This window comes from Methylobacterium sp. JK268, from assembly GCF_054052225.1.
The window spans coordinates 112,580-213,242 of sequence record NZ_JBSVZN010000013.1 but is presented as its reverse complement, the minus strand read 5'-3'; the positions used below and the strand labels follow the sequence as shown (position 1 = coordinate 213,242).

Sequence of the window (100,663 nt, the reverse complement as noted above, 5' to 3'; positions counted from 1 at the left end):
CCTCCCCTGCCTGCGCCGCGCGCTCGGCGCGGCGCAGGCGGCGCCGGACGAACCCGCGCCGGCGCCCCTCGCCCGGGAGGCCCTGCCGTGAGCGTGCCCGCATCCGGCGCGCTGAGCGCCCAGGCGATCACCAAGCGCTTCGGCGGCGTCACCGCCCTCGAGTCCGTCTCCCTCGACCTGCGCCCGGGGGAGATCCACGGGCTGATCGGGCCGAACGGCTCGGGCAAGACGACGCTCCTCAACCTCCTGTCCGGCTACTACCGCCCGGACGGCGGCGACGTGGAGATCGACGGGGACTCCCTCGCCCGCCGCTCGGTCCAGCGCCGGCCGCGGCTCGGCATCGCCCGCACCTTCCAGAAGCCGCGGCTGCTGCCCTCGCTGACCGTGCTCGACAACGCCATGCTGGGCGCGTGGCGCGAGGTGCGCTCGGGCTTCCTCGCGGCGGCGCTCGCCTGGCCGGCCGCCCGGCGAGAGGAGCGGGCGATCCGCGCCCACGCGACGGACCTCGTCCACGGGATCGGGCTCGGCCACGCGATCGGCCGCCGGGCGGGCCTGCTGGAGCACGCCGAGCAGCGCTTCCTGGAGATCGCCCGGGCGCTGGCGCTGCGCCCGCGCTTCCTCCTCCTCGACGAGCCGGCGGGGGGCCTCACCGGGGCCGAGATCGGCCACCTCGCCGCCATCCTCGCGGCCATCCGCGAGGGCGGCGTCGGCATCCTGCTCGTCGAGCACCACACCGACTTCGTGTTCCGCGTCTGCGACCGCGTCACCGCCCTGGACCGCGGCCGGCTGATCAAGCACGGTCGCCCCGACGAGGTCCGCCGCGACGCCGAGGTGGTGCGCGTCTACCTGGGAGCCTGACGATGTCCCGCGCCGGTGCGGTTCTCCTGGAGGTCGAGGACCTCCACGTCGCCTACGGCAAGGCGCACGTCGTGCACGGGGTCAGCCTCGCCGTGCGCGAGGGCGAGTTCGTGGTCATGCTCGGGCGCAACGGCGCGGGCAAGAGCACCATCCTGCACGCTCTCTCGGGGCTGATCCCCAAGCAGCGCGGCTCCGTGCGCTTCGCGGGGACCGACATCACCCGGGCGGCCCCCGGCGACATCGTGCGGGCGGGCCTCGTCCAGGTGCTCGAAGGGCACCGGGTCTTCACCACGCTCAGCGTCGAGGACAACCTGCGCGTCGGGACCTACGCGGGACGGGGCCGGGCCTCGCGGGAGAACCTGGAGCGGATCTACGCCGATTTTCCGGAACTCGCCGAGCGGCGCCACCAGCAGGCCTCGCGCCTGAGCGGCGGCCAGCAGCAGATCCTGGCCGTGGCGCAGGGCCTGATCGCCGAGCCGCGGCTGCTGATCCTCGACGAGCCCTCCGGCGGCCTCGCGCCGATCGTGGTCGACCGCATCCTCGACGTGGCCTCCCGCCTCGCCCGCGCCGGCACGGCGATCCTGCTGGTGGAGCAGCTCGTCGAGAAGGCCCTGCGCCACGCCGCCTACGGCTACCTCCTCGACGCGGGCGCCATCGCCGGGGAGGGGAGCGCGGGCGCCCTGCAGGACAGCGCGCTCCTGCGCCGGATCTACCTCGGCGGGGCGGAGGCCGCGTGAGCGACCCCGTGCCCCATGAATCGCCCGAGCGGCCGCCCGAGAAGCCGCCCGCGGCGGGCGAGCCCAACGCCGTGCAGAAGGTCTGCGCCCTTCTGCGGGCGCTCGCCGCGCCAACGCCGCGGCGCCTCGCCGAGATCGCGGCCGAGACCGGGCTCAACAAGGTCACGGCGCTCAGGATCCTCGATACGCTCGCCCAGGAGGGCTTCGCCGCGCGGGCGCCGGACGGGCGGCGCTGGCGCCTCGGCCCCGAACTGACCGCCCTCACCGCGAGCAGCGGCCGGCCCGACGACCTGCGCGCGCTCGCCCGCCCGAGCCTCGTGCGCCTCGCAGAGATGTCCGGCGACACGGTGCTGCTCTCGGTGCGCAGCGGGGTCGAGGCGGTCTGCATCGAGCGCGAGGTTGGTTCCTACCCGATCCGGGCCAACTACCTCGACATCGGCAGCCGCCGCCCCCTCGGGGTGGGCGCTGGCGCGATGGCGATCCTCGCCTGGCTCCCCGACCGGGAGGTCGAGGCCATCCTCGGCATCGTTGTCCAGCGCCTCGGCCCCTATCCGCGACTGAGCCCGTCGGAGATCTGGGACACCGTCCGCGCCTCGCGCGAGCGGGGCTATACGGTCCTGCTCGATCGCGTGATCGACACGATGGGCGCGATCGGTGTGCCGGTCCGGGACGCTGCCGGCCGTCCGGTCGCAGCGCTCAGCATTGCGGCGCTCACGACCCGCGTGCGCGAGCGCGAGGCACTGCTGGCCGAGGCGTTGCGGCGCGAAGCAAACCTGATGGAGCGCGAGCGCGTTCCCGAATACGGCGGCGACCGCTGACGGCCGCCCCGCGAGCGGTCCGGTTTGCGCTGAGCCGGCGCGGCGTTTGCGGATCAAGTTCGGGGTGCGTCAGCGATCGCTCTGAACGAGGAGCAATGCATAGGCCGTCCCTACAGCCATGGCCTCCGGCACCTGCAAGGCCGACGTGGTATGCCAACCCGCCCCGTCCATCACCATCACGGCGTGTGCGCCCGGCGCCACCGTGCGGGCGATCTCCGCCACGTGCAGGCTCATCGCCTGGGTGTCGGCGCGCGGCATCACCAGGCCCGCGGCCACGGCTCGCGCCCGGCAGGCGGCTGATCGAGCGTTCCGACAGGCTCCCCCGAAGCGCGCGGACAGCACCTTCTTCAGGTCGGCCCAGCGCCAGCGCACCACCCCGTCCCGGGCCACGTCCGCTCCGTCCTCCACCAGCGTGTCGAGATCCGCCCGCTGCTCGGCGCCCATCCGCGCCAGACGTCCGGGACGCGGGCGATCGCACAGTCCGGCGATCCCCTCGGCGTTGTAGCGATGCACCCAGTCGCGCAAGGTCTGCCGATCCATCCCGGCCAGGGTCGCGGCCGCGCTGCGCGGCTGTCCGTCCAGCACCGCCGCGAGGGCCAGACAGCGGCGGGCCTGCGCCACGTCCTTCAGCCGCCGCGCCTCCGCCCGCAACTCGTCTGCCGTCAACTCGGTCCGGTGATCGCCAGCGCCGTCGTTCTGCGTCCAAACCCCCGCCGCACAACGAGGATCACAGCAAAACAGCCGTGTCACCCCACTTTAAGTCACGATTTTTGGCGGCCGGTATCGGGCCGCGGCGTCTCTCTTAGTTCCATAACAGAACTTATGCGAATCACGGTTGTAGGCGCAAAGTTGGAATGTCCCAGCTGGCCAAAGGTGGAATGGCACACTCCCCTGTCCGGACGAGCCTGGGAGGCCGCCATGGGGCGGGTCCTGATGAGCGAGCGCGAATCGAGGCGGCGGTCGCTGCGGCGCCGACGGAGCCGTGGCCGAACGGGCAGACCGAAGGCCAGATCACTCGCCTGAAGCTGGTGAAGCGCCCGATGTTCGGCCGTGCCCATCTCGAATGGCGGACGTTGGAAAGACTTGGCTTCTCGTCCGGCCCCTCGAGGCGCGAGGCCGCGCGGCGCCATCATCGCAGTGCGTCGACGGTCACGCTCGTCGTGGCGACCGCTGCCAGCGGACCTGGCTCGATGAAGGGGCGGAGCGTCTCGACGCTCGGCGCACTGGCCTTGACGAAGCCGCGCCCGACGATCCAGGCACCTTGCTCGACCATGAGGTCGAGCAAGGAACGGTCCAGGCGGGTTCCGATCGCAGTGTCTTTCCAGAGCGTGCGCACGGCGTCCGCGTCGATATTCCCCTGCAGCGTGGCCACCACGGCGGCAGCCGCGGCATTCGGATCGGCTTTCACCCGGTCGTCGGCCGTGACGAGCGCGCCGAGGAAGCGGGTCACGGCGTCCCGCTTGGTCGCCAGCGCGGCGGGGCTCGCCGCCAGGATGAAGTGCGGTTCGTAGAGATCGGAGCGGATGTCCCTGTAGTTCTTCCCGAGCGCCCGCGCGGCTGCCGGGTAGGCGTTCGGGAACGGCACGATCGCATCGACGTCGCCGCGCAGCAGCGCGGGGACGAGGTCTGCCGGCGCGGCGTTGACGATCTCGGCCGTGACGCCTGCCTTGCTCAGGATCTTGCCCAGAAAGAAGTCGGTGTTGGTGCCGAGCGTGACGCCGACGCGCCGCCCTGCGAGATCGGCCGGTGCGGCGATGCCGGAGGTGGCCTTGGCAAGGAGACGCGATCCCTCGTAGCGGGCGAGGTCGGCGACGACCTTGAAGGTCTGGTGACGCAAGGCGCCGATCACGGCCGGAAGCTCGGCCATGGTGGCGAGGTCGGCCTGACCGCCGGTCAGCGCCTCGAAGGCTTCGCGGCCGCTGGCGAAGGTCACGACCGCGACGTCGAGCCCCGCCTTCTTGAACAGACCGTCCGCGACGGCGACGTCGATCTGCGGCATCTGCGGCGCGGGCGACCATGCGAGGGTCAGGCTGTCCTGCGCGCGGGCCGGAAGGGTGGCAGAGGCAACGGCGAGAGCCGAAGCGGCAATCAGCAGGCGGCGGGACATGCTGGCCATGGGGGAGACTCCGGATAGGCGCTCACGGGGCGGGATGAAGGAGATCGACGATCGCGACGCGCAGATCGCCGAGCGCGGCGTCGAAGCGGCTGACGGAGCGCGGACGGGGCGTGTCGATCGCATGGGTCGCCAGGATGCGTCCGGGCGCCTGCGACATGACGTGGACTGTGTCGGCCAGGAGCAACGCCTCGTCGACATCGTGCGTGACGAAGAGCACGGTGGCGCGATGACGGGCGAGAAGACGCAGAAGCAGGGCGTGCATGGAGAGTCGCGTCTGCGCGTCGAGCGCACCGAACGGCTCATCCATCAGGAGGACGCTCGGCTCGCAAACCAGGGTGCGGGCGATGGCGACCCGCTGCTTCATGCCGCCGGACAATTGCCCCGGATACTTCTCGCCCTGGCCGGCGAGCCCGACCTCCTCCAGGGCCGTGAGGGCGCGCTCGCGGCGCTCGGAGCGCGGAACGCCCTGGTTGGCGAGCGCGAACTCGATGTTGCCGCGGGCCGTGAACCACGGAAACAGGGCGTATTGCTGGAAGATCACCCCGACGCGCGGGCTCGGCGCCCTCACCTCTTCGCCGTCGATGCGCGCGAAGCCGTGGCTGAGGGGCACGAAGCCGGCAATGGCGTTCATCAGGGTCGACTTGCCACAGCCGGATGGCCCGATCAGCGCGGTGAAAGACCCGGGCTCGAGGCGCAGGGACGTCCGCTGCAGGGCAAGGACGCCGGAATGCGGGCCGCCGAAGCGGATCTCGGCCTCGTAGAGTTCCACGAGCCCCGCGGCGCGGGTCGTCGCGGGGGCCGTCGGAGCCGTGTCGATCGTCATGCCGCCCTCACGCCTGCTGCCAGTGGACGATGCGGCGGCCGAGCCGGTAGACGGCCGCATCGATGCAGGCACCGATCAGGCCGAGCTCGATCAGGAGCGCGAACATGCGGTCGGTGCGGATGTATTGCCGCGCCTCCTGGAGGCGGTAGCCGATGCCCGACGACGCGCCCGTCAGCTCTGCTGCCACGAGGCTGAGAAAGGCGAGCGCGACGCCCAGCCGGATGCCGGCGAGGATGTGCGGGGCGGCGGCGGGAACCACCACCAGGAAGAACTCGCGCAAGCGCGAGGTCGCCAGCGAGCGCGAGGCGCGGATGTAGATGTCGGGGACGTAGTCCATGCCCTGGTGGGTATTGAACCAGACCGCGAGAAACACAGTATAGGCGATGACGAAATACTTCGAGCCTTCGCCGATGCCGAACCAGACGATCGCCACGGGCACGAGGGCAATGGCGGGGATCGGACGCATCACCGCCAGGAACGGGTTGAGGAGCAGACGGAAGATCCGCGTGCGGCCGGTCAGGAGGCCTGCCGCGACGCCGAGCCCCGCTCCGATCGCGAAGCCGATCGCCGCGCGCGACAGGGAGGCCGCGAGGTCCTTCCACAGGACGCCGCTCGCGGCCATCTCGCGGAAGGCCAGGGCCGTGTCGAGCGGCGTGGGCAGGATGGTGGAGGAAACGGGCGCCAGCACCGTCGCCAGCCACCAGACACCGATCACCAGGGCGAAGGAAGAGAGAGCGCCGGCCGAGCCGAGGCGCGGGAGAAGATGCCGGGATCGGGACGGGCGGGTCCCGCTCGCGGGTGCAACGGCCGGGAGCGTCATCGCGCCATCTCCTGTCGCGGGCGTCCTATCGCTCGAGCCAGGGGATCTGGTCGGCGCTGTAGCGGTGGGCGCGGAAGACGCTGTTCTGCAGCCCGGCCGCGTAGTCGCGGGCCCCGTCGTCGGGATACTCGCCGAAGAAGGGGATGACGTATTCCCAGACCACGTCGCCCTCCGGCGTCACCTCGAACAGGCGGCCGAAGGCGGACTCGCAGATGAAGGTGTTGCCGTTGGCCAGGCGTTCGGCGCTGCCCATGTAGGGTGAGAAGAAGGCCGGCTTGAGCGGGTCGGTGTACTCCCAGACCGTGCGCCCGGAACGCGGGTCGATCTGGACGGCGCGCGAATAGGGGGCGGTGACGCCGGAGCGCAGGTTGCCGTTGTCGAAGCACAGGATCGAGCCGTCGGCCATCTCGATCGGCGTATGCTGCTGGGCCAGGAGGTCGGCGCCGATCCGCCACGCGACCGCACCCGTGTCGCGGTCCACGGCGATGATGCCCGAGGTGACGCGCAGGCTCATGAGGACCAGCCCGTCGCGCGTCTCGCCGAGCCCGTTGACGAAGGGCCAGTGGCGGCGGTCGAAGATGGGATGGATGGGATAGTCCTCGGGCGCGAGATGCTCGCCTGCCGCCCAGCGCCAGACGGTCTCGCCGCGCCGGTTGACCTGCCGGATCACGTCGCCCTGAACAATGCCGTCGGGGGCGTCGCGCCTCGGGTCGCCCCCCGTGACGCGGGCGGAGAGTTCTGCCGAGAGTGGCTCCACCGTGGCGTAGAGAAGATCGCCGTTGGCCAGCCACTGCGCGTCGTGGTGGTGGCGTGGGTCCTCGAAGTGCCAGACGATGTCGCCCTCCGGCGTCGCCTCGTAGAAATCGCCGCCGCGCCAGAGCGGCCAGACCGGATAGGGCCGGAAGGGATCGGGATGGCTGCCGTTGTAGCCCAGATTGCCGTTGGGCAGGATGACGGCGTCGCGTCCGGGGCGGACCGGCATCTGCCAGCGGTGGACGACTTCGCCCGCGATGTCGACGAGGTACACGGTGCCGCCCCCGGTCTGTGGCGCGAACAGCGTGTAGCCTCCAGCCGAGCGGACGGGGTCGGAGGCGATGAGCCCGACGGAGCGGCGGCGCAGCGTGACCTGATCGGGGGTCGATGCCTCGACAGCGGCGGAGACGGACATGAGCGGTCTTTCCAGCAATGCAGTCTACAGCGCGCTTCGGGCGCGGCTGCCTGTCTCTACAACGTTTTTTTACACCGAGCTTCCCCTGTAAACAAGCGTCAACATGCTACGAAAGCTCCATTCGGAGAATGATTACACTTTAATCACAATGCCGGCGAGGTCGTTGTCCCCTTGAGCAACAAACAGGCAAAGCTCCCGTCCCGGCGCCTCGGAGGGCGCGCCACCATCGTGATGGTGGCAGAGGCCGCTGGCGTGTCCCCCTCCACGGCCTCCAACGCCATCACCGGGCGACGGCCCGTGGAGCCGGAGACCCGGATCAAGGTCGAGAAGGCCGCCCTCGACCTCGGATACCGGCCCAATCTGAGCGCCCGCCGGCTTCGCACCGGGGGCGCAGCCAACTTCGCGCTCTTCTCGTCCATGCCCTTTTCGGTCTCCGCCGGCCCATCGCGGCTCGGCTTCATGATGGAGATCGCCGCCGCCGCCTCGATGGCGGCGATGGAGCACGGCATCGCTCTGACGCTGGTTCCCCCGATCGCCGGCACCGACCTGTCGCGGCTCGACCTCGACATCGACGGCGCGCTGGTGATCGAGCCCTCGCGCGCGGACCCCTACTTGACCACGCTGGCGGCCCGGGGCGTGCCCACCGTCGCCATCGGCCGCGTTCCGGGGGGCATGGCGGGGATCGAGGAAGTCGATCTTCAGTCCGAGCTCACCGCCGAGCTTCTGATCGCGCATCTCGCCGAACGCTCGTCGCGCTTGGCGCTGGTCGTCGGAGACATCGATCGCACGTCCTACGAAGTGACGGAGCGCGTCTACCGCAGTTTTGCGCGCCGCACGGACCAAGAGCCGCTCGTGCTGCGCCTGCCGGAGAGTGAGGGCGAGGACGGTGCGGCACGGGCCTGCGCCGAGCTTCTCGCCGGCCATCCGTCCATCGACGGCATGCTCGTTCTCGTGGACGCCTTCGCGACTGGCGCCGTCGAGGCGGCCCGCTCGCTCGGGCGCGGTATTCCGACCGATCTCCGGATCGCGACGCGCTACAACGGGCTGCGAGCGATGCAATGCGACCCGCCGCTGACGGCGGTCGATCTCAGGCTGGACGAGATGGGAGCCCTGGCCGTCCACAAGCTCCTCTCCGCCCTGCGAATGACCCGCCGCGGCAACCGAAAGGCCGCCCCGCCCCAGTCGCTGATCGTCCGCGCCTCGACGCGGGCCTGAAACCAAGGCGTCCCTGTTCGACGGGGCGCGGCGACACTGGGCCTCCCGCTGTTATCACCTCCGGCGTCCCGCTTATGGGGGCCGGGAACGGAGGCGACCGCCTGTCCGAATATCCGCTTGGCCGTCGTTCATTCAGGAACCGAGCCGTTGGAAACCCACCGAACCCGGTCGCCAGCATCCGACTCGTCGACAGCCCGGAAGCTGACCGTCCCGGGGGATGCAAAGGGTCAAAAGCAGCTCCCCGTATGGTCAAGCTGACCGCGCTTGGACCCTACAGGGGGCTGTCTCGTCCCTCGTGCGCCGCGACGGGCCGGACGGGAGCCCCTCAGAGTCCGTCCGACAACGCCCCTGGAAGATCATATCCCCGCACTACGCCCGTGGGCCTACCGGTTGTGATCAACGCCGATTGGTATGACCTCTCATTCGGCCCGGTCCGAAATCCCCGTCCGGTCACCGCCGTCGGGCTCAAAATGGCGGCGCTGGATCACCAAACGAAGGCCCTTGCGCCACCTCGATCCGGTTCGCACCCCAATCCACGGAACTTTGGTCCGCGCGATTCTGGATCATCGCCGATTGCCGCGCCGCGCGGATCCCGCGTCAAGATCGGCGACGGCAGGCAGCGGTCCTGGCAGGCGCGATCGCCATCGCGACGCGCCCGGTCAACCCGGAGTCAGGCCGAGAAGGCCCCCGAGCGGCAGGAGCAGGGTGCCGCCGACGTAGAAGCCGTCCCTGGCGCGGCGGCTCGTGTACGGGTCCCAGTAGGAATTCGGATTGATCACGTACTGGACCACCGGCTCGAAGGCGGCGCCGCGGCCGAGCTCGAAATGGGCATTGGCTTCCAGCACGAACTTGTCCCGCGCGTATGGGGCGCCCGTGCCGCCCGAGACCAGGTTCGCGTCGGCGAGGAACCGCGTGTAGTCCGCGGCCAACCGCTGCCAGTTGAACTTCAGGCCGTAGGTGTCGAGCGGCCTGCCCTGATCCGGAGCCTGGAGCAGGACGCCGCAGAACACGTTCGTCTGGATCGGGATCGTCGGATCGAAGGCCTGTCCGGCACCGATATAAGCCGACAGCGCCGTCGGCGTGGGGTTCTTCTCCAGGCCGCCATCGGCGCGCCAGACCGTCTGCACGCCGGTCAGCACGAGTCCGGAGGTGCCCGATCTCTGCAGGACCGGATCCGAGGGGTTGAGCCCCTTGGAGGTTCCGAGCACCGTCTTGAAATTGTCCTCGTGGCTGGCGGCGTTGAAGAAACCCGTCACCGAGAACCGGCTGGGATAGGCGCTCGTCGTGTAGTCGGTCTTGTAGCCGAGCTCGCTCAGGATCAGCGGGCCGCCCTGGCGCTCGTAGCCCCACTCGTACCCCGACAGGAACGTGGTGTTGGGGCTCACCGAGAAGGCGCCGGCCTGAACGTAGGTGGTGGGCGAGATCTGGTACGCGACGTTGCCCCCCCAGACGCCGTAGAGCGGCCCGCTGAAACCGCCGTTCAAAACCAGCAGGTCCAGGAAGCAGGAATTGATCGAGCCGCAAGGCGGCAGAGCATAGTACTGTATCGGATGGGTTCGGCCGACCTCGACGACGAGCTGGTCGTCGAGGAGCTTCTGCTGATAGGTAAGCAAGGAGAGGCGGGTCGGCCCGGGATTGTACGGCGGCTGATAGCCGAGCGTGGAATCGCCGATATCGCCGGCCATGTTCAGGTTGCGGACGTTTCCGAACAGAAACTGCGTGAAATTGATCGTGCCCCCGGACAGGCCCGCGATCTTCTGCATGTCGGCGGTCATCGACAGCACGAAGTAGGTCGCGTTGGATTGCTGCCCGGGGCGCAGGCCGGCCGACGGGTTGGCTTGGTAGAAGTTGAGGATGGTGAAGTCGAACGTCAGTCCGTGCTCGGCCATCTGGTTCGCGAAGGGCGCCAGCGGACCCGAGCGGACCGGGCTCGCCGCCGTCTCGACACGCTCGGGGTTGCTCCGCTCCTCGGCCTGCCCGTTGAACGCGGCGGCCGCCGACGGCGCCTGAGCGGATGCCGCGGTCGGAGCGCCCATCGCGGCGAGCGCCGCAAGGACCGCGACCGCCCGGCGGCGGCTCCGGACCGCCGGCGATCGACCTTCGAACGCACGGGTTTGAACGATCGTCCACATGTCAGAACCCCCATTTGACGACGCGATCGACCTCAGCCGTTCGAATTCCGGTCTGGCAGACCGGATATGTGCATTTCACACATATCTGGGCGCGAAAGGCCGATCTTTAAGATAGAACCGTATTGGCTAACCTATTTTCTTGTTTTATTTGCCACATGGCGGACACAAGACAGTATCAGAAAGATATCCTGTCAGGATCCGGAGGTCTTAAGGGCGACGAGGACTTCGTCCGCGGCCCGTTCGCCGGATTGCAGCGCGCCCTCCATGTAGCCGCTCCACACGGTGGCGGTTTCGGTCCCGGCCCAGTGGATGCGCCCGGCCGGCTCGCGCACGGCGCGGCCGAACGACGTCCAGGCGCCGGGCGGCATGTAGCCGCCGTAGGCGCCGCGCGTGTGAGCCTCCTGGGCCCAGTCCAGCTCGACGTAGTCCATGATGTCCGCGGCCTGCGGACCGAACAGCCGGACCAGGCAGTCCGTGACGCACGCGCGGCGTGCGTCCGCGCCGCGCCGGCCCCAGACGCGCCCGGCATCGGCTTCCAGGAAACCCACCAGGATGCCCACCGCGGCGTCGGCGGGCGAGTTGTCGTAGACCAGGGAGACCGGCAGGTCCGGCGACGAGGCCAGCCCGGACAACCCCTGCCCGCGCCAGAACGGCCGCGCGTAGACGGCCATCACCTTGATGACCGTCCCCATGGCGGCGCGCTGGGTGTACTGGTCGCGCAGTCCCGCCATCGGCGGCGCGTAGTCCAGCCGCCCCGCGAGCGTCGGCGGCAGCGCGACGACCGCCCGCCGGGCGCGGACCCGCAGGCCGTCCCCGTGCACCGACACCCCGCCGTCCTGCTGCGCGATGCGGTGGACCGGCGCACCCGTGTGGACCCGGTCGCCCAGCGCGCGGGCCATCCGGATCGGAAGCTGTTGCGCTCCCTCCACGAAACGCAGATCCTGCGCGCCCTCGCGCGTGTTGATCAGGGCATCGATCCCCCCCGCCGCCGCCACGTAGAAGAGCAGGTGCAGCAGCGAGAGTTCGTGCGCCTCCACCGAGAACACCGACAGCGCGATGTAGGCCAGGGCGTTGCGGGCCTTCGCGCTCGGGACATGCGCGTCGATCCAGCTCGCGTAGGTCTGTCCGTCCAGGTCGCCGCTTCCCGGCGCCGTCCAGGGCGCGTCGGGCGGCACCTGACGGCGGAGCGTGTCCAGCGTCCCGAGGGCGTCGTCGAGGGCGCGCCGGGTCTCCGGATCCAGCTCCGGGAACAGCCCGGGGCGGCGCTGGACTGCGCCGTCGACGAGGAACAGCGAGTCGCCGTCGACATGGGTCGGGAACAGGTCCAGCCCGTGCGCGCGCGCGGCGGCCAGAACCCGATGGTGCATCGGTCCGACCCACTGGCCCCCGAGATCGACCACCGCGCCGCAGTCGAGCCGGCGGCTGAGCAGGCGACCGCCGACGCGGTCGCGGGCCTCCACGACGCGGGCATCGATACCCGCATCCAGCAGGCGCCGCGCGGCCTCCAGGCCGGCCAGGCCGGCACCGACGACCGCCACATCGCAGGTCAGCTCACCCATGGAGAAGCTCCGGGACATCCTGTTCGTCCTTGCGCAGCGAGTCGGAGACGCGTGTCGCGGCGGGCAGCGGCCCCGAGTTCCCCAAGTGCCCCGAGTGCTCCAAGTGCCGCGCCGCGAGCTCGGCGAAGCGCAGGGGCGTGCGGTCCTCCGCCAGCGGGCCGATGATCTGGACGCCGACCGGCAGGCCGTCGACGCGGCGGCCGGTCGGCATCGCCGTGGCGGGCAGGTTCGCGACGGTGGCCAGGCTCGGCCATTGCAGGGTGTCGAGGTAGGGCCGCGGCCTGCCATCGACCTGCAGGGTGCGGTGCAGTTGCGCGGCCGGCCCGTGTCCGCCCGCATGGTCGTGCGGGAAGGCGGTCGTCGCCGTGACCGGGCAGATCAGCACGTCGTAGGCGTCGAAGAAGGCCCGCCAGGCCCGGCCGAGGCCCGCGCGCGCCGCGCGGATTGCGGGGTCGAGATGGCCGGGCCGTTCGACGGCGCGCAGCAGCGCCTCGGCATACGGCACGGGCCCGGCCGCGCGCGCCAGGGTGACGAACGCGTCCCGCGCCTTCTCGTCCATGCGGCTGCCGAGCACGCCGAACAGCGTCTCGAGGTAGACCGCGCTCGACTTGGCCGGATCGATGTCCGGGCGCGCGCCCTCGTCGATCCGGGCGCCGGCATGCCTCAGATCGTCGACGAAGCGCAGGATGGCCGCGCGGCAGGCACTTTCGAGCGGATAGGCATCGAGCCACAGCCCGACCCGGAAATCCGCCAGCCGCGCGTGCCGCGCGACGGGCAGCGGCGCGGCGCCGTCCGCGCCTGAAAGGTCCAGAAGGACGTCGAGCGCGAGCGACAGGTCGCCCGGGTCGCGCGCCAGCGGACCGATCACGCTCAGTTCCGGCGGCCGCGACGGGTCAGGCGCGGGCGGGAGATGGCCCGCCCCCGGCAGGAGCCCGTACGTCGTCTTGTGCCCGTACACGCCGCAGAAATGGGCCGGGCAGCGGATGGAGCCGCCGATGTCGCTGCCCAATTCCAGGGCGGTCAGTCCCGCGGCCAGCGCGGCCGCCGAGCCGCCGGAGGAGCCGCCGGGCGTCCGCGACGGATCCCACGGATTGCGGGTGGTGCCATGGACGTCGTTGTAGGATTGATGGTCGCCGCAGGCGTAAGGCACGTTGGTCTTGCCGTAGATCACCGCTCCGGCCCGGCGCAGGCGCGCCACGGCGACGGCGTCGGCCGCCGGCCGGTGGTCCTTCATCGCCGGCATGCCGCAGCAGGCGCTCATGCCGGCGACCGCGAACGAGTCCTTGATGGTCATCGGCAGGCCGGCAAGCACGCCCGCACGGCCGCCCTGCGCGCGGATCCGGTCGACGTGCCGGGCCGCCGCCAGGGCCGAATCGCGATCCTGGTCCACGATCGCGTTCAGCACCGGGTTGAGGCGGTCGCTGCGCTCCCAGTGAAGGCGCAGCAATTCCTCGGCGCCGATGCCGCCGCGGTCCAGGGCCCGCAGCATGTCGCGTGCGGAGCCCAGCAGAAGATCGTCCGCAGGCGCGCGTTGTTCAGAGAAAGACATGATGCAAGACTTCCAGCAGGACTTTCGATCGTCGCGTTGAGAGTCAAACGTCCAGCACCACACGCCCCTTCTTGTTGAGCCACAGGCCGTACAGCACGCCGATCGCCAGCCACGCGGCGCCGATTGCCAGCGCCTCGGGCTGCATGCCGGTGAACACCGCGAGCACGACCACGATGCCGACCACCGGCACCACGACGTGGGGCAGGAGACGCCGCGCCGGGTTGCGGATGCCGAGTTCCACCAGGACCGACAGGTGCAGCATCAGGAATCCCGACAGCGCACCGAAATTGACGAAGGAGGCGAGCGTATCGATGCGATCGCGCATCGCGAGCGCCACGAGCAGCGACAGGGCCGTCGAGAACGCCATCGCGGCGTCGGGAAAACGCCGCTCGCTGTGCAGATGTGCGAAGAAGGGCGGCAGCTGCCGATCCCGTCCCATGGCGAACAGCACCCGCGCCACGCCGACCTGCATCGGCAGGGCATTGGCGAAGCCGACCCCGATCGCCATCAGCCAGGCGAGCGCCGTCGCGGACCACGGCCCGACCTGCACGGCCAGGAGATCGAAGATCGCCGTCGCCGGGTTCTGGATCTCGACACCCGCCATCAGGTTGCCCAGGACCCAGGTGGTGACGAAGAAGACCGCCGTGCAGATCAGCAGGACCCCCATGATCGCGCGTCCGACCACGGCCCGGTCGCCGTCCCGCACCTCTTCCGAGAGCGTGGAGATGGCGTCGAAGCCCAGGAACGAGAGGACGCAGATCGACGTGGCGGCGAAGAGGCGGCCCGGGTCGAACGCGGCCGCGTCGTAGATCGGCGCCAGGGTCAGGCCGCCGGTGCCCCGGCCCTGAGAGAGCGCGTGGATGGCCAGCCCCAGCACGCCGGCGACGATGACGCATTGCACCAGCACCGAGAGCAGGCTCACCCGCGTGGTCACCTTGACGCCGAGCCAGTTGATCGCGAACGCGATGCCGACGAGGATCACGACCCAGGTGCCGCGGTCGATCCCCGGCATCAGCGTCTGCATGCCGACGGCCATCAGCGTGAACACCAGGGCCGGGATCAGCAGGTAATCGAGCAGGATGAGCCAGCCGGCGAGGAAGCCCGCCAACGGTCCGAGACTGTGGCGCGCGTAGCCGTAGACGGAGCCCGCCTGCGGCACGACCTCGACCATCAGGGCGTAGCTCTTGGCGGTAAAATACATGCAGACCGCGCCCAGCAGGTAGGCCAGCGCGATCAGGCCGCCCGAGGCCTCCCAGACGAAGCCCAGCGTCGACAGCGGCGCGACGAGCGCGATGTAGGCCAAGCCGTAAGCGACGAGGTCGCGCAGGCCGAGGTCTCGTCTGAGGCCGGACGAAGGGGAAACGTCGACGGTCGAATGAACTGAGATATCCATCGCTAGGCCTTCGTAATTTAAGTTTTTACTGCCGATGTCCTGCTTGCCGGCACAGAGTTGTTTTTTCGGAAAGGATTCCGTTTGTGCCGATACCGTGCTCGAATCTTCGAATTGCTATTCCGCCGCGGCTTGCGGTTTGGCCGGAACCGCGTCGCGTTCGGCGCGAAGGACCGCTTCGAGGTCCGTGCTGACCTTGAGGGTCATCTTCTCCAGCGCGATCTCGAAGATCTCTCGCTCATGGGGCGTCAGCACGGACATCATGCCGTTGATGCCGTTCAGCGCGATCTCGCGCGCCCGCCGGGCGGTCTCCTCGCCCGTCGCCGTGAGCCTCAGCCCGACCTGACGCGCATCCTCGACGACGGCGCAGCGCTTCACCAGCTTCATCCGGCTGAGCTGGGTCACGCTCTTGGACACGAGGGTGCGCTCGAGGAACGACATCTCCACGAGTTCGCCGACGGTCAGCCCAGGCTGCTCGTGAACCAGGAGCAGCAGACGCACGTCGCGCAACGACAGGCCCAGAGCCTTCTCGTGGAGGCGCGAGCCGAGTTGCTTGGCCATGCTGTTGAGCGCGTCGAGGCGCAGGGTCATGTAAGTGCGCGGAGGCAGCCTCGGTGCGGTCATCGGACGGTCCTGGAATCGCGGTTGCCGCAAGGATATGTGCGATTTTCACATGTCCGGCAAGTAGCAATCGGCGTGCCAGAACGGCTGACGACACCGCGTTTCAGGCCGCCAGACTGCGCGGTGGCAGCGACGGGCTGCCGCGCTCGATCCGATAGGGCGACCTCAGGGCCGCGACACCACCTCACCGACCCCTTCGAAGCGGCTGAGGAGGCCGGGAGCCGGCATCGTCAGACCCGTTGCGGAGACGGTGATCTCGACCGTTGAGCGTTTGCGACACGCCCCGGCGGCCTGAACCCGAGTTTGCGACACGCCCACCCGGTCGAGCGCGTCCGGCTGTCTCTGCGGGAGCGGGACCTCTCGCATCGCCTCCTGGCCGACTTCGAGGCCGTCGTCGAGGCGTGCCGCCGCACCTGGAACGCCCCGACCGCCGAGACTGGCCGCATCCAGTCCCTCTGCACCTATCCCTAGCTGGAATAGATCAGTTCATAAGCTCGGCGGTATAACAGCTCGCTTCGGATTAATCCATTCCGGCTAAACCGTGACATCCGGGATAGTGTCGGTGAAAACACCACTCGATCATGAAGTCGCAACGTCTTTGCGATCTGAATGGTGGCGAACCTCGAACCTGCTCGACGGCCGCGAGGCGGACGCACGGCAAGCAGTCGAACATCAAGGGGAAGACGGTATGTCTTTCGGGATCCGGGCCCAATTGCATGCCCTCACGGCCGCGGCCGTTTTCGGGATCGGCGTCATCGTTGTGCTCGCAGGCGTCGCTCTGCGCGATACCGTCGTCGACGCGCGCATGGCGAAGACGCGCCAGTTGGTCGAGGCCGCCCACACCCTCGTCGCTGGCTTCGCCGAGCAGGAGCGGGCCGGGCAGGTGTCGCGTGCGCAGGCACAGGCCCTGGCCACCGCGGCGCTGAGGGCGATGCGCTACGACGGCAAGGAGTATTTCTGGGTCAACGACATGCAACCGCGCATGATCATGCACCCGACACGCCCGGCCCTCGACGGCACCGACCTCACCGGCACCCGGGACCCGAACGGCAAGGCGCTGTTCGTCGAGATGGTCGATGTCGTGCGCAAGTCCGGCGCTGGGTTCGTCGACTACCAGTGGGCCAAGCCCGGCGAGGACAGGCCGGTCGACAAGATCTCCTACGTGAAGGGCTTCGAGCCCTGGGGCTGGGTCATCGGCTCGGGCGTCTATGCCGACGACACCGCCGCCCAGGTGCGTGCCGCCCTGCTCGGCCTGCTCCAGGGCGTTATGGTCGCGGCGGGGCTGATCACCCTTCTCGCCACGCTGATCGGGCGCTCGATCGCCAAGACGATCAGCGGGCTGGCGAACGTGATTCGCGGGCTGGCGGACGGCGATCTTCAGCAGGAGATCCCCTCCACCGGCCGGCGGGATGAAATCGGCGCCATGGCCAAGGCCGTGCTCGTCTTCCGCGACAACGCCGTCGCGCGTCAGCGCCTCGAAGAGCAGGCCGCGCTCACCGCGAGCGAGAAGATCAAGCGCAACCAGGACCTCGAAACCTCTCTCGCCTCCTTCCAGGGCGCGATGGCCGGCGTGGTGAGCACGGTCGCCCAGAGCACCGCCGAGATGGAGCGCACAGCGCAGTCGTTGACCGCGATTTCGACCCAGACCGCACAGGAAGCCGACGCCGCCTCGGCGATCTCGGGCCAGACATCCGAGCAGGTGACGACGGTGGCCGCGGCGACCGACGAGCTGTCCGGCTCGATCCAGGAGATCTCGCGGCAAGTCAACGGCGTGGCCGACGTGGTGCGCCGCGGGCAGGAGACCGCGGCGGCCTCGGCCCAGCAGGTCAAGGAGCTGGCGGAAGTCAGCGAGCGCATCGCCACCATCATCGGCTCGGTGCAGTCGATCGCGAGCCAGACCAACCTGCTGGCCCTCAATGCCACGATCGAGGCGGCTCGGGCCGGCGACGCCGGGAAGGGCTTCGCGGTGGTGGCCCAGGAGGTGAAGGTCCTCGCCGGACAGACCGCGAAGGCGACGGACCAGATCATTGCCCGCGTCGGCGAAATTCAGACCAGCACCCGGCGCGCCGTCGAGGGCAACGAGCAGCTCGTCGGCATGATGACCGACATCCTGCACGCCACGACTTCCGTCGCCTCCGCCGTCGAGCAGCAGAACGCGGCCACGAGCGACATCGCGCGCAGCGTGCAGATGGTCGCGGACGGCACCGTCAGACTGGCCTCCAACATCACCGAGGTGCGCTCCGGCGCGAGCCGGACCGAGGACTTCGCCGGGAGCGTGCTCGCGGCCTCGCAGAAGATGATGACGCAGTCGAGCCTGATCGAGGAGCAGCTTCGTGCCTTCGTGCTCGCGCTGCGCACCGGTCCCATGGACCGCCGCGTGGGCAAGAACGCATCCTACCAGGGTCACGAGAGGCGGGCGCAGGCCCCCGGTCAAGGGCGGAGCCGGTAGCTCATGTCCCCCGACCCGTGCGCGAACGCGAGCGCCTCGCCCTCCTCGGCGATCTCGGCGTCCGCGACATGCCGGCCGAGCCCCAGTCGAGAACCTGTGCCGCGTCGCGCGGCGGGGCGTGTCGCAAATGCTGAAGGGTCGACATCATCGTCTCCGCGACGGGTCTGACGATGCCGGCTCGCGGCCTCCTCAGCCGCTTCGAAGGGGTCGGTGAAATGGTTTCCCGGTCCTGAGGTCGCCCCATCGGATCGAGCGCGGGCTCTCCCAGGAGTGCAATGGCCTCCGGCCAAAAGTGTCGCGACCATGCGCTCGTCCTGAGCAGGAGGGGTCACGGGAGATCCTGCCGGGCTCGGGGACCCGGCTCGAACAGGGCGGCGCTCTTCGGCGGCTTCTCGGCAAGCCCGAAGCGGTCGGCGCGCCGGCGCATCTCGGCCCAGACCTCGTCGGGGGCGATGCCGCACTCGCGCCAGAGCACGACGAGGAGGTAGAGAAGGTCCGCGCTCCCCCGCGCGGTCGCGCGGGCGTTGTGACGCGAGGCCTCGAGGGCGACCTCACCGGCTTCCTCGATCAGCGTCTTGGCCATGTGCCGCACCCCGGCCCGCAGGAGGCGGGCCGTGCGCGGGTTGGTCTGCTCGCGGACGAGATCGAGGGCGACGTGCAGCCGGGTGATCTCGTCGGGACCGGGAGAGCACGCCGGCTTCCCGAGCGGCTCGGCGCTCGCGGGGAGGTCGGGATCGTGGGGCAGGAGCGACATCGTGGGCCTCCGCTCCGGGGTGGCGGGAGGGCGCTCAGACCGCGGCGGGCCCGGGCCCGATCGCCCGCCGGACCTGGGGCAGAACGACCGCCTCCAGGACCGATGCCACCAGGACCGATGCCACGGGCTCCAGACCGAGGGATCGCGCCAGCACGTCGGCGAACAGCTTGGCGAGCAGGGCGGCCCCGCCATCCTGGCGCGCGACGGGAGGCGTGCACTCCTCAGCGACCTGCAGGCCCAGCTGCGCGCAAGCCGTCCTCAGGTCGAAGTCGGGCCGGCAGCGGATGACGATGCTTGCCGTGAACGGATTGACGGCCACGCGGTCCACCCCAGGCCTGCCGCTCAGGAAAGCTCGAACGAATGAGAGGTAGGCGACCTCGTACTGCCGCCCCGGAGCGCGCACGCGAACCCAGGTCGCGACGGACGGAGGAGCGACCGGGGCACCATCGCGTGAGTGGCGTGCGGCGCAGGTTGCGAGGACCGGCATGGTGGGCCTCCTTCGGCTGTTTCGGTGTCCAAACTGACCGGTCCGAAGAAGGCGGCTGGCGGGCAAAGGTCAGGCGGATCTCAGGGATCCGTCCTGCTCACCTGCCCGACATGCGCCTGTCTCCGGACCGCTCTGACGCGGCGAGCGATCCGGTCGTGCCGACGACTGGGAGGCTCCGCGGAAGAGGGTTGCGGGTGCGCGGTCATCGTCCCCTCACTGCGTGAGAGATGGCGGGATACCCGGGGCCGTATCAGGGCCGTCCCCGATCAGGGTGAGGCGAGGTGCCAGGTGCAGACGAGACGGCCGGCCTCGTCCTGGTGCCACGCAAGCGCGAGACGCCCCCGGCCGCGCTCTGCGGCGGGCCCGGGGGAGATCGTGGCGAGCGCGGGTGGAGCAACTGTCTCGGTGCGCAGCCGGAGAACGGGCGTCGCGCCACGCAGAAGCCCGAAGGGTAGAACGCCGTCGAGGGCAAGGGTTTGAGCGAGGGCCGCCATGGCCGCCTCCTCTGCGTCGGTCGGATTGGGGTCGCGACCTGAGAGGAGGGCTGAACCGGCCGGCGGACGCTCTGCGCCGGCGGGGTCTATCCTTGCCGGCTTAGCGCGTCGCGTGCTGGCGAGCGGTTCCGCTCTCCCTCAAGCCAACCGTCCCACCCTGGCCGCGGACGGCACAGAGCGTGCGGTCAGCGTGGCGAATGTGGGACAAGGGTCTAGATCGAGGGTTCATCGGTTCTCTGGGAGTGACGTCGGACCCGACTGTCGCCGGATACGGCCTGGGGTATGGTGTTGCTCGCGATGGGTGTCAAGAGCTTTTTTGGAATCGTTCAAGAAAGCCGGTCACAAGGAAGAGGTCCCCGTGTCTGAGAAGGACGATGCGCCCCGGCCCATGCCAGGATCGCCCGCGGCGGCGCACGTGCTGCGCGACACGCGCGGTCTCGTGAATCGCGTGCGGCGGCTGCGCGGGCAGGTGGACGCGATCGAGCGGGCGCTGCAGGGCGAAGCCAGCTGCTCGGATCTCCTGCAGCGCATCACGGCCGCACGCGGTGCGATGAGCGGCTTGATGGCCGAGATCCTGGAGGAGCACGTGCGCGAGTACCTGATCCCGCGCGTGAGCCTGCCGGACGAGACCCGCGAAGATGCAGCAGAGGAGCTGATCGAAATCATTCATTCGTATCTTACGTAGAATGATACCGGCGGCTGAGATCTAGAATTTTAAGTGTCTCTCGCTTCGCGCGTTGAATATGAAAGTGTATTTTAAATTCAAATTCTGACGTATGAATATCTGAATGCATTATTGCTCTGCGCATCGTCGAACCGGGGGCGACGTGCTGCATTCGAGAACGCATGCCTGCTTAGCATTGCAGTACCAGGAGAGCTGCCCGCTCTTGAGGCATGCACCGCCGCAGGCACGGTAAGGACCGCCGTACATAGGCCGAACATACACTGGCTCAAGTAGCTTTTTTTCTTTTACTTGACCCTCACTGAGCACCTGAGCCCAGCTATCGAGCGGCTGAAAAGTAATAAAATAAGTATTAGGTAGAACTTTTTCATCTCGCGATCATCTTTCGTGTTATCGTATGAATTTCAATTGCCGATGTCATTGAATTCTCGCCTATTTTACAACGCTATTCAAAATGACTGCGACTTGATTTATCGGATATGTTCCAAATGATATGAGTTGACTATGCACTTCCAATCAAGATTCCCGTTCCCAGAACCAGCGCTCCGCCGAACATGACCTTGGCCGCAGCCGCGAGTGGAGGTGTGTCCATGTAGCGCCACTGGATCCAAGCGATTGCGAGAAGTTCGAACACAACCACGATCGCGGCTGCCACCGTCGCCGTGAAGAAGTCCGGGATCAGGTACGGAATGGTGTGCCCAATGCCGCCCGCGACCGTCATCAACCCACAGACCAGGCCGCGCAGGAGGGGTGTTCCGCGCCCGGACAGCTTGCCATCATCGGCGAGCGCCTCCGCGAAGCCCATGGAGATGCCCGCCCCGAACGAGGCAGCGAGGCCGACCAGGAACGCGTTCCACGAGTTGTGAGTGGCGAAGGCCGCGGCGAAGACCGGGGCCAGCGTCGAGACCGACCCGTCCATGAGCCCGACCAGCCCGGGCTGAACGACCTGCAAGACGAACCGGCGGCTCGCATCCTCGTTCTCCCGCACCCGGGTCTCCCCGGGAAGGCGACGCTCCTCCGCCTCGACCGCCCTGTGCTGGTGCTCGGCCTCCTCGTCGGCCAGATCGCCCAGGAGCTTGCGCACGGCGGCATTGGTCGCCCGCGACGCGGCTTGGCGGTAGAAGCGCTCGGCGTCGCGTTCCATCTGCGCGGCGTACTGGCGGACCGCGTCGACGCCGAGGGGGCGGATCTGCCAGACGGCCTTTCGGGCGATGTTGCCCCGCACGTCCTGCCGCCGCACGAGGGGGATGTGATCCCCGTGGGCCCGAACGAACAGGTCGATCAGCTTGCGGCGGTGATCGCCCTCCTCGGCCACCATGTCCTGGAAGATGCGGGCCGTGTCGGGGTACTCGTCGCGCAGTGAGTGGGCGAAGTCCGCGTAGATGCGGCCGTCCTCCTCCTCGTTGCTGATGGCGAGTGCGAGGAGTTCGCGCTCGCTGAGCTGATCGAAGGTTTTCACCCGGGCCCCCCAGATTGGAACGCTTCCAAAGTAAGCGGAGGGCCCGGGCCCGCAACACGGGATCACGGACTTTTGATCGCGTGTTCCTGCTTCCGCGCTCGGGACGGGGCATCGGTGTCCCCCGCGCGCCGCGAGCAGGCACGGGTGCTCGGCGATGGGCGGCCCGCGCCGGTCTCCACGTCGGTCGCCGAGCGGAATGTCATCAAAGCGACGGTTTTTCAGCCGCTTGAACCATCAAGGTGTGGGGTTCCGAGCATCAAAACCGGGCGCCAGCGATCTCCTGGCCGCTTCCCTGGCCGGCGCGCTCGCGTGGACTGAGCTCATGGGCCGGCCGGTCTCCGGCCGAGCAGGGCGGCGACGGCGCAGGTCCTCGCGCAGCCGCGCGCGGTGGTGCGAGAACAGGCGCCGGACGCTGGTGAGCCGCGAGACCGGCAGCGCACGTGTGGCGCGAAGGACACCGTGACCACGCCCGCGAAGCGGGACCGTGGCATGAGGCCGTCCACGCGGCACCAAGCGGCCCTTCACCCGCTCGAACAGCCGGAGGCCGGGCTCGTCTCCGGCCTGGAGCCGGCTCTGGCTGAGCGCCGGCTGCGGCACGTTGAGGAGCCGGGCGGCGCTCGTCAGCGCGCCGCAGCGCATGATGGCCCGGACGTCCTCGACGTGTCGCGCGCGGATGCCGCACCAGGAGCACACCCGAGGCCGAGCGCCAGACTCCCGATCGCACAGGCCCCCGCCCCCGGCCCCTGTCTGGCGCCAGCCTTGCACGGTTTGTTCAGACCAGCGGAGGTTCGGCGCCCGTAATCCGACGCACGATGCCGACTCATTCTGCTGATCTGCCCAGGATTTCGACTAGCCAAGCAAAAATCCGGTCGGTTAAGCTTCCTTGTCCTGCTGCGGAGGCCCGCGATGACGAGGCTGTTCACGAGTTCCACGCGACGCGGTTTCGTCGTCGGGAGCGCGGCGCTCCTCGCGGCACCGGCGGTGATCACGCGGCCTGCGCGGGCCGCCACGCAGCTGCGGGTCAGGACCCCGGGCGGGTCCTTCGACGAGGTCAAGCGCCGGACCGTCTACGAGCCGTTCCTGAAGGAGACCGGCATTGAGATCGTCCCCGTGCCGAGCACCATGGGCAAGCTCCTGGCGATGTACAAGGCCGGTCAGGTCGAGATCGACTGCATCGACACCGGCAACGATGCCAACCTGATGCTGGAGGAGGCGGGCGCCCTGGTGCCGATCGACTACGGCGCCTTCAAGTACGCGAAGGTCGAGGACATCGAGCCCAGCCTGAAGCTGCCCTACCAGGTCGGCTCCTTCGTGTACGCCTTCGTCCTCTGCTACCGCACCGACGTGTTCCGCCCGGGCTCGGAGCCGAAGAATTGGGCGGAGTTCTGGGACACCAAGGCGTTCCCCGGACCGCGCACGCTCGCCGGCATGGAATCGGGGTCCCCGAACCTTGAGATCGCGCTCCTCGCGGACGGCGTCCCGATGGACAAGGTCTACCCGGTCGACATCGACCGCGCCCTGAAGTCGATGAGCCGCATCAAGCCCGCGGTGCCGAAATTCTGGGACACCGGCGCGCTCTCGGCGCAGATGATGGCGGACCGGGAGGCCGTGCTGGGGGTGCTGTGGAACACCCGCGCCCAGGCCTCGATCGACGGCGGCGCGCCGCTCGGCATCCAGTGGAACCAGAACCAGGTGCTGGTGCAGTCCTACGCGATCCCGAAGGGCTCGAAGGCGCCGGAGGCCGCGCTCACCTTCATCGACTACACGATCAGCGAGGAGGTGCAGAAGCGCTGGCTCGCCGCCTACAAGGCCATTCCGGTCAACAAGAAGGTCTATCCGCACACCTCCAAGATCCTGATCGACCCGGCCACCGGCACGCCCTGGACGGTCTCGAAGGGCTTCATGAACGACATCACATGGTGGTCGGCCAACCGCGCCAAGGTGAGCCGCGCCTGGTCGAACTGGGTTCTCTAGAACAGCACCCGATCGCGCTGCACTCGGGTGCTGCCCTAGGTCATTGTTTTTGCCGCATTTTCTACGACGAACCGGGAGCCGCGTCGTCGGAAAATGCTCTCAAGCAGGATCGTCGTCATGTTCGAAGTGGTCGAGACCGGGATCGCGCGCTCGAAGGCGCCGGTGAACGGGACGGTGCGGGCCGGGGGCCGGGTGTTCACGACCCACGTGCCGAAGGACCCGGTGACCGGCGAGATCGTCGAGGGGAGCATGGAGGTGCAGGCGCGGCGCCTGTTCGAGAACCTGAAGATCGCCCTGGAGGCGGCCGGAGGGTCGCTGCGCGACGTGTGCTCCGTCCTGATCTTCCTGACCGACTCCTCCGAGTTCGACGCCATGAACGCGGTCTATCGCGAGTACATCACGGAGCCTTATCCGACGCGCGCGACCGTGGTGGTGAAGGAATTGATCGGCGGCAAGGCCCGCATCGAGGTCCAGGCCCAGGCCGTCATCGAATGATCGCGCCGCGCGGCGGAGGCGCCGGGCGCGAAGGCGCACTCCGGGACGGGACGGGACCGGCCGGCAAGGCGCTGGACCTGCGCGGCCTCACCAAGGTCTACGGCACCGAGACGGTGGTCGCGGATTTCAGGGCCCTCGTCGCGGCCGGCGAATTCTTCTCGCTGCTCGGTCCCTCCGGCTCGGGCAAGACCACAACGCTGATGATGGTGGCGGGGTTCGCGGCGATCGACAGCGGACACTTGCTGGTCGACGGCGCCGATCTCGCCGCCGTGCCGCCGGAGCGGCGCGGCTTCGGCATGGTGTTCCAGAACTACGCGATCTTCCCGCACCTGAACGTGTTCGAGAACGTCGCCTTCCCGCTGCGGGCGCGGGGCGTGAAGCGGGCGCTCATCCGGGAGAAGGTCGCGGCGGCCCTCGACCTCGTGCGGCTCGGCCCCCTCGCCGATCGCTACGCCCGCCAGCTTTCCGGGGGGCAGCAGCAGCGCGTGGCGATCGCCCGGGCCATCGTGTTCCAGCCTCCGGTGGTGCTGATGGACGAGCCGCTGGGCGCCCTCGACAAGAACCTGCGCTACGAGATGCAGGTCGAGATCAAGGAGATCCAGCAGCGCCTCGGCATGACCGTCCTCTACGTCACCCACGACCAGGAGGAGGCGATGAACCTCTCGGATCGCGTCGCGATCATGCGGAGCGGTCGGATCGCGCAGGTCGGGGCGCCGCGCGAGGTCTACGAGCATCCGGCGAACGCCTTCACGGCGCGCTTCCTCGGCGAGGCCAACCTGCTCCCGGGCATCGTGGCGGCCGCGGACGCGGACGGCGCCGCGTTCCGGCTGGCCGATGGGACGCCGCTGCGCACGCGGCGTCCGGCCGCCCTCGCGGCGGGAGAGGAAGGCCAGCTCTTCGTCCGGCCCGAGAAGCTGGTGCTCCGGCCGGCCGGCGCTCCGCCGGAGAACGGCCTGAACCACCTCGCCGGCACGGTCCGGCGCGCCTCCTTCCTCGGCAACGTGGTGCGCTACGCGGTCGAGACGCCGGGCGGCGCGCTCCTGACCGCCGACGCCCCGAACCTCTCGGCGGGCCACCACCCGCCGGCCGGCGCGACGGTCGGCGTCGCGTGGTCGCCCGCCGACACGGCGATCCTGCCGCCGGACGCCGCCTGATGCGGCGCGACCGGACCTGGCTCCTGCTCCTGCCCGCCTTCGCGCTGCTGGGGCTGCTCTTCGTCGCGCCGCTGGCGTGGTTCCTGGTGCGGACGCTCCTCGTCGACACCGCCCCCGCCGAACTGCCGGACCTCCTCGCGGACGTCCTCACCTCGCGGCCGATGCAGGTCGCGGGGCTCACGACCCTGTGGATCTCCGTCCTGGTGACGCTGGCCACGCTCGCGGTCGGCTACCCGATCGCCTTCTACCTCGCGAACCGCCGCGGCTGGCGCGCGGCGCTCGTCGTGTTCTGCGTGATCGTGCCCTACTTCACCAGCGTCATCGTCCGGACCTACGCGCTGACCGTGGTCCTCGGCAGGACCGGCATCATCAACGAAGCCCTGACGGCCCTCGGGCTCATCCAGGCGCCGCTGCCGCTCCTCTACAACGTCTTCGGGATCGTGATCGGGATGACCTACGTCCTCCTGCCCTACATGGTGCTGACCCTCTACGCGAGCTTGCGGGGGATCGACCCCAGCCTGATCCGCGCCGCGCGCGCGCTCGGGGCGAGCGGCCCCTACCTGTTCCGGCGCGTCTATCTCCCGCTGTCCTGGCCCGGGATCGTGTCGGGATCGCTGATCGTCCTGATCCTGGCGCTCGGCTTCTTCATCACGCCGGCCCTGATGGGCGGCCCGGGCGACGTGACCGTCGCGATGCTGATCGAGCGGGCGATCGAGATCCTGATCGACTGGCCGAGCGCGGCGGTGATGTCGGTCGTGCTGCTCGCCGCGACCCTGCTGCTGTTCGCGCTCTACGCCCGGGTGACGGATCTGCGCCGAATGATGGGAGGCTGACCGTGCGGTTCGCGCTGCCGCTCCTCGTCGGGCTCGCCTGCCTCGGCCTGATCCTGCCGATCGCCATCGTGGTCGTGCTCGGCTTCAGCGGCGGCACCTTCCTGCACTTCCCGCCCGAGAGCCTGTCGCTGCGCTGGTTCTCGGCCTTCCTCGGCGACGAGCGCTGGCGGGCCGCCCTGTGGTCGAGCCTCGCGATCGGCCTCGTCGCCTGCGCGGCGGCGACCGGGGTCGGGTTCTTCGCCGCCTACGCGCTGGTGCGCGGCGCCTTCCGGGGCAAGAAGCTGATCCTGTCCGTTTCGCTCCTGCCGATCATCGCGCCGACCATCGTGACGGCGATCGCCATGTACTACGCCTCGGCGCGGCTCGGCCTCGTCGGCAACGTCGTCTGGGTCGGGCTCTGCCACGCGGTGATCGCCTTCCCGGTCGTGCTGCTGATCCTGCTGTCGACGCTGCAATCCGTCGATCCCGGGCTGGAGCGGGCGGCGCTGAGCCTCGGCGCCAGCCGGGCGCGGGTTCTGCGCACGGTGGTGGTGCCGCTCGCCGCGCCCGGCCTCGTCTCGGCGGCCCTGTTCGCGTTCCTGACCTCCTTCGACGAGCTCGTGATCTCGCTCTTCCTGACCAACGCGGCGACCCAGACCCTGCCGGTGCGGATCTGGAACAGCCTGCACCTCCAGGTTGAACCGACGATCGCGGCCGTCAGCACCTTCCTGATCGGCGTGACGGGCCTCGTGCTGGCCGCCGACGTCGTCCTCCGCCGCCGAAAGGCCTGATCGCCATGGGATCCCACCCCGTCATCACGCAAGAGGAATTCGCCGGCCGCCTGCGACGGACGCGCGAGGAGCTGGCGCGCCGCGGCGTCGCGGCCGGGATCTTCGACGAGTGCGAGTCGATGGCGTGGCTCACCGGCTACGGCAATTCGGAGAACCGCTGGCGCTGCGTGGTGGTGCCGGTCGAGGGTGATCCCTTCGTCCTGATCCGGGCCCTCGACGCGGCGCCCTGCCGCGAGCGCAGCGTGGTGAGCGAGGTCGCGACCTTCCTCGACTGGGAGCCGCCCGTGCCCGTCCTCGCCCGGATGCTGGCGGAGCGCGGGCTCGCCGAGGGGCGGCTCGGTCTCGATTACGGCTCGCCCTCCCTCACGGCGCGGCGCTTCGCGCAGGTGGAGGCCGCGCTGCCGCGGGCGGGCCTCGTCGATCTCGGGCCCCTCGTGGCCGAACTGCGCCTGATCAAGTCCCCGGCCGAGATCGACCTGATCCGGCAGGCCTCGGGCATCGCCGACGCGGCGCTCCGCCGGGCCGCCGCCGCCTGCCGGGCGGGCGGTTCGCAGCGCGACGCGGCGCTCGCGGCGACGGCGGCCTTCATCGAACTCGGGGCCGATCCGGGCGCGCCCGGCCCGATCTCGGCCGGGCGGGGATGGGACTTCCTCCACGGCCACATGACCGAGGCGGCGCTCGCCCCCGGGGACGTCGTGCACATCGAGCTGGTCCCGCGCGTCCAGGGCTACTCGGCCCGGATCATGCGCTGCGTCCCCATCGGCGCGCCCGCTCCGGCCCTGGCGGAGGCCGCCGCGACGCTCGCGGCCCTGCAGGACCGGCAGATCGCCGCCATGCGGCCGGGCGCCGTCGCGCGCGACGTCGACCGGATCCTGCGGGAGGGAATTGTGGCCGCGGGCCTGCGCGAGCGCGTCGACAACATCACCGGCTACACGCTCGGCTACTATTCGCACGCGACCACGCACACGAGCGACTTCACCCGCATCTTCCATCCGGAGGCCGCGTGGCGGCTCGAACCCGGCATGGTCTTCCACATGTACGCCTCCGCGGCCGGGGTCTCGTTCAGCGAGACCGTCCTCGTCGGCGAGACCGGCCCCGAGATCCTGACCGCGACGCCCCGCACCCTGCTCACTGCCGGAGACGCCCGATGAGCCCCGAGAACACCGCGATCGTGCTCGGGGCGGGCGTGGTCGGCCTCTCGACCGCCCTCTACCTGCGGCGCGCCGGCCGGGAGGTGACGGTGATCGACCCGCTGCCGCCGGGCGGGGGCGCCTCCTTCGGCAATGCCGGCATGATCAGCGCCGACACCGCCTCGCCGATCGCGATCCCCGGGATGCTGCGCCAGGTGCCGGGCTGGCTGCGCGACCGCAAGGGGCCGCTCGTCGTCGACCCGTCCTACTTCCCGACCGCCCTCCCCTGGCTCCTGCGCTGGATCCGGGAGGGACGGATGGACCGGGTGCTGGCGATCTCGGACGCGATGCGGGCCCTGCACAAGGACGCCTTCGCCTGCTGGCAGGACCTCGTCGGGCCGCGCAGCTTCGGCGACCTCGTGCGGCGCAGCGGCCAGATCCAGCTCTGGGACGGCGAGGCCGAGAGCGCGGGCGCGGCCGTCGAGCGGCAGATCCGGGAGCGGCACGGGATCGAGTCGCAGCTGCTGGGCCCGGACGACCTCCAGCAGATGCTCCCCGGCCTGTCGCGGTCGGTGAAGCGGGCGCTCCTGGTGCCGGGCAACGGCTACACGGTCAGTCCCGCCCGGCTGGTGGACACCCTGGCGGAGCGGCTGCGCGAGGAGGGCGGCGCGATCGTCGCCGAGCGGGCTCTGCGGCTCTTCCCGCGGGAGGGGGGCGGCCTCATGGTCTGGACCAACGTGTCGAACCGGGCCGCCGCGGACGTGGTGGTGGCGGGCGGCGCGTGGTCGAAGGCGCTGCTCGACCCGCTCGGCGTGCGCGTGCCCCTGGAGACGGAGCGGGGCTACCACGCCATGCTGCCCTCACCCTCGATCGAGCCGCGCTACACGATCAGCTACAAGTCGCGGGGATTCGGCGTGACCCCGATGGAGGACGGCCTGCGCGCCGCCGGCACCGTCGAGTTCGCGGGGCTCGACGCCCCGCCGGACGAGACCCGGGCGCGGCTGCTGGCCGAGCACGCGCGGGCGCTCTTCCCCGGGCTCAGCCACGGCGAGCCGCGGCTGTGGCTGGGCTTCCGCCCCTCGCTCCCCGACACGCTGCCGGTGCTGGGTCCGGTGCCCTCGCGGCCCGGCCTGCACCTCGCCTTCGGGCACGGCCATTACGGCATGACCGGCGGTCCGCCGAGCGGGCGCCTGGTGGCGGCCCTGGTGGCCGGGCGGCCGGCGCCGGTCGATCCGGCGCCCTACAGTGTCGGCCGGTTCGGGTGATCGTCGCGGACCGGGGGCGGCACGTGCCAACCCTCCCCCTCTGCTGGGCCACCGTGTGCACACAGCATAGGAAAACGCGCATTCTCTCCACCGGACAGTCGACCAAACCGATCAGACTAAATACTGGCAGATTTCATCCTATCATGTGATCGCGAAATAGAGTATCAGACTCGGAGGGTGGCAATAGACCCAGCTCCTCATGCTGAGGTGCGACCGGAGGGAGCCTCGAAGCACCCCAGGACAATCTGTACAAGCAGACTATTTATCTTGGATCTATGGTCAGGGGTGCTTCGAGGCTGCTCCGCAGCACCTCAGCATGAGGAGTGTTGTGCCTTCCAGCTCCGCTCAGCCAATGGGCCGGCTACAGAGATGTGTGCACACGATAGCCCGCAGGGGGAGGGTGGCTAGTGCCTAATCCAGGGTCGCGTAGGCCGGACCGGCCATGATCCAGATGATCTCGGCCGTCCGCGCGCCGTCGTTCCAGAGGACGTGCGGGAGGTCGGCGCCGAATTGGAAACTGTCGCCCTCGTTGAGCACCGTCTCCTCCGCCCCGACGGAGAGGCGGACCGTGCCGCGCAGCACGAGGCCCGCCTTCTGGCCCTTCTCGCGGATCATCTCGTCGATCCGCGCCCCGCGCGGCATGGTGACGAGCAGGAGGCGCAGGCCCTCGGTGCCCGGCGGCGACAGGATCGCCTTGTCGATGGCGAGCGGGCCGACGGTCAGGTGCGGGCGGGCCTCGCGGCGGCGGACGAAGGCGGGGTCGGCGCCGCGGGACGAAGCGCCCTCGATCAGCATCATCAGCGAGACCCCGAGCGCCACGCGCAGGCGCTCCAGGGTCTTGAGGCTCGGATTGCCGAGGCCGCGCTCGATCTGGCTGATCACCCCGGCCGACAGGCCCGCCCGGAGGGCGAGTTCCGAGGTCGACAGACCCGCCCTCAGGCGCAGGTCGCGCACCCGGCTGCCCATCGCGACGGTGTCGAGGCTGGTGTCGAGCACGTCCTGCAGACCCAGCGGCTCGGGCGTCGTCGGATCCATCGCGTCACTCTCCGGAGCTCGTGCCCGTCCTTCACTCACGGCGTTCGCCGGATCAACCCTGCGTCAGGCCCGCCGGGCCGTCCGCCGGGCGGCGAGCCGGTCCTGGAGGCTCAGCCACGCGAAGACGCCCGGCATGAACCACGCCTTGCCGTTCATCAGCGGCACGAAGCCCGGCGCCCGGAAGTCGAGCGCCGAGACGCCGGCCTGGTCGCCCAGAACCTGGAGGGCCGCCTTCTGGCCGGCCCAACGCGCCCAGACCACGCCCGAGCCGCAATAGCCCGCCGCGTAGCGCACCCCCCGCCGGGAGAAGATGCGGGGGATCATGTCGCGGTTCATCGCGACGTAGCCGAACCAGCTCTGCGCGATGTCGATGCCGTCGAGGGTCGGGAAGATGTCGGCGAGCGCCCGGCGCAGGTTGGCGGTCGGCCAGTCCGGGTCGCCCGCCACGGTGCCGTCCCGGCCGCCGAACAGGATCCGGGTGCCGTCCGGCGAGGGCCGGTAGTAGTAGTGCAGCCGGCGGGTCTCCGTGTACATCATCCGCGGCGGCATCAACTCGCCCATCAGGTTCGGCGAGAGCGGCGCGGTCGCGATGATGCGGCTGCGCACCGGGACGAGCCGCCGCCGCAGCCAGCGGTCCGCCGTGTCGGTGTAGCCGTTGGTGCCCACGATGACGTGGGCGGCCCGGACCGTGCCCCGCGCCGTCGTCACCTCGTAGCCGCCGCCCTCCGGCCGGATGCCGAGCACCGCGGTCCTCCCGTGGATCGTGGCCCCGGCGGCGAGCGCCAGCCGCAGCATCCCGGCGTGGAACTTCGCCGGATGCAGGCCGCCGATATCCATGCGGACGTTGCCGCCGTGGTAGAAATCCGTGCCGATGTAGCTCCGCTGCTCGGCGCGCGAGACCGCGTGCGCCTCGATGCCGAGGCGGCGGTTGAGGTGCTCGGCCTCGCGGGCGAGACCCTCGTAATCGTCCGGCGAGGCCGCCCCGGCGAAGCGCCCGGTGAGCCGGAAGTCGCAGTCGATGCCCTCGCGCGCGATGAAGGCGTAGAGGTCCTCGCGCGCGGCCTTGGCCTCGGCCAGCACCGCGTCGGCCCGCGCCTCCCCGAAGCGGCGGACCATCTCGGCCCGGCTCAGGCGCAGGTTGCCGCTGGTGATGCCCCCGTTGCGGGTCGAGGCGCCCTCCCCCGGGTGCTGGCGGTCGAAGACCTGGACCGAGCGGCCGGCCCGCGCCAGCGTGATCGCGGCGCTCAGGCCCGTGTAGCCCGCGCCGACCACCACCACGTCGCAGGACGGGGCGACCGGCCGCTCCGGCAGCACCGGCAGGGGGGCGGCCTGCCACCAATAGGCGTCGCGCTCGCTCATCGCGTCCTCCCGTCGCTCATCCGTTCAGAGCCGTCCGCCGTCGACCGCCAGGACCTGCCCGGTGATCCAGCCCGCCTGCTCGCTGGCCAGGAACAGAGCCGCGGCGGCGATGTCCTCGGCCCGGCCCAGGCGGCGGGTGTGGAGGGAGTCGAGCACCCGCTGGCGCCCGGCCTCGCCGTAGCCCTCCCACTGGGCGTGGGTGGCCGGATTGGTCAGGATCAGGCCGGGCGCCACCGCGTTCACGGTGGTGCCGTGGGGTCCGAGTTCCCAGGAGAGCTGGCGCACCACGCCGACGAGGGCGTGCTTGGCCGCCGCGTAGGCCTGGATGCCGGTGAGGCTCGGCCGCAATCCCGCCCCGGACGCGATGGCGACGATCCGGCCCCAGCCGGCCTCGCGCAGGTGCGGGGACGCGGCCTGCGCGACCCAGAAGGCCGCGTCGACATTGGCCTGGAACAGCGCCCGCCACGCCTCCTCGGTGATCTCCTCGATCGGCCGCCCGGCCTGGCCCCGCACGCCGCCGGCGGCGAGCGCCAGCACGTCGAGGCGGCCCTCCTCGGCAAGGATGTCGCGCACGAGCCCGTGCGCCACGGCCCGGTCCGAGAGGTCGCCGGCATGGGCCGGCGCGCCGAGGTCCCGTCCCGCCGCCGCGACGCCGTCGCGGTCGAGGTCGGTCAGGCGCACCCGCGCGCCCGCGTCCCGGAAGGCCTGCGCGAGGGCGCGGCCGATCCCCTGCGCGGCGCCGGTCACCAGCACCACGCGCCCGTCGAGGCGGATGTCCATGCGGCCCCCTCCCCGTCTCAGCCGGCGACGCCGATGCGGTCGCGCAGTTCGAGCCACCACCCGTAGGAGGGCGGCCAGCGCTGCCAGTCGGGATCGGTCCCGAGCGCCTGGGCGGCGTGAAGCGCCCAGTGCGGATCGGTCAGGGCCTCGCGGCCGATGGCGATGAGGTCGGCCTGGCCGGCCTGCAGGATGGCCTCGGCCTGAGGCCCGTCGAGGATCACCCCCACCGCCATGGTCGGGATGCCGGTCTCGCGCCGGATCGCCTCCGCGTAGGGCACTTGATGCCCGCGCTGCAGTTTGGTGCGCGTCTTGGCGTAGTCCATCATCGAGTTCTCGGCCCGGATGCCGCCTGACGAGCAGTCGATCACGTCGACGCCGCGCGCGGCGAGTTCCCGGGCGAGCACGATGCTGTCGGCGATGGTCCAGCCGTCGCTGCGGGTGTCGAGGTCCGGGCGCCAGTCGACGCAGGAGATCCGGAACAGGAGCGGCTTGCCCGAGGGCCAGTGCGCCCGCACGCTCTCGGCGACTTCGAGGGCGAAGCGCATCCGGCCGGCGCGGTCGCCGCCGTAGGAATCCTCGCGGGTGTTCGAGACCGGCGAGAGGAAGGAGTGGATCAGGTAGCCGTGGGCCGCGTGGATATCGAGGACGTCGAACCCGGCGCGCTCCACCCGCGCCGCGGCGCGTCCGTAATCGTCCACGAGGCGGGCGATCTCGTCGACCGTCATCGCCCGCGGCTGGTGCCAGCCGGTGACGCTGCGGCCGTCCGAGGCCGCGACCGGCTGCCAGGGGGCCTCGCCCCGGGCGGCCTCGGCCTCACCGAGGGGGCCGAGGCCCTCCCAGGGGCGCTGGCGGGAGGATTTCGGGCCGGCATGGTGGAGCTGGGCCGCCGCGAGGCTGCCCTGCTCCTGCACGAAGGCGGCGATGCGGGCGAGGGGCGGGATCTGGTCGTCCGACCAGATGCCGAGGTCGCCGTAGGTGTTGCGCCCGACCGGATCGACGATCAGCGCCTCGGTCATCACCGTGCCGGCGCCGCCCACCGCGTACTTGGCGAGGTGCTGGAAGTGCCAGTCGGTGGCGCGCCCGTCCGGCCGCGCCTTGTACATCTGCATCGGCGCGATCACGACCCGGTTGGGGAAGGTCACGTCGCGCAGGCGGAACTCGCGGAACAGCAGGCTGCCGGACATCGTCTCCTCCTACTCGGCCGCGAGCGACGGGGCGCAGATCTGGGCGAGCCGCGGCAGGTCGCCGAAGCGGTCGCAGAGCGCCTCGTAGGCGGCCTCCACGTCCCGCGCCCCGCCGCCGGGGGGCGCCTCGCGGCCCTTGAGCGCGCCGAAGACCTGGTGCTTGACGAAGAAGCGCCACGTGACCGGGACGGCGGCCAGGATCCGGGTCAGGGCGTCGTAGCGCTCGAGGCTCCAGACCCGCTCGAACGCGACCCGACCCGGCCCGTGGCCGAACTCCGCGGAGGTGCGGCGGCGGGCCATCTCGCCCCGCAGCCGGGCGGTGGCGGGTTCGTCGAGGGCGAGGTCGGGCCCGAGCACGATTCCGTAATCCTCCCGCGCCCGGGCGGCCGAGACGAAGCCCCGCCGCACATCGGCGATCACCGCCTCCTCGGGCCGCTCCAGCGGGTCGCCGTAGCCCCCGGCACCGGGGCCCTGGATCAGGATCACGTCGCCCGGATCGCAGGGCACGATGTCGGTCGAGCCGAGCTCGACGCAGGACGCGGTCCCGGGGTTCTTGGCGAAGCGCGACGGCGCGCCGGAGAGGCCGCCCCGCAGGCCCCAGGCCGAGAAGACCGAGCGGTCGCGGTTGCGCGCCGTCACCATGGATTGCGGGGAAAAGAGCTGGAACTCCATCTCGAGCGCCGTGCCGCCGCGGTGCCGCCCGGGGCCGCCGGAATCCGGCACCAGCCCGTAGCGCAGGATCCGCACCGGCACCTCGGCCTCGTTGATCTCGACCGGCGTGTTCTTGAGGTAGGACATGTTGGCGCCGCAGCCCTCGGCGCCGTCCGCCCCGGGGCTGCCGCCCCCGCCCCCGCCGACCGGGCCGATCGAGGCCATGACCGAGCGCCCCGTGCGGGTCGAGGTCTTGACGTTCATCAGGCTCATGCCGCTGCCCGGCGAGGCCGGCATGCGGTCCGGAAGCGCGCGGCAGAAGGCGCCGAGCACCACCGTCTGGGCGAGGTTGCACATCAGGCTGCGCATGCCGACCGCCGCCGGCATCACGGCGTTCATCACCGAGCCCTCGGGCAGGATCGCCCGCGCCGGCCGCACGAAGCCCGCGTTGAGCATCGCGGTGCGGTCTTGCGCGTAGAGGGCGTAGACCACCCCGACCATCGCGAGCGCGTGCCGCTCCTTGCCGCCGGTCGGCACGTTGAGCGAGGAGGCGAGCTGCGGGTCGCTGCCGGTGAAGTCCACCGTCAGGGTGTCGCCGTGGACCTTCAGCGTCACGGCGACGCGCACCGGGTAGCCGCCCGCTTGGTCCTCGTCGGCGTAGTCGGCGAAGAAGTAATCGCCGTCCGGGATCTTGGCGATCACCGCCCGCGCCTGGTTCTCCGCGTAGTCGAGCAGGCCGTCGAGCCCGCTGCGGAACCCGTCCTTGCCGAAGCGGTCGATGATCTCGTGGACCTTGCGCTCACCGACGTTGACGCAGGCGATCTGGGCGTTGAGGTCGCCCCAGTTCTGCTCGGGCAGCCGCACGTTGTTGGCGATCAGCCGCAGCAGGTCCTGGTTCATGACGCCGTCGCGCATGAGGCGCATCGGCGGGATGCGCAGGCCCTCCTGGTGGATCTCGGTCAGGCTGCGCGACAGGGTCGCCGGCACGGCGCCGCCGACATCGGTGTTGTGGATGTGGCAGCCGACGAAGCAGACGACCTCGCCGTCGCGGAAGACCGGCTTCCAGATGTGCACGTCGGGCGTGTGGGTGGCGACGTAGCCCGCGTAGGGGTCGCTGGTGAGGCAGATATCGCCCTCGCGGTAGTCGAAGAGCGGGATCACCTCGCCGTAATCGAGGCCGGTGTACCACGTCGCCCCGAAGGTCTTCGGGGAGGCGACCGTCAGGCCCTCCGGCGTCAGCACCTGGCAGGAGAAGTCCTCGGTCTCCTTGACGAAGGTCGAGTGGGCGGTGCGCATGAGCGTCCAGCCCATGCTCTCGGCCGCCGCCGCGCAGTAATTGGCGAGGACCTGGAGGTTCGTGCTGTCGAGCGTCACCGGGCGGCCTCCGGGGTGATGCGCAGGTTGGCGTGGGCGTCGACCCGGGCGTGCAGGCCGGGCGGCACGACGGTGGTGCAATCGTCCTGGGTGACGATGGCCGGGCCCGCGAAGGTCTGGCCGGGCCTCAGGTCCTCCCGGCGGTAGACCGCGACCTCGCGCTCGGCGCCGTCGAGGAAGGCGCGCGCCGTGCGCACGAGCGGGGCCGGTCCCTCCACGAGGTCGTGGCGCGGCAGCTCCGGCTTGGCGGTGCGGCCGCTGACCACGAGGCGCAGCGAGATCACCTGCAGGGCGGCGTGGGGGTCGGCGTGCCCATAGACCCGCTCGTGCTCGGCGTGGAAGGCGCGGGCGATCGCCGCGACGTCCCCCGCCTCGGCGCTCGCCGCGTCGACGGGCGTGTCGATCTCGAAGGACTGGCCGCGGTAGCGCAGCTCCGCCGAGCAGGCGAGCGCCGCGGGGCCGTCGTAGCCCTGGTCGTGGTGCAGCCAGGAGAGGGCACTCGCCTTCAGCGCCGCGTAGGCCTCGCGCAGGGCCGGCGCGAGATCCGGGGTGAGGTCGGCGTAGAGGGTCTTGATGAAGTCGTTCTTCAGGTCGGCGATCAGCCCGCCGAGCGCGCTCAGCACCCCGGGCGTCAGGGGCACCACCACCTCGCGCATGCCGAGTTCGCGGGCGAGGAAGCAGGCCATCATCGGCCCGGCGCCGCCGAAGGCGAGGCAGGAGAATTCCCGCGGGTCGATGCCGAAGCGGGACACCAGCGCGCTGACATCCGTGTACATGCCCGACACCGCGATGCGGATGATCGCCTCGGCGGTCTCCTCGATGCTGCGGCCGAGCGGCCGGGCGAGGTCGCCGATGACGGCGCGGGCCTTGTCGCGGTCGATCGTCACGGCGGCGTAGCCGATCTCCGCGAGGCCGACGAGGCCCAGCGCCGCGAAGGCGTCGGTGATCGTCGCCCTGGTGCCGCCGCGACCGTAGCAGGCCGGACCCGGCCGCGAGCCGGCGCTCTCCGGCCCGACCTTGAGCACGCCCTGGCCGTCGATCCAGGCGATCGAGCCGCCGCCCTCCCCGATCGACGAGACCGAGACCGACGGGATGTGGATCTGGAAGTCGCCGATCTGCTCGCCGGTGCCGTATTGCGGCTGCCCGTCGACGATGATCGCCACGTCGGCCGAGGTCCCGCCGATGTCGAGGCTCATGCAGCGGGCGATGCCGCAGGTCTCGGCCACGTAGGCCGCGCCGATCACCCCCGAGGCGGTCCCCGAGAGGATCATCTGCACGCACGCGCTCTTGCCCTGCTCGGCGGTCATGATGCCGCCGTTGGACTTGGTCAGCCGCGGCTCGGGCGCGACCCCGATCGATTTGAGCGCCGCCTGGAGCGAGCCGAGGTAGTGCGCGACGCGGGGCTGCACGTAGGCGCCGATCGCCGCCGTGATCGTGCGCTCGTACTCGCGGATGATCGGCCAGGTCTCGCTCGACAGGAAGACCGGCAGGCCGGGGGCGAGGCCCTCGATCATCGCCTTGGCGGCCGTCTCGTGGGCGGGATTGCGGTAGGCGTGGAGGAACGAGACGACGATGCCCTCGGCGCCGGCCGCCCGCGCGCCCTCGACGGCCCGGGCGAGGCTGCCGGGGTCGAGGGGCGCGAGTTCGTGACCCTCGGCGTCGAGGCGGCCGGCGACGCCGAAGACGCGGTCGCGGGGGATCAGCGGCGCCGGACGCTTCGAGAGCAGGTTGTACATGTCCGGGATCTTGAGCCGGGCGATCTCCAGCACGTCGCGGAAATGCTCGGTGGTGAACAGCGCCAGCCGCAGGCCCTTGCGCTGGATCACGGTGTTGATCCCGACCGTGGTGCCGTGCGTGAAGTAGGCGATGTCGTCCGGGCCGATGCCGTAGCGCTCACCCGCCAGCGTGATGCCGGCGATGACCTCCGCCCCCGGCTCGTCGGGGCGCGAGAACACCTTCAGGCTCCTGAGGCTCTGCGTCGCCTCGTCGAACAGCGCGAAGTCCGTGAAGGACCCGCCGATGTCCACGCCGACCCGATAACCCATGCCCTTGCCTCCCGGCCGGGCGGGGGCCCGGCCTCGTCGATGCGTGACTATGCCTGCCGGCTCCGCCCTTTCCCGGACGACTGCAGCGTCAGCGGAAGGAGATCCGGGAACCAGCGAAAGGACTCGCCGCGAAGCGGCTTCGAATGCCAGCGCCGTTGCCGAAAAGCAGTCGCTTCGCGGAGTCCTGTGCTGGTTTCCGGATCTCCTTCCGCTCTCGCTGCAGTCGTCCGGAAAAGGGGGGAGGAGCGAACCAATGCCGCCCCTAGAGCCGCATCCGATCGCGTTGCAATCGGATGCGGCTCTAGGTCTTTGATGTTTACGCATTTTCTACGACGAACCGGGATCCACTTCGTCGGAAAATGCTCTAGCGCCCGACCTCCTTGTTCCAGGTCTCGACCCACTTCGCCTGCCGCGGCGGGATCTCCTGGTAGGGTGGGAAGATCAGCCGGTCGGGCGGCGTGATCTCGTGCGCGATCTTGGGATCGAACGTGGCGTTCTTGTTGACGATGCCGTACCGGATCGCGCTGCCGAAGCAGGACTGCGCCTCGACGCTGAGCGCCATGTCGGCGAAGGCGTAACCGAGGTCGCTGCTGTTCTTGATCTTCTGGATCCAGGTCAGGCCGACGATGACGCCGGGATCGGGCGTGACGTACTTGTACTGCGGGTTCTTGTCGTCGATGAAGGCCCAGGCGCGGCCGTCCCAGTACATCGCCAGGTCGATGTCGCCGCTCTTCAGCCCGTTGAGGACGCCGTTGGGGTCGACCCAGAGGCTGAGATTGCCGCTCGCCTGCATCCGCTTGACCGCGTCGATGCCCGGCTTGATGTCGTCGATGCCGCCGCCGTACAGCTTGGCGAGGCTCCAGACCGAGACGGTCAGGCCGCCACTCGGGTAGTTGATGTTCGGGATCGCGGCCTTCCACTTGCCGGCGATGGTGCCCTCCACGAAGGACTTCCAGTCCGTGGGCGGGTCGGTCACCGTCTCGGTGTTGTAGATCAGGCCCATGCCGCCGTAATTGTGCGGCGAGCCGTAACCGTCGCCGAGGCCCTGGAAGCGCGGCCCGAGCTGGGCCATGTTCGGCACCTTGTCCGGGGTGAAGCGCTCGACGAGGCCGCGGTTGATCGCGTCGTAGGCCGTCTCGGACGGGTTGTAGACGATGTCGAGGGGCGGCTTGCCGGGGCTGGCGGCGATCTGGTTCAGCCACTGGATCGGCGTGCCGAGCACCACGTCGATGCTCTTGCCGGTCTTCTTCTGGAACGGCTCGACCACGCAGCGCCGCAGGCTCTGCTCCCAGATGCCCCCGAAGGCGCCGACCACGAGGTCGGCCGCGCGGGCGCCGCTGCCGAGACCCGGGATCCCGACGCCGAGGAGCCCCAGGATCGCGAGGGCGCCGAGCCGGACGCTCCCCCGCGCGGGCGCGGGGGACCCGCTCACGAACCCGGCACCGTCCGTCGCGTGTTCCGCATCCATGAACCGGCTCCCTCGCTCGGCCTGCGCTACGATCAGGTATTCACTATTGTGAACCGACGCACAACCCGCTTTCGACAGCAAATCCCCGATCTGCCCACAAAGGCACCCGCTGCGCATCAATGAGGCGCCACATGTTCGTGAGCGGGCTGGCGCCCCGGACCCGTCCGGCGCTACGATCCCTTGACGCCCGGAATTCATTTTAGTGAATATGCGCCGAGGCGGGCCGCGCGGCCTCGAGCCGAGGCGCATCGACCGGAGGGGCCGCCGATGACGAGTGCCGTACCGCTGAGGCTCGTCGAGATCAGCAAGAGCTTCGGGGCGCTGCAGGCGCTCAAGCCCCTGAGCCTGACCATCGGCGGCGGCGAGATGCTCGCCCTGCTCGGTCCCTCGGGCTGCGGCAAGACCACGACGCTGCGGATCATCGCGGGCTTCGAGGCACCCGATACCGGCCAGGTGCTGATCGGCGGCGAGGACGTCACCGACCTGCCGCCGAACCGCCGCGGCCTCGGGATGGTCTTTCAGAACTACAGCCTGTTCCCGCACATGAGCGTGGCCGAGAACGTCGCCTACGGGTTGAAGATGCGCGGCGTGAAGGCGTCGGAGCGGCGGGCGCAGGTGCGCCGGATGCTCGACCTCGTGCGGCTCGGCCAGTACGAGGACAGGCAGATCCACCAGCTCTCCGGCGGGCAGCAGCAGCGGGTGGCCCTCGCCCGCTCGCTCGTCACCAACCCCTCGGTGCTGCTCCTCGACGAGCCGCTGGGCGCCCTCGACAAGAACCTGCGCGAGCGCATGCAGTTCGAGCTGCGGGAGATCCAGCGGCGGCTGGGCATCACCTCGATCATCGTCACGCACGACCAGGAGGAGGCGCTGACGATGAGCGACCGGGTCGCCGTGATGGCGGAGGGCCGCATCGTCCAGGTCGGACCGCCGACCGAGGTCTACGACCGCCCGCGCACGCGCTTCGTGTCGGAGTTCCTCGGCACCGCCAACATCTTCGCCGGCACGGTGGCGGACCGGGCCGGGCCGCAGGACTGGGCCATCTCCCTCGACCTCGACGGGGAGCGGCGCAGCCTCGTGCGCTCCGAGGAGCCCCTGGCGGCGGGCCGCCGGGTGCTGCTCGCGGTCCGCCCCGAGCGCCTGGCGATCGGGTCGGGCGCCGAGGGCGGGATCCCGGCGCGGGTGCAGGACGTGGTCTTCCGCGGCAGCTACTTTGCCTACGAACTCGCGGTGCCGGGCCAGTCCGGGCCGGTCTTCGCCTACAGCCAGTTCCGCCGGGAGGTGCCGGCGGACGGGCGCGTCGGCCTGACCTGGCCGGCGGACGGGGCCATCATCCTGCAGGACGCGCCGTGACCGCCGAGGTCGAGACCGCTCCGGCCACCCTGGCCGATCCCGCCCCGTCCCGCCGCCGGCGCGCGCCCTACCGCCTGGTGCGGTCGAGCTGGACCGTGCCGGTGCTGGTCTTCCTCGGCTTCTTCTTCGTCATCCCGCTCGGCACCAACGTCTGGCGCAGCGTCTCGACCGGCGAGGCGCTCACCGCCGGACCCTTCGCCTTCTACGCCAAGCTGCTCGGCGACGCCTACTACGCGGGCGTGCTGGCCGAGACGCTCAAGGTCGCGGTGATCGCGACGGTGGCGAGCCTGATCCTCGGCTACCCGGTCGCCTACTTCATGGTGCGCTACGCCGGGCGCTGGAACACCGCGATCGTCTTCCTGCTGATCGCCCCGCTCCTGACCTCGATCATCATGCGCACCTTCGGCTGGCGGGTGCTGCTCGCCCGCAAGGGGCTGGTGACGGTCGCGCTCCACGACTGGGGCCTGATCGCGCGGCCGACGAACCTCGCGGACGACCCCCTCGCGGTCTATGTCGCGCTGGTGCACGTGCTGGTGCCGTTCATGGTGCTGTCGATCGTGGCGGTGCTGCAGCAGGTGGACCGGCGACTGGAGGAATCCTCGCGGGTGCTCGGCGCCGGGCCGCTCACCACCTTCCTGCGCATCACCCTGCCGCTCAGCCTCGACGGGGTGGCGACCGGCTGCATCCTGGTCTTCGTCGTCACCAACGGCAGTTTCCTCACCATGCTGCTGCTCGGCGGTGGCAAGGTGACGACGCTCTCCGTGCTGATCTACCAGCAGTTCAACCTCGCGCAGGACACGGGCTTCGCCGCCGCGATGGGCAACCTCCTGCTCTTCGTCGCGCTGATCTGCCTTGCGCTGCAGGCGCGGTTCCTGCGCCGCCGGGGCGTGGCGGCATGAGCCCGGACACCACCCTCCCCCCGCCGCGCCGCCGCCGGCGGCCGAACCTCGCCGCCTGGGCGCTCGGCGCCTACGTGCTGGTGTTCCTCGCCTTCATCGTGGCGCCGATTGCCGCCGTGGTGGCGGTGTCGTTCTCCTCGGCCTCGTTCATCACCTTCCCGATCCCGGGCTACACCCTGCGCTGGTACTGGCGGATCCTCGAGTACCAGCCCTTCCTCGACGGCCTGCTTGTCTCGATCGAGGTGGCGCTCGGCTCCACGGTGCTGGCGGCGCTGCTCGGCGTCCCGGCGGCCCTGGCGCTCGCCCGCGCCCGCGGGCCCTGGCCGGCGCTGATCGCGACCCTGCTGCTGGCGCCGATCACCGTGCCGGCGATCGTGCTCGGCCTCGCGCTGCTCTACTTCCTGGCGAGCCTGTCGCTCGGCCTGTCGCTCGCCGCGCTGCTGATCGCCCACACGGTGGCGGGCATCCCCTACGTGACGCGCACGGTGCTGGCGGTCTACCGCTCCCTGCCGCCCGACCTGGAGGAGGCCTCCGCGGTGCTCGGCGCCACCCGCTGGCAGACCTTCCGCTACACGACCCTGCCGCTGGTGCGCCCCGGCATCTTCGCGGGCGGCCTGTTCGCGATCCTGACCTCCCTCGACAACCTGCCCCTGTCGTTCTTCTTCGGCAGCGCCAACACCAACACCCTGCCGGTGGTGATGCTGAGCTACATGGAGAACCAGTTCGACCCCTCGATCGCCGCGGTGAGCACCGTGCAGATGCTGATCGCCGTGGTGGCGCTCCTGGTCACGGACCGGATCTACGGCATCGAGAAGCTGACGGCGGCGTGAGGGGGCCGGCGCGCCGTGAACCCTCCCCCCTCTGCGGGGGAGGGTGGCGAGCGGAGCGAGCCGGGAGAGGGGCCGGCGCGACGCTGACTCACGGAGCGCTCTTCACGACGGCTCCGATCTATCCTGAAACGTGGATCCCCTCTCCCGCCCCGCTCCGCGGGGCACCCTCCCCCGCAGAGGGGGGAGGGTCACGGGCGTGCCGCGACCGCCCCTACCCCAGGAACGTTCCGAACGTGGCGTACAACCGCTCGCCCCTTCGCAAGGTGTCGAGCATCGCCTCGCGCCGCCGCCGGGCGACGGCGCCGACGATCAGGCCGGCGAGGCTGATCGCCGCCGTGAAGGAATCGAACACCGACTGGCTGCGGGTCTCGATCAGCAGGCGGTGGGTGGCGTGCGGGCAGAGCGGCGAGAGCGGGCTGTCGGTGAGCGCGATCACGTCGCCGCCGAGGTCGCGCAGGTGGGCCGCCGCCCGCGTGGTGTTGGGCGAGTAGCGCCGAATGCTGATCCCGACCAAAAGATCGTCCGGCGTCAGCCACAGCAGCCGGTCGGCGATGCGGGCCTCGCCGGTGTCGAGCAGCACCACGTCCGGCAGGCAGAAGTTGAGGTGGGTCTGGATGTAGTAGGCGACCGGATAGCTGTTCTTCTCGCCGATCACGTAGATCTTGCCGCGCCCGGCGCAGAGCCGGTCGACCACGGCCTCGATGTCGCCCGGCGCGAGGCCCGCGTAGGTGGCGCAGATGTTCGCGATCTCGGTGTCGAGGGTGCGGGCGGCGATCTCGGCCAGCGATCCCGCCTCGTCCGGCAGGCCGGCCCGCTCGGCTGGGGAATGAAGCTTGCGCGAGACCGCGTCGCGCACCTCCCGCTGCACGTCCCGGAACCGGGCGTAGCCGAGCTTGGCGAAGAGCCGCACCACCGTGGCGGCGCTCACCCCCGTCGCCCGCGCCATTGCCGAGGCGCTGTCGAGGCAGGATTGCGGGTAATGGGCGATCAGGTAACGGGCGATCTCGGTCTCGCGGGCGGTGAGTGCCCCCTGCCCGGCCTCCAGGCGCTCCAGCAGGCCCGGCGGCCGGGCCGGGGCGGCGGCGATCACGGCCGCGCGGCCCGGCGCAGGATCGTCAGCGCGACGGCCTGCGCCCGCGGCACCAGCGTGTCGATCCGGCAATATTCCTCCGCCGTGTGGGCACCGCCGCCGACCGGACCGGTGGCGCAGAGGGTCGGCGCGCCGACCGAGGCGGTGAAGCCGCTGTCGGCCGAGCCGCCGGTGAACTCGCCCTCGACCGCGAACCCGACCGCGCGGGCGCAGGCCGCGTAATCCGCGAACAGCGCGCGGTTGGCGTCGGTCTCGACGAGGGGCAGGAAGCTGCCTTCGTGCACCACCCGGGCGCGGGTGCCCGCCGGCTCCTCCCGCGCCAGGATCGCGTCGACCGCGGCGCGCACGGCGCCCATCGCGGCGTGGTCGCGGAAGCGCACGTCCACCTCGAAGTCGGCCCGGGGCGCCACGGTGTTGACCGAGACGCCGCCCGCGGCGAGCCCGACATTCACCGTCGTGCCGGTTTCGAGGTCCTGCAGCGCGTGCAGGGCGAGAATCATGCGGGCCATGGCGTCGATCGCGCTCGCGCCCTTGCCGGGCTCCACGCCCGAATGGGCGGCCCTGCCCTCGATCGCGACGCGCAGGAACAGCGCCCCCTTGCGCCCCGTCACCACGTTGCCGGAGGCCCGTCCCGGCTCGGCGTTGAGGACGAGCCCCGCGCCGCGGGCCGCCGCCTCGATCACCGGCCGCGAGGCCGGCGAGGCGATCTCCTCGTCGCCGGTGCAGAGCAGGGTGAGCGGCATCGGCGCGCCGCCCGTCGCCGCGAAGGCCTGCGCGACGAACAGGTTCATCACCAGCCCCGCCTTCATGTCGGCGACGCCCGGCCCGGTGGCGATCCCCTCGGCGATCCGGAACGGGCGCGCCGCCACGGTGCCGGCCGGGAACACCGTGTCCATGTGCCCGAGCAGCAGGGCGTGGGCGCCGGGTGCGTCGCCGGGCAGTTCGGCGATCAGGTTGTCGCCGTGTCCGGCGTGGGGGATCACCCGCGCGGCGATCCCGGCCTCCGCGAGGCGGCGGCGCAGGACTGCCCCGACCCGGTCGATGCCGGCCTTGTCGGCGCTGCCGCTGTCGATGGCGACGATCTCGGCGAGCAGGTCCAGCATCGCGTCGTGCCGGGCCGAGAGCCAGGCGAGCACCGCGCGCTCGCGGTCGTTCAGCGTCATGGTCGGCGGATCCTTCCTCAGGCGGGTCGGGGAAAGACCAGCAGCGTGTCGGGGCGCAACCCCAGGGTGACGGCGCTGCCGAGCGCCGGCGCGGCCCCCGGCGCCTCGCCGTTCGCCGTCATGGCGATCAGGGTCTCGCCCCCGCCGATCTCGACGTGGTGATAGGTGACCGCCCCCGTGTAGACGCTGTGGCGCAGGGTGCCGGGCACCAGGATGCGCCCGGGCCGGCCTCCGTCGGGCGGGTTGAACTCGACCTTCTCGGGCCGGACCACGAGGTCCACGGCCTGGGACGCGGCGAGGTCCGGCTCCGCTTGCACCCGCAGCAGGGTCTGCCCGGAGCGCAACGCCACCGTGGCGGTGCCGCCCTCCACCGCCTCGACCCGGCCCTGCACCGCGTTGGTGAAGCCGATGAAGTCGGAGACGAAGCGGCTGCGGGGCCGCTCGTAGACCTCGGCCGGCGTGCCGGTCTGGACCACGCGCCCGGCTTCCATCACCACGATGCGGTCGGAGAGCGTGAGCGCCTCCTCCTGGTCGTGGGTCACGAAGACCGTGGTGATGCCGACCGCGCGCTGCAGCTCCTTGATCTCGACCTGCATCTGCTCGCGCAGCTTGCGGTCGAGGGCGGCGAGCGGCTCGTCGAGGAGGAGCACGCTCGGCCTCGTCACGATGGCGCGGGCGAGCGCCACCCGCTGCCGCTGGCCGCCCGAGAGCTGCGAGGGGAAGCGGTCGGCGAGGTGGGCGAGGTGCACCTGCTCCAGCGCGGCCGCGACCTTGGCGGCGATCTCCGCCCGGGTCCCGCGCCGCATGGCGAGGCCGAAGGCGACGTTGTCGGCCACGCTCATGTGCGGGAACAGGGCGTAGTTCTGGAACACCATCCCGATGTTGCGCTTCCAGGGCGCGACGGCGTCGACGCGCTCGCCGCCGATGCGGATCTCTCCCGCGTCGGGCCGCTCCAGCCCGGCGATCATCCGCAGCGTCGTGGTCTTGCCGCAGCCGGAGGGGCCGAGGAGGCTCACGATCTCGCCGGGGCGGATCGCCAGCGACACGTCCCGGACCGCCTGGACCGGCCCGTACCACTTGCGCAAGGAGCGCAGGTCGACGCCGCGCGCGTCGGAAGCGAGGGTGCCCATCGGGCTGCTCATCGCTGCCTCAGCCCTTCAGGGTCCGGTCGATCAGCGCCTTGAGCCGCGGCATCTCGGCGCCGAGCTTCACGAAATCCGGCCGCACCAGGTTCGCCACCGCGTCCGCCGCGGTGAGGATCGCCGGATTGCCCTTGAGCGCGTCGGGCACCGCCACCCGGGTGCTCGCGGGCGAGTAGAAGCCCCGCTCGATCCAGGCGCGCTGGCACTCGTCGGAGAGCCAGGTGTTGAGGTAGCGCTGGGTGAGCGCGCTCACCGCCGGGGAGAAGCCGGCGCAGACCTGCATGTGGCCGGTCCACTGCACCGCCCCCTCCTTGGGGATGGTGAAGGCGACGTTCTTGCCCTGGGACTTCGCCATCGCGGTCCAGGAGCCCCAGTGCGGCGCGAGCCAGACCTCGCCGCGATGGACGAGGTCCTCCTCGGCGGTCGGCGAGTTCACCCAGGCGCCGATGTTCTCCTTGTGCGGCGCCCAGGCCTTGATGCCCTCCTCGACGCTCGGCCCCTTGCCGGCGATCACCGCCGCCATGACGTAGGTGTCGTAGTAGGCGTCCCACATCGACACCCGGCCCTTGTACTTGGGGTTCCAGAGGTCGGTCCAGGATTTCGGCTCCTCGACCTTGTCCGGGTTGTACATGATGCCCCAGGGCGTCAGGTGGAACGGGATGCCGAAGCCGCCGGGCGTGGAGAGGCCGGCCGGCAGGGCGGCAGCGTTGGGCACCAGCGCGGCGTCGAACTTCGCCCACATCTTGTCGTTGAGGCCGCGCTGGGCGAACAGGTCGTTGACCATGCCGCCGCTCACCACCGGGTTGCCGCGCTGGGCCAGCATCTTCGGGTAGGCGACCGCGTTGGAGCCGACCTCGAAAGTCACCTCGGTCTTCGGGTGCTCCTTGCGGAAGGCCGGCAGCGTCGCGTCCCGCAGGATGTCCGGGACGATGCCGGGCTGGGACAGGATCACCAGCTTGGCGACCTCCTCGGCCGGCGCCTGGGCCAGGGCCTCGGCGAAGGACAGGAGCGAGGCGCCCCCGGCGCCCGCCGCCACCAGCCCCTTCAGGAGCCCGCGGCGGTGGGGGTGGCCCGCGAAGGCGGCAAGGAGGTCGTCGGTCTCGGCCATGGGGGTCATCCCGGGTGAGAGGAGGGGGGGTACGGCGTCAGACGCGGTCAGTTGAGGGATTTGAAACTCCCGCGAGTCTTCCCCCCCTTTTCCAGACGAGAGCAGCGTCAGCGGAAGGAGATCCGGAAACCAGCGCAAGGACTCGCCGCGAAGCGGCCCCGAATGCCGGGACCGTTGCTGACACACGGACGCCTCGCGACGTCTCATGCTGGTTTCCGGATCTCCTTCCGCTATCGCTGCAGTCGTCCGGAAAAGGGGAGGAAGCCAAGGGGAGATCTCTCGTCCTTGTGTGTGTCGAGGATGGTCAGCCGCCGAACTGCCGGCCGAGCCCGACCAGCCGCTCGATGACCAGGATGGCGATCGAGGTCAGGCCGAGCAGCACCGTCGAGATCGCGGCGAGCGTCGGGTCGAGGGTGAACTCGCTGTAATTGTACATCTCGATCGGCAGCGTGGTGACGCCGGGGCCGACCAGGAACATCGACACCGTGAACTCGTCGAAGGAGATGATCAGCGCGAAGGTCGCCCCGGCGATGAGGCCCGGCCGCAGCATCGGCAGCGTCACGTGCCGGAAGGCCTGCCAGCGGTCGGCCCCGAGAGTGTGGGCGGCCTCCTGGTAGCTGCGGTCGATCTCGGTGAGCGTCGCGACCGCGGTGCGCAGGATGTAGGGCAGCGTCAGCACCACGTGGGCGAGCACGAGGCCCCAGACGTTGCGCAGGAGCCCGAGCGGCGTCATCACCAGGGCGAGCGCCGCGGCGAGCACGATCGCCGGGAAGACCAGCGGGGTCATGAACAGCATCAGCAGGGCGTCGCGTCCCGGGAAGCGGTAGCGCACGAAGGCGATGGCGGCGGGCACCCCGGCCGCGAGCGAGAACGCGGTCGCCATCACGGCCACCTCCGCGCTTAGCCGGAACGCGTCGAGGAATTCCGGCCGCGCCCAGATGTTGGCGAACCAGCGCAGGGAGAAGCCGCGCGGCGGGAAGGTGAGCGAGACGTCGGTGCTGAAGGCGAGCGGCACCACGATCAGCACCGGCAGGGCCAGGAACAGCAGGACGAGCCCGACATAGGCGGCGAGCGCCCGCTCGCCGAGGGGGGCGGTGCGGAGGGGCGGGACGGCGAGGCTGTCGGACTCGGTCATGGGGCGTCCTCAGCGGCGGGAGTGGCGGCGCAGGAACAGGCCGTAGGCGGCGAGCACCAGGAGCGTCCCGAGGGTGAGGATCATCGCGGCGGCCGCCCCGGTCGGCCAGTCGACCAGCACCACCATCTGCTCCTGGATCGTGACGGCGAGCACCGTGACCTGCCCGCGCCCGAGCATCACCGGGGTAACGAAGGCGCCGACCGTCAGGCAGAACACGATCACCGAGCCCGAGGCGATGCCCTGGACCGAGAGCGGCAGGGCCACCTTCAGGAAGCTGCGCAGGGGATCGGCGCCGAGCACCGTCGCGGCCTCCAGGCAGCCGCGGTCGATCTTGCCGACCACGGCGGCGACCGAGAGGATCATGAAGGGCAGGAGGATGTGGACCATCCCCAGCACCACGCTCCAGAAGCCCTGCATCAGCTTCAGCGGCTCGTCGACCAGTCCGAGGCCGCGCAGGACGGCGTTCACCAGCCCCTCGTTGCCCAGGATGATGGTCCAGCCGAGCGTGCGCACGATGATGCTGACGAGGAGCGGCGCGATGATCCCCAGGAAGACGAGGTGCTTGCGCCGCGAGGTCGAGCGCGCGAGGAACCACGCGACGGGATAGCCCAGCACCGCCGTGATCAGCGTGACCACCCCGGCGAGCAGGAAGGTGCGCCCGATGATGCGCAGGTAGTACGGGTCGGTGAGGACCGCGCGGTAGTGGTCGAGCGTGTAGCCGGTCGGGTCGGGGAAGCGGTCCTGGACCGAGACCTGGAGCATGGCCAGGAAGGGCCAGAGCAGCCCCGCCGCCAGGATGACGAGGCCGGGCCCGAGCAGCAGGCCGAGGCCGAGGGCCTGCCGCCCCCCGGCGCGGCGGGGCGGGGCGGCCTCGACCGGGGCGTCAGTTAATCCACTGACCGCCGTCGACATCGATGATCTCCCCGGTGAGGTAGTTCGGCTCGACGGTGGCGAGGAACGCGATCACGACGGCGACGTCCTCCGGCGTGCCGATGCGGCCGAGCGGGATGGTGCCGAGGATCGCCTCGCGGTTCGCCGCGATCAGGCGCTCGGTGAGCGCCGTCTCGATCGATCCCGGGCAGACCGCATTCACGCTCACCTGCGGGGCGAGTTCCTTGGCCAGCGCCCGGGTCATGCCCAGGATGCCGGCCTTGGCGGTGCAGTAGGCGAACTTGCTCACCGCCGAGCGCGCGCCGCCCGTGTTGGCGCTGACCGACGAGACGTTGACGATGCGCCCGCGCCCGGCCGCCAGCATCGCAGGTGCCACGCTCTTGCACCAGTTGAAGCAGCCCTTGAGGTTGACCGCGATGGTGCGGTCCCACTCCTCCTCGGAGATCTCCACCAGGCTCTTGGGCTGGGAGATGCCGGCATTGTTCACCAGCACGTCGATCCGGCCGAAGCGGGACAGGCAGGTCTCGGTGTGCCGGCCGACCAGCGCGAAGGCGCCGACGTCGCCGGGCAGCGCCAGCACCTCGATCCCGCCGGCGGAGAGGCGCGCCGCGGCCGCGTCGAGGGTCGGGCCTTCGAGGTCGGAGAGGGCGATCCGGTAGCCCTTGTCGGCGAGCGCCAGGGCGGTCGCGAGGCCGATGCCGCGGGCGCCGCCGGTGACGATCGCGACGGGAGCGAGGCTGGACACGGGGGCGCTCCTTCGGACGGCGGGCGCCCGCATCTTTCGGGCGCGCCGCTGGCACGGCGTGTTCTGCAATGATCATTGCATCGGCGCAGGTGAGCGTAAAGCTCATTTCATGAGCGCGGGACCGGGCAGATGCCGCCCGCGGCGGCAGGGGCGGGTGCGCGCCGCCGAATCCCCCGCGAGGCGGGGGTCAGCGGCGCGCCGGATCCTCAGCCTTTCGCCTTGGCGTAGGCGGCGATCTCCGCGTGGGTGGCGAACCAGACGTCGCCCTTGGCCTTCGCGTGGCGGATGATCTCGTCCAGGATCCAGATCCGCGAGCGGTAGCCGATGATGTGCGGGTGCATCGTGAGCTGGAACAGGCCGCCCTCGTCGTAGGCGGCATCGAACTCGCGCCGGAAGATCTCCAGCACGTCGCCCGGCGGCGTGTAGGGCCGCAGCGACTGGAAGCGGTGCATCATGAAGTACACCGCGTCGTCGCGCACCCACTCCACCGGCAGCTCCACGATCCCGGTCGGCTCGCCGTGCAGCAGCAACTCGTAGCAATCCTCGTCGGCCATGAGCGAGGAATCGTAGGCGAGGCCCATCTCCTTCTCGATCGCCAGGGTGCTGGGGCTGAAATCCCAGGAGGGCGTGCGCAGGCCGACGGGGCGCACGCCGGTGATCGTCTCCAGCGCGTCCGCCGAGCGCAGCATCAGGTCGCGCTCGGCCTCACCGGGGAGGATCGAGTTCAACTCGTGGATCCAGCCGTGGATGCCGATCTCGTGGCCCTGCGCCACGAGGCGGCGCTGCTCGTCGGGATAGAGCAGCGCCACGACCGCCGGGACGTAGAACGTCGCCCTGATGTCGTGGCGCGCCAGCAGCGCCTCGACCCGCGGCACGCCGACCCGGTTGCCGAACTGGCCCCAGGACATCCGGCCGATCGACTTGCCGCCCTCGCGCAGCTCGTTGGTCTCGTGGTCCGAGTCGAAGGAGAGCGCGACGGCGCACCGCGCCCCGCCCGTCCAGGACGCGGGCCGGTAGCGGCGGCCCGCCCGCACCTGATCGACGAGCTTGCGCCAATGCGGCTCGCTCCATTGCCAGGGCTCAAGGCTCGGGGTGTCGGACATGGGACATGACTCCTGCGTGGTCTCCACCGGAGCCCGCAACGCCACCGGCGTCGACGGACGGGTGTTCGTGGTGGCGCGCGGCTCCTCCGCGCCGGCCAGGCGCCGGGGCGGATGCCGGCCTCAGCCGAGTGCCTGGCTCGCCAGGGCGTAGGTCCGCGCAGGCGATCCCGCCGCGCCTCCCGCCCGCGCGAGCCAGGACCGGCCGCGCGCCATCGTCGTCACCGTGTCGTAGACCGGCATCCCGGAGCCCAGCACGAAGGCCGCGAAGGCCCCCGACCTCTCCCGGGTGTCCACGCGCAGGAAGCGGCCGGCGAAGGCGGCGACCTGCGGCCGGGCCACCGCGATCGCGTCCGCGTCGCAGGAGGCGACGAGCGGCCCGATCACGTGGCCCCGCCCGAAGGGCCGGCAGAGCGCGAAGGCGGCGATCCGGCCGTCGCGCAGCAGCACGGTCCCCGTCGAATCCGCCAGGAGCCGTCCCAGCAGCGCGCCGCGCGGAGTCCCGAACGCCGCCGCGTCGAGGGCGATCAGCGCGTCGCGATCGCCGGCCCCGGCCGCGCGCAGCGTGGCGCCGGGCGGCGACGGGTGGTCGTCCGGACGCACCGCGATGCCGTTGCACTGGTAGACCGTCGCCTCGTCGACGAAGCCGAGCGAGCGGTAGAGCCGGTGCGCCGCGCGCGTCGCGTTGAGGCCGAGCGCGCGGTCGCCCGTCGCCGCGAAGACCTGCTCCATCAGCCAGCGTCCCGCACCCTGCGCCTGCAGCCGCGGCGCGGTGATGACCATCCCGACCGTCGCGAAGGCCTCGGACGAGGGAAACCACATCGCCGTCCCGACGATCCGGCCGATCTCGTCCTGGGCCGCGACCCCGCGCCCCGTCTCGAGGAGCATCTGCCAATCCTCGGCCCGGTGCGGCCAGCGCACCGCGATGGAGAGGGCGTGCAGGGAAGCGAGGTCGACCGACGCGATGTCGAGCGCCGTGAGTGCGAAGGTCTCGATCCGAAGCGTGTCGGTCTGCTCCACCCGCGGCCCCGCCCCTGCCGCACCTGCCCTGGTGCGCGCTGACATCCGTACCGAATGTGGACCTTTCCGCGCGGCTTCAAGCGCCGGGGAAGCGGCTTTTCGCAGAACTTTCCACCGAATCGCCGCCCGTTTCCAGCCCATCGCCCCACGCGGCGGGCGTATGCTTGACGAGACCGGCGCCGGCGGCGGCGTTTCCGGGGGGGCGACGATGCACGACCCGATGAGTCCGGAGGAGATCCTTGCCCGCCTCGTCGCCTTCCCGTCCGTGGTCGGGCAGCCGAACGGGCCGATCGCGGGGTGGATCCGCACCTACGCGGAGAGCGTCGGCGCCCAGGTCACCGCCGTGCCCGGTCCGGAGGGCGACCGGACGAACCTCCTCGTCACCCTCGGGCCCGCCGACGTTCCGGGCTTCATCCTGTCGGCCCACATGGACGTGGTGCCGGCGGGCGAGGCGGGCTGGGTGTCGGATCCCTTCGCGCTGCGGCCGGACGGGGAGCGGCTCTACGGCCGCGGCACCAGCGACATGAAGGGCTTTCTCGCCTGCGCGCTCGCGGCGCTCCCGTCCCTGGCCGCGCTGACCCTGGCCCGTCCGCTCCACCTCGCCCTCTCGTACGACGAGGAGGCCGGCTGCCGCGGCGTGCCGCACCTCATCGCCGCCCTGCCCGGCCTCGTCGCCCCTGCCGAGGGCTGCATCGTCGGCGAGCCGAGCGGCCTGCGCGCCATCCTGGCCCACAAGGGCAAGGCGGCCGCGCGGATCACCGTGCGCGGTCGCGCCGGGCATTCCTCGCGGCCGGATCTCGGTCTCAACGCCATCCACGCCATGGCGCCGGTGCTCGATGCGGCCGTCCGGCAGGCCGAGGCCCTGGCGCGGGGCCCCGTCGACCCGGCCTTTGACCCGCCCACTTCCTCGCTGCAGGTTGGCCGGATCGGCGGCGGGGAGGCGCTCAACGTCATTCCGGACCTCTGCACGATCGAGGTCGAGGCGCGGGCGATCGCGGGGGTCGCCCCGGATTCGCTGCTCGCGCCCCTGCGGGACGCCCTCGCGGCCGTCGCGGCGCGGGGCGTCGAGACCCTGTGGGAAGACCTGAGTGCCTATCCGGCGCTCGCGCTCCCGGCCGGGGCGCCCCTCGCGGCGCTGCTGCGCGACCTCACCGGCGAGGAGCCTCTCGCCGCGGTGAGCTACGGCACCGAGGCGGGCCTCTACCAGGCGGCCGGCATCGACGCGATCATCTGCGGCCCCGGCGACATCGCCCGCGCGCACCGGCCGAACGAGTATGTCGAGAGGGGCGAACTCGCCGCCTGCCTCGCTCTGATCGGGCGGCTCGCGGAGCGGCTGCGCGCCTGAGCCAAGCCGCGCCTTCGGCTCGGTGACGCGATCGATCGGCACATCGCATTGCGCCGCGGGCGGGGGCGACAACGGCGCGATCTGCCGCGATCCGCCGCAGCTTCACTCTTTCCTGCCGGCCGCACCGGGCGATGGTCCCGCCATCCTCACCGACCGGGGCGCGCCGCATGGCCTTCCTGTTCAACTCCGACGCGGCACGCGCCCGGATCTTCGCCGAGGCCTTCGCCCGCGACCTGCCCACCTTGCGCTTCGTAACCCCGGACGACCGGTACGACCCGGCCGAGATCCGCTACCTCATCACCTGGACCCCCCCGGAGGCGATGGAGCGCTTCCGCAGCCTCGAGGCGCTGTTCTGCATCGGCGCCGGGATCGACCAGTTCCCCCTGAGCGCCCTCCCGCCGCAGCTGAAGGTCGTGCGGATGGTCGAGGAGGGCATCGTGCGCATGATGCAGGAATACGTCGCCCTCGGCGTGCTCGCGCTCCATCGCGACCTGCCCGGCTACCTGTCGCAGCAGGCCGGGCGGGTGTGGCGGGCGCGGCCGGCGCGCCAGGCTGCCGAGCGGCGCGTCGGGGTGCTCGGCCTCGGCGAGCTCGGCCGGGCCGCGCTGGAGCGCCTGGCGCCCTTCGGCTTCCCGCTCGCCGGCTGGAGCCGTTCGCCGCGCGAGATCCCGGGCGCGGCCTGCCACCACGGCATGGAGGCGCTGCCCGGCTTCCTCGCCCGGACCGACATCCTGGTCTGCCTGCTGCCGCTGACGGCCGAGACGCGGGGCCTCCTCGGCGCCGATCTCTTCGCGGCCTTGCCGGAGGGCGCGGGCCTCGTCCATGCCGGGCGCGGCGGCCAGCTCGACGCCGCGGCGCTGATCGCTGCCCTCGATGCCGGCCGGCTCTCCGGCGCGGTGATCGACGTCACCGAGCCCGAGCCGCTGCCCTCCGACCATCCCCTCTGGGCGCATCCCAAGGTGCTGCTCACCCCGCATATCGCCAGCGTCACGCAGCCCGTCACGGCCGCGCGGGCGGTGATCGCGAACATCCGCCGCCTGGAGGCGGGGCTCGATCCGATCGGGCTCGTCGACCGCACGCGCGGCTACTGACCCGTCTCGTCGTCTCGAGGATCTCCCCATGTCGCTCCTCACCACCATCGACACTGCGCCGGCCGGCGCGCCCCGGGACTCGAAGGCGCCGCCCGAGCGCCTGATCTCCGGCGATCCCTCCTTCAGGACCTGGGCGCAGGACGAGTCGCGCGGCGGCACGGTGCGCACCGGCGTCTGGGAGGCGACCCCGGGCGAGACGCGCTCGATCAAGGGCGCGAGCTTCGAGTTCTGCCACATCCTGCAGGGCGTGGTGGAGATCGCCGAGGACGGCGGCGACACCCGCACCTATCGGGCCGGCGACAGCTTCGTGATGAAACCGGGCTTCACCGGCGTGTGGCGAACGATCGAGACCGTCCGGAAGATCTATGTCGTGGTGTCGGACGCCTGAGGCATCGGCGCGGTCCCGGATCCGCGCCCCCGACGCGTCCGCCGCTCCAAGCTCGTGCTCATCCGCGGGCTCATCGACCTGTCAGGAAAGGATACGACCATGCAGGGCCTGCGCGACCACTCGCTTCTGCGCCAGCAGGCGCTCGTCGCCGGGGCGTGGCGCGACGCGGACGAGGGCGGGACGCTCCCGGTCGTCGACCCGGCCACCGGCGCGGCGATCGGAACGGTGCCCGATTGCGGCGCGAGCGACACCCGCGCTGCGATCGCGGCGGCCGAGGCGGCCTTCGCCACCTGGCGCAGACGGACCCATGCCGAGCGGGCCGCCCTGCTTGAAGCCTGGCACGCCCTGATGCTGGAGAACCTGGAGGATCTCGCCCTGATCCTCACCCGCGAGCAGGGCAAGCCCCTCGCCGAGGCCCGGGGCGAGATCCGCTACGGGGCCTCCTTCGTGAAGTGGTTCGCCGAGGAGGCGCGGCGGATCGGCGGGTCGACCATCCCCTCCCCGACCCCGGACCGGCGGATCCTCGTCCTGAAGGAGCCGGTCGGCGTCTGCGGGATCATCACGCCCTGGAACTTCCCGAACGCGATGATCACCCGCAAAGTCGCGCCGGCACTCGCCGCCGGCTGCACGGTGGTGATCAAGCCCTCGGATTTCACGCCCTACTCGGCGCTGGCGCTCGCGGTGCTCGCCGAGCGGGCCGGCATCCCGGCGGGCGTCGTGAACGTCGTGACGGGAAGGCCGGAGGGGATCGGAGCCGAACTCACCGGTAGCCCGGCCGTGCGCAAGCTCTCCTTCACGGGCTCGACCCGCGTCGGGGCGCTGCTGATGCGGCAGGCCGCCGACACGATCAAGCGCCTCAGCCTCGAACTCGGCGGCAACGCGCCCTTCATCGTCTTCGACGACGCCGACCTCGACGCGGCCGTCGAGGGCGTGCTCGTCTCGAAGTTCCGCAACGGCGGCCAGACCTGCGTCTGCGCCAACCGCATCCTGGTCCAGGCGGGCATCCACGATCGCTTCGCCGCGGCCCTGGCGGAGCGCGTCTCGGCGATGCGGGTCGGACCCGGGACCGAGGCCGGGGTCGAGATCGGGCCGATGATCAACGCGGCGGCGCTCGCCAAGATCGATCGGCACGTCGCGGACGCGCTGGCCAAGGGCGCCACGATCCTGTCGCGGCCCGTGGCGCTGCCGGAGGGTGGGCGCTACGCGGCGCCCCTGGTGCTCGGCGGCGCGACGACCGCGATGCAGCTCGCGCAGGAGGAGACGTTCGGCCCCGTCGCGCCCCTGTTCCGCTTCGAGACCGAAGAGGAGGCGATCGCGATCGCCAACGGCACCCCGTTCGGCCTCGCCGCCTACTTCTACACCCGGGACCTCGCCCGCTCCTGGCGCGTCGGCGAGGCTTTGGACTTCGGCATGGTCGGGCTCAACACCGGCCTGATCTCGACCGAGGTCGCCCCCTTCGGCGGGGTCAAGCTGTCCGGACTCGGGCGTGAGGGCGCGCAATGCGGGATCGAGGAGTACCTGGAGACGAAGAGCTTCCACGTGGGTGGGCTGGGCTGAGGGCGCGGGTCCGCGGCCTGTCGCAACCTCGGCTTCGGGTCTTCGCGCGCTCGGCTTGAGCGTGAAAGTGCTGAAGACCTCGATTCGACCCAGGGGCGGGGAACGGACGGTCCTGGAGGTGCGCAACGCCGCGGGAGAGCGGCTGACCCGCACTGTCGACACGCCTCCGGTCGGCCTCGCGCGCGCGCCGGCCGGCGGGACGCACCGGGGTGCTGCCGGCCGCCAAGCGCGGAAGAAGCCCGGAGTCGCGCACGGCAAGCCTCGGGGATAGGCGTCAGGGTTCGCAAGCCGCCTTCGGAGGTCCGGTGCGGAAGCGGCGGCGCGGAACAAGGCGCCTGCACGCCAAGGTCAGGCCCCCGGAGATGCTATACCGTTGCGGTCATGGGGGCCTCATGGTCGCGGCAGGCCGTCGTGCTCGACCGAAGATCGCATTATTAAGCCAACCTCGGGATGAGGGCAGTGGTTGTCGGACTTTTTCGGCACTCCAAAAATCGCTCGACAGGCGCAATTTTTGGAGCTACAAAAAATTGATGCCGATCACGTTCGACCCCGTGAAGCGCGCAACGACCCTCCAGAACCGGGGGCTCGACTTCGCCTCGGCCGAGGTTGTGTTCGCGCAGCGGCATCACACGTTCGAGGACGTGCGGCGCGACTACGGCGAGGAGCGCCTCGTGACGATCGGCCACCTCGCGGGGCGAATGGTGATGATCGGCTGGACGCCGCGCGGTGCGGACCGCCACGTCTTTACGATGAGGAAGTGCAATGACCGAGAGCAAGCGCGCTATGCCGCCTTCTTCCGCTAATCCCTATGGGGAGACGGATTTCGCGAAGGTCGACGCTCACGTCATCACCGCGGAGGAATATGAGGAGCTGCCCGAACTGACCGACGAGGATCTCGCGGCGGCGGATGAGTACGTCGGCCCGACTCTGGTGCGGCGCGGCCGTGGCCGGCCGCGGCTCGAGGCGCCCAAGCGGCAGGTGACGTTGCGCCTCGACCCCGACGTGATCGACCGCTTCCGGGCGAGTGGCCCGGGCTGGCAAGTGCGGATCAACGCCATCCTGCGCGAGGCGTTGGATCGCGGGTGATACGGCCGGTTGCGTCGCGGCACGGAGGAAACGATCGACCATCGCCTGATCGGCCGAGAGCCCATGGGTCAGGGCGCACGCCGCGCGGGCGCCGCTGTGAGCGACCGGGACCCGCCCGACCCTCTGCTTCGGGTGCGCGATGCCGATGCGATCCGGATCGAGCGATGGCTCCCGGACCCTACTGAAACCGGTCCAGCATCTTGTAATACGCCCCCACCACCGGCAGGAACCACGGCTTGCCGAGATGGCCCGGGATCGCCGGCCAGTCCACGGCGGCCATGGGGTTGCGGTCGGCGCGGCCGAGCAGGATGTCGGCCATCACCTCCCCCATATGGACCGACATCTGGGCCCCGTGACCCGAATAGCCCATGGCGAAGTGGACGCCGTCCGCGATGCCGGCCCGCGGGAAGCGGTCTTTCGTCATGTCGACGAGGCCGCCCCAGCAATAGTCGATCTCGACCGCCGCGAGATGCGGGAAGATCCGCGCCAGGCTCTCGCGCAGGATCGCGCCGCTGCGGGCGTCCGAGCGCTGGTCGGAGGTCGCCGAGAAACGCGCCCGGCCACCGAAGATCAGGCGCCGGTCCGGCCCGAGGCGGAAGTAGTTGCCGATGTTGAGCGAGGTCACGCAGGTCCGGTCGCCCGGCAGCGTCGCGGCCACCTCCGATTCCGTGAGCGGCCGGGTCGCGATGATGAAGCTGCCGACCGGCACGAGGCGGCGGCGGAAATACCCGAAGGGCTGGCCCGTATAGGCGCCCGTCGCCAGCAGCACGTCGCGGGCGGTCACCCGGCCGCGCGGCGTCTCCAGCCCGTGGCGGCCACCCTCGCGGGTCCGCGCGACGACCGGCGCCTCCTCGAAGATCCGCGCGCCGTGGCGGGCCGCGGCCTGCGCGAGCCCGGCGACGAAGCGGCCCATATGCATTATGGCGCTCTTCTTCGACAGCATCGCGCCGTGGAACCCGTCCGAGCCGATCTCGCCCCGCAGGTCGGCGGCCGAGAGGAGCGCCGTGTCGGGGTCGACCTCCGCGTGGACGGCCTCGAAGTTGCGCGCGATCCCGGCGAGATGCGCGGGCTTCGAGGCGAGTTTGAGCTTGCCGGAGCGGCGGAAGGCGCAGTCGATGCCCTCCTCGGCGACGATCGCCTCGACCGTGTCGACGGCGTCGTCGAAGGCCCGGTAGAGGGCCCGCGCCCGCTCGGGGCCGAGTTCCGCCTTGGCGGCGAGGTAGCTGTGGGCGAGGCCGTTGTTGAGGTGGCCGCCGTTGCGGCCCGAGGCGCCCGCGCCGACGCGCGCGCCCTCCAGCACCACGACCGACGCCCCGGCGCGCGCGAGCTGGCGCGCCGCCGCGAGCCCGGTGAAGCCGCCGCCGATCACGGCGACGTCGTAATGGCCCGCGACCGGGCCGGGCGCGGCCTCCGCGAAGGTCGGTGCCGTGTCGTGCCAGTAGGAGATGAAGCGCATCGGCGGGGGCCTTCCGGGCGGGCGCCGGCGAAACGGCGCCGCGATCGACGGGGAGCGGGAACCGGGGCTACAGCCCGACCACGGAGGGCAGGCCCGAGATGTCCTTGATCTCGACGTAGCCGTAATACGGGTTCGCCGGCTCGTGGCCGCGGTTCACCCAGACCTTGTGCGTGATGCCGAGGTCGTGGGCCGACATCAGGTCGTAGCGGAACGACGAGGAGCAGTGCAGCACGTCCTCGGGGCCGCAGCCCAGCCTGTCGAACATGTACTCGAAGGCACGGAAGCGGGGCTTGTAGGCCTGCGCCTGTTGCGCCGTGTAGACCGCGTGGAACGGCGCGCCGAGCTTGGTGACGTTGGAGGGGATCTGCGCGTCCATGGCGTTCGAGAGGATGACGAGCGGGATCTCCTTGGCGACCTTGGCGAGGCCCGCCGGCACGTCCGGGTGCGGCCCCCAGCTCGGCACCTGCTCGTAGATGGCGCGGGCGTCCTCCGGGCGGAACGGGGCGCCGTGCTTGCGGCAGGTGCGCTCGACCGCGTTGTGGATCACCGCGTCGTAGGGCTTCCAATCGCCGAGGATCTCGTCGAGCCGGTAGGCCGCGAAGTCCTTGACGAAGGCGGCCATCCGCGGCGCGTCGAGCGTGGCGCCGTAGAGGCCCTTGGCCGCCTCGGCCATCTGGAAGTGGGTCAGCGTGCCGTAGCAGTCGAACGTGATGTATTTGGGCCGAAAGGCGGTCATCTCGCATCCTCGCTGAAGCATCGCCGCGGGTGCGGCGCTCGCGCCGGCTCAGGGCGGCAGGATCCGGGCCCGCATTCTCCCGGGCCTCGTCTCGCACAGGATGATAGGCCGGGCCTCCGCGCGGGATCTCCGCATTGGGGCGGGCGGAAAGCAGATTCTTCCGTATCGGCGGGGCCGCCCGGCAGGGAGTTGCGGGCCGGCCGGGCGCGGTCCCGCGCCGGCATAAGATGCGGCGGACCTCCCGCAGGACGACGGAAGATGTCGCGCGCCGCCCCCGCTCGGCGCCATCTCCCGCGGCCACGCGCCTAATCCTGATGTCCGAGAGCCCGACGGCGAGGACGACGAGGAATGCGGAGCACGGAACCGGAACTGAGCGCCTTCGCGGCGGGCCATCTCGACGAGGCCGTCGCGCTCTCGCGGGCGGCGGGCTGGCCGCACCGGCGGGAGGATTGGGCGCTGGTCCTGTCCCTGAGCGTCGGGCAGGTCGCTCTCGATGCCGGCCGGGTGGTCGGCACAGCCATGATGACGCCCTTCGGCGGGACCGCGACCATCAACATGGTGATCGTCGACGAGGCGATGCGCGGGCGCGGCCTCGGCCGCCGGCTGATGGAGGCGGCGCTGGCCGCCGCCGCGGGCCGCGATTGCCGGCTCGTCGCGACGCGGGACGGGCTGCCGCTCTACGAGAAGCTCGGCTTCCGCTCCGTCGGCGAGATCCTCCAGCACCAGGGGCACGCCGCGGCGGACACGGATGGGACGGCGGAGGGCATCGCCTGGGAGGCTCCTCCGGCCGCCGATCTCGCCGTCCTCGACCGCGCGGCCTGCGGCATGGAGCGGGAGGGGCTCCTCGCCCGCCTCGCCGCCGAGGGGCAGGTCGCGGTGCTGCGCCGCTCCGGGGCCGTTGCGGGCTTCGCGGTCCGACGCCGCTTCGGCCGCGGCGAGGTGATCGGGCCCGTCGTCGCGCCGGGGCCCGACGAGGCGCGCGCGCTCATCGCTTTCGCCATCGCCGCCCGGCCCGGCGTCTTCCTGCGGGTCGACACGCCGGCCGGCACCCACCTCGGGCCCTGGCTCGCGGAGCGCGGCCTCGCCCGCGCGGGCGGCGGCATCGTCATGGTCCGCGACGGGGCCAGGCCGCCGGCTTCGGCCGCGACCGCCCCGCCGTCCCCTCCTCCCCGCACCTTCGCCCTCGCGAGCCAAGCGCTCGGCTAATCCCGGAGCCCCCCGATGCTCAGCAATTCCCTGATCGAACTCGACCGCGCCCACCTCGTCCACCCGGTCGCCTCCTATCGGGGCCACGAGCGATTGGGCGTGCGGGTGCTGCGCTCCGCCAAGGGCGCGACCGTCACGGACGCCACCGGCCACCAGCTCCTCGACGGTTTCGCGGGCCTGTGGTGCGTCAATGCCGGCTACGGCCACGACAGCATCGTCGAGGCGGCGGCGCGGCAGATGCGCGAACTGCCCTATGCCACCGCCTATTTCGGGCTCGGCTCGGAGCCGGCGATCCGCCTCGCCGCGGCGCTCGCCGAGCGGGCCCCGGGCGACCTCGACCACATCTACTTCACCCTCGGCGGGTCCGACGCGGTCGACACCACGGTCCGGTTGATCCGCTACTACCAGACGGTGCGGGGCCGCCCCGAGAAGGACCAGTTCCTCTCCCTGGAGCAGGGCTATCACGGCTCCTCGACGGTGGGCGCCGGCCTGACCGCGCTGCCGGCCTTCCACGGCCATTTCGGCCTGCCGCTGCCCTGGCAGCACAAGATCCCCTCGCCCTATCCCTACCGCAACCCGGTCGGCACCGATCCGGACGCCATCATCGCCGCCTCCCTGGCAGCCTTGCGGGCGAAGGTCGACGAGGTCGGCGGGCCGGGCCGCGTCGCCGCCTTCTACGCCGAGCCGATCCAGGGCTCGGGCGGGGTCATCGTGCCGCCGCGCGGCTGGCTGAAGGCGATGCGCGACCTCTGCGCGGAGCTCGACATCCTGTTCGTCGCCGACGAGGTCATCACCGGGTTCGGCCGCACCGGCCCGCTCTTCGCCTGCGCGGAGGAGGAGATCGTCCCGGACCTGATGACCACCGCCAAGGGCCTGACCTCCGGCTACGTGCCCATGGGCGCGGTGTTCCTGTCGGACCGGATCTACCAGGTCATCGCGGATGGGGCCGGCGAGGCGACGGTCGGCCACGGCTACACCTACTCGGCCCATCCGGTGAGCGCCGCGGTCGGGCTGGAGGTGCTGCGCCTCTACGAGGACGGCCTCCTGGAGAACGGCCGCCGGGCGGGGGCGCGGCTGATGGAGGGATTGCGGGGCCTCGCCGATCACCCGCTCGTCGGCGAGGTGCGCGGGCGCGGCCTGCTCGCCGCGGTCGAGCTGGTGACCGACAAGGCCCGCAAGACCCCGCTCCCCGCCGCCGCGGAGCCAGCCCGCCGGATCTTCGACCGCGCCTGGGAGAACGGGCTGGTGATCCGCGCCTTCGCCAACGGCGTCCTCGGCTACGCGCCGCCGCTCTGCTGCACGGAGGCCGAGATCGACGCGCTCGTCGCGCGCACGCGCCGGACCCTCGACCAGACCCTGGAGGATCCCGACATCCGCGCGGCGATGGCCTGAGGCCGCGACCGGATTGCCGCCGCGTTGGGCAGATGTCGCGCTGCCCATTCGCTGCGCAATTTCCTGCTGCCGGCCCGCGATCTTCAGCGGATTCCGCCTGCGGACTCTGCGACACTCGGACGATCTCGGGGCCACCGGAGGGCTACGAGAGGTGAGCGGCCTCCCGTCCGGGTGGCGCCTCGGAAGGAGCGGATCGGTGGCGCAGCCCTTGAACGCGTATCGCTATCTCACCTTCGACGTCGTCGGCACGCTGATCGACTTCGAGGGCGGCATCAAGGACTGTCTGACGGGAATCGCTGCCGAGACCGGAACCAACGTCGACGGCGAGGAGGCCCTGTCCCTCTACCGCGCCGCCCGCTATGCGCCGGAGGCCGGGCTGTTCCCGGACGATCTCGCGCGGGTCTACCTCGCCATCGCCCCGGCGCTGGGCCTGCCGGCCGACCCGGCATACGGGGAGCGCCTGCGGGATTCCGCCAAGACCTGGAAGGCCTTCCCGGACAGCGCGGCGGCGCTGGGCCGGCTCGCGGAGGGCGCGCGCCTGATCGCCATGACCAATGCCCGAGCTTGGGCCTTCGCGCATTTCGCGGAGGCGCTCGGCAACCCGTTCCACGCCGCCTTCACGGCGGACGACACCGGCACCGAGAAGCCGGACCCGGCCTTCTTCGAGCAGGTCTTCGCGTTCATCGAGGGAGAGGGCGGCGCCCGCGCCGACATCCTCCACGTCGCCCAGAGCCAGTACCACGACATCGGCGTCTCGCGGCGGCTCGGCATCGCCACTTGCTGGATCGAGCGGCGCCACGCCCAGAATGGATACGGCGGTACCATCGCGCCGGAGCAGGTCACCACGCCCGACTTCCACTTCACCTCCATGGCCGGCCTCGCCCAGGCCGTCGCGCACGCCGAAGCCTGAGCGCCCGCACCGCCCTGCCACGCCGACCGAGGGGATCCTGATGACCGACTCTTACGCCTCGCACTGGACCCGCCGCGACGATACCCGGATCGCGGAAGCGATCCGCCGCGGCGCCTCCCGCCGCGAACTGCTGCGCGGGCTGATGCTCGGCGGCGTCGCCGCGTCGGCCGGCAGCGCGATCCTCGGCCGCGCGGGCGCGGCGGTCGCGGCGTCCCCGCGCTCCGGCGGCTCGCTGCGGGCCGCCGGCTGGTCGTCCTCGACCGCCGACACCCTCGACCCGGCCAAGGCCTCGCTCTCCACCGACTACGTGCGCTGCTGCAGCTTCTACAACCGGCTGACCTTCCTGGACGCCGCCGGCAGCGTGCAGATGGAGCTCGCCGAGCGCATCGAGAGCAGCGACGCCAAGGTCTGGACCGTGACGCTGCGCAAGGGCGTCACCTTCCACAACGGCAAGACGCTGACCGCCTCCGACGTGGTCTACTCCCTCAAGCGCCACCTCGACCCCGCGGTCGGCTCCAAGGCGAACGCGCTCGCCAAGCAGATGACCGGCTTCGCGACGCCCGACGACCGCACGGTCGAGATCACGCTGGCGCATCCGAACGCCGACCTGCCGACCATCCTCGCCACCCACCACTTCATGATCCTGGCCGAGGGCACCACGGATTTCGCCAAGGCCAACGGCACCGGCGCCTTCACCTGCGAGGTGTTCGAGCCGGGCGCGCGCTCGGTCGGCCTCAAGAACAAGAACTACTGGAAGGCGAGCGGCCCCTACCTCGATTCCTTCGAGTTCATCGCGATCCCGGACGATCCGGCGCGGGTCAACGCGCTCCTCTCCGGCGACGTGCAACTCGCCGCGGCGATCAACCCGCGCTCGATCCGCCTCGTCGAGAGCCAGCCCGGCGTGGTCCTGTCGAAGACGACCACGGGCAACTACACCGACTTCAACATGCGCCTCGACATGGCGCCCGGCGACAAGGCGGGCTTCGTCGAGGGCATGAAGCTCCTGCTCAACCGCCAGCAGATCCAGAAATCCGCTCTGCGCGGGCTCGCGGAGATCGCCAACGACCAGCCGGTGGCGCCGTCGAGCCGCTACCACAACCCGGAGGTCAAGCCGCGCGCCTACGACCCCGAGAAGGCGAAGTTCCTGCTCGGCAAGGCGGGCGTGCTCGGCCAGACCATCCCGGTCATCGCCTCGGACGCCGCCGGCTCCTCCATCGACATGGCGGTGCTGCTGCAGCAGGCGGCCGCCGGCATCGGCCTCAAGCTCGACGTGCAGCGGGTCCCGTCCGACGGCTACTGGTCGAACTACTGGCTCAAGGCCCCGATCCACTTCGGCAACGTCAATCCGCGCCCGACGCCCGACATCCTGTTCTCGCTGTTCTACGCCTCCGACGCGCCCTGGAACGAAACCCGCTTCAAGTCCGAGACCTTCGACCGCATGATGGTCGAGGCGCGCGGCCTCCTCGACGAGGGCAAGCGCAAGCAGATCTACGGCGAGATGCAGCAGATGATCTCCGACGAGGCCGGCACCGCCATCCCGGTCTACCTCTCGAATGTCGACGCCCTCTCGGCGAAGCTGAAGGGGCTGCAGCCGAACCCGCTCGGGGGCATGATGGGCTACGCCTTCGCGGAATACGTCTGGCTCGACGCCTGAGCCGACCGCCCCGCCTCTCCTCCCCCGGAGGCCGCCGATGACGAGCCGCATCCCCTCCCTGGTGGCCGGGCGCCTCCTAGTGGCGCTGCTGACGCTGATGGTCGTGTCCTTCACGATCTTCTGCGCCACCGAACTGCTCCCCGGGGACGTCGCCGAGGTGCTGCTCGGGCAGGCGGCGACGCCGGAGGCGGTGGCGGGCCTGCGCCGCGCCATGCATCTCGACGAGCCGGCGCTGCTTCGGTTCGTGCGCTGGCTCGGCGGCCTCGTCACCGGGGATCTCGGCACCTCCTACGCCAACCACCTGCCGGTGGCGCAACTCATCGGCGGCCGGCTCCTCAACACCCTGAAGCTCGCCGCCGTCACGGCCCTGTTCTCGGTGCCGGTGGCCCTCGGGCTCGGCATCGCCACCGCGGTGCTGCGGGGATCGGCCTTCGACCGGGTCGTCACCGCGCTCGTCATCGGCGTCGTCTCGGTGCCGGAATTCCTGGTCGCGACCTCGGCGGTGCTGATCTTCGCCGTCTATCTGAAGTGGCTGCCGGCCCTGTCCTTCGCCAACGAGGTGCACTCCCTCGGGGACCTGCTGCGCGTCTTCGCCATGCCGGTGATCACGCTGAGCTTCGTGATCTCGGCCCAGATGATCCGGATGACCCGGGCCGCGGTGATCGAGGCGCTGAACCAGCCCTACGCCGAGATGGCGCTGCTGAAGGGGGCCTCCCGCACCCGCATCGTGCTGCGCCACGCCCTGCCGAACGCCCTCGGGCCGATCGTCAACGCGGTTGCCCTGTCCCTGTCCTACCTGCTCGGCGGCGTGATCATCGTCGAGACGATCTTCAATTATCCGGGCATCGCCAAGCTGATGGTCGACGCGGTCTCGACCCGCGACCTGCCGCTGATTCAGACCTGCGCCATGGTGTTCTGCCTCGGCTACCTGCTGCTGATCACCACCGCCGACATCCTCGCCATCCTGGCCAATCCGAGGCTGCGCTGATGCTGGACGCCGTCTCCCCCCGCCCGCGGCCGCGGCTCCGGCTCCCCTACCGCTTCGGCCCGGTCGGGGCGCTCGGCCTCGCGGTGGTGCTGGTCTGGGCGGCGGTGGCGGTGTTCGCGCCGCTGATCATGCCCCACCCGGTCGGCGAGATCGTGGACCTCGACTATTTCGGGCCGATCTCCGGGGAGTTCTGGCTCGGCACCGACTATCTCGGGCGGGACATGCTCTCGCGCCTCCTGATGGGCGCCCGCTACACGGTCGGCATCTCGCTTGCCGCGGTGGCGCTAGCCTGCCTGACCGGCGTCACCCTCGGGATGAGTGCCGCCGTCATCGGGGGCTGGTTCGACGCCGCGCTCAGCCGCGTCCTCGACGCCCTCAGCGCGATCCCGAGCAAGCTGTTCGGCCTCGTGGTGGTGGCCGGGATCGGGTCCTCGATCCCGGTGCTGATCGTCACGCTCGCGGTGATCTACACGCCCGGCGCCTACCGCTTCGCCCGGGCGCTCGCCGTCAACGTCAACACCATGGACTTCGTCACCGTGGCGCGCGTGCGCGGCGAGGGCACGCCCTACATCGTCCGCCACGAGATCCTGCCCAACATCGCCGGCCCGGTCCTCGCCGATCTCGGCCTGCGCTTCGTGTTCGTCGTGCTGCTGCTCTCCGGCCTGTCCTTCCTCGGCATCGGGGTGCAGCCCCCGGACGCGGATTGGGGCGCGCTGGTGCGCGAGAATATCGGGGGCCTGCCCTTCGGCGCGCCCGCGGTGCTGGTGCCGTCCCTCGCCATCGCGAGCCTCACGATCGGCGTGAACCTGCTGATCGACAACCTTCCCCGCCGGATCCGGGACAGGAGCGCGTGATGGCGAACCTCGTCGCGATCCGCGGCCTGCGGGTGGAGGCGCGCACCGATTCCGGCCGGCGCGTCGAGATCATCCGCGGCGTCGACCTCGACGTGGCCGAGGGCGAGGTGCTGGCCCTGATCGGCGAGAGCGGCTCGGGCAAGACCACGATCGCCCTGACCCTGCTGGGACACACCCGGGCCGGCTGCCGGATCAGCGCGGGCCGGGTCCTCGTCGACGGCCGCGACATGGCGGCGCTGCCGGAGGCGGAGCGCGCCGCCCTGCGCGGGACGGTGGCGGCCTACGTGCCCCAGAGCGCGGCGGCGGCCTTCAACCCGGCCCAGACCATCCTGGAGCAGGTGACCGAGGTCGCCCGCATCCACGACCTGATGCCGCCCGCGGAGGCCCGCGCCCGCGCCGTCGCGCTGTTCCGGGCGCTCGCGCTGCCGGAGCCGGAGACGATCGGGGCGCGCTACCCGCACCAGGTCTCGGGCGGGCAGCTCCAGCGCCTCTCCGCCGCGATGGCGCTGATCGGCGGGCCGAAGCTCGTGATCTTCGACGAGCCGACGACGGCCCTCGACGTCACCACGCAGATCGAGGTGCTGCGCGCCTTCAAGGCGGTGATGCGGGACAGCGGGGCGGCGGGCGTCTACGTCTCGCACGACCTCGCGGTAGTCGCGCAGATCGCCGACCGCATCGCGGTGCTCAAGGGCGGCGAGGTCCAGGAGGTCGGCGCCACCGCGCAGATCCTGTCCGCGCCGGCCCATCCCTACACCCGCGCGCTCCTCGACGCGGTCGCGCCCGCGGCCGGTCCGCGGGTGGCGGAGGCCGATGCCGGCCCTCCGCTCCTCGCCGTCACCGACGTGGTGGCGGGCTACGGCCCGCTCGGCCGCGACGGACGCCCGGTGATCACGGCGGTCAAGTCCGTCAGCCTCGCGGTCGAGCGCGGCCAGAACCTCGGCATCATCGGCGAGTCGGGCTGCGGGAAGTCGACCCTGGCCCGGGTCATCGCCGGCATCCTGCCGCCGGCCTCAGGCAGGATCCTCCTCGCCGGCGAGACGCTGGCGCCGAGCGCGCGCGCCCGCTCCCGCGAGTCCCTGCGGCGGCTGCAGATCGTGTTCCAGCTCGCCGACACCGCCCTCAACCCCGCCCAGTCGGTCGGCGACATCCTGGGCCGGCCGCTGACCTTCTACCACGGGCGGCGCGGGCGGGAGCGCGAGGCGCGGGTCGAACAGCTCCTCGACATGGTCCGGATGCCCCGCGCCCTGAAGCACCGGCTGCCCGGTGAATTGTCGGGCGGGCAGAAGCAGCGGGTCAACCTCGCCCGCGCGCTTGCCGCGGAGCCGGACCTGATCATCTGCGACGAGATCACCTCGGCCCTCGACACCGTGGTGGCGGCCGCGATCATCGACCTCCTGGGCGAATTGCAGCGGGACCTCGGCCTCTCCTACATCTTCATCAGCCACGACCTCGCGATGGTGCGCGCGATCTGCGACCGCATCGCCGTGATGTATGCGGGCGAGAAGATCGAGGAACTGGCACCCGAGGCCTTCGGCCGCGCCGACACGCACGCCTATTCGCGGCTGCTCCACGCCTCGATGCCGAAGCTCGATCCGGGCTGGCTCGACGGCCTCGACCGTTCCCTCGCGGCGGGCTGGCCCGTCGCGCGGCCGAGCCCGACCTGATCGCGCGCGGCGGACCCTGCCCCGTTCCGGACGATGGCAGCGCCCGCGGGAGAGATCCGGAGAGCGCGGGGTTCGCCCTCCGTCGTCGACCGCGTCACGCCTGGAACAGCCGCGTCAGCGGCATGTAGCCCCGGTGGACCGGTGTCTTCAGCACGATATAGCTGAAATACTTGTCGATGCCGATGTCCATATCGATGAAGCGCTCCATCATCGTCTGGTATTCGGCGATGCCGCTGGTCACGAACTTGACGAGGTAGTCGTAGCCGCCGGAGATGAGGTGGCACTCCGCGACCGATTCCTCCTTCTCCAGCGCCGCCACGAAGCGGGCGAAGTCGATCTGGCGGTGATTCTTCAGGGTGACCTCGGTGAAGACCGTGAGCGTCTGGCCGAGCTTGGCGACGTTGATCTGCGCCGAGTACCCCGTGATGTAGCCGGCCGCCTGCAGCTTCTTCACGCGCATGAGGCAGGGGCTCGGCGACAGGTTCACCAGCTCGGCCAGTTCCACGTTGGTGACGCGGCCGTTCTTCTGCAGCTCGTACAGGATCTTGATGTCGATTCGGTCGAGCTGCATGGGCGATCCGGGCTGACGGGTCGCCGGCCCGTCAGCGGGCGCGGCGGCAGATTATGCCGCGTCGGTGCTCCGGCACAAGCGCGGCGGCGGGTGGCGCGGGGAACGGCACGAAGCGGCAGCATCATCCGTGCCAGCGGTACGTTATGCTGCGCCGGGCGCATCTGCGACGCGTCCGGCTGCGCGGGCGCGCTAGAATGGGGTCGTCCTGCCGGAGACCGACATGCCCGCGCCGCTCCTGACGATCGAGTCGACGCCCACCCTGCCCGAGGCGGCCGAGGTGGTGGTGATCGGCGGGGGCGTCGTCGGCACCTTCACGGCCTACTACCTCGCCCGCCGCGGCGTGAGCGTCGCGCTCGTGGAGAAGGGCCGGGTCGGGGCCGAGCAGTCGAGCCGGAACTGGGGCTGGTGCCGGCAGCAGAACCGCGACGCGCGCGAACTGCCCCTGGCGACGAAGAGCCTCGACCTCTGGGAGCGGCTCGCGGTGGAGATCGGCGAGGATCCGGGCTTCCGCCGCTGCGGCCTCCTCTACCTCAGCAACGACGAGGCCGAGATCGCCCGCTGGGCCAGGTGGCGGGACTTCGCGGCGGGCGTCGGGGTGACGACGCACATGCTCGATGCCGCCGAGGCGGCGGAGCGCGGCGGCGCGACGGGACGATCGTGGAAGGGCGGCGTCTTCTCGCCCTCGGACGGCATCGCCGACACGTCGCGCGCGGTGCCGGTCGTCGCCCGCGGGGTCATGAAGGCCGGGGGCAGCGTGCACCAGATGTGCGCCGCCCGGGGCGTCGAGACCGAGGGCGGCCGCGTCAGCGCGGTCGTGACCGAGGCGGGCACGATCCGCACCCGGACCGTGGTGATGGCGGGGGGCGCCTGGGCCTCCTCCTTCTGCCGCCAGCTCGGCCTGCGCTTCCCGCAATCCGCGGTGCGCTCCTCGATCCTCGCGGTCTCGCCGCAGGTCACCGGGCTGCCGGACGCGCTCCACACCGCCGACATCTCGGTGACCCGCCGCGGCGAGAATGGCGGGCATACGCTCGCGATCAGCGGCCGGGCCAGCGTCGATCCGACGCCGCAGCAGATTCTCTACGCCCGCGAGTTCCTGCCGATGTTCGCGCGGCGCTGGCGGGCGCTGCGTCCCGGCGGCCTCGGGGGCTGGCGGGCCGGCCACGAGACGGCCGCCCGCTGGCGCCTCGACCGCCAGACCCCGATGGAGCGCCTGCGCATCCTCGACCCGCGGCCGGACCCGCGCCTGGTGGCGGAGACGCACCGGCGGGCGCTCGCCCTGCTGCCGGCCCTGCGCGCCACGACGATCTCGGCCGCCTGGGCCGGCTACATCGACTCGACCCCCGACGGCGTGCCGGCCATCGGTGAGGTCACGGGACTGCCCGGCTTCGTGCTCGCCGCCGGCTTCAGCGGCCACGGCTTCGGGATCGGACCGGGCGCCGGCCACCTCGTCGCTGATCTCGTCACCGGGGCGACGCCCCTGGTGGATCCCCGCCCCTATCACCCCGACCGCTTCGCCGATTCCGCCTGGGGCAAGGTGGCGGAGTTCTGACCGGCACCACGGCCGAGCCTCCTCCCCTCCCCCGATCCGGCGCGCGATGACGACCTGCCGCAACCCCGGATCGCGGCCGGACGCTTTAGCTCCCGGCCGCGGCGAGGCCGTAGATGCGCCGCGCCGTTCCGATGAAGAACGCCTCCTGTTCCGCGTCCGGCAAGGGCGCCACGATGGTCCTGAACCCGTCGATCATCGGGGCGAGGTCCGCGCACAGGCTGTCGACCGGGAAGTTCGAGCCGAACATCACCCGGTCGGCGCCGAACAGGTCGATCAGGGTGCGCACCACCGGCCCGTTGCTCTCCGGCGTCCAGGCCCGGCCGGGCTGGCCGAGGCCCGAGGCCTTCACGGCGGCGTTCGGGCAGGCGGCGAACCGGGCCATCGCGGCGCGCCAAGCGGCGAGGCTGCCGGGATCGCGCCGCGAGGGCAGCCCCGCATGATTGAGGATGATCGGGGTCCCGGGGAAGTCGCGGGCGAGGTCGACCGCCTCATCGAGGTTCCACCAGGGGGTCTGCAGGTCGAAGCGCAGGCCGTGCCGCCGCAGGAGCGCGTAGCCGGTCCGCCAGCGCTCGTCCGACATCAGGGTTCGGCACCGGCCGACCGCATCGGGCGCCTGCGGCCCGCCCGGCTTGTGGCGCACGCTGCGGACCAGCGGACAGGCCGCCTGCCCGGCCAGCACCTCCGCCACGTCGTCGCGGTCGAGCCAGGCCTGCGCCACGATCGCGTTCGGCAGGCCCCAGGCGGCGGCGAGGCCGGCCGCGTAGGCGGTCTCGCCGAGCGGATCGGTGGGCTCCCACTCGGTCTCGACGTAGACGCTGGCGACGATCGGGTGGGGTCCCGCATCGCGCCGGTAGTCGTCCGGCAGGTAGCGGCGCTTGATCGCCTCGTAATCGCCGTAGCGGAACGGGATCCGCACCCCGGGCCTGAGCCAGGGATGCGGGTTGCGGTCGGGCTCCCAGAAGTGCTGGTGGGAATCGAGGATCGGTCCGTCGTAGCGGGACATCCGGGCCTCCCTCAGGCTCGGGGCTGCGGGTAGGCGATCAGCATCGTGCCGGCGACGTAGACGAGGGCACAGGCGGCGAAGAACATCAGTACCGCCAGGTAGGCGCCGGTCGCCTGCAGGATCAGCCCGGTGATGATCGGCACGGCGATGCCGCTGGCGGAGCCGGCGAAGTTCATGATGCCGCCGACGAGACCGACCTTCCCGGCCGGCGCCAGCAGCGGCGGCAGGCTCCAGTACAGGCTGCCCCAGTAGAGGAAGAACAGCGTCACCGAGAGCAGCGCCACCGCGCCGACCGGGTTCGCGACCTGCGGCAACGCCACGAAGGTCACGAAGATGGCGAGGCCGGAGAGGCCCAGCATGCCGCGATAGACCACGGCCCGCGGCCAGCCGCGGGCGAAGAGCGCGTCGGCGGTGAAGCCGGCGAACAGCGAGCCGGCCATGCCGGAGAGGAAGATGACGAAGGTGGCCGAACCCATCTGCTTGAGATCGAAGCCGCGGGCCTGGGCGAGGTAGCTCGGCCCCCAGGTCAGCAGGCCGAAATTGATCATCGCCCAGGCCATCCGGCCGAGCATGAGGCCGGCGAGCGAGCGCGGCGCGATCCGGGGGGGCGCCTCGACCGGACGAGCGCCCGCCGGTGCGGCCCGGATGATCTCGCGTTCGGCGGCGTTGACCTGCGGGTGGAGGGCGGGATCGTCGCGCAGGGTGCGCCACGCGAGCGCGCCGAGGGCGATGGTGCCGAGGCCCGCGGCCAGGAAGGCGAGGCGCCAGGATTCGAGGGCGAGGATCAGGAACGAGATGATCACGCCGCCGAACGCCGCCCCCAGGGGCGAGCCCGAATCCATCAGCACCGCGCCCCGGCCCCGTTCCTGCGGCGACAGCCAGATGGCGTTGAGCTTGGCGCCCGCGGGGAACAGCGGCGCCTCGGCCGCGCCGAGGCCGAGCCGGGACAGGAGGAGCGACAGCCCGCCCGTCGCCAGCGCGGCGAGGGACTGGAACACCCCCCAGGCGATGGTGGCGCCCGCCATGAGGCGACGCGGGCCGTAGCGGTCGATGAGCCAGCCGCCCGGCACCTGCAGCAGCGCGTAGGTCCAGAAGAAGGACGAGAGGATCACGCCCTGCATCGTCGGCGACAGGTCGAATTCGCGGGCGATGGTCGGCATCGCGATCGACAGGGCGGTGCGATCGATCAGGTTGATGACGACGAGCGCGAACACGACCGCGAAGATCCGCCAGCGCACCCGTGTGGGGGCTGTCCTGGCGAGGGCGCCGGGTCCGGCGACGATGGTGTCCATGGCGGGTCTCCTCCCGACGGATGGGGCCGCCCGGCTCTTGCGGCCTGCTGGCGGACGAAGCGTTTCCAGGTGTCCTGCCGGTCGGGCCGGGTCGCGCCCTCCGGGGCGGGGCTGCGCGGCCGGCTCAGCGGTTCACCAGCCGCGCCGGGATCAGGAAGATCAGCCCGGCGGCGAGCACGAGGGTGGACGCCAGGAACAGGATCGACAGCTCGGTCTTGCCGGTCGCCTGCGAGGTCCAGCCGACGATGGCGGGGCCGAAGAAGCCCGAGAGATTGGCGAAGGAGTTGAGCACCGCGAGCCCGCCCGCCGCGGCCACGCCGGAGAGCATCGCCGTCGGCAGGTTCCAGAACAGGGGCGGGATCGCCAGGATGCCGGCGGTCGCGAGGCAGAGCGCGACGACGCCGAGCACCGGTTGGCTCTGCCACAGGACCGACAATCCGAGCCCGACCGCGCCCGTCAGGTAGAGCCCGGCGAGGTGCCACCGGCGCTCCTGCAACCGGTCCGAGCTGCGGCTCACGAGGATCATCGAGGCGATGGCGCACAGGCTCGGCAGGGCCGAGACGACGCCGACCATCGCCGGATCCTTGATCCCCATATTGGTGATCAGCGTCGGCAGCCAGAAGCTCAGTCCGTAGAGGCAGAGATTGCAGATGAAGAAAATCCCGGTCATCAGGATCAGGTAGCGGTTGGTGAGCGCGGCCTTGAGCGTCAGCGACGGCTTGGCCGCCCGCTCCGCCGCGAGGTCCTCGGCGATGACGGCCTTCTCGTCGGGGCTGAGCCAGCCCGCCTTCTCGACCCGGTCCTCGAGGAGCAGCAGCAGCGCGACGCCGATGATGATGCTCGGCAGGGATTCGAGGAGGAACAGCCACTGCCAGCCGGCATAGCCCAGCAGGCCGGACATGCGCCCCAGGATCAGGCCCGAGAGCGGGCCGCCGATCAGCCCGGCGACCCCGAGACCGATGAAGAACAGGCCGACGACCCGGCCGCGCCGCGCCGCCGGGAACCAGGCGCCGAGATAGTAGATCACGCCCGGCATGAATCCCGCCTCGGCGAGCCCGAGGGCGAAGCGCACGGCATAGAACTGCCAGGCCGTCTGGACCAGCATCGTGGCGGCCGAGATCAGGCCCCAGGTCACCATGATCCGGGCGAGCCAGGTGCGGGCGCCGACCCGGTGCAGGATCAGGTTGCTCGGCAGTTCGAACAGGAAGTAGCCGAGGAAGAAGATCCCGGCCCCGGCGCCGTAGACGGCGTCGCTGAACTGCAGGTCGGCGGCCATCTGCAGCTTGGCGAAGCCGACATTCACGCGGTCGAGATAGGCGGCGAGGAACGCCAGGACGAGCAGCGGCACGATGCGGAGTGTCGCCTTCCTGTAGGCGGCATCCCGGACGGAGAGGCCGGCGACGGGGGCCGGAATGGCGATGCTGGACACGGGGTTCCTCCCACGAATTGGCTGGCGTTGCGGGGTGGTTCGGTGTCTCGGTTCCGAGCCGCGGTCGGTCTCCCTCTGTCCTCGTCCCGGGCCGCGCGGCGGCGGCCGGAACGCCCCGAAGGATCCGGCCCGCGGCTCGGGTCACCGTGGCGTCGTCATCGCGTCTCCGGGCCGGGCGCGATCCGGTAGACGCGCCGCGCGGTGTCGGAGAACACCCGGCGCAGGCGCGAGGGGTCGGACGCTCCGAGGCCGCGCAGGACCGCCGAGACGATCCGCGGCACGTCGGCCGAGAGGCGGCTGACCGGCAGGTTGCTGGCGAACATCACCCGGTCGTCGCCGAAGAGCGCGACCGTCTCGGCGACCACCCGCACGGTGCCGGCCTCGTCCCAGCGCCCGCCGCGCAGGCCGAACTCGGAGAGCTTGACGCTGACCTGCGGCAGGTCCGCCAGGCGCGCCATGCCCCGACGCCACGCGGAGAGCCCCTCCTCCGACCGGTCGAGGGGCAGGCCGCAATGGTTGAGAATCACCGGGACGTCCGGCAGCCCGGCCACGGCCTCCGCGGCCTCGGCGAGGTGCCAGAACGGCACCCGCAGGTCCCAGGACAGGCCGTGGGCCGCGAGCCGGGCGAGGCCCGCCCGCCAGGCCTCGTCCTGGAGCGAGCCCGGTTCGCCCGCCACCGACAGGCCGGGCGCCGCGGCGGTGACCGGCTTGGAGCGGACGCCCCGGAAGGCGGGACTCTCGCGATGCGCCGTCAGCACCGCGTCGAGGTCGGGCTGCAGGAACGAGACGTGGCCGACCGTGACGCCCGGCAGCCCGTCGCGGGCCCGCACGGCGTCGATCCAGCGCGTCTCGGCCACCTGCTCGTCGCGCGCACGCTCCGCCTCGACGTGGACGGTGGCCGCGAGCCGCAGCGGCGCGCAATCGCCCCGCAGGTCGGCGACGCCGTAGTCCCGGCGCAGGGACGGGTAGGGACCGAGGAAGAACGCCTCGCCGGCGTATCGCTCCTGCAGCCAGGGATAGTGGCCCTCCCCGAGGGCCCAGAGGTGATGGTGCGCGTCGACGATGCCCTCGGGCAGCACCTCGCCGAGCAGCGCCAGGACGCGGTCGGCGCTCATGCGGGCGCGCCCGGGTTGCGGCGCTCGAGTTCCACCAGCAGCCCAGAATGGTCGAGGTCGCCGGCATGGTCGAGGAGGCCGCGGAACAGGTCGGCGGTGAGCGCGGTGTAGGGCGTCGCGTCCAACGCGAGGCGCCGGCCGGCGTCGAGGGCGTTGTCGAGATCCTTCAGGTGGGTGACCGAGCGGCCGCGGGTGGTGAAGTCCCGCGCGATCATCCGCTCGGCGTGGAGGTCGAGGACGCGGCTCTCCGCGAAGCCGCCGCGCAGGGCCTCGCGCACCTTGGCGGGATCGGCGCCGCCGCGCTGGGCGAGCAGCAAGGCCTCGGCCACCGCGCCGATCGTCACCCCGACGATGATCTGGTTGGCGAGCTTGGCGAGCTGCCCGGCTCCGTGCGGCCCGACATGGACCGGCCGGCCCATCGCCTGCAGCGCGGCCTGCGCGCTGGCGAAGGCCTGCTCCTCGCCCCCAACCATGATGGCGAGGGTGCCCGCCTGTGCCCCGACGGTGCCGCCGGAGACCGGCGCGTCGAGATGGGCGATCCCGGCGCGCGCGAGTTGCGCGGCGTGAGCCTGCGCCTCGGCCGGCTTGATCGAGCTCATGTCGACCACGACCGCTCGCGCCGGGATGGCGTCCGCGGTGCCGGCGGCGAACAGCACCTCCTCGACGACACCGCCGTTCTCCAGCATCAGGATCACGAGGTCGGCGTCGCGGACGGCCATCCTGGCGTCCTCGGCCACCGTCGCGCCGTCCGTCCCGAGCGCCGCGGCCTTGGCGGGCGTGCGGTTCCAGGCGGTGACCGCGAAGCCGGCGCGCAGGAGGTTGCGGGCCATCGGGGCCCCCATCAGGCCGGTGCCGAGGAAAGCGATGCGGGGAGAGGCCGGCATGGGTCAGCGTCCGTGGAGGTTGCGGGAGGGGGTCACGCGGCCGGGACGGCGTGCGGGAGGCTTCGGTCAGGGCCGGCCACCTGCCGCTGCGGCTTGATCCAGAAGGTCGCCGCGGCGCCGACGAGGAGCAGGCCGATCGAGCCGGCGAAGGGCAGGGTCCAGTTCTGGGTCGCGTCGATGATGAGGCCGAACAGGATCGGCGAGATGATCCCGGCGACGGCCGAGCCGGCGTTCATCAGCCCGCTCGCGGTGCCGGCGTGGCGCGGCGCCACGTCCATCGGCACGGCCCAGATCGGCCCGATCGTCAGCTCGATCATGAAGAAGGCGCAGCTGAGCAGGACGGCGATGCCCGCGAGATCGCGCACGAAGAGCACCGGGACCAGGAAGGCGGCCGCTCCCAGCATGCTCACCATGATGACGCGGGCACGCGCCGCTTCGAGGCTGCCGGTGCGGCGGTAGACCCAGTCGCAAATCACTCCGCCGACCGTGTCGCCCACGACTCCGGCGAAGAACACGCCTGACGACAGGATCGCCGAGTTCTTGATGTCGAGGTTGTAGCCGTGCTTGAAGAACACCGGCAGCCAGGTGAAGAACAGCCAGCCGGTCCAGCCGTAGCAGAAGTAGACCATCATGGTCGGCGCCATGCGGCGCAGGAGCGGTCCCCACGGCACCGCGTCGGCCTTCCCCCTGCTGAGAGCGTAGGGCGGCACGTCGGCGAGGTCGCCCGGCACCACGCCGCGGTGGGTGCGCGGATCGTCCCGGAAATAGAGCCACCACGCGACGACCCAGACAGCCGTGGCGGCCCCGAGCACGATGAACGACATCCGCCACGAGAGGGTGAGGATCAGGAAGGCGACGAGGGGCGGCGTGACGGCGTTGCCGAAGCGCGAGCAGGAATGGGTGACACCCTGCGCGAGACCGCGCTTCGCCCGCGGCGTCCAGTTGGTGAGCGCGCGGCCCGCGGCCGGCAGCGTCGCGCCCTCGCCGATGCCGAGCACGAAGCGCACCGCGAGCAGGGCGGCGAAGCTGCCGACCAGCCCGGTACCGATCGTCGTCACCACCCAGATCAAGCCGCAGACGACCAGCGTCAGCCGCGAGCCGACCCGGTCGGCGACCCAGCCGCCGATGATCTGGAACACCGCGTAGGAATACGCGAACGCCGAGAACGCGATGCCGAGCTGGGTGTTGGTCATCCCGAGTTCGGCCTGGATCGAGGAGGCCGCCGTCGACAGGTTGACCCGGTCGACGTAGAGCAGGAATGACATCGCCGAGAGCAGGATCAGGACGTTGAGCGGCGCGCCTCCGCGGCGATAACCGAGCATGACTTCCTCCCATCACCGTAGCGTGGCATGATCGTGCGTTTATTCGCTTTTTTTATTGGTTAAATCGACCGGCTTATACTTCTTTCGGGGCCACTGGCCGAAGGCACGGCGTGGTCCTGCACCGATCATCTGCAGGGACTCGGCGCCGCGACGAGGCCCGATGTCACGATGAGCGCCGTCGACGAACCGAGCTGGTGGCGGCTCGAATGACGGGTTCGCCCTGACATGTCCCGATCCCGGCCGCCGCTGCGGGGTTCGGCGCCCGACGAGGCGAACCGCTCCGTCGACCGGGATCGACGCCGGCGATCAGGCCGCCTTCCGGGCAGCCCCCCTCCCCGCCATCCGGGCGGCGAGCAGCAGTGCCGCCCGGGTCGCTCCCGGATTGGCGATCCCCTGTCCGGCGATGTCGTAGGCCGAGCCGTGGGCGGGCGTGCAGATCGGGAAGGGAAAGCCGCCGAGGAGGGTCACCCCGCGGTCGAAGCCGATCAGCTTCATCGCGATCTGGCCCTGGTCATGGTACATCGTCAGCACGGCGTCGAAGGCGCCCTTCGTGGCGCGCAGGAAGACGGTGTCGGGCGGAAAGGGTCCCTGCGCGTCGATGCCCTCGCGCCGGCCGGCCTCGACGGCGGGCGCGATGATCGCGTCATCCTCATGGCCGAAATTGCCGCCGTCGCCCGCATGTGGGTTGAGGCCCGCCACCGCGATCCGGGGGGCGGCGAAGCCGCTGTCCTTGAGCGAGCGGTTGGTGAGCTGCAGGCCCTCCAGCACCGCGTCGTAGGTGATGAGGGAGGCCACCGCCGAGAGCGGCACGTGCGAGGTGATGCGCGCGTTCCACAGGCCCTCGAGGATGTTGAACTCCTTGGCCGGCACGTTCCTCAGCCCCAGCACCTCGGCGGTGAAGCCGATCTCGTCATCGTAGGGCGGATGAGCGAGCCGCATCGCCGCCTTGTTGAACGGCGTGAAGCAGACCGCGTGCGCTACCCCGGAGGCGGCGAGGCCGATCGCCTCGCGGAAGTTGCGCAGCGCGAAGGCGCCGCCCTCCCGCTGCACCTCCCCGACGGTGATCGCGTCGGGGTCGAGATGGGCGAGGTCGAGCAGCACAGGGCGCTCACCGGGCGTGAGATCCCGGTCCGGACCGCGCACATCGATGTCGAGGGCGACGCCGGCCTGCTCGGCGCCACGGCGCAGGACACGGGCGTCGCCGACGATCAGCAGCCGGGCGGCGGCGCGGATCTCCGGATCGGCTGCGGCCTTCGCGGCGAGTTCTGGCCCGATTCCCGCCGGATCGCCGATCGCGACGGCGAGCACGGGACGCGACGTATCGGGGATCGTTTCGGGCATGGGCGCGAGACCTGCGGCTTCCTCAACTGCTTCTTCTATAGGGCCGGGCTGACCTGCACGCAAGAATGCTGTATGCAGGAATACAGGATGCGCCGCATATCGATGGCCCGGCCGGTGTTGTGGGTCGCCGGACGCGCGAGTGGCAGGAGGAGTAGGCCCCATGCTAGGAGGTCTGGCGGTTGAGAGGCGGGGGATGGACGTGAGCAACGAGGGGCTGCCGGACCTCGACCGGATGGCGCCGGTCAGTCGGCGCACCCTTCACGACGAACTCGTGGGACGCATCCGCGACCTCATCATCGAGGGTCACCTCGCCCCGGGGAGCCGCATCCACGAGGGCCAACTCGGTCAGGCGCTCGGGGTGTCGCGCACACCCTTGCGCGAGGCGTTGAAGTTCCTGGCGAGCGAGGGGCTGATCGAACTGGTCCCCGGGCGGGGCGCCATCGTGCGCCGCCTCACGCCGCGCGACGTCCGCGACATGCTCGACGTGCTGGCGGCCCTCGAGACCACGGCGGCTCGCCTCGCCTGCCGGCGGGCGAGCGATGCGGAGATCGCGGCCTTGCGCCGCCTGCACGACGAGATGATGGACTACTACGCGGTCCGCGCCCGGCTCGAATACTTCAAGCGGAACCAGGCCTTCCATGCCGGGTTGGCGACCCTGTCGGGCAACGCGTTCCTGGCCGCCACCCACGAGGGCATCCAGTCGCGGCTGCGGCGCATTCGGTTCGTCGGCAGCGATGCGCCGGAGAAGTGGGCCGGCGCCGTGGCCGAACACGACGAGATGGTGCTCGCCCTCGAAGCCCGCGATGCCGAGCGGCTCGCCGCGGTGATTGCCCGCCACCTCGAGGCGACCTGGATTCGGGTGCAGGACGTCATCTGAGCGCGTCCAGCCGTGCCCCTGTTCGCCGCTGCGGGCCCCGCGGGCGGATACCAAAATCGTCGTGGAGCGCCCTCCCCCGCGCGTCGACGCTCCGCGGGCGACGGGGTCCTCACGCCCAGCACCGCTCGGAGCCCTGGAGGATCGCCGGCTCGGGCCGGCCTCGCGCGGTCACGCGCGTCGCGGAGGCCGCCGCGTCGAGGAACATCCGGCGGTGCGGGTGCCAGGCGTGAGTCGACGACCCGACCCGGCGGGTCCTTCCCTGTGCCGCCTCCCCGGTTCGACCGGATGCGCTGTACCCTTTCCCGCGTGGCCCGATCGCAGACGTGACGCGCCACGGACGGTAGCTAAGGCGCCCAGAGCGCCAGGGTCCGGCAGGCTGGCACGGACGCGATGAAGCGATCGATCGCTGCCGACGATGGCGGACCCGGTCTGACACCCGCCAGGCTGGTGGTTTCTTCGCCGCTCTGAGACCTCACGCAGGAGTTCCTCGCTGCACCTGGGAGGACGCGCTTGCCGCGATGGCTTCCACCACGCGATGGCGAGGATCACTTGCCGAGGGTCGCGCATGGTGACATCTCTCACCGCGCCTCGACCAGCCGGGTTGCTCGGGCTCGGGTGTCCATCGCGACCCACTCAAGCATCGATCGGCCACGGGTCGTTGCGCGATCCGGCACCGGATCATTGCACATGCTCTGCACACCATCAGGCGGTCGCTCCCGACGACCGGTGACAAACCAGCCTCGGTCGGTCGTTGCGGCGTCCGCTCCACCGTCAATGCCGCCGTGCAAAGGAGGGTCACGAGCGTGGTTCCGCAGAGGGCACGCTCGTGCGCAGGTCCGGACCCGCGCAGGACGGACCAGTCGGGTCGTCGCCTCCCTTCCTGATCCCGGCCGGACGCGGGCTGGTCCATTGGCAGAGCGTTGAACGGCGATCGAGAGCGGTCTGATGGGGCCTCCGGTGTCGGTCGCAATCCCCGTCCAGCCGGTCGCGCGCCGTCACCGATCGCCCGCGCTTTCGACCGGCTCGCGCGTCTCCCACAGCCCCGAGCGATCATGTGCACGAGGCACAGCGCGCGGCACCTTTCCTCAGCGCTCCGACCTTCGCATCGGGGCGGCGTTGGACCAAGGCGCGCTGAGTTGGCGAGACGACTCCACAGCTTTGCGCGGGGCCGACCGTGCTGCTACGGCCGGGAGCATTGCGGCGCGGGCGAAGCCCGCTCTTATCCCCACCGGCGATCCTCGGCGTTAGCCGCGGCTAACACCGCCTCGGTGCCCGGCGGTTAGCCGCGGCTAACCGCGCTGTAGCCCCTGGATCATCAGCCGAGTCGTTGCAGTCAAGCCCCTTGCCAAGCACTTAGAATCGCCCCTACCCTGCCAGTCGCGCAGTTTGCCCGATTCTGCGCCGAAAAGCGATGCTGGCGACGGACAACGAGATGAGCGCCGAGAAGGCAAGGTCAGCGGCTCCGCCCGCCACCCCCCGTTCTTCGCAACTGAAGGACCTGGTGCAGCGCCACGGCGCCGAGCTGTCGTCGCAGCTGCAGGCCCACCACCGCAGCATCTTTCCGCCCGAAGCCGAGAAGTCCATCCGCCCCTTCAGCCCCGCCGAAACCGCGAAGCTGCTGGGCATCCATGAATCGTACCTGAGACAGGTTGCGACCGAGGAGAACGGGGTCGCCCCGGCGCTCAAGAACGGCCGGCGCAGCTACACGGTGGAGGACATCCACGAGCTCCGCAAGCGGCTCGACCAGGGCACCCGCGGGAACCGACGGTACCTGCCCCATCGCGGACCGAACGAGCACCTGCAGGTGATCACGGTCATGAACTTCAAGGGCGGGTCCGGGAAGACCACCACCGCGGCGCATCTGGCCCAGCACCTCGCGCTGCACGGATACCGCGTCCTCGCCATCGACCTCGATCCGCAGGCCTCGCTGTCGGCCCTGTTCGGTCACCAGCCCGAAACGCATGTGGGACCGAACGAGACCCTGTACGGCGCGATCCGCTACGACGATCAGCGCCGGCCGATCGCCGAGATCGTGCGCGCGACGTACATCCCGGACCTGCACATCGTTCCGGCGAATCTCGAACTGATGGAGTTCGAGCACGACACGCCGAAGGCTCTGCTCCAGCGGCAGACCGGAGACACGCTGTTCTTCGCCCGGATCGGGCAGGCCATCGGGCAGGCGCAGAACCTCTACGATGTCGTGGTCATCGATTGTCCGCCGCAGCTCGGGTACCTGACGCTCTCGGCGCTCACGGCCGCGACGGCCGTCTTGATCACCGTTCATCCGCAGATGCTGGACGTGATGTCGATGAGCCAGTTCCTGCAGATGACGGGCGACCTGCTCGACGAGGTCAGCCGCCACGGCGCGTCGACGTCCTACGACTGGATGAAGTACCTGATCACCCGCTTCGAGCCGGGAGACGGGCCGCAGAACCAGATGGTCGCGTTCCTCCGCTCGATCTTCGGCGAGCACGTCCTGATCCATCCGATGCTGAAGAGCACGGCGATTTCGGATGCGGGCCTGACCAATCAGACCATCTTCGAGGTCGAGCGGCAGCAATTCACCCGCTCGACCTACGACCGAGCCGTGGAGGCCGTGACCAACGTGAACACCGAGATCGAAGCCCAGATCAAGAAGGCGTGGGGGAGGGCGGCGTGAGCAGGAAGGCCCTCTTCAGCGATCTCGCGAAGCGCAAGGACTCCGCGGCGCCCGAGGCGCCCGCCCCGGCGGTCAACCGCATGAGGGCGCGGCCCATTCTCGGTGCGCCGGAGCTGATCGCCGACGCGGCCGCGCGGCCGGTCGGCGCGATCGGCCAATCCCTCGGCGAGGTGAGCGAGCGGGTCAAGCGCGCCGAGGAGATCGAGAAGAGGCTCACCGAGGGCCAGGTCATCGTCGAGATCGACACGGCGCTGGTCGATCCGTCCTTCGTGTCGGATCGCATGCCGGTCTCCGAGGAGGCCCTCGCCAGCCTCACCGAGAAGATCCGCGATCACGGCCAGCTCAACCCGATCCTGGTGCGTCCGCACCCCGAGGCGGACGGGCGGTACCAGATCGCGTTCGGTCACCGCCGTCTCAAGGCGGTCAAGGCGCTCGGCCTGCGGGTGCGCGCCGTCGTCCGCGATCTCACGGACGAGCAGCTGGTCGTCGCGCAGGGGCAGGAGAACCACGAGCGCGAGGACCTGTCGTACATCGAGAAATGCTTGTTCGCCCGCCGCCTCGAGGAGCGGGCGTTCAGCCGCGCCACCATCATGGCGGCGATGTCGATCTACAAGAGCGACCTCTCGAACATGCTGTCGGTCGCAACGAAGATCCCCGAGGAGGTCATCGCCGCCATCGGCCCGGCTCCCGGCGTCGGCCGGCGGGCGTGGCTCGAACTGGCTGCGCTGATGGCCGAGACGGGGAGTGCGGCAGCGATCCGGACGGCGATCGCGGATCCCGCGTTCGCCGCCCAGGAGAGCGAAGTCCGGTTCAAACAGGTGATCGCGGCGGCGAAGCCGCAGCCGGCGCGGGCCAGGATGGAGAACTGGTCGACGTCGAGCGGCGAGACCCTGGCGAAGGTCACCCAGGACGAGGATCGCGTGTCTCTGACAATCGACCGGCGCAAGTCGCCGGACTTCGCGGAGTTCGTGCTGACCCGCCTGCGCGACCTGTATGCGGAATTCAAGGCCGGCTCGTGAGGGCCGGCCGTGATGGCGTGGCGTACCCCGTAACCCCGTAACCCGGAGCAACCCAGGCAAAAGAAAAAGGCCCCCAGAACGATCGTCCCGGAAGCCCTTTTCCCTAGTGTGGCAACGAAGGGATCGCACTTCCGCTCATCGCCGTCAAGCGTCGGACGCCGTTTTGGCGAGCGGATTTCCTTTGCCTGAACGAAGGCAAAGCCATGGATCACCCGACGACGCCCTTCGGGCGGCGAACGCTGACGCTTGCCCAGGTGGCGAGCCAGGCGAAGGCTCGCGCATGCCCCGCTGATAAGCCGGCTCACAAATGGAAGGTGTTCCGGTCGATCACGGAATGCCGCAACCGGATCGGCGTCTCGGACCGCGCGCTGGCGGTGCTGAACGCACTGCTGACCTTCCTGCCCGAGACCGCGATGGTGCCGGGCCCGGACCTCACCGTGTTTCCCTCCAACCGGCGGCTCGCGGCCAGGGCCCACGGCATGGCGGAGTCCACGTTGCGCCGTCAGCTGCAGGCCCTGGTCGCCGCGGGCCTGATCATCCGACGCGACAGCCCGAACGGCAAACGCTACGCGCGCCGAGGAGGGGAGGGGACCGTCACGGTCGCCTACGGCTTCGATCTCACGCCCCTGGTGGCGCGGGCGGAGGAATTCGAGCGCATGGCCGGGGAGGTCGAGCACGCGCGCCGGCAGGCAGCCCTGGCCCGCGAGCGGGTCAGTCTGCTTCGCAGAGATATCGGGAAGATGCTGGCCGCGGCCGCCGAGGCCGGGATCACGGCCGATTGGGGGCCGCTTCGGACCCGGTTCGAGGAACTCTGCCATCGCCTGCCCCGGCTGGCCACCGCCGCGACGCTGGACCCTCTGACGGCCGGGCTGCAGGCCCTGGCGGCCGACCTCGGCAAGGTGTTGGAATCGCACGCTGATGCCGTCGATCTGAACGGCAGTGACGGTCGCAGCGAGCGTCACCATCAGAATTCAGAATCAGAACCCACTGTGAGTCTTGAACCGGCTGCCGAGGAGCGGCCTCGGTCGAAGCCGATGCCCTTCAGCCTCGGTTCGGTCCTGAAGGCCTGCCCCGACATCGCGATGTACGACCGCCACGGCATCACGGGGTGGCGTGACCTCGTGGCGACGGCCGGAAAGGTGCGGGGAATGCTCGGGATCAGCCCCAGCGCCTGGGAGGAGGCGAGAACCTCCCTGGGTGATGCCGACGCCGCGGTGACGCTCGCGGCGATCCTGCAACGTGCCGACCAGATCAGGAATCCCGGCGGATATCTTCGTGCCCTCACGGCCCGTGCGCGATTGGGCAGGTTCTCGACGGGAGCCATGATCATGGCCCTGATGCGCCGGCAGGTGCGCGAGGGCCCAACGCTTCCGTCCGCGATGCCGTGCGTCACCCAAGCGATGACGACATTTGCTTTGCGTAACGACGCAAATCCTTGCGGAATAACGTAGATTACACAGTCGCAAAGAAAAGAAGACACCCACTGCGACGACACGAGACGCTTTGATGATCATGAGTCTCGTGGCGCTGGTTCGCGTGCGGTGCCGCCCGTGGGGCGAGGGCTGCCCTCGTCGGTATCGCGCCGATCCGGCGATCCGACGCGTGGCTCGATCAGCCGGTCGCAACGCACACGGACAGATGATTCGCGGACAGACTCACGTTTCACGCGTCAATCCGTGAATCGGGTGGAACCATACGCGAGTCGACGAATGTCGAAGCATCAAGCCCGTCGCGTCACCTTACGATGGTGCTTCGTGAACCAACATCCATCGCTGCTCACAGGCTTCGGAGCACTTAACGACATTCCGCAGTGATTCGCGGACAGGTCGTCGTTGACTCTCTCCTCCGCGTCGACCGACATGGTTTGCTTGGCAGCGCGTCGCGCCCGCACGCCTGCCGGATACGGGAGACCGCCAGCCGCAGCACGTCAGACCCTGAAAAGCCAACGGCCCCACCCCGGCAAGGGTGAGGCCGTCGATCACCGAAGTGGTGAGTAGAGATGTCAGCAGTCCCTACAAGCCACGAGATGCCCCTCGGCGTCAAGCGAGAAAGCCTCTTCTCGCAACGGTGAGGCTTTGCTTGTGGAGCGGAGCGTCCGAACGGCGTCTCCGAACGACCTGTCGCGGCCCGACCACGGAGTCCGGGACGATGATTGCCGACGAATCCCCGCGCGCGGGCGCTAGCCCGCCGCTCACGCTCACGACGCCTTTCGGACGGCGTCCGCTGACGGCGGCTCAGGTGACCGCACAGGTGGCCGGGGACAACTGCCCGTCCGACGCTATCGCGAACAAGTGGACGGTCCTGCGCGACCTCACGGCCGCTCGCGAGCGGCTGGGCCTGTCGGCCCAGACCCTCGCCGTCCTGGAGGCGCTGCTCAGCTTCCATCCCGAGACCGCCCTGGTGCGGGGGAGCGGCGCCGATCTGGTGGTGTTCCCGTCGAATGCAGCTCTGGGCCAGCGCACCCGGGGCCTGTCCGAAACCTCCCTGCGCCGCCACCTGGGCGCACTCGCGGAGGCCGGAATTCTGATCCGGCGGGACAGCCCCAACGGGAAACGCTACGCGCGGCGCGACGCGAGCGGGGAGATCACCCACGCCTACGGCTTCGACCTGTCGCCCCTGGTCGCCCGGGCCGCGGAGTTCGCCGCTCTGGCGGACGAGGTGCGGGCGGTCGCGCTCGCCCTGCGGATCGCCCGGGAGCGGCTGACGCTGCTGCGGCGGGATTGCGCCAAATTGATCGAGGCCTTGGACTCCCGGGGAGGAGAGGCCCCGGCGGCCGAGTGCCGCCTCCGCTACGCCGCCCTCCTCGGTCGGCTGCCGCGCAGACGCTCACTGGCCGATCTCACGGCGGCCGGCGATGCCATGGAAGTGCTCGTGCGCGATGTGAGCAAGAGGCTCATCGAGCGACATGATTCCGAAGATTCAGACGGCAGAGGCAGCCGGAACGAACGCCACATACACAATTCAAACCCGAATGACGTTGATTCAGAAAGGGCACCCGGGACGGAGAAGAAGGATGCCGGTGCGCCAGGTCCGGCATCCGAGCCGCTATGTGCCGACATCCCGACGGTGCGGACGACCTACCCACTTGGCTTCGTGCTGGCGACCTGTCCGGACATCCGGATGTACGCTCGCAATGACATCCGGACCTGGGCGGACCTGATCGACACGGCCGATCAGGTCCGCGCGGCGATGGGGATCAGTCCCCATGCGTGGCGCGAGGCCAAAACCGAGATGGGTGACGAGGCCGCCGCCATCACGGTGGCGGCCATCCTGCAGAGGGTTGATCGGATCAGAAGCCCGGGCGGATATCTCCGATCGCTCGTCGAACGGAAGAAGGCCGGTCGTTTCAGTCTCGGACCGGTCCTCCAGGCGCTCAATCAGGCCCGACTGGAAACCGGCCGGGTGGAGAACCGCTGAGACGGTTCCGCGAAGTCGGAGCGGATCACCTCCCGCGGAGCGCGCGGGCGAAGCCCGGATCCGTCACTCCTGCGAGTGATGCCGCGATCGCGGAGGGAACGAGCGGATCACCAGGACATCGTCGCCCGCACCATCCGAGAGGGCAGGGGAGAACGCGTAGGACTGTCGACCACGCGCCGGCCGTCCGGGTCGCCTCCGGCGCGACGCGACGAGGCCTGCAGCCCGGTTTCCGGGCAATCGGCGCTGTCAAACCCGCCATGGGCGCGTAGCTTCGGCGGCAGACCGGGACGACGCCGGCGACGATGACGAGGGAGGTCTGGGATGCTGACACGCAGAACGCTCGCGAGGCAGACCGCTGCCGCAGCGCTCCTCTGGCCGCTCGCACCGCGGCGCGCGGAGGCCCAGACCACGGTCACCCGCCTGAGCATGGGCTCGCCCATGCCGCAGTCGCATCCCGCCACGACCTGCCTCGTCGAGGCGCTGGACGCGATCCGCGCCGACAGCAACGGCGAGATCGACATCGCGCTTTATCCCGACAGCCAACTCGGGAGCGAATTGAGCATGCAGTCGCAGCTGCGCTCCGGCGCGCTCGCCTTCACACTCACCTCGGTGAGTTCGCTCCAGACCCTGGTCCCGCTCGCCGGAATCCCGGGTGTCGCCTACGCCTTCCCGAGCTATGGGCCCCTCTGGGCCTGCCTCGACGGAGGACCGCTCAGCGAGCGCATCCGGGAGGCGCTCGGAACGTTCGGCCTGCGGGCCTTCCGGGTCGTCGACAACGGGTTTCGCGATGTGATCACCGGCGTCAGGCCGATCTCCACCGTGGCCGATCTGCAGGGCCTGAAGATCCGCGTCCCGCCGAGCCCCCTGCTGACCTCGCTGTTCAAGGCGCTCGGGGCCTCGCCGACGACCATCAACCTCGGCGAGACCTACGCGGCCCTGCAGACGCGGATGGCCGACGGGATGGAGAACTCCCTGCCGCAGATCGAGGCCACCAAGGTCTATGAGGTCCAGAAGTACCTCGCGCGGACCGGGCACAGCTGGGACGGATTGTGGATCCTGGCGCATGGCAGGACCTGGGACGCGCTGCCCCGCGACGCCCAGGACCTGATCGGGCGCCGCTTCGACGCGGCCGTGGAGAGGCAGCGGCAGGTGTTCGTGCGGATGGATACCGATGCCGAGGCCCTGCTGAGGGCCCGGGGACTGGCCATCAGCAAGCCCGACCGGGAGCCCTTCCGATCGGCGCTGGTGCGTGCGGGCTACTACGCGGAGTGGAAAGCCAAGTTCGGCCCCGAGGCCTGGCGCGCCCTCGAGAGCTTCACGGGCCCGCTCGGTGCGTGACGCCTCCGCGCGCAGGCTAGCGCTGAGATGACCGGCACGACCGCAGCGGCGCAAAGTCTTGCTGCGGGTGCGAATAGATTTCGCAATTGCGAATGCGCGATCGAATGGACATCCCGCCGGTCACCACGGTAGACTCATCTTGGTGTTTGGAGGAGAGCCATGCACTCTGATCTTGATCGCGCACGACAGATGTTGGAGCGGAAGAAGGAGGCGGTGCAGCAGCTGGAGCGCAGCGCGCCGGAGCAGGGCGAGGCGCGCCGGCAGCAGGAGGCCTCGCTGCACACGGCCCGGCTGCGCAGCTTCATCGCCATGGGACGAGTGATCGCGCTCGAGCAGAGCCAGCACGCCCATCAAGCGTGCGAAGGCCCCCCGCTCAATGGCCGGCAGCAGCGTTAGTCAAAGCGCGAACAGGTCGCTCCTGCACGACGATTCTCGGAGAGGAGGTTGGGCTTTCCCACGGCCGGCTCCCGAGACCCCGGAACGAGGGGGTCACAGTGCCGCCGGGCTCGCAGGGGCTTGTCGCAAACGCGAACGGATCCCCGCTCAAGGATCGTTAACCACACCTGCCCAGCCTGCCGCCTCCGCCTTGGAGCCGGCCCATGATCCTGTCCGCCATCGCCGACAAGCTCAAGCAGCGCGCCAAGGCTGACTTCAAGGGCCGGCCCTTCGAGGCGGCACTCATCGTGCAGGCGGTCGCGTGGTACCTGCGCTACCCGCTGAGCTATCGCGATATCGAGGAGCTGTCCCTGGAACGAGGCCTGAGGGTTGACCACTCCACCCTGAACCGCTGGGTGCTCGCCTACGCGCCGCTGATCGAGAAGCGCCTGCGGCAGTTCCGTCGGCCCCCCTGCGGCTCGGTCCGGATCGACGAGACCTCCATCAAGGTGCGTGGCCAGTGGCGGTATCTCTACCGGGCCATCGACAAGCACGGCGCGGCGGTCGACGTCCTGCTCACCGCCAACCGCGACCTGGAAGCGGCCGAGCGCTTCTTCCGCAAGATAATGCCCGGTTCATCGCGGACATCGCGGCGGTCATCGAAGCGACGCGGCGCGCCACCCAGAACTCACGCGCGGACAGTCATCAAGTGAACGCTTCCATCCCAAACAACAAGCGGATCGACAGGAGCGGCTCCGCGGGTCTGTCCGGGAGTGTCGAGTAACCGGTGACGATGATCTCCCACTGGCCGAGGGGCGGCTGCCATTGCGCCGCCCATGTCGCGAGCTGCGCTGCGAGATCGTTCACCAGTGTGTCCGGGTATCCGGCTTTGGGGGCATAGACCACCGGTAGTCGCAGGGGCAGGGCGGGCGAGATCGACGGTTGGTCCGCGCGGACTTCGACGGACAGCGTGGTCAGCGACGACCCGGCGTGCGTGAGGAGCTGGGCCAGGATCGCCGCCAAGGGCCCACTCTCTTGATCGGACCACGGCCCGCCGTCGAACGGCGCCGCGAAGGACAGGTACGGCGCGACCGAGTGGGGAAACACGACCGGAGGAGTTCGGTAGACGAAGTCTTCGAGCAACGGCGGCGCCTCGAGTCCCAGGAGCGCGCGGTTCCGCACCACGGCGATGCCGCCGTAGGCCTCCTGATACTGGGCGACGTGCAGCGCACCGAGGCCCACCTGATAGGTCAGGGTCGCGCCGACCGGCTGCGTCAGTCCGGGTGGGAACAGGTAGACCCGCCGCCCGGCCTGCACCGGCAACGGGACGAGCGCGTGTGCGAGACCGTCCGCCAGCACGGCGATGTCGGGCCACCCGTCCGACACGGCGCTCGGTTCATCGGGTTCGAGCACGAGTTCGGTGTAAATGCCGAGCGCGTGCCGCAGGGTGGCCGTGAAGGCCATGCCTGTGCCGGCGGCGGGACTGCCCGGGGGAGGCGTGCCCACCTTGAAGAGTTGCGCCAGGCGCCTGTCGCGCTCCGCATCGTTCCAGTGGGACTGCCAAACGGGCAGGATCCGGGCCACCTGGGCGGCGAATGCGACCGCCCCCGAGGCGAGGTCGCCACCCCCGATGTCGTTCCAGATCGACGCCCGCGCTGCTTGGTAATGCGCCAGGGCGTCGAACAGACCGGGCTCGCCTCCTCGCGTCCGGGGCGCGGGAGGCGGAGCGTTCAGGACGACCCCGAACACGATCTGGTCCTGCGGCGCCGCCGCGTAGCTGAACACCATCTGGTACTGCCAGTAGGGCGCGCCGGCCAGCCCCGGGGGGGCGGTCGGGTCGGGTCGGGCGGCCTGGCTGATCGGCAGAGGCGCGGCCGGGTAGCTGCGCGCCAGCGCCGGTACGGTTGGGCGACCGAGATCCACGCTCCATCCGGGGAGGGGATCGTCCAGCAAGGGGTGAACGAACGACAGCCACTGGGACGTGTCGTAGGCGGTTCCGGCGACGGCCGAGATGGCGAATTCGACCTGTGCGATCCGCGCCTGGAGATCGAGGGCGACGCAGGGATCATCGCCCGCGGCGAGAGCCGCGTCGAGGTGCAGGAAGCCCTCCGGTTCGGAGAAATCGACCGCGCCGCCCGTGATCACCGCCTTCCGGGCGCCGCTGGCCACCGACGCGCCGGTGTCGGTCGCGAGCTTGGGCACGACGGGGATGCGCAGGTTCGACTGTCCGGGTGGCGCCGCCGTTGCGGCTGCATATTGCAGCATCGGGCCCGTCTCCCAGCCGGTGGTCAGCGATCGCGCGAGATCCTGCGCCAGCGCGCGGCGGGCGGCCTGGCGGGCCGGGCTGTCGCCCGCCACGAACATGTTCTCCAGTCCCGCGGCCACAGCCGTGGCCAGGGCGGGCTTGGCGGCCAGGACTGATTGCAGGGCGGTGCCGGCGGCGTCGTTGATCCGAGGTGCGTGGGCGGGATCGAGGAACGTCTCGACGTCCGACAGGAAGGCGAGGGCCCAGACTTCGACGTCGGCGTTGCGGATCGACGTCTGCGTCGACGCGCGGCCGCCCGCCGCGGGCGAAACCAAGACGACGCCGTCGCGCGAGACCGGCTGCGGGTAGAGCGGTCGGAGGCCGAGGAAGGCCGGGGTGGCGGTCACCTGCAGCCGCGACAGGCCGTGCGTGCCACCGGCGACGGCCCAGAGCGGAGCGGCACGCTGTGTCGCGGCATCGCTCGCGCCGGCGCAGACGCGCAGCTCGGGCAGGGCGGTCTCGAGTGCGGTGGCGAACGCGAGATAGCCGAGGCTGCCCGACCCGGAGGCCGTGGCGCGCGGCGGGACGCGCGTCACCGCCGTCGCCGCCGCGTCGTCGTTGATCAGCAGGGCCGGCGCGACCAGGGCGCGATCGCGGGACAAGGTCAGCGTCGTGGTGAGCGGGAATATGGCCCGCGGATAGGCCGCCCCGATCGGCAGGTTCCACGACAGGGCGAGGGGCGGGGGCGGCAGGAGGAAACGGCTGCCCGCGGCGATGACCCGTCCGGTCAGGTTGGCGGCGATCACCTCGCGGATGGACGTGGCCACCCCCTGTTGGGCGAACGCCCCGACGACGCTCGCGAGCGAGAAGGACGATAGGTCGCCCCTCCCCGAGTCCGGCACCGTCTTGCCGTTCAGGTGGAAGACCGCGTCGGCCGCGATCCACCCGGCGAGGGCGGCGTTCGCCACGGCCAGTTCGTCGGCCGCGACGCCGTAGCGGGTGCCAAGCGCCTGCAGGCTCAGCTCTCCCCCCGTCGGAGCCGCCGGCAACGGGCAGAGCAGCGAGGCCCCGGCGCACAGGACGCCCGGCTTCCCGGCGAGGGCGGCAGCGATCTCCGCGGCCGACACGAGGTGCGTGAAGCGCGCGGCCAGCGCCGCGAAGCCGTCATCCGCCCCGGTCGTGACCACGGCGGTCCCGATCTCGACCGCGACACCGGCCCGCAACGTTCCCCTCAGCGCCCAGTTGCCGTCCACCAGCGTCAACGCCGTGGCGCCCGGGAACAGGCTCGCGACGCTCTCCAGCGTATCGCCGGGCCGGATCGCGTAGGTGACCCGCAGATCAGCGGCCTCGTCCGGCAGGATCGCTCGCCCGGGCAATGCCAGCAGCGTGGGATCCTTCAAGGGCGTCCGGCCCCACGCCGCGAACAGCTGCTCGGGTGTCAAACCGTAGCTGCGGGCGACCGTGGTGATCGGGCGGGCGAGGTCCTGCGCCGTCGCGACGCCGGGCTCGCCCGCGAGCGGTGTTCCGGCGGGGAAGAGGTCGACGACCGCGACGTTCAGCGGGCCGAGGGTCGCTTGCGGGAGCCCGGTCCTGCCGTCCTCGAGGGTCTGGCCAGGAACGATCAGGAAGCCGTCGCACGCCATCGACACGCCTGCCGCGACCAGGCCGGCCTGGTCGGCGTAGGTCCGGGCGAGGTCGAGCAGCGTGACCGGCGCGCCGGCGGCGCGGAGCGCCGCGACGACGGCCACGAGGCTGGCGAGGTCCTTGCCGGTCGTGACGCTCTGATCATAGGCCCTCAGGACGAGGCCCGGGGCCAGGCAGGGCAGGGTGGCACTGGCCTGAGCCAGGTTGTCGACGCTGCAGCCGCGCGCCTTCGCGATGGCGCTGAGGGTCCCCTCGGTCACCGTGAAGGTGACCGGCTTGATCCGCAATTCGACGCCGGCCGACAGGGGCAGATCGCCGTTGGCCGGGTCGCTCAGCACCGCCGCCGCGGCGGGCCCGCACAGGTCCTCGACCGACGCACCGGCGGCGGCGATCACGCAGGTGGGGATCGGGCACTGGGCGTAGAGCGAACCCAGGATCAATCCGGCATTCGCTCGCGCCAGGTCGCCGTAGTCCAGACCGTAGGCGGCGCATATCGCGTCGAGCGTCGCGCAACGCGCGGCGGCGGTGTCGCCGGCCATCCGGCCGATCGCCCCCAGGAACACGTAGGCGGCCGCCGCGAACCGGCGGAGCGGCGCCAGTTCGACCGCCTGGGGGGCGATCAACAGCGTCGAGTCCAGCCGGGCGGTCACGTCCGGCTGGTGGAGCTGATACCAGATCTGCGCGAACCGGTCCCTGTGGCGCCCGATCGTGTCGGAGAGGGACGCGGTCAACTGGTCGCTCGCCGGGCTGTAGGCCGAGAGCTTCAGCGCGATGCCGATCTCCAGCTCGGGGCGTGCGCATGCGCCCGTCACGCGGAAATCGGCCACGGTCGAGGGCCACTGGTCCGGGCCGACGAGGGCGTCCGTGTAGACCGAGGGCAGGGCGAGGGAGAATACCCCGCCGTCCTCTGCGAGCCGCGAGGCCGAGGGCGAGACGACGTCGGTCGGCGCGCCCAGAGTCGCGTTGCCGTGGACATCCTGGAACCACAGTTCGACCGTGGCCGAGACCGGGTCGCCGCGCCGATCGGCGACGACGCCGGCGTAGACATTGTCGCGACCGGGTGGAAGTCCGTCGACGGATGGGGTCGGGACCCACTTGGCGTAGCGATGGATCGGCAGCACCTGTCGGAACTGCCACGTGGTGCCCTCGCCGTCCGGATCGGCGGGCCCGATCGGCAGGCCGATTGGGCTCGCCGCGAAGACGTCGTTCTCGGCGAGCCGGTAACCGAGCAGCTGAAAGGTCTGGCGGGTGCGCAGGTCGGCGTCGTTGTCGAGCCCGCCGTCGGCGCGGCGATGGGCCGGATGACCAGCCGGGGAGGCCATTTCCGACACGAAAGACGCCTGCCCGACGCCGATCGCAGCGACGAAGCGCTCTTCGGTGGGATCGGGATTCTGAAGGAACAGATGGCTGGTGGCGGGCGAGACCGCGTCGCCGATCGCCACGACGTTGTTGTAGGACGCGACCCTCTGCAGCGTCCGGCCCGCGGGGCCGGTCTCCGCGACCAGGAGGGTCAGGCGGGTTCGGCCGCTGCGATCGAACACCGACGAGGGCAGGGCCTGGTCGGCGGCCGTGCCGATCCGCAGCCAGTAACCGCCGCCGCCGACCACGCCGCACTCCCAGACGAGGCGCAGGAAATCGGCCGGATCGGTGAGCAGCGCCACCGAGGCCGAGGCCACCGCGACGGCGTCGCGTCTCGACTCGGTGGACAGGTTGGACTGCACGAGAAGGGTCGGCAATCCCCCGAGCAGCAGAGAGGTCAGTCCGGTCGGCTCCCCCGCTGCGGCAGGCTGGAAGAGGATGTCGATCTCGACGTCGGCCTGCGCCGCGGCGACGGCCTGCCAGAGATCGAGCAGGAGGTCCTGGTGGTCGGTGTCGACGGCGACGACCTCGTAGACTTCGGGCGCCCTGGTCTGGCGGATCGTGAGATCGATGCGGGTGCCCGCGCACCAGCGCGACAGGAGATCGGGCGGGGAGGCACCGGGCGCCGCGTTGGGATCGATCCGGCACAGGTTCAGGTTCTCACCGGCCGGCGTCGCGGCGAGGGCGGCCAGGAGGCTGTCCGGCAGCGGCCACAGCGAGGGGGATCGTCCATCCGCTGGTGCCGATCCCAGCATGGCGGGCCAGGCGGGGCAGAGCCACAGGATGCGTTGCGACAGGTCCCATCGCCGAGGCAGCGCGACGGCCAGGGGAGCCGCCGTGACGGGCGCGTCGGGATCCACGAAGGCCGGGGCCAGAACATCGGCCAGCTGGTGGCTGGTCACGTCCGCCGCGGTCAGCCGACAGCTCAGCGTCGTGCTCTGGTCATCGGGCAGCGAGATCCAGTTGCGCTCGCCCATCTCTCCGAAGGCAAATTGCGCGGCGTAGTCGCCGTCGGGCAGGCGCAGCGCCTCGAGCGGCACCTGCGTTCCCATCAACTGAGCGAGCGGCACGAGCCCGGGGCCGAGACCCGATCCGTCGGCGGCGGGTTCCGGGAGGCGCAGGCCGTGCAGCATGAAGCGCGACATCTGCGCCCGGATGCGCGCGCCGCCCCGCCGCAGGGTCTCGGCGATCAGCGCCTCCGTCGGCAGCGAGGCGGCGTGCGCGACGGCGACGGCGGTGCCGTCGGCGAACAGCCCTTCGGTCTCCCCGATCCGCGCGCCGAGCGCCTCCAGCGACAGGCCGTAGGTGGTGGCGACCTGCTGCAACGTCGTCCCGGCCGCGACGACGCGCGGGCTGCTGGGTGCCACGAGGGATCGCCCGGGGGACAGGATCGGGACAGGGCCGATCATGGCCGCGAAGCGCGGATCCGTGACAGACGTCAGCAACCGGTTGGCCAGCTGCGCGAGGCTCTCGTTGGCGAGGATGACGGTGCCGAGCGAAGCGGGCAGGACGACGGGGGCTCCCGCAACCGGGTTGGCGGCGTCGACCGCTGCCGCAAAGGCCGCGAAGCCGCGCCCACTCGACGGGTCGATGGTCAGGGCGACCGCACGGCTCAGGCGGGACAGGGTGTCGCCCGGCTGCACCGGCCAATCGGAGGCCGTGCCGCTCCCGCGATCCGTGGGAACGACGATCCTGGCGACGGGCTGGACCGGGCGGCCGCGGTCGTCGAACGAGAGATCGGGATTGAGGGCCGCGATCCGGGTCGAGCACTCGGCGACCAGCGCCGCATCGATGGCCGACACCGCGTCGGTGTCGATGAGGCGCACGAACAGAATCGCGTCGCGCCGGGCTGCGGCAAGAGCGCCGCCGCCCGCCCAGGCGAAGCCGGTCGGGATGAGATCGGCCCCCGACCGGAGCAGGAGGAGGTCGTCCGCAATGCCCTCCGGTTCGGCGAGCCAGCCGCCGATCCCGCCGCCCGCGATGGCGGCGAGCGTGTCGCCCGCCACGGTCAGCCAGACCAGCGGGGCGAGGTCGAGCGTCACGGTCCCGCCGGGCGGATGCCCCGGGCCGGCGCTCAGGGGCAGGCTGGGATTGCCGGCGGCGATCGATTCGGGCGTCACCCCGACGTGGAACGTCACGACGGCACCCGCCGCCGCCGCGGCGAAGATGGCGGCGATGCCGGGATCGAAAAACGCCAACTCGTCGACCGAGACGCCGAAGCGGGCGGCGGCCGTGTCGAGCGTGTCGCTGGCGGACTTGACGTAGGTCACGGCACGGGGCTGGAAGGTCCGCGCCAGGTCCGCCAGGGATCCGCCGCTCGGGATGCGCGCCGTCCAGGCTCCCGCGACTGCCGCCGCCTCGCCGACCACGGCTTTCGTCAGCGCCAGGTGGTAGGCGCGGAACATCATGGTGGGGAAGGATTCCCGGCCGGCTTCCGATCGCGGTCCGCCGGCCGACCGGGACGGGGCGGTGGCTTGGTCGACCCGCAATGCCGCCAGCCAGGCGGCCAATGCGGTCTCGTAGGGTTCCGAAAGAGGGGTGTGGGTGCCGTAGTCGACGCCGGGCTGGCGCGCGACGCCGTCCGTGCGCTGGAAGACCGGCGGCATCGGCAATACGAAACCGGTGACGAGATCGCCGGTGAAGTCCTGGAAATCGAATTCCAGGTTGCGGCCGAACAGCATGTCGAGCGCCCTCCAGGAGAACGCCCGTTGCGTTTCGTCGGAGGTCATCTGCGCGTTCAGGTTCGCCAGCGCGCCGAGATCGACCGAACCGCCGGACTTTGGCTGCCCCGCGGCCACGAACGCCCAGCGCAGCAGCGTCTGCGCGAGCACGTCGAGCGGGTCGCCGCCCTCCGCGTCGCCCACGGTGGCGGGTACGAAGTCGACCAGAGCCGTCGCGGCCGACGGCGGCGTCCGCGTGCCCCACTGCACCGGAACCCCATCGAGGGTCAGGCCCGGCACGATGGTCGCCGGGATCTTGCCGGGGCCGTCCGGCAAGACGATGACGTCGCCGCATTTCCAGTGCAATCCGGTCGACTCGCCGAGCTGTCTGCGCTGCGACAGGTAGGCGTCGCGCTGGAAGTCCATGGCGCGACGCGCGCCGCGGCGGCGGCGCGCGAAGATGCGGTCCGCCCTGGCCGCGCCGTCGCCGCTCGATCCGGCCGTCAGCTGCCACGGCGCGGTCGCGTCCGAGCCGATCTGGAAGTCGAGCCGCAACGTCATGTCGAAGCTGAACGAGACGTGGAAGAACAGGAAGTGCACGGAGGCACTGACCGAGAGTTCCGCATCGAGGTCGACGAGAGTGGCGCGATAGGCTTCGAGTACCAGCGTCGCCGTCGCCTGCACGCTGATGGTCACGGAGGCGGAGACGATACCGAAATCGACCGACCCGTAGATCTGGCCGGCGATGCCCGCCGTGGCGCGGCAGTAATAGTACATGTCGACGGGCTGGGCCGCATCGGTGGGATGGAACCAGGCGAGCACGCCCTCGAAGATCGCCTCGAGCTGGACGAAGGCGCCGGCGGAGAGGATCCCCTCGTCGAAGTCGCGGCCGACGCCGCCGGCGAAGCCGACCCCTGCCGCGATCACCGGCGCGAACTGGCCGTTGGTGCCGGTCGGCACGCGGCTCGATCCGCCGCTCTCCAGAACGCCGAAATAGAGTCCGCCCCGCCCCAGGAAGATGCCGGCTTCGACCGTGAAGGCAATGCTGTAGTCGCCGCCGTGGGGAAAGCCGAGATCGATCTCGAAGCCTCCGTCGGTGTAGACGTCGACCGAGATCAGTCCGAGGGTGACCGACACCGCTCCGAGTTCGATCTGCCGGTAAGCGTCCGGCAAGGTCAGCTGGATGTGGAAGACGCCGACCTCGTCGCTGATCTTGCGATAGATCAGTTCGACGGCGAGGCCGTCCAGCGCCTTGGCCTCCTCGCCCGAGAGGGCGACGTGCAGGGCGTAGAGGCTCGGATCCTCGAACACCAAGCCGAGGCCGATGAAGCCCATCAGGGTCAGGTCGAGCCCGGCAACCCAGCCGACATCGGCGGCGTACGCCCCGGCCGGGATCGGGTTGGTGCGGCCGTCGCTCGGAACCAGCACCTCGCGCATCGCCGCGAGGGCGCCGCGCACGGTGCCGTCGTTGGGACCGATCTCGACGTGCTGCCCGAGCCCCATGTAGTGGATGTCGAGCAGGGACTTGCCCTTCGAGGGCACGTCGGGCGGCGAGCCGTCGATGGCGTCCCAGGTCAGCGGGTTCGCCCCGCCGTAAGTCCGACCCAGGAACGCGCCCTGCACCTGGTAGGTGATCGTGCCTCGCGGCGAGCCGCGGTCGTAGACGACCGCGACGCTGGTCACGTCGATGAAGCCGAGCGACAACCCGACGTCGAGTTCCACGGCGAGGGTCGAGTATTTGGCATCGATGGTGAAGCGAGCGCGGGACAAGTCGATGGTGTTGAGCAGATCCCAGGGCGGATCGAGCCTCGAGTCGAGGTAGGGATCGACCATGTGGATCAAATCGGACACGATATCCCCGAGGGTTACCCCGGAGAGCCCGATACGGATGACGTTGTAGATCTTGCCGTCGGCGGGATCGGTGACGGGCACGGTCACGGCGTCGAACAGCGTTCCGCCCCACTGGACCTGGAATTCCCAGGTCTTGGGATCGGTCAGGGCGACCGTGGCGGTGACGATGACGTCGGCGATGGCGAAGGTGCCGGACAGCGATCGAGAGGTCGTCCCGTCGGACGCGCGCGCGATCTGGGCGGTTGCCGCGATGGCGATGTCGTAACCCAGGACGTCGCTGAGCGGCAGGTTGCCCTCGATGCCCCCCGTGAAGCCGTAGGGATGATTCTCGGCCGTGGAATAGCTGATCCAGAGGTCGGTGACGGCCAGGTCGAGCGCCCGCAACCAGCCCGGGGCCGGTTCGCCGGTCAGCGCCAGGACCATGTCGGTCAGCGCGGCCTTGGTCCCGGCGAGCAGCCCGCCCGAGAAGGTCCAGGCACCCGTGGCCGTGTCGTAGGCCGCCACGATGTCGAACGGGATGCCGGCGCCGGGAGTGCCGGCGCCGCCGATGGTGAACTGCGCCCATAGCGCCGTGGCCGTGTGGTCCGGCGAGACGTCGATGCGGCCTCCGAGTTCCGTAAGGGCGATCTCGGGGTGAGTGGCGGGATCGCCGAGCGGAACGATTCCGGTCAGGTCCATGACCGCGTGCAACTCGCGCTCCGCCATCAGGGCCGATGCGCGCAGGTTGGACAGCGTCACGGCCCAGCCGGTCGGCAGGGTCGCGCCGGTGGTGGCCGCCAGGAAGGCACCCAGGTCGGCGGTCTCGCCGTCGGGCTGGAAGATCTCGATGTCGAAGGTCGGCAGGCCGACGCTGCATTCCAGCACGATCTGTCCCGGTGGGGTCTTGCCGAGCGTGACCCGTCCGAACACCGTGGCCATCATCACGCCCGGCTCATCGCCGACCGGGCGCTGATAGATCATCTGCGCGCCGATGCCGCCGATGCTGCCGAGCAGCGGGATCGGGGGCTGCCAGGTGGCGTCCGACGCGATGGTGACCCCGACCATCCGCAACGCGGGCATCTGCCCGGGACCCGCCGTCTCCAGACCGAGGCGTAGGTGATCGAGGGAGAAGGAGGACAGCAAGGTGAGGCCCGGCGGCAGCACCAGGCAGGTTGCGGCCCCGTCACCGAGCAGACGCATCAGCGCGTCCGCACCCTCGGCGAGCGTCACGTGCTCCGTCAGTGCGAGGTCGGCCGACCAATAGCCATCGTTGTAGAGCAGGGGAACGGTTAGGACGGCGCCGTCGAGATTGCTGGTCAGGTAGAAGGCCGCGCCCGAAACGGGATCGGTCGTTCCCCCACCGGTGACCTCGTAGGCGTTGCTCAGCCTGAGGCCGTAATCGGTGACGAAGTCCGGCAGCGTCACACCGGCGGTTGAGCTGCCGAAGAGGGTGAAGGAGCGGCCCGTCGCCGGGCCGCTCCAGGCGCCTTTCAGGGCTACCGTGCGCGCCAGGGGGAGGGGGGTGTAGCGGGCGAGGCCGTAGCTCCCGTTGGGCTGGTCGACCGCGAAGCTGCCGGTGAAGCTGCCCTGGCTGCCGTTGCTGGACACCACCAGCGTCGCGTCCTCCACCAGGAGCGGGCCAAGGATGCTGTCGACCGCGACGATGTGGCCGGCCGCATCCGCCACCACGCTCTTGGGTTGATCCGGACCGAAGAGCTGCGCCAGGGTCTGCGGGCCCTCCGCGGCCAAGCGCAACCGGACGAAGGCCTCTCCGTCACCGGCCGCCTCCGCCGTGAGGCTGGCGCGGAACGCGACGTCGCATCCGTCGAGCCGCGTCCGCGCACGCAGGCGCAGGATCCCGCCCTCAGGGCCAATGATTTCGGGGGCGATCAGGACGACCTCGTCCTGATCGAGAACGCGCGCCAGCCGGTCGAGTTCGGCGACGCCGCTCCGACCCAGGCGAAGGCCGTCCGAGCCCCCCTCCCGCAGCAGCCGCAGGATCGCGTCGGCAGACATCACGCCAGCCCCGGGTTGGACGCTGAATCGATCGGCAGACTGTAGTAGGTGATTGTTCCAGGAATGATCTTCACGACGATACGGCCCGCGACATTTCCGGGATCGTATTTTCGCTTCTTATTTTTCCTTTTCTGATTCCAATTGGCGGGTATGTCGTTGTAATTTGTGAATATCCCCGTTGTCGTATTGTATTGTTGATAACCCGCGTTTTCGATATCATAAGCGACATAATTATGAGCAGTAAAGCCATCAATGACATCGTCCTGGAAA

The 100,663-nt window shown here is 70.8% G+C and carries 80 protein-coding genes and 1 pseudogene (1 of these 81 only partly in view); 39 read left to right on the top strand and 42 right to left on the bottom strand.

Features of this window, described 5'->3' with window-relative positions:
* Positions 1 to 87: 87 nt before the first annotated feature.
* The 3 genes from ACW9J6_RS16510 to ACW9J6_RS16500 are packed head-to-tail and all read left to right on the top strand — an operon-like array spanning position 88 to position 2,413.
* Complete coding sequence (locus ACW9J6_RS16510) at positions 88 to 858, top strand: ABC transporter ATP-binding protein (protein WP_457117572.1); 771 nt, start codon at positions 88 to 90, stop codon at positions 856 to 858.
* A 2-nt stretch (positions 859 to 860) separates the two neighbouring features.
* Positions 861 to 1,595: an ABC transporter ATP-binding protein gene (locus tag ACW9J6_RS16505; protein ID WP_457117571.1), complete on the top strand. Its 735-nt coding sequence runs from the start codon at positions 861 to 863 to the stop codon at positions 1,593 to 1,595.
* Positions 1,592 to 2,413: an IclR family transcriptional regulator gene (locus ACW9J6_RS16500; RefSeq protein ID WP_457117570.1), complete on the top strand. Its 822-nt coding sequence runs from the start codon at positions 1,592 to 1,594 to the stop codon at positions 2,411 to 2,413. The genes ACW9J6_RS16505 and ACW9J6_RS16500 overlap by 4 nt, the downstream gene beginning before the upstream one ends.
* Before the next feature lie 69 nt (positions 2,414 to 2,482).
* On the opposite strand, the gene ACW9J6_RS16495 is transcribed toward ACW9J6_RS16500, so the two are convergent.
* From ACW9J6_RS16495 to ACW9J6_RS16475, 5 genes are all read right to left on the bottom strand, one after another.
* Entirely contained in the window at positions 2,483 to 3,079 is a 597-nt protein-coding gene (locus ACW9J6_RS16495; RefSeq protein ID WP_457117569.1) for a helix-turn-helix domain-containing protein, read from the bottom strand.
* 463 nt (positions 3,080 to 3,542) lie between these two features.
* Entirely contained in the window at positions 3,543 to 4,529 is a 987-nt protein-coding gene (locus tag ACW9J6_RS16490; RefSeq protein ID WP_457117568.1) for an ABC transporter substrate-binding protein, read from the bottom strand.
* 22 nt (positions 4,530 to 4,551) lie between these two features.
* Positions 4,552 to 5,352 carry an ABC transporter ATP-binding protein gene (locus ACW9J6_RS16485; RefSeq protein WP_457117567.1) on the bottom strand — a complete coding sequence of 267 codons (801 nt, stop codon included), beginning with the start codon at positions 5,350 to 5,352 and terminating at the stop codon, positions 4,552 to 4,554.
* A 7-nt stretch (positions 5,353 to 5,359) separates the two neighbouring features.
* On the bottom strand, positions 5,360 to 6,172 hold the full coding sequence (locus ACW9J6_RS16480) for an ABC transporter permease (protein WP_457117566.1): 813 nt from the start codon (positions 6,170 to 6,172) through the stop codon (positions 5,360 to 5,362).
* Between the two features lie 25 nt (positions 6,173 to 6,197).
* Positions 6,198 to 7,340 carry an aryl-sulfate sulfotransferase gene (locus ACW9J6_RS16475; protein ID WP_457117565.1) on the bottom strand — a complete coding sequence of 381 codons (1,143 nt, stop codon included), beginning with the start codon at positions 7,338 to 7,340 and terminating at the stop codon, positions 6,198 to 6,200.
* Between the two features lie 231 nt (positions 7,341 to 7,571).
* On the opposite strand from ACW9J6_RS16475, the gene ACW9J6_RS16470 reads away from it, so the two are divergent.
* A complete protein-coding gene (locus ACW9J6_RS16470; protein ID WP_457117576.1) occupies positions 7,572 to 8,555 on the top strand; it encodes a LacI family DNA-binding transcriptional regulator in 984 nt (327 codons plus the stop codon).
* Positions 8,556 to 9,214: 659 nt separating this feature from the next.
* On the opposite strand, the gene ACW9J6_RS16465 is transcribed toward ACW9J6_RS16470, so the two are convergent.
* From ACW9J6_RS16465 to ACW9J6_RS16445, 5 genes are all read right to left on the bottom strand, one after another.
* Positions 9,215 to 10,591 (bottom strand): carbohydrate porin, encoded by a 1,377-nt coding sequence (locus tag ACW9J6_RS16465; RefSeq protein ID WP_457117564.1) that lies wholly within the window; start codon positions 10,589 to 10,591, stop codon positions 9,215 to 9,217.
* 287 nt (positions 10,592 to 10,878) lie between these two features.
* Positions 10,879 to 12,246, bottom strand: coding sequence for a flavin monoamine oxidase family protein (locus ACW9J6_RS16460; protein WP_457117563.1), 1,368 nt, complete (start codon positions 12,244 to 12,246; stop codon positions 10,879 to 10,881).
* Positions 12,239 to 13,858, bottom strand: a complete 1,620-nt coding sequence (locus ACW9J6_RS16455; protein WP_457117562.1) for an amidase — start codon at positions 13,856 to 13,858, stop codon at positions 12,239 to 12,241. Before ACW9J6_RS16455 ends, ACW9J6_RS16460 begins: the two co-directional genes overlap by 8 nt.
* Positions 13,839 to 15,188 carry an APC family permease gene (locus ACW9J6_RS16450; protein ID WP_457117561.1) on the bottom strand — a complete coding sequence of 450 codons (1,350 nt, stop codon included), beginning with the start codon at positions 15,186 to 15,188 and terminating at the stop codon, positions 13,839 to 13,841. The genes ACW9J6_RS16455 and ACW9J6_RS16450 overlap by 20 nt, the downstream gene beginning before the upstream one ends.
* Positions 15,189 to 15,302: 114 nt before the next feature.
* Entirely contained in the window at positions 15,303 to 15,776 is a 474-nt protein-coding gene (locus ACW9J6_RS16445; protein WP_457117560.1) for a MarR family winged helix-turn-helix transcriptional regulator, read from the bottom strand.
* Between the two features lie 333 nt (positions 15,777 to 16,109).
* Between ACW9J6_RS16445 and ACW9J6_RS16440 the strand changes: the two genes are divergently transcribed.
* Both ACW9J6_RS16440 and ACW9J6_RS16435 read left to right on the top strand, forming a co-directional pair.
* Positions 16,110 to 16,277: a hypothetical protein gene (locus ACW9J6_RS16440; RefSeq protein ID WP_457117559.1), complete on the top strand. Its 168-nt coding sequence runs from the start codon at positions 16,110 to 16,112 to the stop codon at positions 16,275 to 16,277.
* Positions 16,278 to 16,368: 91 nt separating this feature from the next.
* Positions 16,369 to 18,255: a methyl-accepting chemotaxis protein gene (locus ACW9J6_RS16435; protein WP_457117558.1), complete on the top strand. Its 1,887-nt coding sequence runs from the start codon at positions 16,369 to 16,371 to the stop codon at positions 18,253 to 18,255.
* A 328-nt stretch (positions 18,256 to 18,583) separates the two neighbouring features.
* Here ACW9J6_RS16435 and hisE read toward each other — a convergent pair whose 3' ends face one another.
* Entirely contained in the window at positions 18,584 to 19,009 is a 426-nt protein-coding gene (hisE, locus tag ACW9J6_RS16430; RefSeq protein WP_457117557.1) for a phosphoribosyl-ATP diphosphatase, read from the bottom strand.
* A 34-nt stretch (positions 19,010 to 19,043) separates the two neighbouring features.
* Entirely contained in the window at positions 19,044 to 19,328 is a 285-nt protein-coding gene (locus ACW9J6_RS16425) for a hypothetical protein (RefSeq protein WP_457117556.1), read from the bottom strand.
* Positions 19,329 to 20,348: 1,020 nt separating this feature from the next.
* On the opposite strand from ACW9J6_RS16425, the gene ACW9J6_RS16420 reads away from it, so the two are divergent.
* A complete protein-coding gene (locus ACW9J6_RS16420) occupies positions 20,349 to 20,675 on the top strand; it encodes a metal/formaldehyde-sensitive transcriptional repressor (RefSeq protein WP_457117555.1) in 327 nt (108 codons plus the stop codon).
* Between the two features lie 499 nt (positions 20,676 to 21,174).
* On the opposite strand, the gene mbfA is transcribed toward ACW9J6_RS16420, so the two are convergent.
* Complete coding sequence (gene mbfA, locus ACW9J6_RS16415) at positions 21,175 to 22,131, bottom strand: iron exporter MbfA (RefSeq protein ID WP_457117554.1); 957 nt, start codon at positions 22,129 to 22,131, stop codon at positions 21,175 to 21,177.
* A 234-nt stretch (positions 22,132 to 22,365) separates the two neighbouring features.
* Positions 22,366 to 22,824, bottom strand: a complete 459-nt coding sequence (locus tag ACW9J6_RS16410) for a LysR family transcriptional regulator (RefSeq protein ID WP_457117553.1) — start codon at positions 22,822 to 22,824, stop codon at positions 22,366 to 22,368.
* A 213-nt stretch (positions 22,825 to 23,037) separates the two neighbouring features.
* Here ACW9J6_RS16410 and ACW9J6_RS16405 point away from each other — a divergent pair, with 213 nt between their 5' ends.
* The 7 genes from ACW9J6_RS16405 (at position 23,038) to ACW9J6_RS16375 (ending at position 29,752) form a co-directional block, all read left to right on the top strand.
* Positions 23,038 to 24,105 (top strand): ABC transporter substrate-binding protein, encoded by a 1,068-nt coding sequence (locus ACW9J6_RS16405; RefSeq protein ID WP_457117552.1) that lies wholly within the window; start codon positions 23,038 to 23,040, stop codon positions 24,103 to 24,105.
* Positions 24,106 to 24,222: 117 nt separating this feature from the next.
* Complete coding sequence (locus tag ACW9J6_RS16400) at positions 24,223 to 24,600, top strand: RidA family protein (RefSeq protein ID WP_457117551.1); 378 nt, start codon at positions 24,223 to 24,225, stop codon at positions 24,598 to 24,600.
* The gene (locus ACW9J6_RS16395; protein WP_457117550.1) at positions 24,597 to 25,754 is read left to right on the top strand and encodes an ABC transporter ATP-binding protein; all 1,158 of its coding nucleotides are present in this window, start codon (positions 24,597 to 24,599) and stop codon (positions 25,752 to 25,754) included. Before ACW9J6_RS16400 ends, ACW9J6_RS16395 begins: the two co-directional genes overlap by 4 nt.
* Entirely contained in the window at positions 25,754 to 26,587 is an 834-nt protein-coding gene (locus ACW9J6_RS16390) for an ABC transporter permease (RefSeq protein ID WP_457117549.1), read from the top strand. The genes ACW9J6_RS16395 and ACW9J6_RS16390 overlap by 1 nt, the downstream gene beginning before the upstream one ends.
* Positions 26,588 to 26,589: 2 nt before the next feature.
* Positions 26,590 to 27,357 carry an ABC transporter permease gene (locus tag ACW9J6_RS16385; RefSeq protein ID WP_457117548.1) on the top strand — a complete coding sequence of 256 codons (768 nt, stop codon included), beginning with the start codon at positions 26,590 to 26,592 and terminating at the stop codon, positions 27,355 to 27,357.
* A gap of 5 nt (positions 27,358 to 27,362) precedes the next feature.
* Positions 27,363 to 28,508, top strand: coding sequence for a M24 family metallopeptidase (locus ACW9J6_RS16380; protein ID WP_457117547.1), 1,146 nt, complete (start codon positions 27,363 to 27,365; stop codon positions 28,506 to 28,508).
* Complete coding sequence (locus ACW9J6_RS16375; protein ID WP_457117546.1) at positions 28,505 to 29,752, top strand: NAD(P)/FAD-dependent oxidoreductase; 1,248 nt, start codon at positions 28,505 to 28,507, stop codon at positions 29,750 to 29,752. Before ACW9J6_RS16380 ends, ACW9J6_RS16375 begins: the two co-directional genes overlap by 4 nt.
* Positions 29,753 to 30,163: 411 nt before the next feature.
* Here ACW9J6_RS16375 and ACW9J6_RS16370 read toward each other — a convergent pair whose 3' ends face one another.
* The 7 genes from ACW9J6_RS16370 to ACW9J6_RS16340 all read right to left on the bottom strand — a co-directional run bounded on the left by ACW9J6_RS16370 (position 30,164) and on the right by ACW9J6_RS16340 (position 39,648).
* Positions 30,164 to 30,787 (bottom strand): helix-turn-helix domain-containing protein, encoded by a 624-nt coding sequence (locus ACW9J6_RS16370; protein WP_457117545.1) that lies wholly within the window; start codon positions 30,785 to 30,787, stop codon positions 30,164 to 30,166.
* A 63-nt stretch (positions 30,788 to 30,850) separates the two neighbouring features.
* A complete protein-coding gene (locus ACW9J6_RS16365) occupies positions 30,851 to 32,146 on the bottom strand; it encodes an NAD(P)/FAD-dependent oxidoreductase (RefSeq protein WP_457117544.1) in 1,296 nt (431 codons plus the stop codon).
* Positions 32,147 to 32,170: 24 nt separating this feature from the next.
* Positions 32,171 to 32,926 (bottom strand): SDR family NAD(P)-dependent oxidoreductase, encoded by a 756-nt coding sequence (locus ACW9J6_RS16360; protein ID WP_457117543.1) that lies wholly within the window; start codon positions 32,924 to 32,926, stop codon positions 32,171 to 32,173.
* A 17-nt stretch (positions 32,927 to 32,943) separates the two neighbouring features.
* Positions 32,944 to 34,110 (bottom strand): NADH:flavin oxidoreductase/NADH oxidase, encoded by a 1,167-nt coding sequence (locus tag ACW9J6_RS16355; protein ID WP_457117542.1) that lies wholly within the window; start codon positions 34,108 to 34,110, stop codon positions 32,944 to 32,946.
* A gap of 9 nt (positions 34,111 to 34,119) precedes the next feature.
* Positions 34,120 to 36,135: a hydantoinase B/oxoprolinase family protein gene (locus ACW9J6_RS16350; protein WP_457117541.1), complete on the bottom strand. Its 2,016-nt coding sequence runs from the start codon at positions 36,133 to 36,135 to the stop codon at positions 34,120 to 34,122.
* Complete coding sequence (locus ACW9J6_RS16345) at positions 36,132 to 38,180, bottom strand: hydantoinase/oxoprolinase family protein (protein ID WP_457117540.1); 2,049 nt, start codon at positions 38,178 to 38,180, stop codon at positions 36,132 to 36,134. The genes ACW9J6_RS16350 and ACW9J6_RS16345 overlap by 4 nt, the downstream gene beginning before the upstream one ends.
* A 364-nt stretch (positions 38,181 to 38,544) precedes the next feature.
* Positions 38,545 to 39,648 carry an extracellular solute-binding protein gene (locus ACW9J6_RS16340; RefSeq protein ID WP_457117539.1) on the bottom strand — a complete coding sequence of 368 codons (1,104 nt, stop codon included), beginning with the start codon at positions 39,646 to 39,648 and terminating at the stop codon, positions 38,545 to 38,547.
* A 267-nt stretch (positions 39,649 to 39,915) separates the two neighbouring features.
* On the opposite strand from ACW9J6_RS16340, the gene ACW9J6_RS16335 reads away from it, so the two are divergent.
* The 3 genes from ACW9J6_RS16335 to ACW9J6_RS16325 are packed head-to-tail and all read left to right on the top strand — an operon-like array spanning position 39,916 to position 42,727.
* A complete protein-coding gene (locus ACW9J6_RS16335; RefSeq protein WP_457117538.1) occupies positions 39,916 to 40,998 on the top strand; it encodes an ABC transporter ATP-binding protein in 1,083 nt (360 codons plus the stop codon).
* Positions 40,995 to 41,897, top strand: a complete 903-nt coding sequence (locus tag ACW9J6_RS16330) for an ABC transporter permease (protein WP_457117537.1) — start codon at positions 40,995 to 40,997, stop codon at positions 41,895 to 41,897. Before ACW9J6_RS16335 ends, ACW9J6_RS16330 begins: the two co-directional genes overlap by 4 nt.
* The gene (locus tag ACW9J6_RS16325) at positions 41,894 to 42,727 is read left to right on the top strand and encodes an ABC transporter permease (RefSeq protein ID WP_457117536.1); all 834 of its coding nucleotides are present in this window, start codon (positions 41,894 to 41,896) and stop codon (positions 42,725 to 42,727) included. The genes ACW9J6_RS16330 and ACW9J6_RS16325 overlap by 4 nt, the downstream gene beginning before the upstream one ends.
* Before the next feature lie 211 nt (positions 42,728 to 42,938).
* Here the strand turns inward: ACW9J6_RS16325 and ACW9J6_RS16320 are convergent, their stop codons facing one another.
* The 9 genes from ACW9J6_RS16320 to ACW9J6_RS16280 form a co-directional block, all read right to left on the bottom strand.
* Positions 42,939 to 43,817 carry a MurR/RpiR family transcriptional regulator gene (locus tag ACW9J6_RS16320; protein ID WP_457117535.1) on the bottom strand — a complete coding sequence of 293 codons (879 nt, stop codon included), beginning with the start codon at positions 43,815 to 43,817 and terminating at the stop codon, positions 42,939 to 42,941.
* The gene (locus ACW9J6_RS16315; protein WP_457117534.1) at positions 43,814 to 44,980 is read right to left on the bottom strand and encodes a M20 family metallopeptidase; all 1,167 of its coding nucleotides are present in this window, start codon (positions 44,978 to 44,980) and stop codon (positions 43,814 to 43,816) included. Before ACW9J6_RS16315 ends, ACW9J6_RS16320 begins: the two co-directional genes overlap by 4 nt.
* Positions 44,981 to 44,997: 17 nt before the next feature.
* Positions 44,998 to 46,122 carry an ABC transporter ATP-binding protein gene (locus ACW9J6_RS16310; RefSeq protein ID WP_457117533.1) on the bottom strand — a complete coding sequence of 375 codons (1,125 nt, stop codon included), beginning with the start codon at positions 46,120 to 46,122 and terminating at the stop codon, positions 44,998 to 45,000.
* 7 nt (positions 46,123 to 46,129) lie between these two features.
* The gene (locus ACW9J6_RS16305) at positions 46,130 to 47,230 is read right to left on the bottom strand and encodes an ABC transporter substrate-binding protein (RefSeq protein ID WP_457117532.1); all 1,101 of its coding nucleotides are present in this window, start codon (positions 47,228 to 47,230) and stop codon (positions 46,130 to 46,132) included.
* A 304-nt stretch (positions 47,231 to 47,534) separates the two neighbouring features.
* Positions 47,535 to 48,365 carry an ABC transporter permease gene (locus ACW9J6_RS16300; protein ID WP_457117531.1) on the bottom strand — a complete coding sequence of 277 codons (831 nt, stop codon included), beginning with the start codon at positions 48,363 to 48,365 and terminating at the stop codon, positions 47,535 to 47,537.
* Between the two features lie 9 nt (positions 48,366 to 48,374).
* The gene (locus ACW9J6_RS16295; RefSeq protein WP_457117530.1) at positions 48,375 to 49,277 is read right to left on the bottom strand and encodes an ABC transporter permease; all 903 of its coding nucleotides are present in this window, start codon (positions 49,275 to 49,277) and stop codon (positions 48,375 to 48,377) included.
* Positions 49,249 to 50,001, bottom strand: a complete 753-nt coding sequence (locus ACW9J6_RS16290; protein WP_457117529.1) for an SDR family NAD(P)-dependent oxidoreductase — start codon at positions 49,999 to 50,001, stop codon at positions 49,249 to 49,251. The genes ACW9J6_RS16295 and ACW9J6_RS16290 overlap by 29 nt, the downstream gene beginning before the upstream one ends.
* Before the next feature lie 206 nt (positions 50,002 to 50,207).
* Complete coding sequence (locus ACW9J6_RS16285; RefSeq protein ID WP_457117528.1) at positions 50,208 to 51,104, bottom strand: polysaccharide deacetylase family protein; 897 nt, start codon at positions 51,102 to 51,104, stop codon at positions 50,208 to 50,210.
* 120 nt (positions 51,105 to 51,224) lie between these two features.
* On the bottom strand, positions 51,225 to 52,166 hold the full coding sequence (locus ACW9J6_RS16280) for a GNAT family N-acetyltransferase (protein ID WP_457117527.1): 942 nt from the start codon (positions 52,164 to 52,166) through the stop codon (positions 51,225 to 51,227).
* Between the two features lie 175 nt (positions 52,167 to 52,341).
* On the opposite strand from ACW9J6_RS16280, the gene argE reads away from it, so the two are divergent.
* From argE to ACW9J6_RS16250, 6 genes are all read left to right on the top strand, one after another.
* Positions 52,342 to 53,466 carry an acetylornithine deacetylase gene (gene argE, locus ACW9J6_RS16275; protein ID WP_457117526.1) on the top strand — a complete coding sequence of 375 codons (1,125 nt, stop codon included), beginning with the start codon at positions 52,342 to 52,344 and terminating at the stop codon, positions 53,464 to 53,466.
* A gap of 167 nt (positions 53,467 to 53,633) precedes the next feature.
* Positions 53,634 to 54,557 (top strand): 2-hydroxyacid dehydrogenase, encoded by a 924-nt coding sequence (locus tag ACW9J6_RS16270; protein ID WP_457117525.1) that lies wholly within the window; start codon positions 53,634 to 53,636, stop codon positions 54,555 to 54,557.
* A 28-nt stretch (positions 54,558 to 54,585) separates the two neighbouring features.
* Positions 54,586 to 54,945, top strand: a complete 360-nt coding sequence (locus ACW9J6_RS16265) for a cupin domain-containing protein (RefSeq protein WP_457117524.1) — start codon at positions 54,586 to 54,588, stop codon at positions 54,943 to 54,945.
* 99 nt (positions 54,946 to 55,044) lie between these two features.
* Positions 55,045 to 56,502 carry an NAD-dependent succinate-semialdehyde dehydrogenase gene (locus ACW9J6_RS16260; protein WP_457117523.1) on the top strand — a complete coding sequence of 486 codons (1,458 nt, stop codon included), beginning with the start codon at positions 55,045 to 55,047 and terminating at the stop codon, positions 56,500 to 56,502.
* A gap of 530 nt (positions 56,503 to 57,032) precedes the next feature.
* Positions 57,033 to 57,305, top strand: coding sequence for a BrnT family toxin (locus ACW9J6_RS16255; protein ID WP_457117522.1), 273 nt, complete (start codon positions 57,033 to 57,035; stop codon positions 57,303 to 57,305).
* A complete protein-coding gene (locus ACW9J6_RS16250; RefSeq protein ID WP_457117575.1) occupies positions 57,286 to 57,588 on the top strand; it encodes a BrnA antitoxin family protein in 303 nt (100 codons plus the stop codon). The genes ACW9J6_RS16255 and ACW9J6_RS16250 overlap by 20 nt, the downstream gene beginning before the upstream one ends.
* Before the next feature lie 178 nt (positions 57,589 to 57,766).
* Here the strand turns inward: ACW9J6_RS16250 and ACW9J6_RS16245 are convergent, their stop codons facing one another.
* Together ACW9J6_RS16245 and ACW9J6_RS16240 are read right to left on the bottom strand one after the other, a co-directional pair.
* Positions 57,767 to 59,044, bottom strand: coding sequence for an NAD(P)/FAD-dependent oxidoreductase (locus ACW9J6_RS16245; RefSeq protein WP_457117521.1), 1,278 nt, complete (start codon positions 59,042 to 59,044; stop codon positions 57,767 to 57,769).
* Between the two features lie 67 nt (positions 59,045 to 59,111).
* A complete protein-coding gene (locus ACW9J6_RS16240; protein ID WP_457117520.1) occupies positions 59,112 to 59,780 on the bottom strand; it encodes a haloacid dehalogenase type II in 669 nt (222 codons plus the stop codon).
* Between the two features lie 348 nt (positions 59,781 to 60,128).
* On the opposite strand from ACW9J6_RS16240, the gene ACW9J6_RS16235 reads away from it, so the two are divergent.
* The 7 genes from ACW9J6_RS16235 to ACW9J6_RS16205 all read left to right on the top strand — a co-directional run bounded on the left by ACW9J6_RS16235 (position 60,129) and on the right by ACW9J6_RS16205 (position 68,448).
* Positions 60,129 to 60,986 (top strand): GNAT family N-acetyltransferase, encoded by an 858-nt coding sequence (locus tag ACW9J6_RS16235; protein WP_457117519.1) that lies wholly within the window; start codon positions 60,129 to 60,131, stop codon positions 60,984 to 60,986.
* 15 nt (positions 60,987 to 61,001) lie between these two features.
* Positions 61,002 to 62,378 carry an aminotransferase class III-fold pyridoxal phosphate-dependent enzyme gene (locus ACW9J6_RS16230; protein ID WP_457117518.1) on the top strand — a complete coding sequence of 459 codons (1,377 nt, stop codon included), beginning with the start codon at positions 61,002 to 61,004 and terminating at the stop codon, positions 62,376 to 62,378.
* A 196-nt stretch (positions 62,379 to 62,574) separates the two neighbouring features.
* A complete protein-coding gene (locus ACW9J6_RS16225; protein WP_457117517.1) occupies positions 62,575 to 63,288 on the top strand; it encodes an HAD-IA family hydrolase in 714 nt (237 codons plus the stop codon).
* A gap of 40 nt (positions 63,289 to 63,328) precedes the next feature.
* Entirely contained in the window at positions 63,329 to 64,942 is a 1,614-nt protein-coding gene (locus ACW9J6_RS16220) for an ABC transporter substrate-binding protein (protein WP_457117516.1), read from the top strand.
* A 37-nt stretch (positions 64,943 to 64,979) separates the two neighbouring features.
* Positions 64,980 to 65,930, top strand: a complete 951-nt coding sequence (locus tag ACW9J6_RS16215) for an ABC transporter permease (RefSeq protein WP_457117515.1) — start codon at positions 64,980 to 64,982, stop codon at positions 65,928 to 65,930.
* Positions 65,930 to 66,784: an ABC transporter permease gene (locus ACW9J6_RS16210; protein ID WP_457117514.1), complete on the top strand. Its 855-nt coding sequence runs from the start codon at positions 65,930 to 65,932 to the stop codon at positions 66,782 to 66,784. The genes ACW9J6_RS16215 and ACW9J6_RS16210 overlap by 1 nt, the downstream gene beginning before the upstream one ends.
* Positions 66,784 to 68,448 (top strand): ABC transporter ATP-binding protein, encoded by a 1,665-nt coding sequence (locus ACW9J6_RS16205; protein WP_457117513.1) that lies wholly within the window; start codon positions 66,784 to 66,786, stop codon positions 68,446 to 68,448. The genes ACW9J6_RS16210 and ACW9J6_RS16205 overlap by 1 nt, the downstream gene beginning before the upstream one ends.
* 94 nt (positions 68,449 to 68,542) lie before the next feature.
* Here ACW9J6_RS16205 and ACW9J6_RS16200 read toward each other — a convergent pair whose 3' ends face one another.
* The gene (locus tag ACW9J6_RS16200) at positions 68,543 to 69,019 is read right to left on the bottom strand and encodes an Lrp/AsnC family transcriptional regulator (RefSeq protein ID WP_457117512.1); all 477 of its coding nucleotides are present in this window, start codon (positions 69,017 to 69,019) and stop codon (positions 68,543 to 68,545) included.
* 220 nt (positions 69,020 to 69,239) lie between these two features.
* On the opposite strand from ACW9J6_RS16200, the gene ACW9J6_RS16195 reads away from it, so the two are divergent.
* Positions 69,240 to 70,568 (top strand): NAD(P)/FAD-dependent oxidoreductase, encoded by a 1,329-nt coding sequence (locus ACW9J6_RS16195; RefSeq protein WP_457117511.1) that lies wholly within the window; start codon positions 69,240 to 69,242, stop codon positions 70,566 to 70,568.
* Positions 70,569 to 70,653: 85 nt separating this feature from the next.
* On the opposite strand, the gene ACW9J6_RS16190 is transcribed toward ACW9J6_RS16195, so the two are convergent.
* The 7 genes from ACW9J6_RS16190 to ACW9J6_RS16160 form a co-directional block, all read right to left on the bottom strand.
* Positions 70,654 to 71,571, bottom strand: coding sequence for an amidohydrolase family protein (locus ACW9J6_RS16190; RefSeq protein WP_457117510.1), 918 nt, complete (start codon positions 71,569 to 71,571; stop codon positions 70,654 to 70,656).
* 11 nt (positions 71,572 to 71,582) lie between these two features.
* Entirely contained in the window at positions 71,583 to 72,863 is a 1,281-nt protein-coding gene (locus ACW9J6_RS16185) for an MFS transporter (RefSeq protein ID WP_457117509.1), read from the bottom strand.
* 124 nt (positions 72,864 to 72,987) lie between these two features.
* On the bottom strand, positions 72,988 to 74,292 hold the full coding sequence (locus tag ACW9J6_RS16180; RefSeq protein ID WP_457117508.1) for an MFS transporter: 1,305 nt from the start codon (positions 74,290 to 74,292) through the stop codon (positions 72,988 to 72,990).
* Between the two features lie 155 nt (positions 74,293 to 74,447).
* On the bottom strand, positions 74,448 to 75,407 hold the full coding sequence (locus tag ACW9J6_RS16175) for an amidohydrolase family protein (RefSeq protein ID WP_457117507.1): 960 nt from the start codon (positions 75,405 to 75,407) through the stop codon (positions 74,448 to 74,450).
* Positions 75,404 to 76,291, bottom strand: coding sequence for an NAD(P)-dependent oxidoreductase (locus tag ACW9J6_RS16170; RefSeq protein WP_457117506.1), 888 nt, complete (start codon positions 76,289 to 76,291; stop codon positions 75,404 to 75,406). The genes ACW9J6_RS16175 and ACW9J6_RS16170 overlap by 4 nt, the downstream gene beginning before the upstream one ends.
* A gap of 32 nt (positions 76,292 to 76,323) precedes the next feature.
* Positions 76,324 to 77,613: an MFS transporter gene (locus ACW9J6_RS16165; RefSeq protein WP_457117505.1), complete on the bottom strand. Its 1,290-nt coding sequence runs from the start codon at positions 77,611 to 77,613 to the stop codon at positions 76,324 to 76,326.
* A 306-nt stretch (positions 77,614 to 77,919) separates the two neighbouring features.
* On the bottom strand, positions 77,920 to 78,954 hold the full coding sequence (locus ACW9J6_RS16160) for a 4-hydroxythreonine-4-phosphate dehydrogenase PdxA (protein WP_457117504.1): 1,035 nt from the start codon (positions 78,952 to 78,954) through the stop codon (positions 77,920 to 77,922).
* A gap of 193 nt (positions 78,955 to 79,147) precedes the next feature.
* Here ACW9J6_RS16160 and ACW9J6_RS16155 point away from each other — a divergent pair, with 193 nt between their 5' ends.
* The 8 genes and pseudogenes from ACW9J6_RS16155 to ACW9J6_RS16120 form a co-directional block, all read left to right on the top strand.
* Positions 79,148 to 79,831 (top strand): GntR family transcriptional regulator, encoded by a 684-nt coding sequence (locus ACW9J6_RS16155; protein ID WP_457117503.1) that lies wholly within the window; start codon positions 79,148 to 79,150, stop codon positions 79,829 to 79,831.
* Between the two features lie 1,432 nt (positions 79,832 to 81,263).
* Positions 81,264 to 82,490, top strand: coding sequence for a plasmid partitioning protein RepA (gene repA, locus ACW9J6_RS16150; RefSeq protein ID WP_457117574.1), 1,227 nt, complete (start codon positions 81,264 to 81,266; stop codon positions 82,488 to 82,490).
* Positions 82,487 to 83,509 (top strand): plasmid partitioning protein RepB, encoded by a 1,023-nt coding sequence (gene repB, locus ACW9J6_RS16145; protein ID WP_457117502.1) that lies wholly within the window; start codon positions 82,487 to 82,489, stop codon positions 83,507 to 83,509. The genes repA and repB overlap by 4 nt, the downstream gene beginning before the upstream one ends.
* 203 nt (positions 83,510 to 83,712) lie before the next feature.
* The gene (repC, locus tag ACW9J6_RS16140) at positions 83,713 to 84,960 is read left to right on the top strand and encodes a plasmid replication protein RepC (RefSeq protein ID WP_457117501.1); all 1,248 of its coding nucleotides are present in this window, start codon (positions 83,713 to 83,715) and stop codon (positions 84,958 to 84,960) included.
* Positions 84,961 to 85,657: 697 nt separating this feature from the next.
* Positions 85,658 to 86,926 carry a plasmid replication protein RepC gene (gene repC / locus ACW9J6_RS16135; protein WP_457117500.1) on the top strand — a complete coding sequence of 423 codons (1,269 nt, stop codon included), beginning with the start codon at positions 85,658 to 85,660 and terminating at the stop codon, positions 86,924 to 86,926.
* A gap of 321 nt (positions 86,927 to 87,247) precedes the next feature.
* A complete protein-coding gene (locus tag ACW9J6_RS16130; protein ID WP_457117499.1) occupies positions 87,248 to 88,264 on the top strand; it encodes a TRAP transporter substrate-binding protein in 1,017 nt (338 codons plus the stop codon).
* A 159-nt stretch (positions 88,265 to 88,423) separates the two neighbouring features.
* Positions 88,424 to 88,660 (top strand): hypothetical protein, encoded by a 237-nt coding sequence (locus tag ACW9J6_RS16125; protein ID WP_457117498.1) that lies wholly within the window; start codon positions 88,424 to 88,426, stop codon positions 88,658 to 88,660.
* Between the two features lie 203 nt (positions 88,661 to 88,863).
* A pseudogene (locus ACW9J6_RS16120) lies at positions 88,864 to 89,268 on the top strand (IS6 family transposase); the annotation flags it as partial.
* 76 nt (positions 89,269 to 89,344) lie between these two features.
* Here ACW9J6_RS16120 and ACW9J6_RS16115 read toward each other — a convergent pair.
* Both ACW9J6_RS16115 and ACW9J6_RS16110 read right to left on the bottom strand, forming a co-directional pair.
* Complete coding sequence (locus ACW9J6_RS16115; protein WP_457117497.1) at positions 89,345 to 100,393, bottom strand: hypothetical protein; 11,049 nt, start codon at positions 100,391 to 100,393, stop codon at positions 89,345 to 89,347.
* Positions 100,393 to 100,663: the final stretch of a hypothetical protein gene (locus ACW9J6_RS16110; RefSeq protein WP_457117496.1), read on the bottom strand. It continues 881 nt past the right edge of the window; 271 of the gene's 1,152 nt are visible here — the last part of the coding sequence; the start codon falls outside the window, past its right edge; it ends in the stop codon at positions 100,393 to 100,395. The genes ACW9J6_RS16115 and ACW9J6_RS16110 overlap by 1 nt, the downstream gene beginning before the upstream one ends.

What these genes read in the sequence shown, in the direction of transcription:
- ACW9J6_RS16285 (WP_457117528.1), bottom strand. Translation starts at nt 51,104, where the DNA reads ATGTCCGACACCCCGAGCCTTGAGCCCTGGCAATGGAGCGAGCCGCAT.
- ACW9J6_RS16300 (WP_457117531.1), bottom strand. Translation starts at nt 48,365, where the DNA reads ATGACCGAGTCCGACAGCCTCGCCGTCCCGCCCCTCCGCACCGCCCCC.
- ACW9J6_RS16170 (WP_457117506.1), bottom strand. Translation starts at nt 76,291, where the DNA reads ATGCCGGCCTCTCCCCGCATCGCTTTCCTCGGCACCGGCCTGATGGGG.
- ACW9J6_RS16485 (WP_457117567.1), bottom strand. Translation starts at nt 5,352, where the DNA reads ATGACGATCGACACGGCTCCGACGGCCCCCGCGACGACCCGCGCCGCG.
- ACW9J6_RS16265 (WP_457117524.1), top strand. Translation starts at nt 54,586, where the DNA reads ATGTCGCTCCTCACCACCATCGACACTGCGCCGGCCGGCGCGCCCCGG.
- ACW9J6_RS16445 (WP_457117560.1), bottom strand. Translation starts at nt 15,776, where the DNA reads ATGACCCTGCGCCTCGACGCGCTCAACAGCATGGCCAAGCAACTCGGC.
- ACW9J6_RS16245 (WP_457117521.1), bottom strand. Translation starts at nt 59,044, where the DNA reads ATGCGCTTCATCTCCTACTGGCACGACACGGCACCGACCTTCGCGGAG.
- ACW9J6_RS16505 (WP_457117571.1), top strand. Translation starts at nt 861, where the DNA reads ATGTCCCGCGCCGGTGCGGTTCTCCTGGAGGTCGAGGACCTCCACGTC.
- ACW9J6_RS16450 (WP_457117561.1), bottom strand. Translation starts at nt 15,188, where the DNA reads ATGGATATCTCAGTTCATTCGACCGTCGACGTTTCCCCTTCGTCCGGC.
- ACW9J6_RS16355 (WP_457117542.1), bottom strand. Translation starts at nt 34,110, where the DNA reads ATGTCCGGCAGCCTGCTGTTCCGCGAGTTCCGCCTGCGCGACGTGACC.
- argE (WP_457117526.1), top strand. Translation starts at nt 52,342, where the DNA reads ATGAGTCCGGAGGAGATCCTTGCCCGCCTCGTCGCCTTCCCGTCCGTG.
- ACW9J6_RS16365 (WP_457117544.1), bottom strand. Translation starts at nt 32,146, where the DNA reads ATGAGCGAGCGCGACGCCTATTGGTGGCAGGCCGCCCCCCTGCCGGTG.
- ACW9J6_RS16465 (WP_457117564.1), bottom strand. Translation starts at nt 10,591, where the DNA reads ATGGGCGCTCCGACCGCGGCATCCGCTCAGGCGCCGTCGGCGGCCGCC.
- ACW9J6_RS16380 (WP_457117547.1), top strand. Translation starts at nt 27,363, where the DNA reads ATGGGATCCCACCCCGTCATCACGCAAGAGGAATTCGCCGGCCGCCTG.
- ACW9J6_RS16220 (WP_457117516.1), top strand. Translation starts at nt 63,329, where the DNA reads ATGACCGACTCTTACGCCTCGCACTGGACCCGCCGCGACGATACCCGG.
- ACW9J6_RS16195 (WP_457117511.1), top strand. Translation starts at nt 69,240, where the DNA reads ATGCCCGCGCCGCTCCTGACGATCGAGTCGACGCCCACCCTGCCCGAG.
- ACW9J6_RS16115 (WP_457117497.1), bottom strand. Translation starts at nt 100,393, where the DNA reads ATGTCTGCCGACGCGATCCTGCGGCTGCTGCGGGAGGGGGGCTCGGAC.
- ACW9J6_RS16260 (WP_457117523.1), top strand. Translation starts at nt 55,045, where the DNA reads ATGCAGGGCCTGCGCGACCACTCGCTTCTGCGCCAGCAGGCGCTCGTC.
- ACW9J6_RS16335 (WP_457117538.1), top strand. Translation starts at nt 39,916, where the DNA reads ATGACGAGTGCCGTACCGCTGAGGCTCGTCGAGATCAGCAAGAGCTTC.
- ACW9J6_RS16360 (WP_457117543.1), bottom strand. Translation starts at nt 32,926, where the DNA reads ATGGACATCCGCCTCGACGGGCGCGTGGTGCTGGTGACCGGCGCCGCG.
- ACW9J6_RS16375 (WP_457117546.1), top strand. Translation starts at nt 28,505, where the DNA reads ATGAGCCCCGAGAACACCGCGATCGTGCTCGGGGCGGGCGTGGTCGGC.
- ACW9J6_RS16250 (WP_457117575.1), top strand. Translation starts at nt 57,286, where the DNA reads ATGCCGCCTTCTTCCGCTAATCCCTATGGGGAGACGGATTTCGCGAAG.
- ACW9J6_RS16155 (WP_457117503.1), top strand. Translation starts at nt 79,148, where the DNA reads ATGGACGTGAGCAACGAGGGGCTGCCGGACCTCGACCGGATGGCGCCG.
- repC (WP_457117500.1), top strand. Translation starts at nt 85,658, where the DNA reads ATGATTGCCGACGAATCCCCGCGCGCGGGCGCTAGCCCGCCGCTCACG.
- ACW9J6_RS16205 (WP_457117513.1), top strand. Translation starts at nt 66,784, where the DNA reads ATGGCGAACCTCGTCGCGATCCGCGGCCTGCGGGTGGAGGCGCGCACC.
- ACW9J6_RS16185 (WP_457117509.1), bottom strand. Translation starts at nt 72,863, where the DNA reads ATGGACACCATCGTCGCCGGACCCGGCGCCCTCGCCAGGACAGCCCCC.
- ACW9J6_RS16315 (WP_457117534.1), bottom strand. Translation starts at nt 44,980, where the DNA reads ATGACGCTGAACGACCGCGAGCGCGCGGTGCTCGCCTGGCTCTCGGCC.
- repC (WP_457117501.1), top strand. Translation starts at nt 83,713, where the DNA reads ATGGATCACCCGACGACGCCCTTCGGGCGGCGAACGCTGACGCTTGCC.
- ACW9J6_RS16230 (WP_457117518.1), top strand. Translation starts at nt 61,002, where the DNA reads ATGCTCAGCAATTCCCTGATCGAACTCGACCGCGCCCACCTCGTCCAC.
- ACW9J6_RS16190 (WP_457117510.1), bottom strand. Translation starts at nt 71,571, where the DNA reads ATGTCCCGCTACGACGGACCGATCCTCGATTCCCACCAGCACTTCTGG.
- ACW9J6_RS16390 (WP_457117549.1), top strand. Translation starts at nt 25,754, where the DNA reads ATGCGGCGCGACCGGACCTGGCTCCTGCTCCTGCCCGCCTTCGCGCTG.
- ACW9J6_RS16215 (WP_457117515.1), top strand. Translation starts at nt 64,980, where the DNA reads ATGACGAGCCGCATCCCCTCCCTGGTGGCCGGGCGCCTCCTAGTGGCG.
- ACW9J6_RS16480 (WP_457117566.1), bottom strand. Translation starts at nt 6,172, where the DNA reads ATGACGCTCCCGGCCGTTGCACCCGCGAGCGGGACCCGCCCGTCCCGA.
- ACW9J6_RS16160 (WP_457117504.1), bottom strand. Translation starts at nt 78,954, where the DNA reads ATGCCCGAAACGATCCCCGATACGTCGCGTCCCGTGCTCGCCGTCGCG.
- ACW9J6_RS16310 (WP_457117533.1), bottom strand. Translation starts at nt 46,122, where the DNA reads ATGAGCAGCCCGATGGGCACCCTCGCTTCCGACGCGCGCGGCGTCGAC.
- ACW9J6_RS16475 (WP_457117565.1), bottom strand. Translation starts at nt 7,340, where the DNA reads ATGTCCGTCTCCGCCGCTGTCGAGGCATCGACCCCCGATCAGGTCACG.
- ACW9J6_RS16165 (WP_457117505.1), bottom strand. Translation starts at nt 77,613, where the DNA reads ATGCTCGGTTATCGCCGCGGAGGCGCGCCGCTCAACGTCCTGATCCTG.
- ACW9J6_RS16345 (WP_457117540.1), bottom strand. Translation starts at nt 38,180, where the DNA reads ATGGGTTATCGGGTCGGCGTGGACATCGGCGGGTCCTTCACGGACTTC.
- ACW9J6_RS16240 (WP_457117520.1), bottom strand. Translation starts at nt 59,780, where the DNA reads ATGACCGCCTTTCGGCCCAAATACATCACGTTCGACTGCTACGGCACG.
- ACW9J6_RS16340 (WP_457117539.1), bottom strand. Translation starts at nt 39,648, where the DNA reads ATGGATGCGGAACACGCGACGGACGGTGCCGGGTTCGTGAGCGGGTCC.
- ACW9J6_RS16405 (WP_457117552.1), top strand. Translation starts at nt 23,038, where the DNA reads ATGACGAGGCTGTTCACGAGTTCCACGCGACGCGGTTTCGTCGTCGGG.
- ACW9J6_RS16270 (WP_457117525.1), top strand. Translation starts at nt 53,634, where the DNA reads ATGGCCTTCCTGTTCAACTCCGACGCGGCACGCGCCCGGATCTTCGCC.
- ACW9J6_RS16200 (WP_457117512.1), bottom strand. Translation starts at nt 69,019, where the DNA reads ATGCAGCTCGACCGAATCGACATCAAGATCCTGTACGAGCTGCAGAAG.
- ACW9J6_RS16125 (WP_457117498.1), top strand. Translation starts at nt 88,424, where the DNA reads ATGCACTCTGATCTTGATCGCGCACGACAGATGTTGGAGCGGAAGAAG.
- ACW9J6_RS16490 (WP_457117568.1), bottom strand. Translation starts at nt 4,529, where the DNA reads ATGGCCAGCATGTCCCGCCGCCTGCTGATTGCCGCTTCGGCTCTCGCC.
- ACW9J6_RS16305 (WP_457117532.1), bottom strand. Translation starts at nt 47,230, where the DNA reads ATGGCCGAGACCGACGACCTCCTTGCCGCCTTCGCGGGCCACCCCCAC.
- ACW9J6_RS16470 (WP_457117576.1), top strand. Translation starts at nt 7,572, where the DNA reads ATGGTGGCAGAGGCCGCTGGCGTGTCCCCCTCCACGGCCTCCAACGCC.
- ACW9J6_RS16325 (WP_457117536.1), top strand. Translation starts at nt 41,894, where the DNA reads ATGAGCCCGGACACCACCCTCCCCCCGCCGCGCCGCCGCCGGCGGCCG.
- ACW9J6_RS16130 (WP_457117499.1), top strand. Translation starts at nt 87,248, where the DNA reads ATGCTGACACGCAGAACGCTCGCGAGGCAGACCGCTGCCGCAGCGCTC.
- ACW9J6_RS16175 (WP_457117507.1), bottom strand. Translation starts at nt 75,407, where the DNA reads ATGAGCGCCGACCGCGTCCTGGCGCTGCTCGGCGAGGTGCTGCCCGAG.
- hisE (WP_457117557.1), bottom strand. Translation starts at nt 19,009, where the DNA reads ATGTCGCTCCTGCCCCACGATCCCGACCTCCCCGCGAGCGCCGAGCCG.
- ACW9J6_RS16460 (WP_457117563.1), bottom strand. Translation starts at nt 12,246, where the DNA reads ATGGGTGAGCTGACCTGCGATGTGGCGGTCGTCGGTGCCGGCCTGGCC.
- ACW9J6_RS16255 (WP_457117522.1), top strand. Translation starts at nt 57,033, where the DNA reads ATGCCGATCACGTTCGACCCCGTGAAGCGCGCAACGACCCTCCAGAAC.
- ACW9J6_RS16295 (WP_457117530.1), bottom strand. Translation starts at nt 49,277, where the DNA reads ATGTCGACGGCGGTCAGTGGATTAACTGACGCCCCGGTCGAGGCCGCC.
- repA (WP_457117574.1), top strand. Translation starts at nt 81,264, where the DNA reads ATGAGCGCCGAGAAGGCAAGGTCAGCGGCTCCGCCCGCCACCCCCCGT.
- ACW9J6_RS16370 (WP_457117545.1), bottom strand. Translation starts at nt 30,787, where the DNA reads ATGGATCCGACGACGCCCGAGCCGCTGGGTCTGCAGGACGTGCTCGAC.
- ACW9J6_RS16235 (WP_457117519.1), top strand. Translation starts at nt 60,129, where the DNA reads ATGCGGAGCACGGAACCGGAACTGAGCGCCTTCGCGGCGGGCCATCTC.
- ACW9J6_RS16210 (WP_457117514.1), top strand. Translation starts at nt 65,930, where the DNA reads ATGCTGGACGCCGTCTCCCCCCGCCCGCGGCCGCGGCTCCGGCTCCCC.
- ACW9J6_RS16280 (WP_457117527.1), bottom strand. Translation starts at nt 52,166, where the DNA reads ATGTCAGCGCGCACCAGGGCAGGTGCGGCAGGGGCGGGGCCGCGGGTG.
- ACW9J6_RS16400 (WP_457117551.1), top strand. Translation starts at nt 24,223, where the DNA reads ATGTTCGAAGTGGTCGAGACCGGGATCGCGCGCTCGAAGGCGCCGGTG.
- ACW9J6_RS16395 (WP_457117550.1), top strand. Translation starts at nt 24,597, where the DNA reads ATGATCGCGCCGCGCGGCGGAGGCGCCGGGCGCGAAGGCGCACTCCGG.